Source organism: Streptomyces sp. NBC_00459, from assembly GCF_036013955.1.
Lineage (GTDB): Bacteria > Actinomycetota > Actinomycetes > Streptomycetales > Streptomycetaceae > Streptomyces.
In genome coordinates, this window is record NZ_CP107903.1 from 1,599,960 (window position 1) to 1,712,811 (window position 112,852).

Annotated in this window: 106 protein-coding genes and 7 tRNA genes (2 of these 113 only partly in view); 30 read left to right on the forward strand and 83 right to left on the reverse strand. The window is 70.1% G+C overall.

Annotation, left to right across the window (positions count from 1 at the left end; translation table 11 throughout):
* Positions 1-245, reverse strand: the 5' end (the start) of a protein-coding gene (pyrR, locus tag OHN74_RS06840) for a bifunctional pyr operon transcriptional regulator/uracil phosphoribosyltransferase PyrR (RefSeq protein ID WP_189146201.1). The gene continues 337 nt to the left of window position 1, outside the view; the window shows 245 of its 582 coding nt (coding positions 1-245); its start codon is at positions 243-245; its stop codon lies off the left edge, out of view.
* A 265-nt stretch (positions 246-510) separates the two neighbouring features.
* Between pyrR and bldD the strand changes: the two genes are divergently transcribed.
* Entirely contained in the window at positions 511-1,011 is a 501-nt protein-coding gene (gene bldD, locus OHN74_RS06845; RefSeq protein WP_017945577.1) for a transcriptional regulator BldD, read from the forward strand.
* Positions 1,012-1,267: 256 nt separating this feature from the next.
* Here the strand turns inward: bldD and nusB are convergent, their stop codons facing one another.
* The 18 genes from nusB to OHN74_RS06935 form a co-directional block, all read right to left on the reverse strand.
* Positions 1,268-1,696 carry a transcription antitermination factor NusB gene (nusB, locus tag OHN74_RS06850; protein WP_327693636.1) on the reverse strand — a complete coding sequence of 143 codons (429 nt, stop codon included), beginning with the start codon at positions 1,694-1,696 and terminating at the stop codon, positions 1,268-1,270.
* A 2-nt stretch (positions 1,697-1,698) separates the two neighbouring features.
* Entirely contained in the window at positions 1,699-2,265 is a 567-nt protein-coding gene (gene efp / locus OHN74_RS06855; protein WP_053744664.1) for an elongation factor P, read from the reverse strand.
* Positions 2,266-2,324: 59 nt separating this feature from the next.
* The gene (locus tag OHN74_RS06860; RefSeq protein ID WP_327693637.1) at positions 2,325-3,434 is read right to left on the reverse strand and encodes an aminopeptidase P family protein; all 1,110 of its coding nucleotides are present in this window, start codon (positions 3,432-3,434) and stop codon (positions 2,325-2,327) included.
* A 350-nt stretch (positions 3,435-3,784) separates the two neighbouring features.
* Positions 3,785-4,690 (reverse strand): Pro-rich N-terminal domain-containing protein, encoded by a 906-nt coding sequence (locus OHN74_RS06865; protein WP_327693638.1) that lies wholly within the window; start codon positions 4,688-4,690, stop codon positions 3,785-3,787.
* A gap of 165 nt (positions 4,691-4,855) precedes the next feature.
* Entirely contained in the window at positions 4,856-5,950 is a 1,095-nt protein-coding gene (gene aroB, locus OHN74_RS06870; RefSeq protein WP_327693639.1) for a 3-dehydroquinate synthase, read from the reverse strand.
* Positions 5,947-6,429: a shikimate kinase gene (locus OHN74_RS06875; protein WP_327700023.1), complete on the reverse strand. Its 483-nt coding sequence runs from the start codon at positions 6,427-6,429 to the stop codon at positions 5,947-5,949. The genes aroB and OHN74_RS06875 overlap by 4 nt, the downstream gene beginning before the upstream one ends.
* Before the next feature lie 29 nt (positions 6,430-6,458).
* Positions 6,459-7,643: a chorismate synthase gene (aroC, locus tag OHN74_RS06880; RefSeq protein ID WP_327693640.1), complete on the reverse strand. Its 1,185-nt coding sequence runs from the start codon at positions 7,641-7,643 to the stop codon at positions 6,459-6,461.
* A 171-nt stretch (positions 7,644-7,814) separates the two neighbouring features.
* Entirely contained in the window at positions 7,815-8,654 is an 840-nt protein-coding gene (locus tag OHN74_RS06885; protein WP_327693641.1) for a shikimate dehydrogenase, read from the reverse strand.
* Positions 8,635-10,413 carry an endolytic transglycosylase MltG gene (gene mltG, locus OHN74_RS06890; RefSeq protein ID WP_327693642.1) on the reverse strand — a complete coding sequence of 593 codons (1,779 nt, stop codon included), beginning with the start codon at positions 10,411-10,413 and terminating at the stop codon, positions 8,635-8,637. The genes OHN74_RS06885 and mltG overlap by 20 nt, the downstream gene beginning before the upstream one ends.
* Positions 10,414-10,538: 125 nt before the next feature.
* Positions 10,539-11,003 carry a Holliday junction resolvase RuvX gene (ruvX, locus tag OHN74_RS06895; RefSeq protein ID WP_327700024.1) on the reverse strand — a complete coding sequence of 155 codons (465 nt, stop codon included), beginning with the start codon at positions 11,001-11,003 and terminating at the stop codon, positions 10,539-10,541.
* 17 nt (positions 11,004-11,020) lie between these two features.
* Positions 11,021-13,693 carry an alanine--tRNA ligase gene (alaS, locus tag OHN74_RS06900; protein WP_327693643.1) on the reverse strand — a complete coding sequence of 891 codons (2,673 nt, stop codon included), beginning with the start codon at positions 13,691-13,693 and terminating at the stop codon, positions 11,021-11,023.
* Positions 13,693-14,052 (reverse strand): hypothetical protein, encoded by a 360-nt coding sequence (locus OHN74_RS06905; protein WP_327693644.1) that lies wholly within the window; start codon positions 14,050-14,052, stop codon positions 13,693-13,695. The genes alaS and OHN74_RS06905 overlap by 1 nt, the downstream gene beginning before the upstream one ends.
* 8 nt (positions 14,053-14,060) lie before the next feature.
* Entirely contained in the window at positions 14,061-14,507 is a 447-nt protein-coding gene (locus OHN74_RS06910; RefSeq protein ID WP_327693645.1) for a DUF948 domain-containing protein, read from the reverse strand.
* A gap of 252 nt (positions 14,508-14,759) precedes the next feature.
* Complete coding sequence (gene rpsD / locus OHN74_RS06915; RefSeq protein ID WP_318318612.1) at positions 14,760-15,374, reverse strand: 30S ribosomal protein S4; 615 nt, start codon at positions 15,372-15,374, stop codon at positions 14,760-14,762.
* 299 nt (positions 15,375-15,673) lie between these two features.
* Positions 15,674-17,029, reverse strand: coding sequence for a replication-associated recombination protein A (locus OHN74_RS06920; protein WP_327693646.1), 1,356 nt, complete (start codon positions 17,027-17,029; stop codon positions 15,674-15,676).
* Between the two features lie 43 nt (positions 17,030-17,072).
* A complete protein-coding gene (locus OHN74_RS06925; protein ID WP_327693647.1) occupies positions 17,073-17,732 on the reverse strand; it encodes a vitamin K epoxide reductase family protein in 660 nt (219 codons plus the stop codon).
* Between the two features lie 341 nt (positions 17,733-18,073).
* On the reverse strand, positions 18,074-19,336 hold the full coding sequence (gene hisS / locus OHN74_RS06930; RefSeq protein ID WP_327693648.1) for a histidine--tRNA ligase: 1,263 nt from the start codon (positions 19,334-19,336) through the stop codon (positions 18,074-18,076).
* A gap of 13 nt (positions 19,337-19,349) precedes the next feature.
* The gene (locus tag OHN74_RS06935) at positions 19,350-20,072 is read right to left on the reverse strand and encodes an MBL fold metallo-hydrolase (protein WP_327700025.1); all 723 of its coding nucleotides are present in this window, start codon (positions 20,070-20,072) and stop codon (positions 19,350-19,352) included.
* 177 nt (positions 20,073-20,249) lie between these two features.
* Between OHN74_RS06935 and OHN74_RS06940 the strand changes: the two genes are divergently transcribed.
* Positions 20,250-21,068, forward strand: a complete 819-nt coding sequence (locus OHN74_RS06940) for a peptidylprolyl isomerase (protein ID WP_327693649.1) — start codon at positions 20,250-20,252, stop codon at positions 21,066-21,068.
* Positions 21,069-21,202: 134 nt separating this feature from the next.
* Positions 21,203-22,432, forward strand: coding sequence for a DUF349 domain-containing protein (locus OHN74_RS06945; protein ID WP_327693650.1), 1,230 nt, complete (start codon positions 21,203-21,205; stop codon positions 22,430-22,432).
* Positions 22,433-22,518: 86 nt separating this feature from the next.
* Here OHN74_RS06945 and OHN74_RS06950 read toward each other — a convergent pair whose 3' ends face one another.
* The 16 genes from OHN74_RS06950 to pgsA all read right to left on the reverse strand — a co-directional run bounded on the left by OHN74_RS06950 (position 22,519) and on the right by pgsA (position 38,819).
* Positions 22,519-25,050: a RelA/SpoT family protein gene (locus tag OHN74_RS06950; RefSeq protein ID WP_327693651.1), complete on the reverse strand. Its 2,532-nt coding sequence runs from the start codon at positions 25,048-25,050 to the stop codon at positions 22,519-22,521.
* Positions 25,051-25,249: 199 nt separating this feature from the next.
* Positions 25,250-25,537 (reverse strand): hypothetical protein, encoded by a 288-nt coding sequence (locus tag OHN74_RS06955; protein ID WP_327693652.1) that lies wholly within the window; start codon positions 25,535-25,537, stop codon positions 25,250-25,252.
* A 305-nt stretch (positions 25,538-25,842) separates the two neighbouring features.
* Positions 25,843-26,382 (reverse strand): adenine phosphoribosyltransferase, encoded by a 540-nt coding sequence (locus tag OHN74_RS06960; RefSeq protein ID WP_327693653.1) that lies wholly within the window; start codon positions 26,380-26,382, stop codon positions 25,843-25,845.
* Positions 26,379-27,488 carry a protein translocase subunit SecF gene (secF, locus tag OHN74_RS06965; RefSeq protein ID WP_327693654.1) on the reverse strand — a complete coding sequence of 370 codons (1,110 nt, stop codon included), beginning with the start codon at positions 27,486-27,488 and terminating at the stop codon, positions 26,379-26,381. Before secF ends, OHN74_RS06960 begins: the two co-directional genes overlap by 4 nt.
* Position 27,489: 1 nt before the next feature.
* Positions 27,490-29,256 carry a protein translocase subunit SecD gene (gene secD / locus OHN74_RS06970; RefSeq protein ID WP_327693655.1) on the reverse strand — a complete coding sequence of 589 codons (1,767 nt, stop codon included), beginning with the start codon at positions 29,254-29,256 and terminating at the stop codon, positions 27,490-27,492.
* Positions 29,257-29,402: 146 nt separating this feature from the next.
* Positions 29,403-29,906 carry a preprotein translocase subunit YajC gene (gene yajC, locus OHN74_RS06975; protein WP_327693656.1) on the reverse strand — a complete coding sequence of 168 codons (504 nt, stop codon included), beginning with the start codon at positions 29,904-29,906 and terminating at the stop codon, positions 29,403-29,405.
* 175 nt (positions 29,907-30,081) lie between these two features.
* The gene (gene ruvB / locus OHN74_RS06980) at positions 30,082-31,155 is read right to left on the reverse strand and encodes a Holliday junction branch migration DNA helicase RuvB (RefSeq protein ID WP_327693657.1); all 1,074 of its coding nucleotides are present in this window, start codon (positions 31,153-31,155) and stop codon (positions 30,082-30,084) included.
* Between the two features lie 188 nt (positions 31,156-31,343).
* Complete coding sequence (ruvA, locus tag OHN74_RS06985) at positions 31,344-31,952, reverse strand: Holliday junction branch migration protein RuvA (protein ID WP_327693658.1); 609 nt, start codon at positions 31,950-31,952, stop codon at positions 31,344-31,346.
* A complete protein-coding gene (gene ruvC, locus OHN74_RS06990; RefSeq protein ID WP_327693659.1) occupies positions 31,949-32,566 on the reverse strand; it encodes a crossover junction endodeoxyribonuclease RuvC in 618 nt (205 codons plus the stop codon). The genes ruvA and ruvC overlap by 4 nt, the downstream gene beginning before the upstream one ends.
* Positions 32,567-32,707: 141 nt before the next feature.
* Positions 32,708-33,460: a YebC/PmpR family DNA-binding transcriptional regulator gene (locus tag OHN74_RS06995; protein ID WP_327693660.1), complete on the reverse strand. Its 753-nt coding sequence runs from the start codon at positions 33,458-33,460 to the stop codon at positions 32,708-32,710.
* Positions 33,461-33,508: 48 nt separating this feature from the next.
* Positions 33,509-34,141: a pyridoxal 5'-phosphate synthase glutaminase subunit PdxT gene (pdxT, locus tag OHN74_RS07000; RefSeq protein ID WP_327693661.1), complete on the reverse strand. Its 633-nt coding sequence runs from the start codon at positions 34,139-34,141 to the stop codon at positions 33,509-33,511.
* Positions 34,142-34,155: 14 nt separating this feature from the next.
* Positions 34,156-35,004 carry a pyridoxal 5'-phosphate synthase lyase subunit PdxS gene (gene pdxS / locus OHN74_RS07005; RefSeq protein ID WP_241827248.1) on the reverse strand — a complete coding sequence of 283 codons (849 nt, stop codon included), beginning with the start codon at positions 35,002-35,004 and terminating at the stop codon, positions 34,156-34,158.
* A 249-nt stretch (positions 35,005-35,253) separates the two neighbouring features.
* The gene (locus tag OHN74_RS07010; protein ID WP_327693662.1) at positions 35,254-35,799 is read right to left on the reverse strand and encodes a hypothetical protein; all 546 of its coding nucleotides are present in this window, start codon (positions 35,797-35,799) and stop codon (positions 35,254-35,256) included.
* A 145-nt stretch (positions 35,800-35,944) separates the two neighbouring features.
* Positions 35,945-37,114, reverse strand: a complete 1,170-nt coding sequence (locus OHN74_RS07015; protein ID WP_327693663.1) for a glycosyltransferase family 4 protein — start codon at positions 37,112-37,114, stop codon at positions 35,945-35,947.
* Positions 37,111-38,088 carry a phosphatidylinositol mannoside acyltransferase gene (locus tag OHN74_RS07020; protein WP_327693664.1) on the reverse strand — a complete coding sequence of 326 codons (978 nt, stop codon included), beginning with the start codon at positions 38,086-38,088 and terminating at the stop codon, positions 37,111-37,113. The genes OHN74_RS07015 and OHN74_RS07020 overlap by 4 nt, the downstream gene beginning before the upstream one ends.
* Positions 38,085-38,819 (reverse strand): phosphatidylinositol phosphate synthase, encoded by a 735-nt coding sequence (gene pgsA / locus OHN74_RS07025; protein ID WP_327700026.1) that lies wholly within the window; start codon positions 38,817-38,819, stop codon positions 38,085-38,087. Before pgsA ends, OHN74_RS07020 begins: the two co-directional genes overlap by 4 nt.
* Before the next feature lie 267 nt (positions 38,820-39,086).
* Between pgsA and OHN74_RS07030 the strand changes: the two genes are divergently transcribed.
* Positions 39,087-41,285 (forward strand): elongation factor G-like protein EF-G2, encoded by a 2,199-nt coding sequence (locus OHN74_RS07030; protein WP_327693665.1) that lies wholly within the window; start codon positions 39,087-39,089, stop codon positions 41,283-41,285.
* Between the two features lie 218 nt (positions 41,286-41,503).
* Positions 41,504-43,171 carry a hypothetical protein gene (locus OHN74_RS07035; RefSeq protein ID WP_327693666.1) on the forward strand — a complete coding sequence of 556 codons (1,668 nt, stop codon included), beginning with the start codon at positions 41,504-41,506 and terminating at the stop codon, positions 43,169-43,171.
* A gap of 120 nt (positions 43,172-43,291) precedes the next feature.
* On the opposite strand, the gene OHN74_RS07040 is transcribed toward OHN74_RS07035, so the two are convergent.
* On the reverse strand, positions 43,292-43,879 hold the full coding sequence (locus OHN74_RS07040) for an HIT family protein (RefSeq protein ID WP_327693667.1): 588 nt from the start codon (positions 43,877-43,879) through the stop codon (positions 43,292-43,294).
* A gap of 67 nt (positions 43,880-43,946) precedes the next feature.
* Here OHN74_RS07040 and OHN74_RS07045 point away from each other — a divergent pair, with 67 nt between their 5' ends.
* On the forward strand, positions 43,947-44,630 hold the full coding sequence (locus OHN74_RS07045; RefSeq protein WP_327693668.1) for a potassium channel family protein: 684 nt from the start codon (positions 43,947-43,949) through the stop codon (positions 44,628-44,630).
* 76 nt (positions 44,631-44,706) lie between these two features.
* Here the strand turns inward: OHN74_RS07045 and thrS are convergent, their stop codons facing one another.
* The 3 genes from thrS to OHN74_RS07060 form a co-directional block, all read right to left on the reverse strand.
* Positions 44,707-46,683, reverse strand: a complete 1,977-nt coding sequence (thrS, locus tag OHN74_RS07050) for a threonine--tRNA ligase (protein WP_327693669.1) — start codon at positions 46,681-46,683, stop codon at positions 44,707-44,709.
* 122 nt (positions 46,684-46,805) lie between these two features.
* On the reverse strand, positions 46,806-48,029 hold the full coding sequence (locus OHN74_RS07055) for a hypothetical protein (RefSeq protein WP_327693670.1): 1,224 nt from the start codon (positions 48,027-48,029) through the stop codon (positions 46,806-46,808).
* Positions 48,026-48,592: a DUF4365 domain-containing protein gene (locus tag OHN74_RS07060; protein WP_327693671.1), complete on the reverse strand. Its 567-nt coding sequence runs from the start codon at positions 48,590-48,592 to the stop codon at positions 48,026-48,028. Before OHN74_RS07060 ends, OHN74_RS07055 begins: the two co-directional genes overlap by 4 nt.
* 168 nt (positions 48,593-48,760) lie before the next feature.
* Here OHN74_RS07060 and OHN74_RS07065 point away from each other — a divergent pair, with 168 nt between their 5' ends.
* Positions 48,761-49,486, forward strand: a complete 726-nt coding sequence (locus OHN74_RS07065; RefSeq protein WP_327693672.1) for a 3'-5' exonuclease — start codon at positions 48,761-48,763, stop codon at positions 49,484-49,486.
* A 78-nt stretch (positions 49,487-49,564) separates the two neighbouring features.
* Here the strand turns inward: OHN74_RS07065 and OHN74_RS07070 are convergent.
* Positions 49,565-49,636, reverse strand: a tRNA-Val gene (locus tag OHN74_RS07070).
* Between the two features lie 39 nt (positions 49,637-49,675).
* Positions 49,676-50,122 (reverse strand): SRPBCC family protein, encoded by a 447-nt coding sequence (locus OHN74_RS07075; protein WP_327693673.1) that lies wholly within the window; start codon positions 50,120-50,122, stop codon positions 49,676-49,678.
* 50 nt (positions 50,123-50,172) lie between these two features.
* Here OHN74_RS07075 and OHN74_RS07080 point away from each other — a divergent pair, with 50 nt between their 5' ends.
* Entirely contained in the window at positions 50,173-52,542 is a 2,370-nt protein-coding gene (locus OHN74_RS07080) for an SCO7613 C-terminal domain-containing membrane protein (RefSeq protein WP_443060352.1), read from the forward strand.
* Between the two features lie 65 nt (positions 52,543-52,607).
* Here the strand turns inward: OHN74_RS07080 and OHN74_RS07085 are convergent, their stop codons facing one another.
* From OHN74_RS07085 to OHN74_RS07115, 7 genes are all read right to left on the reverse strand, one after another.
* Complete coding sequence (locus OHN74_RS07085) at positions 52,608-55,349, reverse strand: exo-rhamnogalacturonan lyase family protein (protein WP_327693675.1); 2,742 nt, start codon at positions 55,347-55,349, stop codon at positions 52,608-52,610.
* 104 nt (positions 55,350-55,453) lie between these two features.
* A complete protein-coding gene (locus tag OHN74_RS07090; RefSeq protein WP_327693676.1) occupies positions 55,454-56,062 on the reverse strand; it encodes a hypothetical protein in 609 nt (202 codons plus the stop codon).
* Between the two features lie 10 nt (positions 56,063-56,072).
* Positions 56,073-56,948 carry a carbohydrate ABC transporter permease gene (locus tag OHN74_RS07095; protein ID WP_327693677.1) on the reverse strand — a complete coding sequence of 292 codons (876 nt, stop codon included), beginning with the start codon at positions 56,946-56,948 and terminating at the stop codon, positions 56,073-56,075.
* The gene (locus OHN74_RS07100) at positions 56,945-57,901 is read right to left on the reverse strand and encodes a carbohydrate ABC transporter permease (protein ID WP_327693678.1); all 957 of its coding nucleotides are present in this window, start codon (positions 57,899-57,901) and stop codon (positions 56,945-56,947) included. Before OHN74_RS07100 ends, OHN74_RS07095 begins: the two co-directional genes overlap by 4 nt.
* 14 nt (positions 57,902-57,915) lie before the next feature.
* On the reverse strand, positions 57,916-59,202 hold the full coding sequence (locus OHN74_RS07105; protein ID WP_327693679.1) for an ABC transporter substrate-binding protein: 1,287 nt from the start codon (positions 59,200-59,202) through the stop codon (positions 57,916-57,918).
* Between the two features lie 537 nt (positions 59,203-59,739).
* Positions 59,740-59,811: transfer RNA gene (locus OHN74_RS07110), tRNA-Val, on the reverse strand.
* Between the two features lie 54 nt (positions 59,812-59,865).
* Entirely contained in the window at positions 59,866-60,318 is a 453-nt protein-coding gene (locus OHN74_RS07115; RefSeq protein WP_327700027.1) for a TIGR02611 family protein, read from the reverse strand.
* 191 nt (positions 60,319-60,509) lie between these two features.
* Here OHN74_RS07115 and OHN74_RS07120 point away from each other — a divergent pair, with 191 nt between their 5' ends.
* Positions 60,510-60,923, forward strand: coding sequence for an SsgA family sporulation/cell division regulator (locus OHN74_RS07120; protein ID WP_004002642.1), 414 nt, complete (start codon positions 60,510-60,512; stop codon positions 60,921-60,923).
* 252 nt (positions 60,924-61,175) lie between these two features.
* On the forward strand, positions 61,176-61,733 hold the full coding sequence (locus OHN74_RS07125; protein ID WP_327693680.1) for a CGNR zinc finger domain-containing protein: 558 nt from the start codon (positions 61,176-61,178) through the stop codon (positions 61,731-61,733).
* Positions 61,734-61,803: 70 nt separating this feature from the next.
* Here OHN74_RS07125 and OHN74_RS07130 read toward each other — a convergent pair whose 3' ends face one another.
* On the reverse strand, positions 61,804-61,956 hold the full coding sequence (locus OHN74_RS07130; RefSeq protein ID WP_327693681.1) for a hypothetical protein: 153 nt from the start codon (positions 61,954-61,956) through the stop codon (positions 61,804-61,806).
* Between the two features lie 187 nt (positions 61,957-62,143).
* Positions 62,144-62,599: a hypothetical protein gene (locus OHN74_RS07135; protein ID WP_327693682.1), complete on the reverse strand. Its 456-nt coding sequence runs from the start codon at positions 62,597-62,599 to the stop codon at positions 62,144-62,146.
* A gap of 179 nt (positions 62,600-62,778) precedes the next feature.
* On the opposite strand from OHN74_RS07135, the gene OHN74_RS07140 reads away from it, so the two are divergent.
* The gene (locus OHN74_RS07140) at positions 62,779-63,321 is read left to right on the forward strand and encodes a DsbA family protein (protein WP_327693683.1); all 543 of its coding nucleotides are present in this window, start codon (positions 62,779-62,781) and stop codon (positions 63,319-63,321) included.
* Between the two features lie 34 nt (positions 63,322-63,355).
* On the opposite strand, the gene OHN74_RS07145 is transcribed toward OHN74_RS07140, so the two are convergent.
* The 3 genes from OHN74_RS07145 to OHN74_RS07155 form a co-directional block, all read right to left on the reverse strand.
* Entirely contained in the window at positions 63,356-64,180 is an 825-nt protein-coding gene (locus OHN74_RS07145) for a GNAT family N-acetyltransferase (RefSeq protein WP_327693684.1), read from the reverse strand.
* A gap of 73 nt (positions 64,181-64,253) precedes the next feature.
* Positions 64,254-65,075, reverse strand: coding sequence for an aminotransferase class IV (locus OHN74_RS07150; protein ID WP_327693685.1), 822 nt, complete (start codon positions 65,073-65,075; stop codon positions 64,254-64,256).
* Positions 65,072-66,124, reverse strand: a complete 1,053-nt coding sequence (locus OHN74_RS07155; RefSeq protein ID WP_327693686.1) for a chorismate-binding protein — start codon at positions 66,122-66,124, stop codon at positions 65,072-65,074. Before OHN74_RS07155 ends, OHN74_RS07150 begins: the two co-directional genes overlap by 4 nt.
* A 155-nt stretch (positions 66,125-66,279) precedes the next feature.
* Between OHN74_RS07155 and OHN74_RS07160 the strand changes: the two genes are divergently transcribed.
* The 5 genes from OHN74_RS07160 (at position 66,280) to OHN74_RS07180 (ending at position 66,758) form a co-directional block, all read left to right on the forward strand.
* Positions 66,280-66,352 (forward strand) — tRNA-Gly (locus tag OHN74_RS07160).
* Positions 66,353-66,391: 39 nt separating this feature from the next.
* A tRNA-Cys gene (locus OHN74_RS07165) sits at positions 66,392-66,465 on the forward strand.
* 1 nt (position 66,466) lies between these two features.
* A tRNA-Val gene (locus tag OHN74_RS07170) sits at positions 66,467-66,538 on the forward strand.
* A gap of 35 nt (positions 66,539-66,573) precedes the next feature.
* Positions 66,574-66,645: transfer RNA gene (locus OHN74_RS07175), tRNA-Val, on the forward strand.
* A gap of 41 nt (positions 66,646-66,686) precedes the next feature.
* Positions 66,687-66,758: transfer RNA gene (locus tag OHN74_RS07180), tRNA-Val, on the forward strand.
* Between the two features lie 82 nt (positions 66,759-66,840).
* On the opposite strand, the gene OHN74_RS07185 is transcribed toward OHN74_RS07180, so the two are convergent.
* From OHN74_RS07185 to OHN74_RS07200, 4 genes are all read right to left on the reverse strand, one after another.
* Positions 66,841-67,137 (reverse strand): TFIIB-type zinc ribbon-containing protein, encoded by a 297-nt coding sequence (locus OHN74_RS07185; protein ID WP_327693687.1) that lies wholly within the window; start codon positions 67,135-67,137, stop codon positions 66,841-66,843.
* Between the two features lie 102 nt (positions 67,138-67,239).
* Positions 67,240-68,193, reverse strand: a complete 954-nt coding sequence (locus OHN74_RS07190) for a phosphotransferase family protein (protein WP_327693688.1) — start codon at positions 68,191-68,193, stop codon at positions 67,240-67,242.
* 327 nt (positions 68,194-68,520) lie between these two features.
* Complete coding sequence (locus tag OHN74_RS07195; RefSeq protein ID WP_006375967.1) at positions 68,521-68,730, reverse strand: hypothetical protein; 210 nt, start codon at positions 68,728-68,730, stop codon at positions 68,521-68,523.
* 239 nt (positions 68,731-68,969) lie between these two features.
* On the reverse strand, positions 68,970-69,203 hold the full coding sequence (locus OHN74_RS07200; RefSeq protein WP_044472070.1) for a hypothetical protein: 234 nt from the start codon (positions 69,201-69,203) through the stop codon (positions 68,970-68,972).
* Positions 69,204-69,399: 196 nt separating this feature from the next.
* Between OHN74_RS07200 and OHN74_RS07205 the strand changes: the two genes are divergently transcribed.
* A complete protein-coding gene (locus OHN74_RS07205; protein ID WP_327693689.1) occupies positions 69,400-70,860 on the forward strand; it encodes a serine/threonine-protein kinase in 1,461 nt (486 codons plus the stop codon).
* Positions 70,861-70,956: 96 nt separating this feature from the next.
* On the opposite strand, the gene OHN74_RS07210 is transcribed toward OHN74_RS07205, so the two are convergent.
* From OHN74_RS07210 to OHN74_RS07245, 8 genes are all read right to left on the reverse strand, one after another.
* A complete protein-coding gene (locus OHN74_RS07210; protein ID WP_327693690.1) occupies positions 70,957-71,775 on the reverse strand; it encodes a TrmH family RNA methyltransferase in 819 nt (272 codons plus the stop codon).
* Positions 71,776-71,840: 65 nt separating this feature from the next.
* Positions 71,841-73,073, reverse strand: coding sequence for a uroporphyrinogen-III C-methyltransferase (gene cobA / locus OHN74_RS07215; RefSeq protein WP_327693691.1), 1,233 nt, complete (start codon positions 73,071-73,073; stop codon positions 71,841-71,843).
* Positions 73,074-73,329: 256 nt separating this feature from the next.
* Positions 73,330-77,016, reverse strand: coding sequence for a nicotinate-nucleotide--dimethylbenzimidazole phosphoribosyltransferase (cobT, locus tag OHN74_RS07220; RefSeq protein WP_327693692.1), 3,687 nt, complete (start codon positions 77,014-77,016; stop codon positions 73,330-73,332).
* Between the two features lie 386 nt (positions 77,017-77,402).
* Positions 77,403-78,623 carry a precorrin-6y C5,15-methyltransferase (decarboxylating) subunit CbiE gene (cbiE, locus tag OHN74_RS07225; protein ID WP_327693693.1) on the reverse strand — a complete coding sequence of 407 codons (1,221 nt, stop codon included), beginning with the start codon at positions 78,621-78,623 and terminating at the stop codon, positions 77,403-77,405.
* Positions 78,624-78,758: 135 nt separating this feature from the next.
* Positions 78,759-79,397, reverse strand: a complete 639-nt coding sequence (locus tag OHN74_RS07230) for a GNAT family N-acetyltransferase (protein ID WP_327693694.1) — start codon at positions 79,395-79,397, stop codon at positions 78,759-78,761.
* A gap of 180 nt (positions 79,398-79,577) precedes the next feature.
* On the reverse strand, positions 79,578-80,405 hold the full coding sequence (locus OHN74_RS07235; RefSeq protein ID WP_327693695.1) for a MetQ/NlpA family ABC transporter substrate-binding protein: 828 nt from the start codon (positions 80,403-80,405) through the stop codon (positions 79,578-79,580).
* Positions 80,406-80,505: 100 nt separating this feature from the next.
* A complete protein-coding gene (locus OHN74_RS07240; RefSeq protein WP_327693696.1) occupies positions 80,506-81,267 on the reverse strand; it encodes a methionine ABC transporter permease in 762 nt (253 codons plus the stop codon).
* The gene (locus OHN74_RS07245; RefSeq protein WP_327693697.1) at positions 81,264-82,319 is read right to left on the reverse strand and encodes a methionine ABC transporter ATP-binding protein; all 1,056 of its coding nucleotides are present in this window, start codon (positions 82,317-82,319) and stop codon (positions 81,264-81,266) included. Before OHN74_RS07245 ends, OHN74_RS07240 begins: the two co-directional genes overlap by 4 nt.
* 441 nt (positions 82,320-82,760) lie before the next feature.
* Between OHN74_RS07245 and OHN74_RS07250 the strand changes: the two genes are divergently transcribed.
* Positions 82,761-83,120, forward strand: coding sequence for a hypothetical protein (locus OHN74_RS07250; protein ID WP_006373857.1), 360 nt, complete (start codon positions 82,761-82,763; stop codon positions 83,118-83,120).
* 1 nt (position 83,121) lies between these two features.
* Positions 83,122-83,577: a hypothetical protein gene (locus tag OHN74_RS07255; RefSeq protein WP_443060353.1), complete on the forward strand. Its 456-nt coding sequence runs from the start codon at positions 83,122-83,124 to the stop codon at positions 83,575-83,577.
* Positions 83,578-83,640: 63 nt separating this feature from the next.
* On the opposite strand, the gene OHN74_RS07260 is transcribed toward OHN74_RS07255, so the two are convergent.
* The 3 genes from OHN74_RS07260 to OHN74_RS07270 all read right to left on the reverse strand — a co-directional run bounded on the left by OHN74_RS07260 (position 83,641) and on the right by OHN74_RS07270 (position 86,015).
* Entirely contained in the window at positions 83,641-84,138 is a 498-nt protein-coding gene (locus tag OHN74_RS07260) for a GNAT family N-acetyltransferase (RefSeq protein WP_327693698.1), read from the reverse strand.
* 45 nt (positions 84,139-84,183) lie between these two features.
* Positions 84,184-84,690, reverse strand: coding sequence for an RNA polymerase sigma factor (locus OHN74_RS07265; RefSeq protein WP_327693699.1), 507 nt, complete (start codon positions 84,688-84,690; stop codon positions 84,184-84,186).
* Positions 84,691-84,806: 116 nt separating this feature from the next.
* Positions 84,807-86,015, reverse strand: coding sequence for a glycerophosphodiester phosphodiesterase (locus OHN74_RS07270; protein WP_327693700.1), 1,209 nt, complete (start codon positions 86,013-86,015; stop codon positions 84,807-84,809).
* 348 nt (positions 86,016-86,363) lie between these two features.
* On the opposite strand from OHN74_RS07270, the gene OHN74_RS07275 reads away from it, so the two are divergent.
* The gene (locus tag OHN74_RS07275) at positions 86,364-87,035 is read left to right on the forward strand and encodes a lysophospholipid acyltransferase family protein (protein ID WP_327700029.1); all 672 of its coding nucleotides are present in this window, start codon (positions 86,364-86,366) and stop codon (positions 87,033-87,035) included.
* Between the two features lie 127 nt (positions 87,036-87,162).
* On the opposite strand, the gene OHN74_RS07280 is transcribed toward OHN74_RS07275, so the two are convergent.
* From OHN74_RS07280 to OHN74_RS07300, 5 genes are all read right to left on the reverse strand, one after another.
* On the reverse strand, positions 87,163-88,695 hold the full coding sequence (locus OHN74_RS07280) for an MFS transporter (RefSeq protein WP_327693701.1): 1,533 nt from the start codon (positions 88,693-88,695) through the stop codon (positions 87,163-87,165).
* Complete coding sequence (locus tag OHN74_RS07285; protein ID WP_327693702.1) at positions 88,692-89,243, reverse strand: TetR/AcrR family transcriptional regulator; 552 nt, start codon at positions 89,241-89,243, stop codon at positions 88,692-88,694. Before OHN74_RS07285 ends, OHN74_RS07280 begins: the two co-directional genes overlap by 4 nt.
* A gap of 80 nt (positions 89,244-89,323) precedes the next feature.
* Positions 89,324-90,295, reverse strand: a complete 972-nt coding sequence (locus OHN74_RS07290) for an aldo/keto reductase (protein ID WP_327693703.1) — start codon at positions 90,293-90,295, stop codon at positions 89,324-89,326.
* A gap of 259 nt (positions 90,296-90,554) precedes the next feature.
* Positions 90,555-91,985 carry an argininosuccinate lyase gene (gene argH, locus OHN74_RS07295; RefSeq protein WP_327693704.1) on the reverse strand — a complete coding sequence of 477 codons (1,431 nt, stop codon included), beginning with the start codon at positions 91,983-91,985 and terminating at the stop codon, positions 90,555-90,557.
* Positions 91,986-92,083: 98 nt separating this feature from the next.
* On the reverse strand, positions 92,084-93,277 hold the full coding sequence (locus OHN74_RS07300) for an argininosuccinate synthase (RefSeq protein WP_327693705.1): 1,194 nt from the start codon (positions 93,275-93,277) through the stop codon (positions 92,084-92,086).
* A gap of 209 nt (positions 93,278-93,486) precedes the next feature.
* On the opposite strand from OHN74_RS07300, the gene OHN74_RS07305 reads away from it, so the two are divergent.
* From OHN74_RS07305 to OHN74_RS07330, 6 genes are all read left to right on the forward strand, one after another.
* Positions 93,487-94,368 (forward strand): hypothetical protein, encoded by an 882-nt coding sequence (locus tag OHN74_RS07305; RefSeq protein WP_327693706.1) that lies wholly within the window; start codon positions 93,487-93,489, stop codon positions 94,366-94,368.
* Positions 94,369-94,508: 140 nt separating this feature from the next.
* Complete coding sequence (locus tag OHN74_RS07310) at positions 94,509-95,096, forward strand: pyridoxamine 5'-phosphate oxidase family protein (protein ID WP_327693707.1); 588 nt, start codon at positions 94,509-94,511, stop codon at positions 95,094-95,096.
* Between the two features lie 3 nt (positions 95,097-95,099).
* Positions 95,100-95,804 (forward strand): L,D-transpeptidase family protein, encoded by a 705-nt coding sequence (locus OHN74_RS07315; RefSeq protein ID WP_327693708.1) that lies wholly within the window; start codon positions 95,100-95,102, stop codon positions 95,802-95,804.
* Between the two features lie 161 nt (positions 95,805-95,965).
* On the forward strand, positions 95,966-97,348 hold the full coding sequence (locus OHN74_RS07320) for a ferredoxin reductase family protein (RefSeq protein ID WP_327693709.1): 1,383 nt from the start codon (positions 95,966-95,968) through the stop codon (positions 97,346-97,348).
* A gap of 19 nt (positions 97,349-97,367) precedes the next feature.
* Positions 97,368-98,525, forward strand: a complete 1,158-nt coding sequence (locus OHN74_RS07325; protein WP_327693710.1) for an FMN-binding protein — start codon at positions 97,368-97,370, stop codon at positions 98,523-98,525.
* A 43-nt stretch (positions 98,526-98,568) separates the two neighbouring features.
* On the forward strand, positions 98,569-99,306 hold the full coding sequence (locus OHN74_RS07330; protein ID WP_327693711.1) for an FAD:protein FMN transferase: 738 nt from the start codon (positions 98,569-98,571) through the stop codon (positions 99,304-99,306).
* Between the two features lie 79 nt (positions 99,307-99,385).
* On the opposite strand, the gene OHN74_RS07335 is transcribed toward OHN74_RS07330, so the two are convergent.
* The 5 genes from OHN74_RS07335 to argC are packed head-to-tail and all read right to left on the reverse strand — an operon-like array spanning position 99,386 to position 104,263.
* On the reverse strand, positions 99,386-99,922 hold the full coding sequence (locus tag OHN74_RS07335; RefSeq protein ID WP_327693712.1) for an arginine repressor: 537 nt from the start codon (positions 99,920-99,922) through the stop codon (positions 99,386-99,388).
* 21 nt (positions 99,923-99,943) lie between these two features.
* On the reverse strand, positions 99,944-101,182 hold the full coding sequence (locus tag OHN74_RS07340) for an acetylornithine transaminase (RefSeq protein ID WP_327693713.1): 1,239 nt from the start codon (positions 101,180-101,182) through the stop codon (positions 99,944-99,946).
* Complete coding sequence (gene argB, locus OHN74_RS07345) at positions 101,179-102,090, reverse strand: acetylglutamate kinase (protein WP_327693714.1); 912 nt, start codon at positions 102,088-102,090, stop codon at positions 101,179-101,181. Before argB ends, OHN74_RS07340 begins: the two co-directional genes overlap by 4 nt.
* Positions 102,087-103,238, reverse strand: coding sequence for a bifunctional glutamate N-acetyltransferase/amino-acid acetyltransferase ArgJ (gene argJ / locus OHN74_RS07350; protein ID WP_327693715.1), 1,152 nt, complete (start codon positions 103,236-103,238; stop codon positions 102,087-102,089). The genes argB and argJ overlap by 4 nt, the downstream gene beginning before the upstream one ends.
* Positions 103,235-104,263 carry an N-acetyl-gamma-glutamyl-phosphate reductase gene (gene argC, locus OHN74_RS07355; protein ID WP_327693716.1) on the reverse strand — a complete coding sequence of 343 codons (1,029 nt, stop codon included), beginning with the start codon at positions 104,261-104,263 and terminating at the stop codon, positions 103,235-103,237. The genes argJ and argC overlap by 4 nt, the downstream gene beginning before the upstream one ends.
* A 165-nt stretch (positions 104,264-104,428) precedes the next feature.
* Between argC and OHN74_RS07360 the strand changes: the two genes are divergently transcribed.
* On the forward strand, positions 104,429-105,211 hold the full coding sequence (locus tag OHN74_RS07360) for a 2-phosphosulfolactate phosphatase (RefSeq protein ID WP_327693717.1): 783 nt from the start codon (positions 104,429-104,431) through the stop codon (positions 105,209-105,211).
* A gap of 140 nt (positions 105,212-105,351) precedes the next feature.
* Here OHN74_RS07360 and OHN74_RS07365 read toward each other — a convergent pair whose 3' ends face one another.
* Entirely contained in the window at positions 105,352-107,829 is a 2,478-nt protein-coding gene (locus OHN74_RS07365; RefSeq protein ID WP_327693718.1) for an alpha-L-arabinofuranosidase C-terminal domain-containing protein, read from the reverse strand.
* Positions 107,830-107,963: 134 nt separating this feature from the next.
* Here OHN74_RS07365 and OHN74_RS07370 point away from each other — a divergent pair, with 134 nt between their 5' ends.
* Positions 107,964-108,440 (forward strand): DUF6314 family protein, encoded by a 477-nt coding sequence (locus OHN74_RS07370; protein WP_327700030.1) that lies wholly within the window; start codon positions 107,964-107,966, stop codon positions 108,438-108,440.
* On the opposite strand, the gene OHN74_RS07375 is transcribed toward OHN74_RS07370, so the two are convergent.
* The 3 genes from OHN74_RS07375 to OHN74_RS07385 all read right to left on the reverse strand — a co-directional run bounded on the left by OHN74_RS07375 (position 108,428) and on the right by OHN74_RS07385 (position 111,090).
* Positions 108,428-109,015: a histidine phosphatase family protein gene (locus OHN74_RS07375; RefSeq protein ID WP_327693719.1), complete on the reverse strand. Its 588-nt coding sequence runs from the start codon at positions 109,013-109,015 to the stop codon at positions 108,428-108,430. The two genes, OHN74_RS07370 and OHN74_RS07375, sit on opposite strands and share 13 nt — an antisense overlap.
* A 119-nt stretch (positions 109,016-109,134) precedes the next feature.
* A complete protein-coding gene (locus tag OHN74_RS07380) occupies positions 109,135-109,575 on the reverse strand; it encodes a GNAT family N-acetyltransferase (protein WP_327693720.1) in 441 nt (146 codons plus the stop codon).
* 81 nt (positions 109,576-109,656) lie between these two features.
* Positions 109,657-111,090, reverse strand: coding sequence for an aminotransferase-like domain-containing protein (locus OHN74_RS07385; protein ID WP_327693721.1), 1,434 nt, complete (start codon positions 111,088-111,090; stop codon positions 109,657-109,659).
* Here OHN74_RS07385 and OHN74_RS07390 point away from each other — a divergent pair.
* Positions 111,089-112,048, forward strand: coding sequence for a DMT family transporter (locus OHN74_RS07390; RefSeq protein ID WP_327693722.1), 960 nt, complete (start codon positions 111,089-111,091; stop codon positions 112,046-112,048). The two genes, OHN74_RS07385 and OHN74_RS07390, sit on opposite strands and share 2 nt — an antisense overlap.
* Before the next feature lie 20 nt (positions 112,049-112,068).
* On the forward strand, positions 112,069-112,263 hold the full coding sequence (locus OHN74_RS07395) for a DUF1918 domain-containing protein (RefSeq protein ID WP_327693723.1): 195 nt from the start codon (positions 112,069-112,071) through the stop codon (positions 112,261-112,263).
* Between the two features lie 28 nt (positions 112,264-112,291).
* On the opposite strand, the gene OHN74_RS07400 is transcribed toward OHN74_RS07395, so the two are convergent.
* On the reverse strand, positions 112,292-112,852 hold the 3' end of the coding sequence (locus tag OHN74_RS07400) for a glycoside hydrolase family 10 protein (protein ID WP_327693724.1). Its footprint extends 714 nt past the window's final position; only the last 561 of its 1,275 coding nucleotides appear in the window; its start codon lies beyond the right edge, outside the window; the stop codon is at positions 112,292-112,294.

Genomic DNA, 112,852 nt, shown 5'->3' on the forward strand with positions numbered 1-112,852 from the left:
TACATCGTGATGTCGAGCGAGCCGACCGGGATCTTGCGGTCGGTGATCTCGGCCAGCTTGGCGGCGAGCCGCTGGGCGAGGAAGACGCCCCGGGTCGGAATGCCGAGGAGCACCACGTCGTCGGCGCCCTTGGCGCGTTCGACGATCTCGTGGGCGATGCGGGTAAGCACCCGCGCGATGTCGGGGGCTTCCAGAACGGGCCGTGCGTCGGCCTCGTACTGCTGCTTGTCCTGCTCTGAGTCCATAAGAAACGGACCTCCTTCTCCGCCTCACAGGACGGATCATTAAAGGACGTCGGAATTGCGCCATCCACGGTACCAGTCCGCGCAACGCACCTGATCACCCCCCTGGTGTCAGGCGTCACCCGACTGCCGTAACCGCACGTCGCCCCGCATGGGAGGGCTGGGCGGGACCGTTCGGCTTGACGGGGGAGAGTAACGCTGCGTAACCTCACAGTGAGTCACCAGCCGCGCGGCTCGTCCGCACGTCGACACTGTGTCCGGGAGCTATATGTCCAGCGAATACGCCAAACAGCTCGGGGCCAAGCTCCGGGCGATCCGCACCCAGCAGGGCCTTTCCCTCCACGGTGTCGAGGAGAAGTCCCAGGGACGCTGGAAGGCGGTCGTGGTCGGTTCGTACGAGCGCGGCGATCGTGCCGTGACCGTGCAGCGCCTCGCCGAGCTGGCGGATTTCTACGGGGTTCCGGTGCAGGAGCTGCTGCCGGGCACCACGCCGGGCGGAGCCGCCGAGCCGCCGCCGAAGCTCGTCCTCGACCTTGAGCGGCTGGCCCATGTGCCGGCCGAGAAGGCGGGCCCCCTTCAGCGCTACGCCGCGACGATCCAGTCCCAGCGCGGTGACTACAACGGCAAGGTGCTGTCGATCCGCCAGGACGACCTGCGCACGCTCGCCGTCATCTACGACCAGTCGCCCTCGGTCCTGACCGAACAGCTGATCAGCTGGGGTGTCCTGGACGCGGACGCGCGCCGCGCCGTCGCCCACGAGGAGGGCTGAGTCCGACGGCTTCCAGCCGTTGAGCAGAAACGTGCCGCCGGGGTGGCCGGAACCTATGGGTTCCGGCCACCCCGGCGGCGTTTTACGGGCCCGGAGGGCCCCAGGGGTACCGGCAGATGAACGCCGGAGGGCCCACAGCGTGTCGCTGTGGGCCCTCCGGCGAGGTCCGCGCCAAGGGGCGCGGGGAACTGCGCGACCAGCCACAGGCGGCCCGCAGATCACATACGACCGCAGTTCCCCGGCGTATCCAGCGGAGCTACTCGCGGCGCAGCGTGGACTTCAGGTCCTTGAACCGGCCCAGGAGCCCGTTGACGAACGAGGGCGACTCGTCCGTGGAGAACTCCTTCGCCAGCTGCACCATCTCGTCGAGGACGACGGCGTCCGGGGTCTCGTCGACCCAGATCAGCTCGTAGGCACCGAGGCGCAGGATGTTGCGGTCGACGACCGGCATCCTGTCGAGCGTCCAGCCGACCGAGTACTGCGAGATCAGCTCGTCGATGCGCTGCGCGTGCTGCGCGTAGCCCTCGACGAGCTCCATCGTGTACTCGCTGACCGGGGGCTGGCGGGTGTCGGCCCGGGAGAGCCGGATCCAGTCCCCGAGGACCGTCTGGACATCGGCTCCGCGCTGGTCGCCTTCGAAGAGGATCTGGAAGGCACGCTTGCGGGCCGTGTTGCGGGCAGCCACGGTTAGCTGTTCACCCGGCCGAGGTAGTCGCTCGTACGGGTGTCGACCTTGATCTTCTCACCGGTGGTGATGAAGAGCGGGACCTGGATCTGGTGGCCCGTCTCCAGCGTGGCCGGCTTGGTGCCGCCCGTGGAGCGGTCGCCCTGGACGCCCGGCTCGGTCTCCTGGACGACGAGCTCGACGGCGGCCGGCAGCTCGACGAAGAGCACCTCGCCCTCGTGCTGCGCGACCGTGGCGGTGAAGCCCTCGATCAGGAAGTTGGCGGCGTCGGCGACGGCCTTGCGGTCCACCATGAGCTGGTCGTACGTCTCCATGTCCATGAAGACGAAGTACTCGCCGTCCATGTAGGAGAACTGCATGTCGCGCTTGTCGACAGTGGCCGTCTCGACCTTGACGCCGGCGTTGAACGTCTTGTCGACGACCTTGCCGGAGAGCACGTTCTTGAGCTTGGTGCGCACGAAGGCAGGGCCCTTGCCGGGCTTGACGTGCTGGAACTCGACGACGGACCAGAGCTGGCCCCCGTCGAGCTTGAGCACCAGGCCGTTCTTGAGGTCGTTCGTGGAAGCCACGGTTGCGGAATCTCCTGGACTGACGTGGACGACCCCGGGGCAGACGCGACAGCTCGAAGCTAGAGCGCGAGCAGTTCCTTGGTCGTGATGGTGAGTAGCTCGGGTCCGCCGTCCGCCTCAGGGCGTACGACGAGCGTGTCATCGATCCGGACACCGCCCCGGCCCGGGAGGTGGACCCCCGGTTCGACGGTGACCGGCACGCAAGCGTCCAGTTTACCCATGGCTGCGGGGCCGAGCTGCGGGTCCTCGTCGATTTCGAGCCCGACACCGTGTCCGACGAGCTCCGGAAGGCGGTCCGCGTACCCCGCGGAGTCCAGTACCTGGCGGGCCGCGCGGTCCACGTCACGGTAGGCGGCGCCCGGTGCCAGGGCCTCGCGCCCAGCGCGCTGGGCTGCGAAGACGAGGTCGTAGAGCTCGATCTGCCAGTCGGCCGGCGAGGTCCCGATGACGAACGTGCGGCCGATCTCACAACGGTATCCGCGGTAGACGGCGCCGAGACAAACAGAGAGGAAGTCTCCTTCCTCCACACGCCGATCTGTGGGCCGATGCCCCCGGCGGCCGGAATGGGGCCCGGTGGCGACAGCGGTCGCGAAGGCGGGGCCGTCGGCGCCGTGATCGACGAGCCGCCGCTCCAGTTCCAGGGCGAGATGTCTCTCCGTACGCCCGACGAGAATGGACTCCAGCAGCTCGCCGAGCGCCTGGTCGGTGATCTCGGCGGCGATCCGCAGACAGGCGATCTCCTCCTCGTCCTTGACCAGGCGGAGCTGTTCGACGGCGCCACCGAGATCGGCGAGACGCAGCCGGGGCGCGACCGAGCCGATGGCGCGATGCCGGGCCACGGTCAGATGGTGCTCCTCGACGGCGAGCGACTCGGTCCCCTGGGCGGCGGCGAGATCGGCGGCTGCGACCGCCGGATCGCCGCCGGGCGCGGACAGCACGTGCACACGCAGGGCCTCGTCAGGACGGCTGCCCTCGGGGGGCCGGTCGTCCTCGGGCCCCGCACACACGAGCAGGTCCTCACGCTTTCCCAGCAGCAGGACGGCTCCCTGGGGAGCCGCGCCTGCGAGATACCGCACATTGGCGGCGCGGGAGACCAGCGCTCCCGCACTGCCGCCCGCGTGACACTGCTCCCGAAGCCGCGCTCTGCGCGCCGCGTACGCCTCTGACATGCCCCGAGCGTAGGAGCGCGGACGGCTTCCCGCCGGTCGGAGAGGGCCGAGTGGGCGGTGGCCGCAGACCTTCTCGCCCCCGCCGCCCCTACCCGTCCCGTCCTTCTGGGGCTCCGTCCCAGACCCCGCTCCTCAAACGCCGGAGAGGCCGGCATACCAGCCCGTCCGGCGTTTGAGGACGAGGCCGTTCAGGCCGAGGCGGGGGGCTGGGGGCGGCAGCCCCCAGGGACGGGACAGGTAGGGGCGGCGGGGGCGGGCCACTCGTTCGGCCCACCCGGACCCGCCTGGCACCGCTCAGTCCCCGACAGGCGCACGCCCGACGCAAGGCGTATCCTGACCCGCTTCCCGGACTACCACTTGGGCGGGCTGGCCAGCAGTCGCGTGAGGACGTCGTCCAGGACCCGGGCCGTCGCCGGTACGTCGAGTTGGGAGTTGTCGATGATCGGGAGGCCGGAGCCGTACCAGCCCGCCATCCGGCCGTGGATACGGGCGACCTCCTCGTCGGCGAGGCGGCGGTTGCCGGAGCGCTCGGCGTTGCGCTCCAGAACGATCTCCAGGCCGGGCAGCAGCACGACCGGCAACAGGCCCGGCCCGACATGCCGCTTCCAGCCGCCCAGGCCGACGACCGGGCGGTCGGGGAAGACCGCGTCGTCGAGGATGCACGAGATGCCGTTGGCCAGGAAGTTGCGCGCGGCGAAGCCGCAGGTGCGGCGGGCGAGACGGTACTGCGCCTCGGAATGGTCGTTCCACCCCGACTGCGGGTCGGCGAAGCCCGAGCGGACCCATTCGCGTACGTCGTCGAGGCTGATGTGCGCGGTGGGCACCCGGCGATGGTCCGCCCAGTACTTGGCGACGCTCGTCTTCCCGGCGCCGGCCGGGCCGATCAGCAGCACGGCGAGGGGCGCGGAGGCCGGGTCGACGGCGCCCGTGGCGGGCGGCGGGCCCGGCGCCGGGACGAAGTCGCCCTGCGGCAGCCGCATATGGCCGGTGGTGTCGGGCGTGGGCGGCACCGGGGCATGCTGAGGAACGGGCGCGTGCTGCGGTACGGGCGGATGCTGGGCCTGCTGACCCGGCCCCGAGGGGACTCCCCCGGTATAGAGCGGGGCCGGAGCCGGTGGCCGGGTCGGGGGTGCGGAACCCGGGTGCGCGCCCGGGTGTTGCTGCCCCGCGTGCGGGACTGCCGACGACCAGTCGGCGCCCGGTCCTTGCCCCGGCTGGTGGGGCGGCGGCAGCGGAGACCCCACTGCGTCCTGCATCCGGTGCCACTCCATCTCGTACAGGCGATTGGCGCTGGCCGGCGGGGCACGGACCCCGCTCGCCACCGAACGGTACCGTCCCGGGCCGCCGTTTGGTGAACGGCCCGGGACGGCCCGAAGTGCCCGTCGCCACAGGCAAATCGGGCCAAGCGCCCGAGGCGGGAGCTACTCCCCCACTTCGCCGTAGGCGGCGAGGAGGACCGCCGGGTCGGGTCCCTCCAGGACGGTCGGCTTGGCCAGTCCGTCCAGGACGATGAACCGCAGCAGGTTGCCCCGGGACTTCTTGTCGAGCTTCATCGTCTCCAGCAGCTTGGGCCACTGGTCGTAGCGGTAGTGCAGCGGCAGGCCCACGGACTCCAGGACCGTGCGGTGCCGGTCGGCCGTCGCGTCGTCCAACCGGCCCGCGAGACGGCCCAGTTCGGCCGCGAAGTGCATGCCGACAGAGACAGCCGCGCCGTGCCGCCACTGGTAGCGCTCGTTCTTCTCGATGGCGTGCGCGAGCGTGTGCCCGTAGTTGAGGATCTCGCGCAGGCCCGACTCCTTCAGGTCCGAGGAGACGACCTCCGCCTTCACCTTGATCGACCGCTCGATCAGCTCGGCGGTGTGCGGCCCTGCCGGGCTGCGGGCGGCCTGCGGGTCGGACTCGATCAGGTCCAGGATCACCGGGTCGGCGATGAAACCGGCCTTGATGATCTCCGCGAGCCCGGACACGTAGTCGTTGACCGGCAGCGAGTCCAGCGCCGCCAGGTCGCAGAGCACACCGGCGGGCGGGTGGAAGGAGCCGACGAGGTTCTTGCCCTCGGCGGTGTTGATGCCGGTCTTGCCGCCGACGGCCGCGTCCACCATCGCCAGCACCGTCGTCGGGATCGCGATCCAGCGCACCCCGCGCAGCCAGGTAGCGGCCACGAATCCGGCCAGGTCGGTGGTCGCCCCGCCGCCGACGCCGACGATGACGTCGGTACGGGTGAAGTTGGACTGACCGAGCGCCTTCCAGCAGTAGGCGGCCACCTCCGCGGTCTTGGCCTCCTCCGCGTTCGGCACCTGGATGGCGACCGTCTCGAAGCCCTGGCCCGCGAGGTCGGCGCGCAGCGCCTCACCCGTCTCCGCGAGCGCCTCGGGGTGGATCACCGCGACCCGCTTCGTCCTGGTCCCGATCAGCCCGCCCAGCTCCTCCAGGAGCCGGCGGCCGATCAGGACCTCGTACGGGTCGCTGCCCGCCGTGCCGCCGACCTGGATCCGCGTCACTGCCTCGCTGCTCATGCTGACTTCAACTCCAGTGCGTCCAGGACGGCTTGGGTTACTTCTTCGGGCGTACGGCCGTCGGTGGCGACGACCGCGTCGGCGACCTCCGTGTACAAGTGGCGGCGGGCCTCCATCAGTTCCCGCCACTGCCGGCGCGGGTTGACCGCCAGCAGGGGGCGGGCCGCGTTCAGGCCGGTGCGCTGGACCGCTTCCTCGACGTCCATCGACAGGTAGACGACCCGGTGCCCGGCCAGCAGCTCGCGGGTGTCCTGGTCGAGGATCGAGCCGCCGCCGAGGGCGAGGACGCCGTCGTGCTCGGCCAGCGCCCGCCCGACCGCCTGCTTCTCGACGGCCCGGAAGGCCGGCTCGCCCTCGTCGACGAAGATGTCGGCGATCGTGCGGCCCTGCTCGGCGACGATGTCGTCGTCGGTGTCCCGGTACGAGCAGCCGAGCCGCTCGGCCAGCAGCCGCCCGACGGTGGACTTGCCCACGCCCATCGGCCCGACCAGCACAATCTGCACCGCGCTCACCGGACGATCAGGTGTTCGAGGTACGACTCCACATTGCGGCGCGTCTCGGGCACGCTGTCGCCGCCGAACTTCTCCACCACCGCGTCGGCCAGGACGAGGGCCACCATCGCCTCGGCGACGATGCCGGCCGCCGGGACCGCACACACGTCGGAACGCTGGTGGTGGGCCTGCGTGGCCTCACCGGTGACCACGTCGACGGTCTGCAGGGCGCGCGGCACGGTCGCGATCGGCTTCATCGCCGCCCGTACGCGCAGCAGCTCGCCCGTGGACAGTCCGCCCTCGGTGCCACCGGAACGGCCGGTCGCGCGCCGGATGCCGTCGTCGGTGGGGACAATCTCGTCGTGCGCCTTCGAGCCCGGCACGCGTGCGAGGTCGAAGCCGTCGCCGACCTCTACGCCCTTGATGGCCTGGATGCCCATCAGCGCGCCGGCCAGCCGCGCGTCGAGGCGCCGGTCCCAGTGCACGTGCGAGCCCAGACCCACGGGCACGCCGTACGCCAGCACCTCCACCACACCACCGAGGGTGTCGCCGTCCTTGTGGGCCTGGTCGATCTCCGCGACCATCGCCTTCGACGCGTCCGCGTCCAGGCAGCGCACCGGGTCGGCGTCCAGCTTCTCGACGTCGGAGGGCTTGGGGTAGACGCCGTAGGGGGCCTTCGCCGCCGCCAGTTCGACGACGTGCGAGACGATCTCGATCCCGGCCGCCGCCTTCAGGAACGACCGGGCCACCGCGCCCAGCGCCACCCGGGCCGCCGTCTCGCGCGCGGAGGCACGCTCCAGGATCGGACGGGCCTCGTCGAAGCCGTACTTCTGCATGCCGGCGAGGTCTGCGTGGCCGGGACGGGGGCGGGTCAGCGGGGCGTTGCGGGCGAGCCCGGCCAGGATCTCCGGATCAACCGGGTCGGCCGCCATCACCTGCTCCCACTTCGGCCACTCGGTGTTGCCGACCATCACCGCGATGGGCGAGCCCATCGACAGACCGTGCCGCACGCCGCCGAGGAAGGTGATCTCGTCCTGCTCGAACTTCATCCGGGCACCGCGCCCATAGCCGAGCCGCCGCCTCGCCAGGTGGTCCGCCACCAGCTCCGTGGTGATCGGCACGCCGGCGGGAAGACCCTCCAACGTCGCGACAAGAGCGGGACCGTGGGACTCCCCCGCGGTCAACCAGCGCAACCTGCTCAACGGTGCTCCTCATACTCGCGCCCTGGGACTGCCCTGCGTACGCGCGTCCTCGCGTACGGCGACGGCGTGACCCGGGTGCGCGGCCCTGGCCCGCCACCCCGATCCTCCCACGTCCGGGCCGAATGGCTGATCGGCGGTCCAGCAAGCGGACGCGGAGCGGAATCGCTTGGGTCAGCGGTCTGCCAGCGCCTTCTCGCCCGCCCTGCGCATGGCGCCCAGCGGGCCGGGGACGAGCCCGGTCATCTGTTCCACCTGAAGCACCGCCTGGTGCACCAGCAGGTCGAGCCCGCTCACGACCGCCCCGCCGTACGCCGACCAGCGGGCCGCCAGATCGGTCGGCCAGGGGTGGTAGAGCACGTCGAAGAGGGTCGCGGGCCGTTCCGGGACCGCATGGGACAGCGCGTCCGTGGCTCCGGCCGGGGTGGTGGCGATCACCAGCGGGGCGTGCAGCGCGAGGGCCGCGTCCGCCCAGTCCGCCGTACGGACCTCGACGTCGAGGCGCTCGCCCCACTGCCGCATCTCGGCGGCCCGGGCCTCGCTGCGGACGTACACGACGACCTCGCCCGTACAGATCCGGGCGAGCGCTGCGAGCGCGGAGGAGGCGGTGGCGCCCGCGCCGAGGATCGCGGCGGAGTCGACCTGTTCGATGCCGTGCTCGCGCAGGGCGCCGACGATCCCGGGGATGTCGGTGTTGTCGCCGACGCACCGCCCGTCCGCGCCGAACACGACGGTGTTGACGGCCTCGACCGACGCGGCAGTCTCGCTGACCTCGTCGAGCAGCGGGATGACCGCCCGCTTCAGCGGCATGGTCAGCGACAATCCCGCCCACTCGGCCCCGAGCCCTGCCAGGAACTCCGGCAGTCCCGCCTCGTCGACCTCGAAGCGGTCGTACGTCCAGTCCGCGAGTCCCAGTTCCTCGTACGCGGCGCGGTGCAGCACCGGGGAGAGGGAATGGGCGATGGGGGAACCGAGCACCGCTGCCCGGCGGGCGTCAGCTGCCCGTTCTCGCATCGAACTTGTCCTTGAGCTTGAGGAATGCATCGTGTGTCTTGGCGAATTCGGTCGTCTTCACACCGTCGGTGGCCACGAAGTAGTACCAGCCGTCGTCGGTCGGATTCAGCGTCGCCTTGATCGCCACTTCACCCGGGTTTCCGATCGGTCCGGGCGGCAGACCCTTGTTGGTATACGTGTTGTACGGGTCCTTGTTGCTGTTGATCTCCGACTCGCTGATGTCGATATTGCTCTCGTTCTTGGCGTAGTTGAAGGTCGAGTCGAACTGCAGGGCGCCGTAGGTCTCGGGGTTCGCGAGATTGAGACGGTTGTAGACGACCTCCGCCATCTTGCGGTAGTCGTCACTGGTCTTACCCTCGGCCTGGACGAGACTCGCGACCGTGATGACCTGCAACGGGCTGTCGAGGTCGAGCGCCTTGGCCTTGGCCTCGAGATCGAGCGCGTCGTACTTGGCGGCGGCCGTCGTGACCATTTCCTTCAGGACATCCGCAGGTTTCATGCCCTTGGCGGCAGGATAGGTGGTCGGGTAAAGGAAACCTTCCAGCGGGTCCTTGATTTCCTTGTTGTCATTCGCCCAATCCGGCAGACCCAGGGTCTTGTAATCCTTTTTGGCAACCTTCTGGGTGGTACCGGAGGAAAGTCCGAGCTGTTTGTCGATCGCCTCGTAGACCTGCACGTTGCGCTGCCCCGGCTTGACGATCAGATTGTTCTGACTCTTCGGGTCGAGCATCATCGTGACGGCACTCTTGGCGGACATCTCCTTGTTCAGGACATAGACGCCGGCCTGGATCGTCTTTCCCTTGGGATTATCCGACTGGGCGGCCACAAAGGCGTCGACACTCTTGACGACACCTTTCTCCTTCAGCACCTGGGCGATTTCGTAGCCGCCCGCGCCCTTGGGGATCTCGACGGTGACCGTCGCACTCGTGCCGTCGCCCGCGAAGTCGGGAGCGGGGCCGAAACGATTTTGGTAGAACTGGTACCCGAAATACCCGATTCCGGCGATGCCGCCGCCGAACACCAGGACGACCACCAGGCAGGCGGTTCCACTGCGGCCCTTCTTGGTCTTGCCGCCCTTCCCGCTCTTGCCGGCCTTGTCGCCGTCCCTGCCCTTCCGGTCACCGCGGCCCCGGCGCCCCTCTGTCTCGCCCTCGGGCTCGTCCTCATCGTCACCGTCCGCGAAGAAGGCGTGCTCGCCCTGGTCGGGTCCCGGGTCCCAGCCCGTCTGCGGTTCCGGCTCACGCTCGGGCTCCGGCTCGGCTCGGCGCCTGGCGGGCGGCTCCGGCGGCGGGTACGCGTCGGGGGTGCCGTAGTAGTCGGGCTGCTGGCCGCCGTACGCGGCGGCCTGCTGGGCGTACGGGTCCGTGGGGTCGGCGGCGTACGGAACCTGCCCCTGCTGACCGGCGTCCCAGCCACCGTTCGCGTACTGCTGCTGGCCCTGCTGATCGACGTACTGCTGCGGGTGGGCCTGCTCGCCGTACTGCTGCGGGTACTGCTGATGCTGAGGCTGCGACGGGTACTGCTGCGGGTACTGCTGGTTCGGGTACTGCTGCTGCGCCTGACCGTAGGCGGCCTGCTGACCGTCGTTCCAGTCGCCGTACTGCTGCTGTTGCGACTGCTGCTGCGGGTAGTGCTGCGGCTGGCCGCCGTAGGAGGACTGGTCGGCCTGGGCCTGCTGCCCTTCCCATCCGACGTCCCCGTACAACGGGTCCTCCGGATGCCACGGTTCGGAGCCTGGGCCCCGGCCATACTCAGTCATCGATCCCCTAGAGCCGCGAGGCGGCCGATCACGCGGCCCCCACATCGCCGCTACCGTTCCGCCTCTTACTGTGCGGCTACTGTTCGAACAGAGCCACAATCGCGCGGAACGTTACCGTATCGCGATCAGATGACCACTTCGACGCCCTCGCCGGGTGCTTTACCTGACACTCGTTCGGATTCCAGGGCCTGTTGCAGGATGATCACGGCTGCGGCCTGGTCAATGACCGATCTGCCCTTTTTCGATTTCACGCCCGAGGCGCGCAGTCCCTGACTGGCCGTCACCGTCGTCATGCGCTCGTCAACCAGCCGCACCGGGATCGGCGCGATCAGGCCGGCCAGCTGCTGGGCGAAGCCGCGTACCTTCACGGCGGCGGGGCCCTCGCTCCCCTTGAGGGAGCGAGGGAGGCCGACGACGACCTCGATGGGTTCGTACTCGTCGATGAGTTGCTTCAACCGGCGCTGAGCTGCGGGAACGTCCCGGCCCGGGACCGTCTCCACCGGAGTGGCGAGGATCCCGTCGGGGTCGCACGAGGCGACCCCGATCCGGGCGTCCCCGACGTCGATCGCGAGTCGACGGCCGCGTCGCATGGCGTTGTCTTCGCCGCTCACTTGGCCGTTTCCGCCACAAGGCGCTCGACGGCGTCGACGGCCTCGCCGATGGCGGCCGGGTTCTGGCCACCGCCCTGGGCGACGTCCGGCTTGCCGCCACCGCCGCCACCGAGGGTCTTGGCGGCCGTACGAACCAGGTCGCCCGCCTTGAGACCGCGCTCGCGGGCGGCCTCGTTGGTGGCGATGACCGTCAGCGGCTTGCCGTTGGCGGTGGTGAAGAGGGCGACGACAGCGGCCCGACCGCCCTGGATGCGGCCCCGCACGTCGAGGACCAGCTTGCGCAGGTCGTCGGCGCTCGTGCCGTCCGGCACCTGACCGGTGACCAGGGCGACCCCGTTGACGTCCTTGGCGCCCTGGGCCAGCCCGGCAGCGGCCTGGAGGACCTTCTCGGCGCGGAACTTCTCGATCTCCTTCTCGGCGTCCTTCAGCTTGCCGAGCATGGCGGAGACCTTCTCCGGAAGCTCCTCCGGGCGGCCCTTGACCAGCTCCTGGAGCTGGGCGACGACCGTGTGCTCCCGGGCCAGGAAGTTGTAGGCGTCCACGCCCACCAGGGCCTCGATACGCCGTACACCCGAACCGATGGACGACTCACCGAGCAGCTTGACCAGGCCGAGCTGGGCGGTGTTGTGGACGTGGGTGCCGCCGCACAGCTCCTTGGAGAAGTCGCCGATCGTCACGACGCGCACACGCTCGCCGTACTTCTCGCCGAACTCGGCGATGGCGCCCTGCTTCTTGGCCTCGTCGAGGCTGAGGATCTCGGCGTGCACGTCCAGGTCGCGGGCGAGCACCTCGTTGATCTGCTGCTCGACGTCGGTCATCACGGCCGTCGGTACGGCGGACGGCGAACCGAAGTCGAAGCGGAAGCGGCCGGGCTGGTTCTCGGAACCGGCCTGGGCGGCCGTCGGGCCGAGGGCGTCGCGCAGGGCCTGGTGGGTGAGGTGGGTGGCCGAGTGGGCGCGGGCGATGGCCTTGCGGCGGCGCACGTCGATGGCGGCCTGGGCCTTGGCGCCGACGGTCACCTCGCCGACCTGGACGACGCCCTTGTGGACGTACACGCCGGGCACCGGCTTCTGGCAGTCGCGGATCTCGATGACGGCACCGGTGTCGATCCTGATCCGGCCGGTGTCACCGATCTGGCCGCCGCCCTCGGCGTAGAACGGGGTGCGGTCGAGGACGATCTCGACCTCGTCGCCCTCGGTGGCGGCCGGGGAGGAGACACCGTCGACGAGGATGCCGACGACCGTCGACTCGCCCTCGGTGCGGTCGTACCCGACGAACTCGGTCTCACCGGCGGCGTCGGCGATCTCACGGTAGGCGCCCATGTCGGCGTGCCCGGTCTTCTTGGCCTTGGCGTCGGCCTTGGCGCGGTCCCGCTGCTCCTTCATCAGGCGCCGGAAGCCGTCCTCGTCCACGGAAAGGCCCTGTTCGGCGGCCATTTCGAGGGTGAGGTCGATCGGGAAGCCCCAGGTGTCGTGGAGCAGGAAGGCCTTGTCGCCCGAGAGGACCTGGCCGCCGGCGGCCTTGGTCTCCGTGACGGCGGTGTCGAGGATGTTGGTGCCGCCCTTGAGGGCCTTGAGGAAGGCGGCCTCCTCGGCGAGGGCCACGGTCTCGATGCGCTTGCGGTCGGTGATGAGCTCCGGGTACTGCTGGCCCATCGTCTTGATGACGACGTCGACGAGGTCGGCGACGACCGGCCCGGAGGCGCCCATCAGGCGCATGTTGCGGATGGCGCGTCGCATGATGCGGCGCAGCACGTAGCCGCGCCCCTCGTTGCCGGGCGTGACACCGTCACCGATGAGCATGACGGACGTACGGATGTGGTCGGCCACCACGCGCATGGAGACGTCGGTGTCGTGCTTCTCGCCGTAGCGCACACCGGTCAGCTCGGTGGCCTTGTCCATGACGACGCGCAGGGTGTCGGTCTCGTACATGTTCTGCACGCCCTGCAGGATCATGGCGAGTCGTTCGAGGCCGAGACCGGTGTCGATGTTCTGCGACGGCAGGTCGCCGAGGATCGGGAAGTCCTCCTTGCCGTCGCCGGCCCCGCGCTCGTACTGCATGAAGACCAGGTTCCAGATCTCCACGTACCGCTCGTCGTTGACGGCCGGGCCGCCCTCGACACCGAACTCGGGGCCGCGGTCGTAGTTGATCTCGGAGCAGGGTCCGCACGGGCCCGGGACGCCCATGGACCAGAAGTTGTCCTTCTTGCCCAGGCGCTGGATGCGCTCGGCCGGTACGCCGATCTGCTCGCGCCAGATCTGCTCGGCCTCGTCGTCGTCGAGGTAGACGGTGATCCAGAGCTTCTCGGGCTCAAGGCCGTAGCCACCGTCCGCGACGGAGTTGGTGAGCAGGTCCCAGGCGTACTTGATGGCTCCTTCCTTGAAGTAGTCCCCGAAGGAGAAGTTGCCGCACATCTGGAAGAACGTGCCGTGCCGGGTGGTCTTGCCGACCTCTTCGATGTCGGGTGTACGCACGCACTTCTGCACGCTGGTGGCGCGCGGGGCGGGCGGCTTCGTCTCACCGAGGAAGTACGGCTTGAAGGGGACCATGCCCGCGTTGACCAGGAGAAGAGTCGGGTCGTCCGCGATGAGCGACGCCGAAGGGACAACGGTGTGACCGCGCTCCTCGAAGAAGCTCAGCCAGCGGCGACGAATTTCAGCCGACTCCATCAGTGGTCCTCATTCCGGTTGTACGAGCGCTTGTTGTCCAGCATCCCGTAGTGCTTCTCGTCGTGCTTCTGGTTTTCCGGCCCGCGGTCGAGGGCGGCGAGCCGCCGCTGCGCGGGCAGGCCGCGGCCCGGGGGTTCGGCGATCCCGAGGGCCTCGCCCAGCTCGGCCTCGCGCTGGAGCATCCCGGCCCGTACGTCGAGGGCGAAGTCCTTGACCCGGTGCCCGGCCTCGATCGCCTTGTTGGCGGCCTGCGCGGCGAGATGCTCGGGGGTCAGCTGGCGGATCTTGCGGTTGACCTTGGTCGTGGCCCACACACCGGCCGCGGCGCCCGCGGTGAACCAGAACGTACGGCGGAACATGGTGGGGTTCAGCCCTTCTGCCTGCGGCGCTTTTGGCCCTTCGGGGCCGGTACGGTGCGGCCGACGATGACGGTGCGCCGGGCCCGCTGCGGCTCGGGCGCCTCGTCGGCCCTGGTACGGCTCATCGCCTGGCGTACGCCGTAGCCGAACGCGGCAACCTTGACGAGGGGGCCGCCGAAGGTGGAGGCGACGGTGGTGGACAGCGCCGACGCGTTGGAGGTGACCTCCTGGACGTCGGTGGCGATGGCGTCGACCCGGTCGATCTGCGTCTGTGCGGAGCGCACGGCCTGGGAGGCGTCGGCCAGCAGCGGCACCGCCTGATCCGTCACCTCCGCGACCAGCTTGGTGGTCGCCCTGAGCGTCTGGGACAGCCTCACCAGCGCCACGGCGAGGAAGGAGACCAGGATCGCCCAGAACACGGCCACCAGGATCCCGGCAACCTCTCCACCGGTCACACCGCACCGCTCTCTGTGCTCGTAGATCGACTGTGTTCTGGGGGTACTTCACTCGGGTTGTGAAAACTTCGAAAGTCGCCCCGACCCTATCGCGCCGGAGGTGGCTCTCCGTACCCGGACGGGGGCTGCCGGGACGGCGGTTGCACGAGGGCGAGGTCGTACGCGAAAGCCCGCCGATCCCCCGCCGGTGAGGGCGGGGAAACGACGGGCCAAAGCGTTAAGCCGGTGATGCCTGGTGCTGCGACCGCTGGATCAGCGGGCGTAGTACTCGACGACGAGCTGCTCGTCGCAGATCACCGGGATCTCCTTGCGGTTCGGCTCGCGGTCCAGGCGGAACGCCAGGGCGCCGAGGTTCACCTGCAGGTAGCGCGGGGTCTCGCCGTCGGGGGCGAAGCCACCGGCGCGGGAGACCTCGAACAGCGTCTTGCTGCGGCTGCGCTCGCGGACCATCACGACGTCGTCGGGACGGACACGGAACGACGGCTTGTCGACCTTCTGACCGTTGACCTCGATGTGGCCGTGGACGACCATCTGGCGGGCCTGGTAGATCGTGCGGGCGATGCCCGAACGCAGAACCAGGGCGTCGAGACGACGCTCCAGCTCGATGACCAGGGCCTCACCGGTCTTGCCCTGCGTCTTGGCGGCACGCTCGTAGGCGCGGACGAGCTGACGCTCGGACACGTCGTACTGCGCGCGCAGACGCTGCTTCTCCAGCAGACGGACCTTGTAGTCCGAGTTCTGCTTGCGGCCACGACCGTGCTCACCCGGCGGGTAGGGACGGGCCTCGAAGTACTTGACGGCCTTCGGGGTCAGCGCGATGCCGAGGGCACGCGACTTCTTGACCTTGGGGCGGGGCTGGTTAGCCACTTCTTTTCCTTTTCCTTTTCGGCTGCCTCAGGGTTACGGGAGGTCGCATCCGCAGCCGGGGATTCCCGGCAGGTCCACGAGGGACTCGCCAGGCAGCCGTTCCCCTGTGCTGGGCACATACGTGCAGCACACGAACGGCCCACCGACCGTTCCCGGAAGCCGGGTGGTGGTGGGCTGCCCGCGACACCTACGAAGGTGCGCGACGCTCCTGGATCAGAAGATCCGGCTGATCGTCCCGCCTGAGGCGCCGACCGAAGCCGGACACGGGACGCAGCACTGCGCAGGATTCTACAGCGTGCTCAGGACCTCTTACGACCAAGGTGTTTCCTGGTCCACTCGACCGCGTCCGCGTACCTGGCCTCGGCGCCATGCCGGGTCGGTTCGTAGTACCGCCGGTCCTTCAGCTCTTCCGGGGCGTACTGCTGCTCGGCGATTCCTTCCGGCAGGTCGTGCGGGTACACGTAGCCCTGCGCGTGGCCGAGCTTGGCGGCGCCCTTGTAGTGCCCGTCGCGCAGGTGCATCGGCACGGGTCCCGCATGGCCCTTTCTTACGTCCTCCATGGCGGCGCCGATCGCCGTCGTCGCGGCGTTGGACTTGGGGGCCAGGGCGAGGGCGATGGTGACGTGGCTGAGGGTGAGGGCGGCCTCCGGGAAGCCGATCATGGCGACGGCCTGCGCGGCGGCGACGGCTATCGGCAGGGCGTTCGGATCGGCGAGGCCGATGTCCTCGCTGGCGGAGATCATCAGGCGGCGGGCGATGAAGCGGGGGTCCTCGCCCGCTTCGATCATGCGGGCGAGGTAGTGCAGGGCCGCATCGACGTCGGAGCCCCGGATGGACTTGATGAGGGCGCTGGCCACGTCGTAGTGCTGGTCGCCGTCACGGTCGTACTTCACGGCCGCCCGGTCGACGGTCTCCTCCAGGGTCTGGAGGGTGATGTCCGCGTCGCCCTTGTCGAGCGCGGCTCCGGCGGCGGCCTCCAGGGCGGTCAGGGCCCGGCGGGCGTCTCCGCCGGCGATCCGCAGCAGGTGCTTCTCGGCGTCGTCGGGCAGCGTGACGGCGCTCTTGAGTCCACGCTCGTCGGCGACCGCGCGGCGCAGCAGGGCACGCAGGTCGTCGTCGGTGAGGGGTTCGAGGGTGAGGAGGAGGGAGCGGGAGAGAAGGGGCGAGATGACGGAGAAGTACGGGTTCTCGGTGGTCGCCGCGATCAGGGTCACCCAGCGGTTCTCGACGGCGGGGAGCAGGGAGTCCTGCTGGGCCTTGCTGAAGCGGTGGATCTCGTCGAGGAAGAGGACGGTCTCCTTGCCGAAGCCACCGGTGGCGCGGCGGGCCCCGTCGATGACCGCGCGCACCTCCTTGACCCCCGCGGTGATCGCCGACAGCTCCACGAAGCGCTTGTCGGTGGCCTTCGACACGACGTACGCAAGAGTGGTCTTGCCGGTGCCGGGCGGGCCCCAGAGGATCACTGACGACGGCCCGGCCGGCCCGCCCTCGCTCTCTCCGACGAGTCTGCGCAGCGGCGAGCCCGGTTTCAGCAGATGCTGCTGGCCCACGACCTCGTCGAGGACGCGCGGGCGCATCCGCACGGCCAGGGGGCTTCCGGAAGGGTCCTTCTCCTGGCGTGCTTCTGCTGCGGCGGTGAAAAGGTCGGGCTCCACGGCAAAACCCTATGTCACGCCACTGACAGTGGGACCGGCGCTGTCAGCTGGTCCAGAACTCCCACCAGCGGGTCAGGATCAGCATCCCGATGATGCCGATGTGCAGGACCGGCACGACCCAGGTGAACTCGCCGAAGAAGCTCCTGAGCCAGTTCGGCGCGGGGATGAAGCCGTTCCTGACGTTGAACGAGGTCACGTACCAGAACATGATGATCGTCGCGACCCAGGCCAGGGAGCACCACAGGCACAGCGCGTTGATCCGGTACAGGGACTGGAACTGCAGCCAGGTGCAGAATCCGACGCCGAAGAGGGTGCCGGCGTTGAAGGTGAGCCAGTACCAGCGCGGGAAGCGGGCCCGGCCCAGGAGGCTCATGCCGACGCAGATGACGATGCCGTAGGCGACGAGGCCGAGCATCGGGTTCGGGAACCCGAAGGCGGCGGCCTGCTTGCTCTCCATCACGCTGCCGCAGGACACCACGGGGTTGAGGCTGCAGCCGGGTGTGAACGTCGTACCCGCGACCTTGGCTTCCAGCAGCTTGAACTTGTCGATCGTGATGACCCACGCCGCCAGCAGACCGGCCGCGCCGGTGAGCAACAGCATCACGGCGAACGCACGGCTGCCGCCCACGGAGCGCGAGGCCTCGGTGGGGGGCTCGGGCCGCTCGGTGGAGACGCCGTCCTTCATCACTGTCGTCTTGGTCATCACGCCGTTCCGTTGCTTCGAGAGGGGGGCTGGCGGGCACGGTCATTGTGCCGCACGCGGGCGCGTGTCCACCGTTCGGTGGACATAAGGAGGCACTCCCGCACCGGAACCACCCGCCAGGACGAACCGACGTCGCCCGGGTTGACGCCACTCGAACCGACCTGCTTTTCCCCCCCGCCCACACCCGTTCCCGTCCTCAAACGCCGGACGGGCTGGCCAGTCAGCCCGTCCGGCGTTTGAGGACGGGCGCGTTCAGCGCGAAGGAGGGTCTGGGGGCGCAGCCCCCAGGAACGGGATGGGGCGGGTAGGGGCGGCGGGGGCGAAACAAACCCCCAGCCACCTCAGCCGAGCCTCGACTCCAGTTCCGCCACGATCTCGTTCACGCCGACCGCCGTCTGCTCCCCGGACTCCATGTCCTTCAGCTGGACCACACCCTCCGCGAGGTCCCGCTCACCGGCGACGATCGTGTACCGCGCCCCACTCCGGTTCGCGTTCTTCATCGCCCCCTTCAAGCCCTTCGCCCCGTACGAGAAGTCCGCCGCGACCCCCACCCTGCGCAGCTCCGTGACCTTCGCGAACAGCACCCGGCGAGCCTCCTCCCCCAGCGGCACCGCGAACACGCTTGTCGCGGACGGGAGTTCGAGCTCGACGCCCTCCGCCTCAAGCGCCAGCACCGTACGGTCGACGCCGAGCGCCCAGCCCACCGACGGCAGCGCGGGACCGCCGAGCATCTCGGACAGGCCGTCGTAGCGACCGCCGCCGCCCACCGCGGACTGCGAGCCGAGTCCGTCGTGGACGAACTCGAAGGTCGTACGGGTGTAGTAGTCGAGGCCGCGGACCAGCTTCGGGTCGTCCTCGAAGGCGACGCCCGCCTCGGTGATCAGCTCGCGGACCTCCTCGTGGTACGCCTTGCAGGCGTCGCAGAGGTAGTCCCGCAGAAGCGGCGCCCCCACCAGCTGCTTCTGGACGTCGTCCCGCTTGTCGTCCAGTACCCGCAGCGGGTTGATGTCGGCCCGGCGCAGCGTCTCCTCGTCCAGGTCGAGGCCCCGGAGGAAGTCCTGCAGTGCGGCCCGGTAGACCGGACGGCACTCCTTGTCGCCCAGCGAGTTCAGCAGGATGCGGAAGTTCCGCAGGCCCAGCGTCCGGTACGCCTGGTCCGCCAGGATGATCAGCTCGGCGTCGAGCGCCGGGTCCTCCGCGCCGATCGCCTCCGCGCCCACCTGCGAGAAGTGGCGGTAGCGGCCCTTCTGGGGGCGCTCGTAGCGGTAGTACGAGCCCGAGTACCAGAGCTTGACGGGGAGGTTGCCCAGCTTGTGGAGGTTGGCCTCCAGGGCCGCGCGCAGGACCGACGCCGTGCCCTCGGGGCGCAGGGCCAGCCTGTCGCCGCCCTTGGTCTCGAAGGCGTACATCTCCTTCGTCACGATGTCCGTCGACTCACCGACGCCCCGGGCGAACAACTCGACGTTCTCGAAGCCGGGCGTCTCGATGTAGCCGTAGCCGGAGTTGCGCAGCGGGGCCGCGATGGCTTCCCGTACCGCCAGGAACTTCGCGCTCTCCGGCGGGATCAGGTCGTACGTGCCCTTGGGGGCCTTGAAGGTGCTCACGGGAGGTCTCTCGTCACATTCCTCGTCGGTGAGGGGGGTTCGATCCCTCGCCGCGATCTTGAAGGCCGGCCGCCACCTGCCGCAGATACGGGTTGGTGGCGCGCTCCTGGCCGATGGTCGTCTGGGCGCCGTGGCCGGACAGCACCACGGTCGAGTCGTCGAGCGGCAGGCACACGCGGGCCAGCGAGTCGAGCATCTCGGCCATGTCACCGCCGGGCAGGTCGGTGCGTCCGATGGAGCCGGCGAAGAGCAGGTCGCCCGAGAAGAACACGGACGGGATGTCCGTGTTCTCCGGCATCCTGAACGTCACCGACCCCTTGGTATGGCCCGGCGCGTGCGCCACGCTCAGCTCCAGTCCCGCCAGTTCCAGCCGCGCGCCGTCCGTGAGCTCCTTGACGTCGTCCGGTTCCCCGATGGTCAGCTCGCCCAGCAGCGGCATGCCGATGGAACGACCGAGCGCCTTCTCGGGGTCGCTCATCATGTAGCGGTCGTCGGGGTGGATCCACGCCGGGACACCGTGCGCGCCGCACACCGGCACGACCGAGGCCACATGGTCGAGGTGACCATGGGTGAGGACGACCGCGACGGGCTTGAGCCGATGCTTCTTCAGCGTCTCCTCGACTCCCTCGGTGGCCTGATGGCCCGGGTCGATGATCACGCACTCCTCGCCGGCGGCGGGGGCGACGAGATAACAGTTCGTCCCCCAGGCACCGGCCGGGAACCCGGCAATGAGCACGATCGTCCTTCGATTTGTCACGTACGTGGTCGTACGGGGCGGTGGCAGTGCCCCAGAGCCTACCGGCGCTGCCGTTTCCTCAGCGAACCCATATACGGTACGGGGCACACGCAGGCGATCGGCACACAAGACGCAAGCGTCCCAGTGGACGTACGAGACGCATGAGGAGAGAACCCGGTGGTCACCCAGGAGCAGCGGCGGCGTCAGCTCGCCCGGGAGAAGTTCTTGCGGCAGCAGCAGCGGCGTACGGCCGCGCGGCGCAAGGCGAACGTGCGCAACTCGGTGATCGGGTCGGTCCTCGGCGTGATCCTCGTGGGCAGTGTGGTGTCGTACGCGACCGGGGTCTTCAAGAACGACGACAGCAAGGCGAACGCGAGCGCGGAGGTCACCCCGAGCGCATCGCCCAGCAAGGCCCCGGACCCCTGCGAGAAGCCGGCCGCGGGGAAGGTGAAGTCGCTGAGCTGGAAGAAGGAGCCGGCGATGACCATCGACAAGTCGGCGAAGTACGAGATGAAGCTCGCCACGACCTGCGGCGACATCGACATCGCGCTGAAGACGTCCGCGGCCCCGCACACGGTGAACTCGTTCGACTTCCTGGCGAGCGAGGGCTACCTCGATCACACCAAGTGCCACCGCCTCACCACGAACGGCATCTACGTGCTGCAGTGCGGTGACCCGAAGGGCACCGGTATGGGCGGCCCCGGCTACACCATTCCGGACGAGAACCTGAAGGACAAATCCCTCAAGAACAACACCTACCCGGCGGGCACGATCGCCATGGCCAACACCGGCCAGGCGCACACCGGCGGCAGCCAGTTCTTCCTGGTCTACCAGGACAGCCAGCTTCCGCCCAGCTACACACCGTTCGGCACGATTTCCGCGTCGGGCATGAAGGTGCTGAAGAAGATCGCCGCGGCCGGTGAGGCCACGGGACAGGGCGACGGCGCACCGAATGCGACCGTTGTGATCAACAAAGCGACCGTAACGAAATCCTGACCGCCAACTGCGAAACTTCGGTCGCGCGGGATGCGGACAGCATCCCTGCCGGTCGCCTATGTTGGCCGTGACGAAACTGTGGACGATGCCCGGGGGTGCAGAGCCCTCCGCAGGCATCATGTGGAGGAGGCGCTGTGAGCAGCGACCCGTGGGGCCGCGTCGACGAGACGGGGACCGTGTACGTGCGTACTGCCGACGGTGAGCAGGTCGTCGGTTCCTGGCAGGCCGGCTCCCCCGAGGAGGCGTTGGCCTACTTCGAGCGCAAGTACGAGGGCCTGGTTGTCGAGATCGGCCTCCTCGAAAAGCGAGTCAAGACCACCGACCTGTCCGCGAAGGACGCCCAGGTGGCGATCGACCACATCCGCGAACAGGTGGACGCCCACCACGCGGTCGGTGATCTGGCCACGCTGAAGGTCCGGCTGGACAAGCTCGTCGAGACCGTCGAGACCCGCCGCGAGGAGCGCAAGCAGCAGCGGGCCAAGCAGTCCGACGAGGCACGGCACGCCAAGGAGGCGCTGGTCGTCGAGGCGGAGGAGCTGGCGCAGTCCGACCAGTGGCGGTCCGCCGGTGAGCGGCTGCGTGCGCTGGTGGACACCTGGAAGGGGCTGCCGCGGCTCGACCGGAAGTCGGACGACGAGCTGTGGCACCGCTTCTCGCACGCCCGCTCGGCGTTCTCCAAGCGCCGCAAGGCGCACTTCGCGTCCCTGGACGCGCAGCGCGAGGACGCCCGCAAGGCCAAGGAGAAGCTGGTCGCCGAGGCCGAGGCACTGTCGGCGTCGACCGACTGGGGTCCGACGGCGGCGCGCTACCGCGAGCTGATGACGGACTGGAAGGCCGCGGGCCGCGCCCAGCGCGAGCACGAGGACGACCTGTGGAACCGCTTCCGCGGCGCCCAGGACGTGTTCTTCGCGGCGCGCAGCTCGGTCTTCGCCGAGCGGGACGCGGAGCAGACCGAGAACCTCAAGCTCAAGGAGGAGCTGGCCGAGGAGGCCGAGAAGCTCCTGCCGATCACGGATCTCAAGGCGGCGCGAGCCACTTTCCGTTCGATCAACGAGCGCTGGGAGGCCATCGGCCATGTCCCGCGCGACGCGCGGCCGAAGGTCGAGGGCCGGATGCACACGGTCGAGCGGGCTCTTCAGGAGTCCGAGGAGACCGAGTGGCGCCGGACGAACCCGGAGGCACGCGCGCGTGCCGAGGGTCTGACCGGTCAGCTCCAGGCCGCCGTGGACAAGCTCGGGGGGCAGATCGAGGCCGCCAGGGCGCAGGGCAACAACGCCAGGGCCGACAAGCTCCAGAAGGAGCTCGACGGCCGTCAGGCACTGCTGGACCAGGCGCTCAAGGGCCTGCAGGAGTTCGGCGGCTAGGTTCTTTCGCCGGCTTTCCCGCACGCTGTTGCGCAGAGGGGCTCCCGTACATCTCGTACGGGAGCCCCTCTGCGTACCGCCTGTGGTTACGGCCTGCGGGCCGAGGTCACCCGGTACACGTCGTACACGCCCTCGACGCCCCTGACAGCCTTCAGGACGTGTCCCAGGTGCTTGGGGTCGCCCATCTCGAAGGTGAAGCGGGACGTGGCCACCCGGTCCCTCGACGTCTGGACTGCCGCCGACAGGATGTTGACGTGCTGGTCGGACAGGACTCGGGTGACGTCCGAGAGGAGGCGGGAGCGGTCCAGTGCCTCGACCTGGATGGCGACCAGGAAGACCGAGGACTGGGTGGGCGCCCACTCAACCTCGAGAATCCGCTCGGGCTCCCGGTTCAGTGACTCGATGTTCACGCAGTCGTTGCGGTGAACCGATACGCCGCTACCGCGCGTGACGAATCCGATGATGGGGTCGCCGGGTACGGGCGTACAGCAGCGGGCGAGCTTCACCCAGACGTCGTCGACGCCCTTGACCACCACACCCGGGTCGTTGTTGCTGCGGCGCTTGCGGCTGCGGGCGGGCGGGACGGACTCATCGATCTCCTCGGTGGCCGCCTCCTCGCCGCCGAGCGCCTGCACGAGCTTCTGCACGACGTTCTGCGCGGCCACATGGCCCTCGCCGATCGCCGCGTACAGGGACGAGATGTCGGGGTAGCGCATCTCGTGGGCGAGGGTGACGAGGGAGTCGCCGGTGAGGATGCGCTGGATCGGCAGGTTCTGTTTCCGCATCGCGCGCGCGATGGCGTCCTTGCCCTGTTCGATCGCCTCGTCGCGGCGCTCCTTGGAGAACCAGGCGCGGATCTTGTTGCGGGCACGCGGCGACTTGACGAACCCGAGCCAGTCGCGGGACGGCCCCGCGCCGGCCGCCTTGGAGGTGAACACCTCCACCAGGTCGCCGTTGTCGAGGGTGGATTCGAGCGGTACGAGGCGGCCGTTGACCCGTGCCCCTATGGTCCGGTGGCCGACCTCGGTGTGCACCGCGTACGAGAAGTCGACCGGGGTCGCACCCGCCGGAAGCGCTATCACGTCGCCCTTGGGCGTGAAGACGAAGACCTCGTTGCGGGACAGGTCGAAGCGCAGGGACTCCAGGAACTCGCTGGGGTCCTCGGTCTCCTTCTGCCAGTCCAGCAGCTGCCGCAGCCAGGCCATGTCGTTGAGGTGGTCGTCCTTGCCGGTGGTTCTCGGCTGGTCCGAGCGCACCTTGGAGGCTCCGGCGACAGCCTCCTGCTTGTACTTCCAGTGGGCGGCGATGCCGTACTCGGCCCGGCGGTGCATGTCGAACGTACGGATCTGGAGTTCGACGGGCTTGCCGTTGGGCCCGATGACCGTCGTGTGCAGCGACTGGTACATGTTGAACTTGGGCATCGCGATGTAGTCCTTGAACCGGCCGGGGACCGGGTTCCAGCGCGCGTGCACGGTGCCGAGAGCGGCGTAACAGTCGCGGACCGTGTCGACAAGTACACGAATACCCACGAGGTCGTAGATCTCCGCGAAGTCCCGGCCTCGGACGATCATCTTCTGGTAGACGCTGTAGTAGTGCTTCGGGCGGCCGGTGACGGTGGCCTTGATGCGAGCCGCGCGCAGATCGCTCTGCACCTCGTCGGTCACTATGGCCAGGTACTCGTCACGCTTCGGTGCCCTCTCGGCCACCAGCCGGACGATCTCGTCGTACATCTTGGGGTAGAGGATCGCGAAGGCGAGGTCCTCCAGCTCCCACTTGATGGTGTTCATGCCCAGGCGATGGGCGAGCGGCGCGTAGATCTCCAGCGTCTCGCGCGCCTTCTTCTCCTGCTTCTCGCGCTTGAGGTACCGCATGGTGCGCATGTTGTGCAGCCGGTCGGCGAGCTTGATGACCAGGACGCGCGGGTCCTTGGCCATGGCGACGACCATCTTGCGCACGGTCTCGGCCTGCGCGGCCTCGCCGAACTTGACCTTGTCCAGCTTGGTGACGCCGTCCACGAGGAGCGCGACGGAGTCGCCGAAGTCGCGGCGGAGCTGGTCGAGGCCGTACTCGGTGTCCTCGACGGTGTCGTGCAGCAGGCCCGCCATCAGCGTCGCCGGGTCCATGCCCAGTTCGGCGAGGATCGTGGTGACGGCCAGCGGGTGGGTGATGTACGGGTCGCCGCTCTTGCGCTTCTGGCCGCGGTGCCAGCGCTCGGCGACCTGGTAGGCGTTCTCGATCTGGCGGAGCGTCGCCGTCTCGATCTTCGGGTCGTTGCTGCGCACCGCGCGCAGCAGCGGTTCGAGGACCGGGTTGTACGGGTTCGAGCGCTGTACGCCGAGCCGGGCCAGCCGGGCGCGTACGCGGTTGGGGGAGCCGGAGCGGGCGGGCTGGCCGGAGGCCGCCGGGCGGACCGCGGGCGCCGGGGCCGGGGTGGGAGCGGGCTCGGGCGTGACGACCGGCTTGGGGCGCGAGGGCTCCGGTGCCCGGTCCACGGGGGCGGACTGGGCGTGCTCGACCGGCCCGTGCGCGTCGTCGTTCGCCGTCCGCGCGGGCGTTGCCGCAGGCTCCGAGCCGGGCTCGGGCTTGGCGGCGGTCAGGGGCTGGGCCTCGTCTGCCAAGAGGACTCCTCGTGCGCGATCCGGGTCCCCCGGTCAGGCTCCGGAGCCCCCATGGTAGCGATCCCGTGCTCCGGCATCGCGTCCAGGCCGCTGAGACGGCCTCCTACTGGAGAAACACGAGAGGCGGGCACCGGATTCCTCCGGATGCCCGCCTCCACCGGCCGACTGGTCAAGCCGAACGGTGGACCGACCCGATGCTTCAGGCAGAGCCGGTGGAGCTGTTGCAGAAACGCGGGGTGCCGTTGGCGCCGTCGCGCAGGCAGATCTTGAGGGTGACCTTCGTGCCCTCGGGCAGGTTGACCACCCGCGAGGCGCACGGGCTGCTGTCGCTGCCGCCGTTGGCGTCGTCCATCCGCTCGCTGCCGCCGCTCCAGGTCAGCGTCCCGGAAGCACGCAGACCGTCCTCCTGCCAGTCACACACGTCCCAGCGGTCGCCGTCAGCGGTCCACTGCGCGTATCCGCCGGGGTTGTCGTCTGTGGTCTGCACAAAGGTGTTCGCAGCGAATGCCGGAGTGACGGCAAACGCGACAGCTCCCACCGCCAGACCACAAACCATGCCAACCCGCTTAGCAAAAGCCTTCACTGTTCCCCCTGTAAGGCCTTTTCGCCGAAGATCTTCCGGCAATCCCTGGATTAGATCATGCTCATGATCAGCGAGCAAGGGGGCGTGGATCACCGAATTGGTACGGGAAACCCGGTCGGCTTTGCCTTCGGGACGGTGCGAACCCGCCTCACGCCGAAGGGCGGACACCGCGTCACCGCGGCATCCGCCCTTGTCGTACGGCCGATTGCTCAGATATGGAGCATGGATTCCAGCGGGGCTCCGGAGAGGGCCGGCTCCAGACGGGCACGACCGTTCAGAAAGCCAAGTTCCATCAGGACGGCGATGCCCGCGACCTCGGCACCGGCCCGCCGGATCAGCTGCATCGACGCCTCTGCGGTACCGCCGGTGGCTAGCACGTCGTCGACGATCAGGATCCGGTCCCCGGTGCTGAGGTCCTCGGCGTGCACCTCGATCTCGGCGGAGCCGTACTCCAGGTCGTACGCCTGGCTGAGCGTGGCTCCGGGGAGCTTGCCCGCCTTGCGTACGGGGATGAAGCCCAGGCCGGCCCGGACCGCGACCGGGGCGCCCAGGATAAAGCCGCGGGCCTCCAGGCCGACGATCTTCGTGGCACCGCTGCGGACGGCGATGTCCGCCAGCGCGTCCGTGAGCGCGGTGAACGCCTCGGGGTCCGCCAGGAGCGGGGTGATGTCCTTGAACATCACACCCGGCTCCGGGTAGTCCGCCACATCGCGGATACGGCTGAGCAGCAGCTCCTTGACCGCGGTCATCGGCGCTTGCCCGAGGGCCGACCGCGACCCCGGTTGCGGGAGGCCGGCTGGTTGCGCGGACCGACGACCGCGGGGGCGTCGTCGTCCTCGTCGTACGGCTGCTCATCGCTGACCCGGGACGCAGGGGCTTCGCCCTGGGCGGCCTGCGCCCGCTTGGCCAGGACGCGCTTCCTGAGGGCCTTCATCTGCGGCTCGCGCTCCTTGAGGTCGGCGACGAGCGGCGTGGCGATGAAGATGGAGGAGTACGCACCGGCCGCGAGGCCGACGAACAGCGACAGCGAGATGTCGTTGAGCATGCCCGCCCCGAGCACCCCGCCACCGATGAACAGCAGGCCGGCGACCGGGAGGAGCGCGACCACCGTGGTGTTGATGGAGCGGACCAGGGTGCCGTTGATCGACCGGTCGGCGATCTCGCTGTACGTCCAGCGGGTCTGCTTGGTGATGTCCTTCGTCTGCTCCTTGAGGCTGTCGAAGACGACGACCGTGTCGTAGAGCGAGTAACCGAGGATCGTGAGCAGACCGATCACCGTGCCTGGCGTCACCTCGAAGCCGACGAGGGCGTAGATGCCGACCGTGATGGTGATGTCGTGGATGAGCGCCACCAGCGCGGCCAGGGCCATGCGCCACTCGAAGGCGATCGCCAGATAGATCACGACAAGGATCATGAAGATCACCAGGCCCTGCCAGGCCTTGTTCGCGACCTGGTCGCCCCAACTGGGGCCGACCAGCTCACCGGTGATGTCCTTCTCCGGAATGCCGAGGTCGGTGGCGAGCTTCGCCGAGACCTTGTCCGCCGCCGCCGTGTCGATAGTGGCGACCTGGATGCGCAGGCCGTCCTTGCCGAGCTTCTGGACGATCGCGTCATGACCGGATGCCGCTTCGGCGTACTTCTCGGCCTGACTCACCGAGACGCTGGTCTTCTCGATGGTGAAGACGGCACCGCCCTCGAACTCGATGCCCATGTTCAGGCCGCGCACCGACAGGCCGAGGATGGCCGTGATGGTGATCAGGATCGAGAGGCCGTACCAGATGAATCGCTTGCCGACGAAGTCGTAGCCGATCTCGCCGCGGTGGAGCCGGGCGCCGAGGGTGCCGAGTTTCGACATCTCACGCCTCCTTCATGTCGACGGGCGCGGACGCGCGACGGGTGCGACGGAGCGGCGGTTGGGCGCCCAGGCGCTGCGGGTCGAGGCCGGACCAGCTGTGGCCCTCCGCGAAGAACTTCTTGCGGGCGAGGATCGTCATCAGCGGCTTGGTGAAGAAGAAGACGACGACCACGTCGAGCAGGGTGGTCAGACCGAGCGTGAACGCGAAGCCCTGGACCTTGCCGACGGTGACGATGAAGAGCACCGCGGCGGCCAGGAAGGACACGAAGTCGGAGACCAGGATGGTGCGCCGGGCGCGCGGCCAGGCCCGCTCGACGGCGGGCCGCAGCGTACGGCCCTCCCGGATCTCGTCCCGGATGCGTTCGAAGAACACGATGAACGAGTCCGCGGTGATACCGATCGCGACGATCGCACCACAGACGGCCGGCAGGTTCAGCGCGAAGCCGATGGCCGGACCGAGCAGCGACATGATCACGTACGTGAGGGCGGCGGAGACCAGGAGAGAGGCGATGGCGACGGTCGACAGACCCCGGTAGTAGACCACCAGGTAGATGACGACCAGGGCCAGGCCGATAGCACCCGCGATCAGACCGGCGTGCAACTGCTCGCCGCCGAGTGCGGGGCTGACCGTGCTGACACTCGCCTCCTTGAAGGTGAGCGGCAGGGCACCGTACGACAGCATGTTGGCCAGGTCCTGCGCCTCGGTCTGGTCGAAGCTGCCGGAGATCTGCGCGGAGCCGCCCGTGATCGCCGTGCTCACGTACGGGTTGGAGACGACCTCACCGTCCAGGACGATGCCGAACTCGTTCTGCGGAGCCTGGTTCTGCGCGAGGCGGCCGGTGACCTCACCGAACTGCTTGCTTCCCTTGGACGTGAAGTCCATGGTGACCTGCCAGCCGGCGGCACCCTGCGTGTCGAAGACGGCCTGGGCCTTCTCGACCTCGGTGCCGTCCACCTCGGACGGGCCGAGAATGAACTTCTGCCACTGGCCCTGCGAGTCCTGGCCACAGGCCACCGTGGGCTCGCTGGGCTTGACGCCGTCACCGGTGACGGCTCGGACGGCCTTCTTGGTGCAGTCGAGAGCCGTGTACTTCGCCTGGAGCGCCGCGGTCGCCGCGTCGGGAGTGGCGCTCGCCGAGGGCGAGGCGCTGGTGGCCGCTGACGGCGAGGTGCTCGGCGTCGGGGTCGCGTCGGCCTTCAGGGCGTCGGTGACCGGGCGGCCCTGCGAGGTGGCGCTGGCCGACGGGCTGGGCGAGCCGGACGACGTGGAAGTCGCCTTGTCACCCGTCTCCGAGGCCGACGGCGAAGGGCTGCCGGACGCGCTCGCGCTCGGCGTGGGGCTGGCCGTCGCGGCGACGCCCTGGACCTCCAGGGCCAGAACGGGACGGAAGTAGAGCTTGGCGGTGGTGCCGACCTGTTCCCGGGCCTGCTTGGAGTTCGTGCCCTTGGGAATGTTGACGATGATGTTGCGATCGCCCTGGGTCTGCACCTCGGCCTCGGAGACGCCAAGACCGTTGACACGGCGGTTCATGATCTCGACCGCGGTGTCCATGTTGGTCTTGTTGATCGCGTTCGGCTGGCCCGGCTCGTTCTTTGCCTCGAGCGTGATACTCGTACCACCGGCCAGGTCGATGCCGAGACGCGGAGTCGTGTGCCCCGAGAGGAACATTCCTCCGGTGAGCGCCACGATGGCGATCAGAATGAGGGCCAGCGAGCGTCCTGGCTTGCTCTGGGAGCTCGCGCTCCGGCCCTTCTTAGGTGCTGCCACCTTCTCGTACTCCCTCTCGGGCCGCCTCACGCCGGGTCAGCGCGGCCGGCGGCCATGACATGGTGTCGGGACTCCCTGCGAGAACCGCACGTGCCGGGGGTACGAGACGCGAGCGGATCGCGCCGCGCTCCTCCCCCGGAACGCGGTTACTTCGCGTCGGACTCGCCGTCGGTCTTCTTCGGCTCTTCTTCCGCCTTCACCTCAGCGGCCTCGGTCTCGTCGGCCGGCTCCTCGGCCGCGTCCTTCTTGCCGAGGTCGATGGGCTTGTCGTCGGAAGCGGCGGAAGCGTCGTCGGAGGGCTCGTCGGTCTCGGTGAGGGAGGAGGCGTCGTCCGGGACGACGGCTTCGTCGGTCTTCAGGTCGTGCTCGATGCCGTGAACGATGCGGTTGTACTCGTCGTCGCCGAGGACGGCGCCGATGGAGTTCTTCGCGAAGAGAAGCTCCACACCCGGGCCCGCGTCAAGGAGGACCGTCTCCTCGTTGACTTCCTTGACCGTCGCGTACATGCCCCCGATCGTGCGGACACCGGTACCGGGCTGCATGTCGTTGCGCATCTGCGCGGCGGCCTGCTGCTTGCGCTTGGCCGAGCGGGTCATCAGGAACATGGCCCCGATGAGCACGATGAACGGGAGGAGGGTCACGATATTCACGGGACGGAATTTCCTTCGCACTACCGCGTCGGTGAGCGGCCTGGTGGATGGGGGTGTGGTCGGCGCCACCTACGAAGTTACAAAGGCGGCATCGGCGGAGTCTAAGCGAGTCCGCACTCCAGGAACAACGCTCAGCATGGCACCACGGTTCCTGAGCCTGCGAGCAGCCGCGCCCTCACGCCCCGAACAGGTCCTGTTGTCCGCTTCCCCCCGTTGTGGAACGCGGCGGTGTGAGGCCGAGATGCGCCCATGCGGCGGGCGTCGCGACTCGTCCGCGCGGGGTACGGGCCAGTAGTCCCTCCCGTACGAGGAAGGGCTCGGCGACCTCCTCGACGGTTTCCCGCTCCTCCCCCACCGCGACGGCCAGCGTGGAGAGCCCGACCGGTCCGCCGCCGAACAGCTTGAGCAGCGCTTCGAGGACACCTCGGTCCAGGCGGTCGAGACCGCGGGCGTCGACCTCGTAGACCTTCAGGGCGGCCTGGGCGATGTCGCGCGTGATGATGCCGTCGGCCTTCACCTGCGCGTAGTCCCGGACGCGGCGCAGCAGACGGTTGGCGATACGGGGGGTGCCGCGCGAGCGGCCGGCGATCTCGGCGGCGCCCTCGGCGCCGATCTCCACGTCGAGGAGGTTCGCGGAGCGGTGGATGACGCGCTGCAGCTCGGCCGGTTCGTAGAACTCCATGTGCGCGGTGAAGCCGAAGCGGTCGCGCAGCGGGGGCGGCAGCAGTCCCGCGCGCGTGGTGGCGCCGACCAGCGTGAACGGGGGAAGTTCGAGGGGGATGGCGGTGGCACCGGGGCCCTTGCCGACGATCACGTCGACGCGGAAGTCCTCCATCGCCATGTAGAGCATCTCCTCGGCGGGCCGGGACATGCGGTGGATCTCGTCGAGGAAGAGGACCTCGCCCTCCTGGAGGGAGGACAGGATCGCGGCCAGGTCGCCCGCGTGCTGGATGGCGGGGCCGCTGGTGATGCGGATCGGGGCCTCCATCTCGGCCGCGATGATCATCGAGAGGGTGGTCTTGCCGAGGCCGGGGGCGCCGGAGAGCAGCACGTGGTCGGCGGTGGCGCCACGCGCGCGTGCGGCGCGCAGGACGAGGTCGAGCTGCTCTCGGACCTTCTCCTGGCCGATGAACTCGCCCAGGTCCTTGGGACGCAGGGCGGCCTCGACGGCCTGGTCCTCACCGTCGGCGGACGCGGCGACGAGCCGCTCGGGGGCGGTGGTCTCGTCGGTCGTGTCGTCCCAGTTCACTGCGTTCTCCTAGCTGGGTGCGCCGGGTGCGCGTGTCGGCCGGGGCTCCGGGGGTTGTCCCCCCGGAACAGCACAGCATGCGTGTGCCTCGCGGTCGCGGTCGGTCGGGTGGTTCGTGCGGGGGTGGCGTACGGCGGTGAAGGCGCCCCGGGTCAGCGGCCTCCTCCACAGCCTGCGGGCCCTGTCGGTCAGCGGGCCCGGTTGAGGGTCTGCAGGGCCGCCTTCAGCAACTGGCCCACCTGGGGCGCGCCTTCGGCCGCCTCGGCCTGGGGTGTCACCGCGGCCACCGCCTCGTCGGCCTCGCGGGTCGCGTATCCGAGGCCGATCAGGGCCGCGTGCAGCTGGTCGCGCCAGCCGGTGGTGACCGGGGAACCGATGGCGGGGCCGGTGCCGAGGGGGGCGCCGAGGCGGTCCTTCAGCTCCAGGAGCAGCTTCTGGGCGCCCCTCTTTCCGATACCGGGCACGGCGATCAGCGCCTTCTCGTCCGCCGTGGACACCGCGCGCCGCAGGGCGTCGGGCGAGTGAACGGCGAGCATGGCCTGGGCCAGACGGGGGCCGACACCGCTCGCGGTCTGGAGCAGCTCGAACGTCTGTCGCTCGTCGTCGTCCTGGAAGCCGTACAGGGTCAGGGAGTCCTCGCGGACCACCAGGGAGGTGGCGAGTCTGGTCTGTTGTCCCATCCTGAGTCCGGACAGGGTGTTGGGGGCGCACTGGACGGCGATGCCGATCCCGCCCACCTCGACCACCGCGGAGTCGGGGGCGAGTGCGGCGACCGGGCCGCTGACGAAGGCGATCATGCGAGGCGGCCTTTCGAGGCGGGTGCTGTTGTCGGTACGGGAGCTGTTGTCGGTGCCGTTGCTCTGGCGGCCTGCGCTTTGTGGAGAGCGACGGCCTGCTGGAGCCGGTTCTGCGCGACGGCCTGCTGAAGGCGCGTCTGTGCGGGTGCTCGCCAGATGTGGCAGATGGCGAGCGCGAGGGCGTCGGCGGCGTCGGCCGGCTTGGGGGGCGCGTCGAGCCTGAGCAGCCGGGTGACCATCGCGCCGACCTGGGCCTTGTCGGCGCGTCCGCTGCCGGTGACGGCGGCCTTGACCTCGCTCGGGGTGTGCAGTGCGACGGGGATGCCGCGCCGCGCCGCACACAGCATCGCGACGGCGCTGGCCTGGGCCGTGCCCATCACCGTACGGACGTTGTGCTGGCTGAACACCCGCTCCACTGCCACGAATTCGGGCCGGTGCTCGTCGAGCCACTGCTCGATGCCCTGCTCGATGGTCACGAGGCGGAGACCCAGTTCGGCATCCGCCGGAGTACGTACGACGCCGACGCCGATCATCGTCAGCGGGCGCCCGGGGACTCCTTCGACGACGCCGACCCCGCATCGGGTCAGTCCCGGGTCAACTCCGAGTACGCGCACCCGCCCCACCCCTCTGTCCGGTCGCGGTCCGTCGACGGTGATCTTTGACTGCCGTCAGGCTAACCGCTGCCACTGACAACGGCGGCGGGCCGGTAGGACGTGTCCCACCGGCCCGCCGGAACCGCTCGCTTCGCGGCAGTGCTACGCGTCGACCTTCTCCATGACCTCGTCGCTGACGTCGAAGTTGGCGAAGACGTTCTGGACGTCGTCGCTGTCCTCCAGCGCGTCGATCAGCTTGAAGATCTTCCTGGCGCCGTCCTCGTCCAGCTCGACCTGCATGGTCGGGACGAAGTTGGCGTCGGCGGAGTCGTAGTCGATGCCGGCCTCCTGGAGCGCGGTGCGCACCGCGACCAGGTCGGTGGCCTCGGAGATGACCTCGAAGGACTCACCGAGGTCGTTGACCTCCTCGGCGCCCGCCTCCAGCACGGCGCCCAGGACGTCGTCCTCGGCCAGCTCACCCTTGGGGACGACGATGACGCCCTTGCGGTTGAAGAGGTACGAGACGGAGCCGGGGTCGGCCATGTTGCCGCCGTTGCGGGTCATGGCGACGCGGACGTCCGAGGCGGCACGGTTGCGGTTGTCGGTGAGGCACTCGATGAGCACCGCGACACCGTTGGGGCCGTAGCCCTCGTACATGATCGTCTCGTAGTCGGCGCCACCGGCTTCGAGGCCGGCGCCGCGCTTGACCGCGGAGTCGATGTTCTTGTTCGGAACCGAGCTCTTCTTGGCCTTCTGAATGGCGTCGAAGAGCGTGGGGTTGCCGGACGGGTCGGCGCCGCCCGTACGTGCCGCAACCTCGATGTTTTTGATCATCTTCGCGAAGAGCTTGCCGCGCTTGGCGTCGATCACGGCCTTCTTGTGCTTCGTCGTAGCCCATTTAGAGTGGCCGGACATCTGCCTGTCTCCTTCGCGTAACCCATCTCTGTACGAACCCCAGAGATCCTACAAGGACTCCGCTGTACGGTCCGCGCCCACCGCGCGTGCCATGTGGGCCCGCACCATGTCGACGAACAGGGAGTGGACGCGGTGGTCGCCGGTCAGCTCCGGGTGGAACGACGTGGCGAGCGCGTTGCCCTGGCGTACGGCGACGATGTGACCGGCGTGCTCGGCGAGCACCTCGGCCTCGGCGCCCACGGACTCGACCCAGGGGGCACGGATGAAGACGCCCTCCACAGGATCGCCCTCCACGCCCTTCACGTCGACCTCCGCTTCGAAGGACTCGTTCTGGCGTCCGAAGGCGTTGCGGCGCACGATCATGTCGATACCGCCGACGGTCTCCTGGCCCGAGCGCGGGTCGAGGATCTTGTCGGCGAGCATGATCATGCCGGCGCAGGTGCCGTAGACGGGCATTCCGGCACGCACGCGCGCGCGGAGGGGCTCCATCACGCCGAAGAGCACGGCCAGCTTGGAGATGGTGGTGGACTCACCGCCGGGGATGATCAGGCCGTCCACCTCGGCGAGTTCCTCGGGGCGTCGCACCGGCCTGGCCAGGGCGTCCGCCTCGGCCAGGGCGATGAGGTGCTCCTGTACGTCGCCCTGGAGGGCCAGGACACCTACGACGGGGGTGTCGTACATGGGTGACATGGGTGCTACCAGCCCCGGTTCGCGTAGCGCTCGGCCTCGGGCAGCGTGTCGCAGTTGATGCCGACCATGGCCTCGCCGAGGTTGCGGGACGCGTCCGCGATGATCTTCGGGTCGTCGTAGAAGGTGGTCGCCTTCACGATGGCGGCGGCGCGCTTGGCGGGGTCGCCGGACTTGAAGATGCCGGAGCCGACGAAGACGCCCTCGGCGCCCAGCTGACGCATGAGCGCGGCGTCGGCGGGGGTCGCCACACCACCGGCGGAGAACAGCACGACCGGCAGCTTGCCGAGTTCGGCGACCTCCTTGACGATCTCGTACGGGGCGCGCAGCTCCTTGGCGGCGGCGTACAGCTCGTTGTTGTCGTAGCCGCGCAGACGGGCGATCTCGTTCTTGATCTGCCGCAGGTGGCGGACGGCCTCGACGACGTTGCCGGTGCCGGCCTCGCCCTTGGAGCGGATCATCGCGGCGCCCTCGGCGATACGGCGCAGGGCCTCACCGAGGTTGGTGGCACCACAGACGAAGGGGGTGGTGAAGGCCCACTTGTCGGAGTGGTTGACCTCGTCGGCGGGCGTCAGCACCTCGGACTCGTCGATGTAGTCGACGCCGAGGGACTGCAGGACCTGGGCCTCGACGAAGTGGCCGATGCGGGACTTCGCCATGACCGGGATGGACACGGCCTCGATGATGCCCTCGATCATGTCCGGGTCGGACATACGGGCCACGCCGCCGTCCTTGCGGATGTCCGCCGGGACGCGCTCCAGAGCCATGACGGCGACGGCGCCGGCGTCCTCGGCGATCTTGGCCTGCTCGGCGTTGACCACGTCCATGATCACACCGCCCTTGAGCTGCTCGGCCATACCGCGCTTCACGCGGGCGGTGCCGGTCTCGGGCGTCTGGGCGGAGTTGGAGAGCGTGCTGGACACGGTTTGACCTCACTGGGTGAAAGAGGGCTGCTGCAGTACTGAGGAAACGGGAGGGGACCAGGCCACAGCAAGAGCCAATGGGGAGCCGGTGGATCGTTTTTCCGCCCTCGCCGCCCCTACCCGTCCCGTCCCACCCCCAGAGGGGGACCCCCGCTGGGGGCAGCACCTCCGGGAAACCACCCTTTACGCCGGCGCGCGCTCCGCCAGGGCCGCCGGCGGCTCGTCGTCCATCTCGAACGCCAGCGGAAACGGCGCGTGCCCCGCCAGCCGGAACCAGCGCACCTTCCGATGCCGCCGCAACGCCCGCGCCGCCCGCACCGCGTCGTTGTGGAACCGCCGAGCCATCGGCACCCGGCGCACCGCCTCCGTCAGCTCACGCGCCGCCGCCTCCCCGCCGGGCACCTCCCGCACCGCGTCGACCTGCGCAACCTCCCCGAAAACGGCTCGCATCGCCTGGCTCAACTCGCTCTCGGCGACCTCCCGCTGCTCCTCCTCGGCCTGCCGCGCGGCGTGCGCCGCCTCGTAGAGCACGATCGAGGCCGCCGGGTCGAGGACGCCCGACGTCGCCACTTCCTGGGCGACGGAGGCCCGGCGCAGCAACTGCGCGTCGAGGCCGGCGCGCGTGGCGTCGATGCGGGTGTGCAGACGGTCGAGCCGCCCTGCGGTCCAGCTCAGGTAGAGGCCGATCGCGACGAGCCCGACAAGGATCCAGATGAGGGTTGCGGTCACGGGCGGCAACGCTACAGGGGCGCTCCGCTGGTTCCGTGGAGTCCCTCACCTGGGCGTCCTCTGGGGGCTGCCGCCCCCAGACCCCCGCTTCGGCCTGAACGGCCTCGTCCTCAAACGCCGGACGGGCTGGATGGTGCCGCCCCGCTCAGTCCCGGGCCGCCAGCCCCAGTCGCGCCCGCAGCCCCGTCGCCGTGCGCTCGTCCGCCGCGACCGCTGTCGTACCGTCCGTCACCGTCTCGTACACGGACAGGATGTCCGCCCCGACCGTCGACCAGTCGAACCGCCGCACATGGGCGCTGCCCCGCTCCCGCAGTTCGTCCCGGCGGCCCGGATCGCCCAGCAGCCGTACGGCCGCGTCGGCCAGGGCGTCCGCGTCCTCGTTCGTGAAGAGTTCGCCCGCCGCTCCCTGGTCCAGGACCTGGGCGAACGCGTCGAGGTCCGAGGCCAGCACCGGTGCGCCCGCCGACAGTGCCTCGACCAGGATGATTCCGAAGCTCTCTCCGCCCGTGTTGGGGGCGATGTACACGTCCACGCTGCGCAGCAGCCGTGCCTTGTCCTCGTCGCTGACCATGCCCAGGAACTCGACACGCGAGTGCAACTCCGGCGGAAGGCCCTCCAGCGCCTCCTCCTCGTCGCCGCGGCCTGCGACCAGCAGCCTTGTCGCGGGGCGGGCGGCGAGGATCTTCGGGAGCGCCTTCATCAGGACCGGCAGACCCTTGCGGGGTTCGTTGATGCGGCCGATGAAGCCGATCGTGTCGCCCTGCCACTCGGGCTTCGGCTTGGCTCCGGCGAAGGAGTCGACGTCGACACCGTTCGGGATGACCACCGCGTCGCCGCCCAGGTGTTCCACCAGCGTGCGCCGGGCGTACTCGCTCACCGCGATCCGGGCGCTGATCTTCTCCAGGGCGGCCTGCAGCATCGAGTAGGCGGCGATCATGGCCCGGGAGCGCGGATTCGAGGTGTGGAAGGTGGCCACGATCGGGCCCTGGGCCGCCCAGCAGGCCAGCAGACCCAGCGAGGGCGAGGCCGGCTCGTGGATGTGGAGCACGTCGAACTCGCCGTCGTGCAGCCACCGCCGTACCCGGGCCGCCGACAGGAAGCCGAAGTTGAGGCGCGCCACCGAGCCGTTGTACGGCACCGGGACCGCGCGGCCGGCCGAGACGACGTACGGCGGAAGGGGGGTGTCGTCGTCGGCGGGGGCGAGGACGGAGACATCATGGCCCAGTCGGATGAAGTACTCGGCCAGGTCCCGGATGTGGAACTGGACGCCGCCGGGCACGTCCCACGAGTACGGGCAGACGATGCCGATCTTCACGGGGTCCCCTTCCCGGGGTCCCGCACGACGTCCTGCCCGCTCCCGGTGCTCTTCCCCGAGTTCGTCTCCGGGCCCTTCGCGGGGTCGAGATCCGCGAGCCACAGCCGCTGAAGCATGTGCCAGTCCTCCGGGTGGTCGGCGATTCCCGTGGCGAAGGCATCGGCCAGCGCCTGTGTCATGACTGACGTCTTCTCGGCCTTCGTACCTGTCTCGGGTACCTCGATCGGGGGATGGATCCGTCCACGCATGACCGGCGTGTCGTCGTACCAGAGGGTCACCGGGAGCAGGAGTGCGCCCGTCTGCTGGGCCAGCAGGGCCGGTCCGGCCGGCATCCGGGCCGCGTCGCCGAAGAACTTCACCTCGACGCCCGAGGCGGACAGGTCCCGGTCGGCTACCAGGCAGACCAGGCCGCCGTCCCGCAGCCGCCGCGCCAGGGTGCCGAACGTGGTGCCGCCACTGTGCGGCAGGACCTCCATCCCCAGGCCCTCGCGGTAGGCGACGAAACGGTCGTACAGCGTCTCGGGCTTCAGACGCTCGGCGACCGTCGTGAACGGTGTCTCCAGCTTCGTGGTGACCCAGGCACCGGCCAGGTCCCAGTTGCCCAGGTGCGGAAGCGCGAGGACCACTCCCCGGCCCGAGGCCAGGCCGTCGGTCAGGTGGTGCAGGTCCGTCGCCTCGAAGCCCGTCTTCACGCGCTCCGGGCTCCACGCGGGGAGCCGGAAGGACTCCATCCAGTAGCGCAGGTACGAACGCATGCCCGCGCGGGACAGTTCGGCGAGACGCTCCGGTGTCGCGTCGGGCACCACGCGCGCGTAGTTCGACTCGAGTCGTAGTACGCGCTCTCCGCGCCGTTTCCAGGCGAGGTCGGCGATGGTCCGCCCGAGCCGGGCGGCGACGGGCTCGGGGAGCTTCTTGACCGCGCTCCAGCCCACCGCGTACGCCCCGTCGGTCAGCCGATCCCGCAGGTCGCTCACGAGGCCGTCCCGCTGTTCTGCGTGGTGCTCTCGCTCGCGGCTGCCGCGTCGGCCTCCGCGGACTCCCGGCGGACCGTGACGACACGCTGGATGAGCGTGACCAGGCTGCCGACGGCGACGATCCACAGGGCGACCGGCAGCAGGTACTGGATGCCGGGTACACCGAACTTGTGCATACCCGCGAGACCGGCCGCGACCAGCGAGATCACCAGGCGCTCGGCGCGCTCCACCAGGCCGTTGACGGCGACCGGCAGGCCGATCGACTCGCCGCGGGCCTTGGTGTACGAGACCACCTGGCCGCTGGTCAGACAGAAGATGGAGACCGCGCACAGGACGATGTCGTTCCCGCCGCCCGCGTACCAGAGGGCGAAGCCGCCGAAGATCGCGCCGTCGGCCACCCGGTCGAGGGTGGAGTCCAGGAAGGCGCCCCAGCGGCTGGAACGGCCCAGCTGGCGGGCCATGTTGCCGTCGACGAGGTCCGAGAACACGAACAGCGTGATGACGATCGTGCCCCAGAAGAGCTCGCCCCTGGGGTAGAAGACCAGCGCGCCCGCGATCACTCCGGCGGTGCCGAGGAGCGTGACCGTGTCGGGGCTGACGCCCCGGCGGATGAGAAACGCTGCGAACGGTGTGAGGACACGCGTGAAGAATGCACGCGCGTACTTGTTCAGCATGGCCTTCCCGAGGGTCGGTGTCGCCGTGCGGCCCCTACTGGCCACCGGCTGGCCCATCGTAGCCACGCGCGCGCGTGTGCGACGTTCGGGCACCCGCACCCCCGTGTCACGTCCTGACGCCATCCGGGTCACGGCGGGATGTCGGCAGCCCCGATCACCCCACGCGCGCCGTCCCCTCCGCGCGCGATCGCGTCCGTCGTATGGACGCACCGTGACGCGAGTGCAAAGCTCGAAAGCACCGCGGGCGCCATCGGAGCCGCCACCAGACGCGGATCCGGTACGTCCGCGCCCCCAGTGACCTCACCGTGCACGGGAGGCAGGACCATGGGCGACAAGGCGAACGCACACCCCGGAGCCGCCGGCAGGGCTACGGCGGCCGACCACCCCGCGTCCGTACGGAATGTGGTGCTGGTCGGCCACTCCGGATCGGGCAAGACGACTCTGGTGGAGGCTCTCGCGCTGACCGCGGGGGCCGTCAACCGGGCCGGCCGCGTGGAGGACGGCGGCACCGTCTCCGACTACGACGAGATCGAGCACCGTCAGCACCGCTCGGTGCAGCTCTCCCTGGTACCCGTCGAATGGGGCGGATACAAGATCAATATCCTGGACACTCCCGGATACGCCGACTTCGTCGGGGAACTCAGGGCCGGTCTGCGCGCTGCGGACGCGGCCCTTTTCGTCGTCTCGGCCTCGGACGGGGTGGACGGCTCCACGCGCATGGTGTGGGAGGAGTGCGCGGCGGTCGGCATGCCGCGGGCGATCGTCGTCACGCATCTGGAGTCCGCGCGCGCGGACTTCGACGACATGACGCGGATCTGCGCGGAAGCCTTCGGCGCGGACGACCCCGACGCCGTACTGCCGCTCTATCTGCCGCTGCACGGCGCGCCGGGGCCGGACGGGCACGCGCCCGTGACCGGGCTGACCGGGCTGCTGTCGCAGAAGCTGTTCGACTACTCCTCCGGGGAGCGCAAGGAGGCCGAACCGAGTCCCGACCAGCTCCCGCTCATCGAGGAGGCCCGCAACCGGCTCATCGAGGGGATCATCGCGGAGAGCGAGGACGAGACCCTGATGGACCGCTATCTGAGCGGCGAGGAGATCGACTTCGGCACACTGGTCGAGGACCTGGAACGCGCCGTCGCGCGCGGCACCTTCTTCCCCGTGCTCGCCGCCGCCCCCGCCGCCGAGGGCGCCCGGCAGGGCCTGGGCACGGTCGAACTGCTGGAGCTGGTCACCGGGGGCTTCCCGACCCCGCTGGAGCGCGCTGCGCCCGGGGTCACCTCGATCGACGGCCGTCCGCGCGAGCTGAAGCTCTGCGATCCGGACGGCCCGCTGGTCGCGGAGGTCGTGAAGACGGCCAGCGACCCCTATGTGGGCCGGGTGTCGCTCGTCCGCGTCTTCTCCGGCACCCTGCGGCCCGACCAGACGGTCCATGTCTCCGGGCACGGGCTCGCCGACCGCGGTCACGAGGACCACGATGTCGACGAGCGCGTCGGCGCCCTGTCCGCGCCCTTCGGCAAGCAGCAGCGCGCGCTCACGCACTGCATCGCGGGCGACCTCGCCTGTGTGGCGAAGCTGAGCCGCGCGGAGACCGGCGACACCCTCTCCGCGAAGGACGACCCACTCCTGATGGAACCGTGGGAGATGCCCGACCCGCTGCTGCCGCTCGCCATCCGGGCGCACAGCAAGGCGGACGAGGACAAGCTCTCGCAGGGCCTCGGCCGGCTCGTCGCCGAGGACCCCACCATGCGGCTCGAACAGAATCCGGACACCCACCAGGTGGTCCTGTGGTGCCTGGGCGAGGCCCACGCGGACGTCGCCCTGGAACGGCTGCGCAACCGCTACGGCGTCCAGGTCGACGTCGTACCGCACAAGGTCTCCCTGCGGGAGACGTTCGGCGGCCGGTCGGCGGGGCGGGGACGCCATGTGAAGCAGTCCGGCGGGCACGGGCAGTTCGCGATCTGCGCGATCGAGGTGGAGCCGCTGCCGGGCGGCTCGGGCATCGAGTTCGTCGACAAGGTCGTCGGCGGCGCCGTGCCCAGGCAGTTCATCCCGTCCGTGGAGAAGGGCGTCCGGGCCCAGGCCGGCAAGGGAGTCGCCGCCGGCTATCCGCTCATCGACGTACGGATCACCCTGCTCGACGGCAAGGCGCACTCGGTGGACTCCTCGGACGCCGCGTTCCAGACAGCCGGGGCGCTCGCGCTGCGCGAGGCCGCCGCCGACGCGAAGATCCATCTCCTCGAACCCGTGGCCGAGGTGACCGTGCTGGTCGGTGACGACTTCGTGGGGTCCGTGATGAGCGACCTGTCCGGACGGCGCGGCCGGGTCGTCGGCACCGAGCAGGCGGGCGGCGGGCGGACCCTCGTACGGGCCGAGGTGCCCGAGATCGAGATCGGCCGGTACGCCGTCGATCTGCGCTCCCTCTCGCACGGCACGGCCCGCTTCGACCGCAGGTACGCACGGCACGAGCCGATGCCGCCGCAGATCGCCGAGCGGGTCCGCGAACAAGCCCGGGGTTCCGCGTAGTTGACGACCGGGACCCGACAAGTGACCTCTACGGAACGCCCTCCTCCACATCGGCGGACGGCTTGTGCCGTCCGTCGCCCGATTGTCGGTGGCTGCGGATACGCTGATCACCTGATCAAGTTGTGACTCGATCAACGTGATGACCTGTTCAACAGGTGTGCGGAGCAAGGAAGTCGGGAAGGCCGCAGAAGCGGGTACGGCGGCGAGGGGGCGGCACAGTGGCGGACGACGGTTTCGATTTCAGTCCCGGGGCGCAGGTGCCCCTGTCGGGCTCCGCGGGCCAGACGGCGGCGACCTTCGCGCTGGCCTCGGCGGCCTACCGGGAGGACGACGAGGTCACCAAGATCCTGGAAGCCGACAACGAGTGGCACCAGTCGACGGTCAAGCCGCCCCGGGGCGCATGGGGGAAGATCTTCCGGCCCAAGCTCGGCGAGGCCTTCTCCCGGGCCGTGATCGACCGCATGCTGGGCGCCGGCCGCAAGCCGCTCATCCAGTCCTTCGGCACCGAGCCGCAGGTCATCGTCGAGCACGCCCTCGCGGCCCACCGCATCCGGCGCGACCGCGACAACTGGCTCTCCGCGGTGACGGTGCTGTGCGGGGTGCTCTTCCTCCCCGGGCTTCTGCTGTGGCTGCTGGTCTTCGTCGGCCGCGCGAACGTCTCCAAGCGCGCGGACAAGCGGGCCTCGGCCCTCGCCACCACTCTGCTGGTCGCCGTGGGCGCCTTCGCCGTGATCTTCCTGATCAAGATGCCGTTCACCGGCTTCTGGGCCTGGTACGCACGCGCGTGCGTCGTCCTGCCGGTCGTCGGCTGGCTGTGGGCCAAGCAGATCTGCGAGCGCACCGCGCAGGACCTCCGCGACCGCTGGGCCGCCCTGCTGGCCGGCGGTGCCGTCGGCGCCAAGATCCCCGAGGCGGTGCCCGGCAGCCCCGGCGAGACCGCCGCCGAACACCTGCGCAAGGAGCTGGCCCGGCTCAGCGCCGAGCAGCAGTCCAACTCCGTCTTCTACGCCGGCCACAAGGGCATACTCGGCATGGGTACCCGGTGGGGCAACTGGCAGCTCGCCGAGAACCTGGTCCCCCGTGACCCGGCCAAGGAGATCCACCCCTTCCGCAGCTGGGACGTCATACGCGCGATCCACGACCAATTGCGCATGCTGGAGCGCGGCCCTCTCAACACCGGAGGGTTCCCGAAGCCGTCCCTGAAGCACTGGATCGTCACGCCCGTCGGCGCGGGCGCCAAGGAGGTCTCCCGGCCGAGCGGCACGGACGTGGACGCCTACATGATCAAGAACCACGCGATACAGGACATCTGCAACAAACAGCAGTTCGGCGACGGCCAGCGGCACTACCTCGGGGTCCAGTGGACGCTGTGGAGCGGGCAGTTGGTCATCACGATGCTCATCACGGTGACCGTGCTGCACGAGACGCTGCGCATCGAGCTGACCGGACACGCGCTCGGACCGGTGCACTCCCTCTTCACCAGCAAGCCCGCGGCCAAGGAGAAGGAGGTACAGAAGTCGGTGCGGTTCTGGGAGACCCGGAAGGTGAAGCTCCCGCTGGTCGACGCGGACGAGGTCGTACGGCTCGCCGCGCGCGCGCCGCTGACCTGGTACCCGCCGCTCCTGAACTGGCTCGGCGGCTCACTGGGCCTGCCGGAACCGTTCGGCCTGCGGCACTCCTGGGCGGAGCAGCCGTGGCCGCACCGCTTCATGGCCGACGACGTGATGCGGACGGCGACGCCGGTGCTGCGGGTCGTGCACGCGGCGGCGATCAAGGTCCTGGAGGAGAACGGCGTGGACACCGAGAAGTTCGGCAACCGCTCGTCGTTCCTCAGTACGGCGGTACAGGACCCGATGCCCAGGAAGGCCGACGTCTACGACGCGTAGGCCTCCGGCGGTTCGGCGGAGCGGGTCGGTGGGGTGGCCGTCTCCGGGGGCTGCGCCCCCAGACCCCGCTCCGGCCCTGAACGGGCCTTGTCCTCAAACGCCGGACGGGCTGGGGGGTGCCTAGACCAGGCTGGAGGTGCCCGGGCCCGCGCTCGACGGCCACGCCTCCGCCAGCATCTTCCTGGTGTCCCCCAGCAGCTGCGGCAGCACCTTCGTGTGGCCCACCACCGGCATGAAGTTCGTGTCGCCGCCCCAGCGCGGGACGATGTGCTGGTGCAGATGGGCCGCGATGCCCGCGCCCGCCACCGTGCCCTGGTTCATCCCGATGTTGAAGCCGTGCGCCCCGGACGCCCTGCGCAGTGCCGTCATCGCCTGCTTGGTCAGCTCGGCCAGTTCGGCGGTCTCGGAGTCCGTCAGGTCCGTGTAGTCGGCGACATGCCGGTACGGCACGACCATCAGATGGCCGCCCGTGTACGGGTACAGATTCAGCACGGCGTAGACCTGCTCGCCACGCTGGAGGACGAGGCCATCCTCGTCGGACTTGGCCGGGATCGAGCAGAAGGGACAGCCGTCGTCGGCGCCTGGACCGGTGGGCTTGTTCTCGCCCTGGATGTACGCCATCCGGTGAGGCGTCCACAGGCGCTGAAAGGCGTCCTGCGTCCCGACTCCGATCTGCTGCTCCGGCTCACTCGTCATGCCATGCAGCATATTGCTTCGCCCATATGGAGCGTGTCGCCGGGGCACACACCGGGACACCCGCGGCCAAGCTGGCGGAATGGACGACGACAGCCGCACGAAACGCTGGGAGCGGCGCACCGAGGTCCCGCTCGGGGTGGCGTCGCTGCTCTTCCTCGCCGCGTACGCGGTCCGCGTACTCGCCCTCGATCCGTCCGGCGTCGGACAGGTCCTCTGCCTGGCCGCGCTGCTGGCCGCCTGGGCGGTCTTCGCGCTCGACTACGCGGTGCGCTGGCGGCTGAGCGGCGACGGCACCCGGTTCGTCCGCACGCACTGGCTGGACACCGTCGTCCTGTTGCTGCCGCTGCTGCGCCCGTTGCGGGTCGTCAGGGTGTACGAGGCCGTTCTGCACCGGCGTGGCAGGCCCCGGCTCGCGCTGCACGCACGCGTGATCGTGTACGCCGGTCTGTCGGTGGCCCTGCTCGGGTTCACGGGCGCCCTGGCCGTGTACCAGCAGGAGCACGCCGAGCCCGGTGCGACGATCCGGACGTTCGGCGACGCGGTGTGGTGGACCTGCGCCACGCTCGCGACCGTCGGGTACGGCGATGTCGCTCCCGTGACCCCGGTCGGCCGGTTGGTCGCGGTGGGGCTGATGGCGTGCGGTCTCGCGCTGCTGGGCGCGGTGACGGGGTCGTTCTCGTCGTGGCTGCTGCAGGTGTTCTCGCGGGAGGACGCGCCGGCGCGGGACTCGCCCGGAGACAGCGAAGGGCCCCCGGGGAAGTGACTCCCCCGGGGGCCCGGACAGCTCCCGATCGGATCCGAGTCCGGTCAGATCCGCGTTCGATCAGATCCGCGTTCGATCAGATCTGCGTCCGCTCCTCCACGACCTTCGCGATCTTCGCGAGGGCGTCCGCGAAGGGGATGCCGTTCTCCTGCGAACCGTCCCGGTAGCGGAAGGACACCGTGTCACCGTTCATGTCGTCGTCGCCGACGATGACCATGAACGGGACCTTCTGCTTCTGGGCGTTGCGGATCTTCTTCTGCATACGGTCGGACGACGAGTCCACCTCGACCCGCAGCCCCTGCTTCTTCGCCTCGGCGGCGAACTTCTGCAGGTACTCCACGTGCCCGTCGCCGATCGGGATACCGACCGCCTGGACCGGCGCCAGCCATGCCGGGAACGCGCCCGCGTAGTGCTCCAGGAGCACCGCGAAGAACCGCTCGATCGAGCCGAACAGGGCGCGGTGGATCATCACCGGGCGCTGCTTGGTGCCGTCGGGCCCCGTGTACTCCAGGTCGAACCGCTCGGGCAGGTTGAAGTCCAGCTGGACCGTCGACATCTGCCAGGTACGGCCGATCGCGTCCTTCGCCTGGACGGAGATCTTCGGCCCGTAGAAGGCCGCGCCACCGGGGTCGGGGGTCAGCGGCAGCCCCTGCTTCTCGGCCACCTGACGCAGCGTCTCGGTGGCCTCCTCCCAGACCTCGTCCGAGCCGACGAACTTCTCCGGGTCCTTGGTGGACAGCTCGAGGTAGAAGTCGGTCAGACCGTAGTCGCGCAGCAGCCCGAGCACGAAGGTGAGCGTGCGGTCGAGTTCCTCCGCCATCTGCTCGCGGGTGCAGTAGATGTGCGCGTCGTCCTGGGTGAAGCCGCGGGCACGGGTCAGACCGTGCACCACGCCGGACTTCTCGTACCGGTACACGGTCCCGAACTCGAAGAGGCGCAGCGGGAGTTCACGGTAGGAACGGCCGCGGGCGTCGAAGATCAGGTTGTGCATCGGGCAGTTCATGGGCTTGAGGTAGTAGTCCACGCCCTCGTCGAGCTGCATGGGCGGGTACATGCCGTCGGCGTACCAGTCCAGGTGACCCGAGGTCTCGAAGAGCTTCCCCTTCGTCGCGTGCGGGGTGTAGACGAACTCGTAGCCCTCCTCCTCGTGCCGGCGGCGCGAGTAGTCCTCCATCACGCGGCGGATGATGCCGCCCTTGGGGTGGAAGACGGCGAGGCCGGAGCCGATCTGGTCCGGGATGGAGAACAGGTCCAGCTCGTTGCCCAGCTTGCGGTGGTCGCGCTTCTCGGCCTCGACGAGGAAGTCGAGGTGCGCCTTCAGCTCCTCCTTGGTGGGCCAGGCGGTGCCGTAGATGCGCTGGAGCATCGGGTTCTTCTCGCTGCCCCGCCAGTAGGCCGCGGCGTTGCGCATCAGCTTGAACGCCGGGATGTTCCGGGTGGTGGGCAGGTGGGGACCGCGGCAGAGGTCCTTCCAGCACAGGTCGCCGGTCTTGGCGTCGAGGTTGTCGTAGATGGTCAGCTCGCCGGAGCCGACCTCGACGTTCGCGCCGTCGTCGGTCGATGCGGAGCCCTTGATGCCGATCAGCTCCAGCTTGTACGGCTCCGACGCCAGCTCCTCGCGAGCCGCCTCGTCGGTCACCACACGGCGGGAGAACCGCTGCCCGCGCTTCTGGATCTCCTGCATCTTCTTCTCGATGACCTTGAGGTCCTCGGGCGTGAACGGCTTCTCGACGTCGAAGTCGTAGTAGAAGCCGTCCTTGACCGGCGGGCCGATGCCGAGCTTGGCCTCGGGGAACAGTTCCTGCACGGCCTGGGCCATGACGTGGGCGGTGGAGTGGCGAAGGATGTTGAGGCCGTCCTCGGAGGAGATCTCGACGGGCTCGACCTCCTCGCCGTCCGCCACCGCGTACGCGAGGTCCTTGAGCTCCCCGCCCACGCGCGCGGCGACGATCGAACGTTCGCCGGCGAAGAGGTCGGCGGCCGTAGTCCCCGTCGTCACCACGCGCTCTTCCCGCTCGGAATCGCGATGGATGATCACACGGACTTCTGACACCGGTCTCTCCTGACTGAAGGTGGGTGCGGCGCCATACCGGGAGCGCGCGCAGGTAGGGATCGTACCGACCCCGACCCGCCCACCGCGAAACAGATAACCGGCGGCACCGCTCCCCCGCTCCCTCAGTCGTCCCCGCTGCACGCCTCCTCGAAGAAGTCGAGGTTCTCCTGCAGTGACTTCATCAGGCGGTCCCGCTCCGCCTCGTCGACCTGCACGGGTACGACGTCGGAGGCCTGTGTCAGCCTTCGGAAGCCGCCCCGGCTCTCCAGTCGGCCCTGTACCCGCACGGGCAGTCCGACCAGGTGGGCGTGGCCGGCGATCCGGTACGACTCCTCGTCCAGGGTCATCCGGACGTGCGGGATCTCGGCGCCGGCCAGCACCCGTAGGCGTACGGCGCCTTCGCCGCGCGGCCCCGACCGGCGCATCCGTACCACTGTGCCGGTGATCCGGACCGGCACCGACGGTTCCTCGCGCAGGTAACGGCCACCGGCCGCGCGCAGGGCGGGCAGGTCGCCGGGGGAGAACTCGACGGGTTCGGTGCGGGCCGAGCAGCCCTCGGGGGTCTCCGCGCCGGGTGCCCACTCGACGGCGATCCGGGCGCCCTCCGTACCTCGTACGAGCGCGACGAGGGCCTCGGTCAGTTCGTGGCTGACGCCTGCCTCGACGGCGCCGTCGAAGGCGTCCATGCCGCCGGTGGCCCGGTGGTAGTCGATGGCTTCGCGGGCCGCGTACAGGGCCTGGTGGAGCCGTGCGGCGAGGGGGCGGCCCGTGCCGACGGGGACGAACGCGGTGAGGCTGCGCCCAGCGGGTGCGGCGCCGATGAGGACGTGTTCGAGGAGGGCGTCGGCGGTCCTGCGGTGGCGGGCGCCGTAGTAGCCGGCACGCGCGCGCGTGGCGAGTGCTCCGGCGAGCATCATCCGGCGGGCGGCCGAGCGCAGTTGTTCCTCGACGGGCCAGGAGGCGACGCCCGCGGGGCCGGTCGGGACGTCCCGCCACCAGCGGATCTCGTCGCTGGGCACGACGAGGCCGACGAGCACCTCGCGCGCGGAGGGCGACCCGCTGCGGGCGAGGGCCACGAGGGCCTCGGCGAGCAGGTCGTCGCTGTCGGGGAAGGCCCGGCTCTCGGGCACGAGGAGGCTCGTGCCGTTGCCGCCGGGCCCGGGTGGGGTCCAGCGTCCGTACCGTCCGACGGCTCCCCCGCGCCGCTGCCAGCCGTGCCGGCGCAGGAGGGCGCCGAGCACGGCGGGGTCGACCTGTTCGGGCGCGGGCGGGTCGTCGTGCCAGGGGGTGTCCACGGGGTGCGGCCGGACGGGCCGCAGGGGGTCCTCGGTGGGCCGGTGCGTCACGGTCTGCCTCCCGTCCCGACGCGCGTCATGATCTCGCAGAGCGCGCGGTCGTCGAAGATGCGTGAGGTCGGTATCCGCACGGTGGTCCGGTACCGGCCGGTGGTCCGCTGTCCGGCGAGGTTGATCCAGTAGCAGCAGTGCCGCAGGTCGAGGCGGTCGTGGCCGGCGCTCAGCCAGTCGTCCTGCGAGCGCGGTACGAGCATCACGACCAGGATCTTGTGCACGGAGACCGGGGTGCGGGCGAGTTTCGTCAGGTGGGCGTTGTCGAGCGTGAAGGAGAAGTACGGGCCCGACGGGTTCGGTGCGATCTGGTACGTGCACTTCAGCTGGACCTTGATGGTGACCTCGTCGTCGACCGTGTGCCCGGGGGCGCCGTGGCTGACGTGCCAGTCGATGCCGTTGTCGGGGAACGGCTGGGACAGCGAGCAGCCGGCCGCCGCGGCGACGGCGTGCAGATAGCCCACCTGCAGTGTCTCCATGCAGGCGGTGGTGGCGAGGTTGCCTCGATGGGGTGCCGTCCGCTCGGGCAGCAGCCCGCCCCGTTCGGGCTGCGCTATCGCCATGACCAAGTGCCTTCCAAACCAGGTGATTTACGGTGACAGGCTGGTGAAGTGCGTAAACCTGTATCTCTGTTGTCTCCTTCCGGCGTACGGCGCAAACAGCCCGGGTATCACCAAACAGGCAGAAGACGGTGCGTCAGCTGCCGCGGGTGAACGAGGAGTTGCATAGGTATGACGTGCTGGTACGAGGGCCCCTTGGCCGCGTTCGACACGGAGACCACGGGTGTGGACGTCGAGACCGACCGGATCGTGTCGGCTTCCGTCGTGGTCCAGGAAGGTCCGGCCATCCGGCCGCGGGTCAGCCGCTGGCTGATCAACCCGGGTGTTCCCGTGCCCGCTTCGGCGACGGCGGTGCACGGGCTGACGGACGAACATCTGCAGCGCAACGGCCGCTGGCCGGCCCCTGTGATGGAGGAGATAGCCCGGGCGCTGGCGGAGCAGGCGGCGGCGGGCCGCCCGCTGGTCATCATGAACGCGCCCTTCGATCTGACCATGCTGGACCGGGAGTTGCGCCGCCATCGCGCCTCGTCGCTCGACCGCTGGTTCGACTCGAAACCGCTGCTGGTGCTGGATCCCCGGGTCCTGGACAAGCACCTGGACCGCTACCGCAAGGGCCGCCGCACCCTCACCGACCTGTGCGCGCACTACGGCGTCACACTGGAGGGCGCCCATGACGCGGCGGCGGACGCGACGGCCTCGCTGGAGGTCGTACGGGCGGTCGGGCGCCGTTTCGCGACCCGGCTGGAGCGCCTCTCCCCCGCCGAACTGCACACGCTCCAGGCGGTCTGGCACGCGGCGCAGGCGCGCGGTCTGCAGGCGTGGTTCGCGAAGAGCGGTACGCCGGAGGCGGTGGATCCGGCGTGGCCGCTGCGTCCGGAGATGCCGGCGGCGGCCTAGCCGGCCGTACGACAGCCGGCAGATGCACAAGAGCATGAAAAAAACCGGTCCGTCGATGACGGACCGGCCTTCTCCCGGTGGGCGATACTGGGTTCGAACCAGTGACCTCTTCGGTGTGAACGAAGCGCTCTCCCACTGAGCTAATCGCCCGGGAACGCACCGAACAATACAGGTCCGGGCGGGCTTCGTTCAAACCGCTTCGAGGTGGGCGGCCAGCCCGCGTCGTCCCGCGCGCATCATCAGGGCGTGGTTGGCGCGGAACAGCGGCCGTCCGGGGACGGCGAGGCGGCGCATCAGCGGCTTGGTGACGTCGACCTCCTGGTCGTAGTCGGCGAGGGTGCCGGAGCCGGTTTCGGTGAGCGTCCAGCGCGCCCAGCCGTCGAGGTCGCCGGTCATGGTGATCTCCAGGACTCCGGCCGCCGGGTCGCGGCGCGTCTCGCGTGCGGTGAAGGTCAGGTCGTACGGCAGCAGGGAGCGGATACGGACGACTCCGCTGGTGTCGTCGATGCGGTCGACCTCGCGCACCTGCGGCCACCAGCGGGGGTAGTCCTCGGCCTGTTCCAGGGCGTCGTAGACGTCGGCGAGCGGCGCGGCGAGGGTCCACTGGGTGTGGAAGCGGTAATGGCTCCAGTCCATGCACAGAGTGTGCCCGCGCGGATCCGAGTACGTTCTGAGTACGCGCACTCATGCCGTACGACGTGACGCGGACCACACTCCATGGCATGACGCACATCCTGCCCCCGGCCGAGGAGCTACGGCTTCTCGACGCCGAGCTGTGGCAACTCGACCGCCGTCGGGCCCAGTTGCTGGCCCGCCGCACGTGGCTCGTGGCGGCGCTTCAGCCACGGCCGACGCAACCGAACCCGGCGACCGCCCCCCGCCAGGAGACCAGCGCGCCCGGCGTACAGAACCTCCTCCTGCTGCTGGGCGGTCTGCTGCTCACCATCGCGGCGACGGTGTTCACTCTGGTCAGCTGGGGTCACATGAGCATCGCCGGCCGGGCCCTGGTGCTCGGTGCGGTCACGCTGGCCGCGCTCACCGCCCCGCTGGCCCTGGTGCGGCGCGGGCTGCGCGCGACGGCCGAGTCGGTGGGGGGCCTGGGACTGGCGTTGACGGTGCTCGACGCGTACGCGCTGTACGCGGTCGCGTTCCCCGGGACAGGTGTCGCGGGTTACACGGCGGTCGCGTCGGCGGTGCTGGCCGGTCTCTGGACGGCGTACGGCCTGCTGCCCCGCGTGACCGATCTGCGTCTGCCCCTCCCCGCCGCGCTCGTCGCGGCCCAACTCCCCATGTTCTTCTGGGCCCTGTCGTCCTCGGCGGGTTCCCACGGGATCGCGGCCGCGCTCCTGGTGACGGCCGCGTTCGACACAGCTGTGGCGCTCCGGGTGGCCGCCGGGTCCGTCCGTGTCGTCGCCGTGGTCGGCGCGTACGGCCTGGGCGCCCCGGGCGCACTGACGGCCGGCTGGCTCTCCTGGACGGCCACCGGTCCGGGCGCCGCCGCCCGTGCGGCGGCACTCGTCCTCCTCGCGGCGGTGATCGCCCTGGCGGCGGCATGGCGGGGTGGCCTGGGCAGGAGCCACGCCATCGGCCTCGCCGCGACCTCCGGTCTCCTCACGGTCGGCGCGCTCGCGGGCACAGCCCGGCCCGCACTGCCGGACACGTGGACGGTTCCGGTTCATCTCGCCTGCGGGATCGCCCTGTTGGCGGCGGTACGGGTCGGCCGGCTGCCGGTGTCGGTGCGGGACGGGCTGATCCGGGCCTCCGCCGCCGTACAGGGGCTGGCGGTGTTGTGGGCGCTGCCCGTCGTGGCGATCACACTGGCCGGACCGGCCGCCTGGATGTCGCAGGCCTGGTCCGGGGCGCCGGCGAACGCCCGCACGGCGGTGACGGTCGCCGCGCCCTGGCCCCCGGACATGGCGGCGGCTCCGCTCGTCCTGGTGGCGGTCGCGGCGGTGCTCGCCCTCGCCGTAAGGACCCCGGAATGGCGCCCCCGGGCCCTGACCGGCGCGCTGACACTCACCTGGGCCGCAGCTCTGACCGTTCCGGCGGTCCTCGAACTCCCCTACATCACCGGCCTGTTGCTGCTCGGAGCCCTGACCGCGGTCGCCCTCGCATCGCCGTACGGGCAACCGACCACGACGATCCTCGCCCTCATCACCTCCGCCTGCCTCTCCTGCGGCGCCCTGGCCTCGCAGACGGCGACCCTCGCCACGCTCACCGCCCTCACCGCCTTCTTCTCGGCGGTCTCCTGGCGGCTCACTTCCGTCACGGCCCCGGCCGCCCTCGCGTACGCCGCCGCGCTGGCCTGTGCCACGGGAGCGGCCGCGGACTGGCAGCCGCAGTACACCGCTCTGCTGCTCCTGTCGGTCCCGGTGGCCGCGGCCCTGATCGCACCGCGCGTGAAGGAGCGGATTCCCATAGAGGCGACGGGAGCCCTCGCCGGACTGTTCGCCATCGGACTCGCGGCGACCGACCTGCCGATGCTCGCCGTGGTCCTGGCCCTGTGTGCGGTGATCGCCGCGGGCACGGCGATCCGCCCGGACCGCCGCCCGGCCGGGTACGCGGCCGCGGTCCTGTTCGTCCTGGCCACGTGGGTACGCCTGGCTGCCTGGACCGTGGACATCCCCGAGGCCTACACCGTCCCGGTGACCGTCCCGGCCCTGCTGGTCGGCTTCCTCCGCAGGCGCCGCGACCCGCAGACCTCGTCCTGGACGGCGTACGCCCCCGGTCTGGCCGCCACCCTCCTGCCGAGTCTCGCCGCGGCCTGGAGCGACCCGAACTGGACGCGCCCCCTTCTGCTGGGTCTGGCCGCCCTGTCCCTGACACTGCTCGGCGCCGGTTACAACCTCCGCGCACCGCTCCTGTTGGGCGGCACGGTTCTGTCCCTGGACGCGCTGCACGAGCTGGCCCCGTACATCGTCCAGGTGACCGAGGCACTTCCCCGCTGGGTACTTCCCGCCTTGGCCGGCATCCTCCTGCTCGGGCTGGGAGCGACGTACGAGCAGCGCATCCGGGATGTCCGCAGGGCGCGAGACCTCCTGGGGAAGATGAACTGACCCCAGGGGCGTGGGGAACCGCGCGACCGGCCACGACGGCCCGCGGTTCCCCACGACCTCATCTCCTACGAAGGCATCCTGTCCCCGAGCAGCGCCAGATTCTCGATGGCGGCGAGGCCGTACAACGCGGTGTCGTTCGTGGACACCCACACCGCCTCGCTACCCGGCACCAACGCCACCGGCCCGCTCAACGCCTCCGTTTTCCAGGGGGCCGACTCCTTGTAGCCGTCGGAGTTGTAGAACTTGTCCCATGCGCGCTTGGCGAGCTTCTCGTCCCCGGTCCGGACGGCGGCGTACGCGTCGAGGCGCGAGTGGCCCTGGAACAGCAGCAGGGTGCCGAAGTTGGAGCCGTAGCGTGCCGCCTGTTCGGCCTTCGTCGCGTTGAAGTAGCGGCAGTAGTCGAAGTAGGCCTCGTTGAACTCGGGCATGTCGACCAGGTCGATGAGTTCGGCGCACAGTTCGTTGAGCCCGAAGACGGCGGAGAGGTGCGAGACACCGACGACGGGCGCCGCGGCGACGGCGAACCTCCCGGTGTCGAGGTCGTACAGCCCGCTGCCCTGCACGAAGCCGTTGGGCTGGGCGGCGATGGTCTCCATGGTGGACAGGACGCGCGCCTTGGCCTTCTCCCACTTGGGGCCCTTGCGCTCCCACTCGGTGAGCCAGGCCGACACGAGGCCGCTCCAGTCGGTGCCGAAGCCGATCGACAGGGCGTGGCGGTCGGGTGTGTAGGGCTCGGTGCGGATCTTGCGGATGGGGTCGAGGACGAGGAAGGTCTCGTCGCTGTCGACGTTGGCGTGCATGAGGTCGCCGACGCGTTCGTCACCGGTGAGGAAGTAGTAGTACCGGCGGTAGGTGGTGTTGGCGATGCGCTGCTGCTTGGCACTGTCGGCGTAGTGCTGTACGCCGTGCCGGGTGCCGAGGCCGGCCCACTGTCCGAGGTGGTAGACGTCGACCTCGCCGGTGTGGCGGGTCATCGCCTCGGCGAAGCGGAAGATGTCCGCGCGGCCGGAGCGCAGGTACGCGAACCAGAGCCAGAGGTCCGGCGACAGTTCGGAGTTGTCCCAGGCGTAGCCGCCGACGTCGTACCGCCACTGGTGCCTGAAGGTGTCGTAGGTGTGCATGATGTCGCCGTAGTCCCAGAAGCCGTACCAACGGCGCTGCTCCACCTGGTCCTTGTAGTAGGTGAAGAGGAAGTCGAGGTGGTCCTCGATCTTGGCCTTGGCGGGTGTGGAGCGGTCGGGCTCGGAGTAGAGGCCGGGGCCGAAGACCTGGGCCTTGATGAGCTGCTTGGGCGGGGCGGCGAGCTGCGGCAGCACCCGTACGGCTTCGACCTGTTCGGCGAGCTTCTCGGCGCTCGGGGTCGACTCGTTGGCCCAGAAGAGGAGTTCGGAGGTGCGGGCGATGCCGTAGGGGGTGCCGAAGCCGGGTTCGTAGTCCTCGTAGGTGATGTTGAGGCCTTCGAGCTGCTTCGCGTACGTGTCCTGGCCCATGCCGTCGTGGTAGAAGCGCAGGTCCATGGGCTGGGCCTCGGGCGACCAGAGCCAGAGGGTGACCTCGGCCTCGTCGGTCTGGGCGTCGCGGATGTCGAGCTGGGCGGGGTGCTTCTCCCAGAAGTCCCGCAGCCCGAAGGAGAATCCGCCGCTCGCCCCGCCGACGTAGCCGAATCCGGAGGCGCGCTTGCCGCCGCCGGCGCCGATCCAGCCGTGGCCCTTCTTGGTGCGCTTGCGGAGGGTGAAGCCGTCGGCGGAGAGCTGGGAGAGCGTGTAGTCGCCCCACTCGGGGATGTACTGGAGGCGGGTGGTGACGCGCTGGTCCCAGGTCGACGGGTCGGCCAGCTTCTCCCCCGCGAACTGGGCTGCCTGGACGGTCGCTCCGGGGTCGCGCCGCTGCCCGGTGATGCCCTTGACGGCCTCGCGCAGCAGTCCGGTGCCGTCGCCGCCGATGCGGATGTGCCGGTCGTACGAGGCGTCCCGCATCGGCACGGTGAAGCGGACCCCGATGCCGCGGATGAAGTCGCCGCTGGCCTTGCCGGGCTCCTGGGTGCCGTCGTACGTGATGGTGTGGACCATGCGGAAGGAGTCGGCGCCGGCGTAGAAGTAGAGGCGGACCGAGAAGGGGAGCCAACTGCGGCTGCCCTTGCGGTGCTTGCCGTCGATGCGGACAACTGCCCTGACGGGGCCGTCCTGTTCGACCTCCACCTTGCTGATGGCGCTGTCGAAGCGTTCGAACTTGGTGGCGCCTTGGTCCTCGTCCTCGATCTCGGGCTGGCGGATGAGGACGAGCCGCCCGTTCTTCGCGATCTCGGTGGAGCCGCGTGTCACCGACTTCACCAGCGTGGAGCCGGACTTGCCGATGCGCGCGGTGATGACTCCGGTCGAGATGTCGATGGTCCCGCCGCGCTTGTCGACGGTGACCTTCGCGGCGGGGGCCGCGGGCGCCCCGGCGGCGAGTGTCAGCTTCCCGGCGCCGCCCGAACTCACGGCGTGCGCGGTCCACTTGAGGGTGCCGTCGGGCCAGTAGGCGAGCGGCCACGACTGTACGGGGACGGCTTTGCCGGTGCCGTCCGTGAGCGCGAAGGTCTGGCTCGCCTCGTAGGTGCCCTTCGGCCAGGGCACACCGACCGTGGACCCGGGGGCGGCGCCGAGGCCTCCGTCCTCCAGCCAGTCCAGGGTCACGGGATCGCCGTCGGCCTCGGCGGCTCCGGGCGCGGCCTGCGCGTCCTTCGCTCCCAGGGCCCAGCTGAACTGGGCGGCGGCTCCGGCGACTGCGGCGGCCTTGAGGAGGGACCTGCGGGGGATGGGAGACATAGGAGACCAGCCTTTCCTTTCCATACGGGTGCAGGGATAGTCAGGGGCATGACAGAGAGAGGTACGGCGCCCGGGGCGCCGACCTTGTGCGAGGACACCGCCCGTCAGCGGTGCCGGTACCGCTCCTCCACGGCGACGGCCGCCGCCGCGACGGCCCCGAGGACGGGAACCGCCAGCGGCGGAAGGAACCCTGCGGACAGCGCCACCACGGCCAGCCCGCAGACGACCAGGAAGGACCCGGCGGGATCGCGCACGGTCCGGCGCCCGGCGTCCGCGAGCAGCGCCCACCAGCGGGCGCCCGGTGTCCAGACGGCCGCCGCCCGCAGCAGGGCCACGGCGAGCCCGATCAGCGCGAAGATGCCGACGGCCCCGACGAACGTCCCGCCGGGAAGCCCGGCCCGCGCGGCCAGCACGTCCACCCAGACCGCGGCGGCGACCGCCCAGCCGACGAGCCCGACGGCCCACCCACCGCGCACGGCCGCCCGGAAGTCCGCGACGAACTCCCGCAAGCCACCACCCTCATGGGTCGTTCGACGCCGCAGATGCCGTGCGCCGGCGGCGAAGGCCGCGGGGTAGGTGACGACCCCGAGACAGGCCACGGCGATCCACACCCCGGTGAGCAGACACTCGGCGAAGACCGAGAAGCGCTCGCCGAACACGGACTCCTTGCGCTCCTTGCGCGGGGAGCGTGCCTTCACGCGTGTCAGGGCCATGGTGGCCGCCTCAGCCCTTCAGTCCGGAGGTCGCCATACCGTCGATGAGGTAGCGCTGGAAGGCCATGAAGAAGGCGACGACCGGCACCAGCGCCACCAGCGACATGGCGATCATGCTGCCGTAGTTGGAGATGCCCTCCTGGTCGCGGAACATCATCAGGCCGAGCGAGACGGTGTACTTGGAGGGGGTGTTGAGGTAGATCAACGGCCCCATGAAGTCGTTCCACGCGTTGATGAAGGTGAAGATCGCGCTGGTGATGATGGCGGGCCGGCTCAGCGGCAGCACGATGGACCAGTAGGTCCGCAGGTGTCCGCACCCGTCGAGCTTGGCGGCCTCGTCCAGCTCGCGCGGCAGCCCGCGCATGAACTGGACCATCAGGAAGACGAAGAACGCCTCCGTGGCGAGGAACTTGCCCGCGACGAGCGGCACGAGCGTGTCGATGTAGCCCAGGTTGCGGAACAGCACGTACTGCGGAATGAGCAGCACGTGGTACGGCAGCAGCAGGGTGCCGATCATCAGCGTGAACAGCAGGTTCCGCCCGGCGAACCGGATCTTGGCGAAGGCGTACGCGGTCAGCGAGCTGGAGAGCACCACACCGACCACGGCCAGGCCCGCGTACATCAGCGAGTTGCTGAAGAAGCTGCCGATGGAGATGCCGGAGATGCCGTCGGCGAGTCCGGAGAAGTTCGCCCATACCGGCTTGGTGGGCAGCAGGTCGAGGCTGGCGATGATGTCCTTGCTCGGCTTGAACGAGGCGCCGAGCACCCAGATCACCGGGTAGAGGACGACCGCGAGCACGAGGAGCGCGCCCACGTGCCAGACGAGGGATCCGATACGCCGCCCTTCGTTCGCGGTGTGTGCGACGGGGCTGGTGGCACTGGTCACTTGGCGGCCTCCTCGTAGTGCACCCACTTCTTCTGCGACCAGAACAGGACCGCCGTGACGAGCGCAACCGCGATCACCAGCGTCCATGCCATCGCGGAGGCGAAGCCCATCTGGGACTCCTTGAAGCCCTTCTGGTAGAGGTAGCAGGTATAGACCAGGGTGGCATCGGCGGGCCCGCACCGGGTGTCGGAGACGACATAGGCGGAACCGAACACCTGGAACGCGTGAATGGACTCCAGCAGCACGTTGAAGAACAGCACCGGGGAGATCATCGGCAGCGTGATGTTCCAGAACCGCCGGAGGGGACCGGCGCCGTCCATCTCGGCGGCCTCGTACAGTTCCTGCGGCACCTGCTTGAGCCCGGCCAGGAAGATGACCATCGGCGCACCGAACTGCCAGATGCTCAGCGCCACCAGGGAGTACAGGACGTAGTCCGGGTTGCCGATCCAGCCGCCGACGTCGAGCCCGAAGACCTTCTGCGTACGGTCCACGACGGCGTCGTCGGAGAAGAGCGCCCGCCAGACGAAGCCCACGGAGACGCTGGCGCCGATGAGCGACGGCATGTAGAACGCGGCCCGGTACAGCGCCTGTCCGCGCCGGTTCTGCGCGAGCAGCAGCGCCACTCCGAGCGCGAGGAGCAGCTTCAGCGGGGTGGCCACGACGACGTACTTCAGCGTGACCTCGACCGACTTCTGCCAGCGCGGGTCCTGGAACATCGTCGTGAAGTTGTCCAGCCCCACCCACTTCGGCGGCGTGAACAGGTTGTAGCTGGTGAACGCGTAGTAGAGCGACGCGATCATCGGCCCCGCCGTGAGCAGCAGGAACCCCGCGATCCACGGCGACATGAAGAGATAGCCGGCGAGGTTCTCGCGGCGCCGCCCGCGCCGCCCGGCGGCAGGAGCGGCGGACCGCTTCTGCGCCGGGCGCGCGGGCGCTTCTTTGACGAGCGTCATGGTGGTACGTCCCCTCAGCCCGCGAACGCGGCCTTGGCCTCGCTGAACAGGGCCTTCGCGCCATCCGCCGGCTTGGTCTTGCCCTGGGCGATCTCGCCGCCGATGCGCAGGAAGGCCGACTCGACGACATCCGCGCCGGACGGGTGCGGGGTGATCTTCCCGAGCACGCCGGCCTTGGCGACCTCGTCCTCGTAGGCCGCGACGCCCTTGTTGTTGGGGTCGGTCGGCTTGAACGCGTCGAACTGCTCGGTGGTGGCGAGGATGCCCCGGTCGTAGCCCATGATCTTGCCGACCTCGGGGTCGTGGACCATGAAGCTGATGAACTGGGCGACCTCCTTGGGGTGCTTGGTCCCGGAGAAGGCGCTCATCATCAGCGAACCGAGGTACTGGCCGGTGTCCTTGCCGTCCGTGGTGGGGATCGGGGCGAGCCCGTAGTCGGACTCTCCCTCGCCCTCGTAACGGATGGAGAAGTTGTCCCAGGTGAATTCGGACGCGGCGAGCCCCGCCGACAGACCGGACTTGGGTTGGACCTGCTCGATCTTCTTGGGGTCGGCGACAAGCCCGGACTTCACCCGCTTGTAGCCGTCCTCCCACCACTGCGTCAGGTCGTCCTCGGTGAAGCCGAGATCCGTGTCGGTGAAGAAGGCCTTGCCGTTCTGGCGCAGGTACAGGTCGTAGAGGTACATGATGCCGAAGTAGCCGGTGTCACCGGCGATCTTCAGCTTGTCCTGGATCTTCTGCAGCGCTGCGAAGTACTCGTCCCAGGTCCAGCCGAACTTCGCCTCGACGCCCGCCTTCTCGAAGGCCTTGAGGTCGATGACGAGCGCCATGGTGTTGGCGCCGACGGGTATGCCGAGCTGCTTGCCGTCGACCTGACCGTTCGCCAGAACGCCGTTGCGGAAGTTCTCCAGGTCCAGATTCCCGGCGTCAGCCTGCGCCTTGAGGTCCAAAAGAACGCCACGCTTGTCGTACTTGCGCAGAAATCCGACAGCATTCTGGAAAACGTCCGGCGGATTACCGCCGGAGGCCTGCGTCTGGAACTTCTCCCAGAACGCCGCGTAGTCGGTGAATTCCGGCTTGATCTTGATCTTCGGGTACTTCTTCTCGAAGAGCGCGATCGACTTCTTGATGGCAATGGTGCGCGGCTCGCCACCCCACCACGCATAACGGAGCGTCACATTCCCGTCCCCGGCGCCGCTGTCACCACCGCACCCGGTCGTCGTCGCCAGCCCCAGCGCGGCCGCCGAGGCTCCGGCCGCCTTGAGGATCGTTCGCCTCTCAACATTTCCGTTCTTAGGCACAGTGGGCCCTCCCCGCGACGTCGTTGGCGCCTGCGTGAATCGTTTCAAGTAAGCGCTTGCTGGCACAAGCTACGGAGGGCCTCGGAATGCGTCAATGATTCGGACAGGATTTTTCTGTGAGCGGGCTGGGTGAGGGCGGCACACCGGTCGACTCGGGCCCCTGGAAAGGAGGTTGACGTCGCAGGTGAGGCGCCCGGGGTCGGCCGGTCGAACAACGGCGGGCCGTCGGTGTTTATTTGGGGCGGGGCCGAAATGCGCCTGCCGGGTGGGGAGTTGACGCCAGGCGCGGCGAGCGCCCGAACAGTGACGTTGCCGGGACCGAGAGGAAGGGGAGAGCTTCCGCCGGAGCGCTCTCGGCGCTCTCCCCCGGGGTGCACGACGGGGCCCCGGGCGGGTGCAGGAGGGTCCCAAGGGGCGTACGGGGCGGAGGTGCGCCGGGTGGCACGAGCCGGACCGACCGACGTCAACCAGGCGAAGCCGAACGACAAATGCGGCCCGTGTCCACGTTTCCGTGGACACGGGCCGCACTTGATCCGGTGGGCGATACTGGGTTCGAACCAGTGACCTCTTCGGTGTGAACGAAGCGCTCTCCCACTGAGCTAATCGCCCGGACGCAGGGAGAACATTACCCCATGTCAGGGGGTGCCCCGGACACTCGCAGGATCACTGATCCTTGATGTTCCAGGGCATTTCCAGCCCGAACTTCCACAGGTAGATTCCGACGAGAACCGCCACTATCAGCAGACCGATGGTCACCAGGATGATGTTGCGGCGACGCACCCTGGGGTCGAGTGCACGCTGTGTCGCCACGGTGACCTTGCGCTTCGTCCAGCGCAGCACCAGCTGGGCCCAGACGAACTCGGTCGCCCAGATCGCCATACCGCCGAAGATCACCAGCCAGCCCGGCCCGGGCAGCGGCAGCATGACGACGCCGGCACCCACCACCGCGAGGCCCACGACGAACACGCCGACCTGCCAGCTCACGTGCAGCATGCGGCGTGCCTTGATGAATTCCGGCGCCCTCGACCCGAGCTCACGCTCGCCCGCGGCATCACCGGCCCCGGCCTCATCTGGTGTCACGACAGCCTCGACGGGCTTGTCACTCCCCGTATTCATACAGCCAAACCCTACCGGACAGAAACCGGTCACCGGAATGGTCGTAGCCGACGAACCGGTCGTCGGCCGGAAGAGTTACGTAAAGGCACGCAAAACACTCAGAGGGGTTTACAACGACACCGTAGGTGGCATGTCGATTTCGCCGACGTGCGAATCCCCGAGCGCACACTGAGCGAAAGGCCTTGGCGCTTATGAACACCACGGTCAGCTGCGAGCTGCACCTGCGCCTCGTTGTGTCGAGCGAGTCCTCACTGCCCGTTCCCGCAGGACTGCGGTATGACACGGCCGATCCCTACGCCGTGCACGCCACCTTCCACACCGGAGCCGAGGAAACCGTCGAGTGGGTGTTCGCCCGCGACTTGCTCGCGGAGGGCCTCCACCGGCCCACCGGCACCGGTGACGTCCGAGTCTGGCCGTCCCGGAGCCACGGTCAGGGCGTTGTCTGCATCGCTCTCAGCTCCCCAGAGGGCGAGGCCCTGCTCGAAGCCCCCGCACGAGCCCTGGAGTCCTTCCTGAAGCGAACGGACGCCGCCGTGCCACCCGGCACGGAACACCGCCACTTCGACCTCGACCAGGAACTGTCACACATCCTGGCGGAAAGCTAGGACGAGGACCCCACTGAGCCGCCCGGCGCCGTCCACTCGGGGAGACGGCTCGGGTCACAACCGCATATGGCACACCGCCGCCGCCCCGCGGGTTTCCGTGGGGCGGCGGCGGTGCGTCCGCGTGTCCTCCCGGGCCGCTGCCCCGACCCCGCAAAGGCCGACGCCCACCTCCGTCGCTGTGAGCCACTACCATCGGCCAGCATCGGCGGGCGGGTGCCCGCCCGACCGCCCAGGCAGGCCAGGGAGAGCAACGTGCTGATCACCCACGACACCCGGTGCGCCCTCGACGCCGTGGTCGATCTGGTGAACACCGCGCCGGAGGACGACTCGGCGGACGGACTGCCCGATGTCGACGCGCTCGAAGGTTTCGTACGAAAGCACAAGATCAGCGACATCGGTGTGCTGTCGGAGTTCGATCTCGCCGCCGTGCGCAGGATCCGCGGACGGTTCGCCGGGGTGTTCGCGGCGCAGGACGCCCGGACCGCCGCCACGGTCATCAACGAGCTGGTCGCCGCCGCGGGCACCACCCCCCGGCTCACCGACCACGACGGCTACGACTGGCACGTGCACTACTTCGCCCCCGGCGCGTCCATCGCCGACCATCTCGCCGCCGACTGCGGGATGGCCCTCGCGTTCTTCGTGGTCGCCGGCGAGCAGGAGCGGCTGCGCCGGTGCGAGGCCCCGGACTGCCGGCACGCCTTCGTCGACGTCTCCCGCAACCGGTCACGCCGCTACTGCGACAGCCGAACCTGTGGAAACCGGCTTCATGTGGCGGCCTACCGGGCGCGCCGCAAGGAGTCGGCGGGCTGACGGGCAGAGGACCCGACCCTGATGCTGACGCAGCCCCCGGCGGATGGCGCCGGGGACTGGCGTGTACAGCTCACAGCAACAGCAGATCATGCAACGAAGCCATGAGCAGCAGACACCCGATCACCGCAAGGAAGATCATCAGCGGTGGCTGGGAAAGGGCGAAGAGGCACCCGCGAGGCTCGTCCTTCGACGGCACGGCCTCGCTCTGTGTTGTGTCCAGCATCTCGCCGCGATGATGACGCAGCCGACACCCTCTACGCGATCAACACGCCCGGAATGAGCGGTAGTTCGCCGAATTCCGTAATGTCCGCAGCGAGTCATGATCGCTTCCGAGCGACCTCCGTCGCCTCCGGGTCGATTGTGTCGTTTCAGTACGTCGGCTGTCGTACCCCGTCATACACGGAGCTTCTTCATATGCCGTGCTTCTTCAGGATCGCCTCGATGTCGCTGAAGTCGTCCCCGGCACCGCCACCGCGCGGCTTGGCCGTGGGCTGGGCCTCCGGGCGGGAGGCCTTGCCCCGCCCCTGTCCCAGCGAGGGCGCGGAGGCCGCAGGAGCCACCGCTTCGCGCTGCGCGGTCTGTATGTCCCCGCGCTCCATCCGGGTGCCACCCCTTCGCCGCTCCACCGCGCGGGTGGTCACGAAGAGCAGCCAGGCGCCGCCGAGCACGCCGAAGCCCGCCCACGCGGAGGGACTGAAGGCGGTGTCGGCCACCCAACCGACCACCCCCGTCATCACCAGGCCGATGGGAACCAGCGAGTACGCGGCGATACGGGCAGCCGCGAGAAAACGCTTGCGGTACGCCGTGACCACCGCGATGCCCAGGCCGGCCACGGAGACGGCGGAACAGACGGTCTCGGCAATCATCCGGACCTCCAGGCAGGGTTCGGTCGCGCAGGTGCGCTTCGTCCCTTCCATCCTGCACCGCCCGGTCCCCCGGATGCCATGCTCCGTCCCGACATCAGGGACATCTCCGGGTCGGCTCATCCACAGGTCCCGGTGACCCTCGTACGACGGACCCTGCCGCGGCTGGGAAACTGGTGCCCATGAGCGACTCCTCCCCCGCGCCCGCCGGCGCTCCCGCCCCGGCCTCCGTCCCCGTACTCGAGGTCTGGTGCGAGCTCCAGTGCCCGGACTGCCGTACCGCCCTGGACGACGTGAGCGCCCTGCGTGCCCGTTACGGCGACCGGCTGGAGCTGCGGCTGCGGCACTTCCCGCTGGAGCGGCACAAGCACGCCTTCGCCGCCGCACAGGCCGCCGAGGAGGCGGCGGAGCAGGGGCAGGCGTGGCCGTACGTCGAGGCCGTGCTCGGCCGGGTCGAGGAGCTGGACCGCAGGGGCGAACCCTTCCTGGTCGAGGTGGCCGGCGAACTCGGCCTGGACGCCGAGGAGTTCGACACCGCGCTGATCGACGGCCGGCACATCCTGATCGTCGACGCCGACCAGGCCGAGGGCAAGGCCATCGGCGTGACCGGCACGCCGACCTACGTCATCGCCGGTGAGGTTCTCGACGGCGGCAAGAGTCAGGAAGGGCTGCGGGAAAGGATCGAGGAGATCGTGGACGGGCTGCTGGCCGGGCCGGACGCCTGACGCAGTCCGTGCCCGGAGGCGGCGGGCCGCCGGCCTACAGCAGGTCCTTGTACATGTGGCGGGTCACCGTCTCGTAGCCCAACGACTCGTAGAGCCGTTCGGCCGGGCTGTTGCCGGCGAAGACGTTCAGGGAGATCGCCGGCCGGCCGGCCTCGATCGCCTGGGCCTCCGCCAGGAGCATGAGGGCGCGGCCGTGGCCTCTCCCCCGGTGTTCCGCGTCGGCCTCGACCTTGTACACAAAGGCCGAGCCCTCGCGGGAGCCCAGCCACAGAGTGCCGACGCGGGTGCCCTCGTGTTCCAGGACGCTGAGTGTCATGCCCTCGCTGGCCACGCCCTGCGCCAGCATCCGCTCGTGGTCCTGCTTCGCCTTGGCGTGCGCCTCGGCGGCCGGCACTCCCCGCTCGATCCAGCTCTCCGCGTAGTCCAGCCTGCCCGCCGCCTCCCACACCACGAACTCGGCCTCCGTCATGGGGCGGCCAAGGCTTCCGGCAGGCAGTTCGGGCGGGACGGCCCCGAGCGCCTTGTCCATACGACGGTTGCGCAGCACGTAGCCGAGCGCGGTCGCGAGCCGCAGAGCCGCTGGTGCGTCGCCCGGGACGGACGCCTCGATGCGGCGGCAGCCCCAGCCGCGTGCCACCTCCTCCGCGGCGAGCGCGGCCACCGTGGCCCGGCCGCGCCGACGGTCGGGTTCGTCGACGCGGAGGTCAAGGATCTTCGCCACCGAGTCCCCGAAGTCGGGGTCGGTGCCCAGGTGTATCGCGCCGACGGGACGGCTGTTCACGCACACCTGGTATCGGCGTGAACGCGTCCCGTCGGCCTCGCGCTGGAGCGGCTCGGTCGGCCGCAGGGTGGTGGTCATCAGGGGTGTTCTACCCGCTGCGGAGCCCGACGTCAGCCGAATACTTTCGGCTTGCCTCGCTCCCGCGCCTCGATCAGGGATCGAGGTCGTCGCCCGCCCGCTCGTCGAAGACCCGCATCGCCTTGGCCGTCACCGGGCCCGGTGCGTCCGGGAGTCGCCGGTCGTCGACGCGTCGCACGGCCTGTACGTCCCTCAGGGTGGACGTCAGGAAGATCTCGTCGGCGTCTTCGAGGACGGCGAGCGGCAGGTCGGTCTCCTTGGCGCCCGTCCACTCGGCGACGAGGGCGCGCGTGACGCCGGCGAGGCAGCCGGAGGCGAGCGGCGGGGTGTGGATCTCGCCGTCCAGGACGACGAAGACGTTCGACCCCGTCCCCTCGCACAGCTGGCCGACCGTGTTGCCGAACAGCGCCTCGGACGCGCCCTGTTCGCGCGCCCTGGCGAGGGCGACGACGTTCTCGGCGTACGACGTGGTCTTCAGGCCGGTGACGGCGCCGCGTTCGTTGCGCGTCCAGGGGACCGTGATCACGGCGGTCGCGTCGGGACGCCGGGCGGACTCACCGACAGCGACCACCAGGGTCGGGCCGTGCTCCCCCCGGTCGGAGCCGAGGGGGCCGTGACCACCGGTGTAGGTGATGCGCAGACGGCCCAGGGCCATCGGATTGGCGTCGAGTACGGCCGTACAGGCGCGGCGGAGCTCGTCGAGGTCGGGGTCGGGCAGGCCGAGGCCGCGGGCCGAGCGGGTCAGCCGGTCCAGGTGGCGGGTGAGTGCGAACGGCCGGCCGTCGACCGCCTTCACCGTCTCGAAGATGCCGTCGCCCACGGTCAGTCCGTGGTCGAACACGGAGACGCGGGCGGTCTCGATGTCCTGCAACCCGCCGTCGAGCCATAGCTTCACGTCAACGTTCCCTCTCCACTGGCCGCATACGTCCCCGACGCTACCGCGAGCAGCCGGGACGCCTTCAGTTCGGTCTCCCGCCACTCCGCCTCGGGATCCGAACCCCAGGTGATGCCCGCTCCGGTGCCGAAGCGCAGCATGCCGTCGGCCCGGTCGATCCAGAAGGTGCGGATGCCGACCGCCAGTTCGCCCGTGCCCCGGTCCGCGTCGACCCAGCCGATGCCTCCGCAGTACGGTCCCCGGGGTGCCGTCTCCAGGGCGTCGATGATCCGCAGGGCGCTCGACTTGGGCGCGCCGGTGACCGAGCCGGGCGGAAAGGCCGCCGCCAGCAGCTCCGGCCAGCCGGTGTGCGGGCGCAGCTCGCCCCGTACCGTCGACACGAGGTGGACCAGCCCCGGGTGCTTCTCGACGACGCACAGTTCGGGCACGGTCACCGAGCCCGTCGCGCAGACGCGGCCGATGTCGTTGCGGACCAGGTCCACGATCATCACGTTCTCGGCGTAGTCCTTCTCCAGGAGGTCCGCCTCGGTGCGTCCGGTGCCCTTGATCGGGCCCGATTCGACGGTCCGGCCGACCCGGCGGAGGAAGAGTTCGGGGGACGCGGTGGCGATCTCGACGCCCTGCGCGGGCAGGCGGATCGTTCCTGCATACGGTGCCGGGTTGCCGTGTGCCAGCAGTGAGGTGAGTGCGTCCACGTCCGCGCCGGACTCCACGGGCGCGGACAGGACCCGGCAGAGGTTCGCCTGATAGACCTCGCCGGTCGCGATGTGCTCACGGATCCGGCGCACCCCCGCGGTGTACGCGGCGCGGTCGAGGGACGACGTCCAGTCACCGGCGGCCGGACCCCGCCACCTCCCTGGTCCCGACTGCGGCGCGGGCACCGCCTCCTCTCGTACGTCCCGGAAGCGGGCGCAGGTCAGACGGCCGCCGTAGTCAGCGGACACGGCCCAGAAACCGGTGGAGTCGAGAGCCGCGGGGTCGCTGGTGACATCGAGGAGACCGGTGGCGACGAGACCGCCGAAGCGGGCGAGAGGAGCGAGATCGGACACACCGCCGAGTCTATGGCGGGTGTCCTGCGGGTGCCCTGACCACGTCTTCGAGCAGGCACAGCGCAGCACGCTGCACAAACGCGTTTTTGTGCTGGCCCCGGAATCCGCTAGAGTTCAACTCGTCGCCGGGACGCGAGAGCGCCTCGAAACGACATGCGGACGTAGCTCAGTTGGTAGAGCGCAACCTTGCCAAGGTTGAGGTCGCCAGTTCGAACCTGGTCGTCCGCTCGTAGGAAGAGGGGGATCTTCCCGAACCCCCGCACTCCTGGTGGAGTGGCCGAGAGGCGAGGCAACGGCCTGCAAAGCCGTCTACACGGGTTCAAATCCCGTCTCCACCTCCAAGGACGATTAGCTCAGCGGGAGAGCGCTTCCCTGACACGGAAGAGGTCACTGGTTCAATCCCAGTATCGTCCACTGGTCCGCAAGGACCTTGATCCGCAAGGGTCCCCGCGCGATTAGCTCAGCGGGAGAGCGCTTCCCTGACACGGAAGAGGTCACTGGTTCAATCCCAGTATCGCGCACGCAGTAATCACGAATCGCGGCCTTCGGGTCGTGACCCCGAGGACGATTAGCTCAGCGGGAGAGCGCTTCCCTGACACGGAAGAGGTCACTGGTTCAATCCCAGTATCGTCCACACACCGAAGAAGCCCCCGGCCGTCTCGTACGGCAGGGGGCTTCTTCGTGTTTCAGCCAGTCGTTCCAGTCAGTCGTTCCGGTCAGCTGGAGAACAGCATGTGGCCGAAGCTCTTGTGGCGCTTGTTGCCGTGGTGACCGCCATGGCCTCCGTAGTGGCCGCCCTGCGGGGCGCCCCAGGCGGGTGCGGGAGCGGCCGGGTAACCCTGTGGGGCAGGGGGCGGCGGCGCGGCGGGGCCCGACCACTGGGACTCCACGCGGGTCAGCGCCTCCAGCTCGCCGTAGTCGAGGAAGATCCCCCGGCAACCGCTGCACTGCTCGATCTGGACTCCGTTGCGGTTGTACGTGTGCATCGGCGCATGGCACTTCGGACACTGCATGCTCGGCTCAACTCCTCGCCGTCGGTACTGCTTCTCGGTTCTTCTTGATCCGGTTTCGCTTCTCGCCAGGACAGACTCGGTCCGGCTCCGGTCGGTTGCACCCTACTTCGTGTTTTCGTGGGCCAACTCGGGTGGTACCGAACCCATTCGGGCACATGCGTCGACCACGGCCAGCTGTACGTCGTCCAGTGGGCGGTCCGCCGCCGTCGCCTTGACGATCGCCAGGGCGGCCGTCTGCACGGTGAGGGCGCGGGCGGCGGTGTCCAGGGCGGGCCAGGGGTCGCCGTCGGCGGGTACGGCCGGGCCGCCCGCGGTGCGGTAGGCGGCCAGGAAGCGGGTCCACTCGTCGGGCGGGAGCAGTCCGCAGGCGTACCAGGCGGCCGGGCGGGCCAGGTCCCAGGTGGGGGCGCCCACACCGAGGTCGTCCACGTCGATGAGGAGCCAGGGGCCGTCCGGGGTGGGGTGGCGTACGAGTTGGCCGAGGTGGAGGTCGCCGTGGCAGAGGCTCGGGCGGGACGGTCGGCCGGGGAGGTCGGGCATGGGGGCCTCGGCCCTGGCCCAGGCCGGGAGGGCTGCCCAGGCGCGCAGGACGGGCTCGGTGGCCGGCTGCGGGGTGGTGGCCCGCAGGCGCGCGATGGCACGGGCCGCCTTGGCCGGGCCGCGCATGGGCGGCAGGCCGGGCGGGGCGGGAGTCCGGTGGAGACGGGCGAGGAGGGTGGCGGCCTCTTCCCAGGGGGCCGCGTCCGGGTCCTCCGGGTCGACGGGATCGCCGTAGGGCCAGAACGTCACGAGTCTGCCGTGCAGGTCGACGGGCGTCGGGCTGAGCGGGGGCAGGAGTACGCCGGGGAGGCGGGCGGCCACGGCCAGGCGGGCGGTGAGTTCGGTGGGGACGGTGTCCGGGGCGTGTGCCTTTGCGACGGTGTCCGCGTGGCGGACGACGGTGCCGTCGGGGCGGTCGGTGAGGGTGGCTGCGCCGCAGGGGCAGGGTTGGGTGCGGGCGTGGGCCTTGGCCTTGGCTCGGGTGGTGAGGTCGGAGAGCAAGGGGGTGGCGGTCACGGGGCTCCCTGAAGCGTGGGTGGGTCTGGTCGCGAGGGTACGGGGACTGTTGCGGTGGGGTGTTTCGCCCCCGCCGCCCCTACCCGCCCCATCCCCAGGGGCTCCGCCCCATCGACCCCGCCAGGGGCTGCGCCCCTGGACCCCCTTCGGCCTGAACGGCCTCGTCCTCAGACGCCGGACGGGCTGAAAACCAACAGGCAAAAGCAATGCCCGCGCAGCTCCCCAGCTGCGCGGGCATTTTTTGCCGTCCGCCGCACCCCCGTCCCCACGGGGTTTCATGGGTGGATGTCCCCGCCCGGACCGCTCTTCCGGGCCTGGGGTCGCCGCTCAGCGCCCCAGCATCACTCCCACGGACGACGCTTGTGTGACCACTGCTTCCCAGCCGCCGAAGACGACCACGAGCAGGGCTGCCAGGGGGAGGACCATCGCTGTCGCCACCAGTGGGTGGCGCTGGCCCTGTCGGCGCGGGCGGAACGCGGCGATGTACGCCTTGCGTCCCTGTGTGCGGAGCGCCGTCCGCGATGCCGTGTGGGCCATGGTCCCTCTCCTGACCGTTCTCTTGTTGGTTGGCAGCGGCGGGTGTCTGACCTCGGGGGACGAGTGCTGCACCCGCCGCTTGACCTCAAATCTAGGCTGCCGACAGGTATCGGTCGTCATGCCCTCGTACCGATTGCCGGGCCTCCCGGAGGATGACCTGTGACCTGCGGAGTACTCCCCTGGGTGGAGACGGAGTCCTAGGTCTCAGGGTCATCCCGGATGGGGTGCCCGGTGTGTCCCTACTGTTCCGAGCTGTCCTCCCGCGGCACCGGCTGCTCGACCAGCGCCAGGACACGGTTCGCCATGAAACGGGCAGTGCGGACGACCGAGCCGTTCCTCGTGACTTCGCTCACTTCCACGACACCTCGGCGTACCGCCGTCTCCACCCTGCGACCCGCTCTGCTGGCCACCACCTCATATGTGCGTGTCGTGTCCCCGGCATCCACCACTATCTCCACGCGGTCACCCTTCACGGGTCCAATCCCCCTTCTGCGACGGGTGGTTGGGATCACACGCGCCGTCAAGCCGCCCTGTTCGCGCGCTCCCTGACCACCTTTCAAGTCTCCCACCCGGCACTGACAATCCATCGGGACGAGAGGGCGCGGCCTCTGCGCGCACCCGGCCGCGGAAACGTAAGCTGTCGCTCGTCAAACGGACCGGGCAGCGGGGATGAACATGGCGATGATGCGCCTGAGGCGCGAGGACCCGCGTGTCGTCGGCTCGTTCAGGCTTCACAGACGGCTCGGCGCGGGCGGGATGGGCGTTGTCTACCTGGGCTCCGACAAGCGGGGCCAGCGGGTCGCGCTGAAGGTGATCCGGCCCGATCTGGCGGAGGATCAGGAGTTCCGTTCCCGGTTCGCGCGCGAGGTCTCGGCTGCCCGGCGGATCAGGGGCGGGTGCACGGCGCGACTCGTCGCCGCGGATCTGGACGCGGACCGGCCGTGGTTCGCCACGCAGTACGTGCCCGGGCCCTCCCTGCACGACAAGGTGGCCGACGAGGGGTCGCTCAGCGCGGCCGACGTCGCCTCCATCGGCGCCGCCCTCGCCGAGGGGCTGGTCGCGGTGCACGAGGCCGGTGTCGTGCACCGGGATCTGAAGCCGTCCAACATCCTGCTGTCCCCGAAGGGGCCGCGGATCATCGACTTCGGCATCGCCTGGGCGACCGGGGCCTCGACGCTCACCCACGTCGGTACGGCGGTCGGCTCGCCCGGCTTCCTCGCGCCCGAGCAGGTGCGCGGCGCGGCGGTCACGCCGGCCACCGACGTGTTCTCGCTCGGCGCGACTCTCGCGTACGCCTCGATGGCCGACTCGCCCTTCGGGCACGGCAGTTCCGAGGTGATGCTGTACCGGGTGGTCCACGAGGAGGCCCATCTGCAGGGTGTGCCGGACGCGTTGGCACCCCTCGTACGGGCGTGTCTGGCGAAGGATCCGGAGGAGCGGCCCAGCACGCTCCAACTGTCGTTGCGGCTCAAGGAGATCGCGGCGCGCGAGGCGCAGGGGATGGCGGACGCACGGCCCCCCGGGCCGCGTGCCGCCGAGGCGGAGCGGCCGACGGGGCGGCTCACCGAGAGCTATCCGGACCAGCGGCCCCCCTATCACTCGCAGACGCAGCCCCACTCGCAGTCCCCTTCCCCGTCACAGTCACAACGGCGTCCTCAGGGGCCGGCCTCGGGGGCGTCCGGGTCGCGCGGCGGTGTGCCGTCGCGGGGTGGCGGCGGTGTTTCGCGGGGGGACAGTCCGTCGCGGGGTGGCGGGGTCTCGCGCAGTGGTACCGCGTCGTCGCGTTCCGGGGCGCGGCCGGTTCCCGGCTCACGGAACACGAACCGTCCCGGTCCGCGCAGCGGTACGGGACGTCCGGCGCCGCGTGGCACGGGGACCGGGCGGCGGCCGGCCAATCCGCGGCTGCTGCGGCAGCGGTTGTTCGTGTTCGTCGTGGTGACGCTGCTGGTGGCCCTGGGGATCGCGGCTGCTCAGGGGTGCCAGGGGCCCAGCCGTGGGCTCGGGGACGACAGCGGCGGAGGCGTGCGGGAGCAGCGGCAGGAGCAGGTGCGGCCGGACGACAAGCCGGCGGGCGACGCGCCGCCGGCGCTCGGGCGCCCTCAGTCGGGTTCGGATTCGAACGCCGACTGAGGGTTCCGCCGGATGTGCGGTTCGTTCGCCGCGGGTCGGTGACGGTTGGTCACGCTCACGCGGCCGGAGCCGTAGATCCGTACAGTCGCACGCCCCTCAAGGGTGCGGACGGCCCGTCGCCACCGCGTAGAAGGCCACCGCTGCCGCCGCGCCCACGTTGAGGGAGTCGACGCCGTGGGCCATCGGGATGCGGACCCATTCGTCGGCTGCCACCAGGGCCTGGGTGGAGAGTCCGTCGCCCTCAGCGCCGAGCATCAGGGCGACGCGGTGCATCTTGTGCGGGGCCGTCTCGTCGAGGGTCTTGGCCTTCTCGTCAGGGGTGAGGGCCAGGAGCGTGAAGCCCGCCTCGCGGACCGAGTCCAGGCTCTTGGGCCAGGTGTCCAGACGGGCGTACGGGACGGAGAAGACCGCGCCCATCGAGACCTTGACGCTGCGTCGGTACAGGGGGTCGGCGCAGTCCGGGGAGAGCAGGACCGCGTCCATGCCGAGGGCGGCGGCGCTGCGGAAGATCGCGCCGATGTTGGTGTGGTCGTTGACCGACTCCATGACCACCACCCGGCGTGCGGTCTGCAGGAGTTCGTCGGCCGTCGGGAGCGGTTTGCGCTGCATGGAGGCGAGGGCGCCGCGGTGCACGTGGTAGCCGGTGACGCGTTCGGCGAGCTCCGGGCTGACCGCGTAGACCGGGGCCGGGAGTTCGTCGATGACGTCGCGCATGACGTCGACCCACTTCGCGGACAGGAGCATCGAGCGCATCTCGTAACCGGCGTCCTTGGCCCGTCTGATGACCTTCTCGCCCTCGGCGATGAAAAGGCCCTCGGCGGGCTCGCGTTTGCGGCGCAGTTCGACGTCGGTCAGGCCCGTGTAGTCCTTCAGGCGCGGGTCGTCGGGGTCCTCGACGGTGATGAGATCGGCCACAGGGGTGATACTGCCTTGTCCTGGGTGCGGTGCCAACGGCTGGGAACGGATTGTGTTACCGGGGGTTACACCGATGTCTCCGGGCCGACGTTCACCACGGCGCCGATCACGATCACCGCGGGGGGCTTCACGTCCTGCGTACGGACCGTCTCGGCGACCGTCGCGAGGGTCGCGTCGACGCGGCGCTGGGCCGCTGTCGTGCCCTCCTGGACCAGGGCCACCGGAGTGTCGGGGGACTTGCCGTGTGCGACCAGGGTCTCCGCGATCCGGCCGATCTTGTCGACGCCCATGAGGACGACCAGAGTGCCGGTCAGCTTCGCGAGGGACGGCCAGTCCACGAGGGAGCGTTCGTCGTCGGGGGCGACATGGCCGCTGACCACCGTGAACTCATGGGCGACCCCGCGGTGCGTGACCGGGATACCGGCGGCGCCCGGCACCGAGATCGAGCTGGAGATGCCCGGGACGACCGTGCAGGCGATGCCCGCCTCGGCCAGCGCCTGGACCTCCTCCATGCCCCGGCCGTAGACGTAGGGGTCGCCGCCCTTCAGCCGTACGACCCGCTTGCCCAGCTTCGCGTGTTCGATCAGCGCGTTGTTGATGGCCTCCTGGGCCATGAACCGTCCGTACGGGATCTTCGCCGCGTCGATCACCTCGACGTGCGGGGGCAGTTCGGCGAGGAGGTCGCGGGGACCGAGGCGGTCCGCGATGACGACGTCGGCCTCTGCCAGCAGACGGCGGCCCCTGACCGTGATCAGGTCCGGGTCGCCGGGGCCGCCGCCGACGAGGGCGACTCCGGGGGCGCGGGTGCGGTGGTGGGGTGCGACGAGTGTGCCGTCGCGCAGGCCCTCGACGACCGCGTCGCGGATGGCGGCGGTGTGGCGGGGGTCTCGGCCCTTGGCGTCCGTGGTGAGGACGGCGACCGTGACGCCCTCGCTGTGGCCGGTGGCCGGCGTCCAGGCCGTCGCCGCGTCGGCGTCGTCGGAGCGGACGCACCAGACGCGGTGACGCTCGGCCTCGGCGGAGGCGCGGGCGTTGGCCTGCGTGTCGCTGGTCGCGATCAGGGCGTACCAGGCGTCCGCCAGGTCGCCGTCCGCGTAGGGGCGGCGCTCCCAGGTGAGTTCGCCCGCGTCCGCCATCGCCTCCACGGAGGGAGTTGCCTCCGGCGATACGAGGAGGATGTCCGCGCCCGCCGCGATGAGGGCGGGGAGGCGGCGCTGAGCCACCTGGCCTGCGCCCAGGACCACGACTCGGCGGCCGGTGAGGCGGAGGCCTACGGGGTAGGCGGGATGTTCGGCCATGGGGGTGCGGCTCCCTCGTGCGGGTCGTTCCGATCGGGGGCCTGTGGGTCGCCCTGTGGGTCTGGCGTGGGCCCTGACGTGCGCATTTTACGGTGCGGGTGGGGTGGGGGCCGGGCGCGGGGGTTCCTCTCCCCCAAGCCCACCCCTTCCCGGAACTGGGGGCTCTGCCCTCGGACCCCCGTGCGTGCGGGTCCGTTCGCGGCTGTGCCCACCCGTTCCGCCCCAGCAGAACGACTGTCCACAGCCGCCGCAGCCCCTACTTCTCCGTTACTCCCGCCGAGTCGAACGTCGCCACCTCGTGCATCGCCCTCGCCGTGCTCTGGACCATCGGGAGGGCCAGCAGCGCGCCCGTGCCCTCGCCCAGGCGGAGGTCCAGGTCGATCAGGGGACGCAGGCCCAGCTTGTTCAGGGCCGCGACATGACCCGGTTCCGCGCTGCGGTGGCCCGCGATGCACGCGGCCAGGACCTCGGGGGCGATGGCGCGGGCCACCAGGGCGGCGGCGCCGGCGCTGACGCCGTCCAGGATCACGGGCGTACGGAGGGAGGCACCGCCGAGGAGGAGGCCGACCATCGCCGCATGTTCGAAGCCTCCGATAGCCGACAGGACGCCGATCGGGTCGGCCGGATCCGGCTGGTGGAAGTCGATGGCACGGCGGACCACCTCGGTCTTGCGGGCGAGCGTCTCGTCGTTGATCCCGGTGCCCCGGCCCGTGACCTCGGCGGGGTCCGTGTCCGTGAAGACCGAGATCAGGGCGGCCGACGCCGTGGTGTTCGCGATGCCCATCTCGCCCGTGAGCAGGGCCTTGTTGCCGGCCGCCACCAGGTCGCGGGCCGTCTCGATGCCGACCTCGATGGCCGCCTTGGCCTCCTCGCGGGTCATCGCGGGGCCGGTCGTCATGTCGGACGTGCCCGCGCGGATCTTGCGCGGCAGCAGGCCGGGGGTTGCGGGCAGGTCCGAGGCGACGCCCACGTCGATCACGCAGACCTCGGCGCCCACCTGGTTCGCGAAGGCGTTGCAGACCGCGCCGCCGCCGAGGAAGTTGGCGACCATCTGCGCGGTCACCTCCTGCGGCCAGGGGGTGACGCCCTGGGCGTGCACTCCGTGGTCGCCCGCGAAGATCGCGACCGCCGCCGGCTCGGGGATCGGGGGCGGGCACATCCGGGACAACCCCGACAACTGCGCGGAGATGATCTCCAGCATGCCGAGCGCACCCGCCGGCTTCGTCATCCGCTTCTGGCGCTCCCACGCCTCACCGAGCGCCTTGGCGTCCAGCGGGCGGATGTTGGCGACGGTCTCGGCGAGCAGGTCGTGCGGCTCCTCACCGGGCAGCGCCCGACGGCCGTACGTCTCCTCGTGCACGACCCACGACAAGGGGCGGCGCTTGGACCAGCCCGCCTGCATCAGCTCGGGCTCCTCCGGGAACTCGTCGACGTAGCCGACGCAGAGATAGGCCACGACCTCCAGATGCTCGGGGAGGCCCAGTGCCCGGACCATCTCGCGCTCGTCGAAGAAGCTGACCCATCCGACGCCGAGGCCCTCGGCGCGGGCCGCCAGCCACAGGTTCTCGACCGCGAGCGCGGAGGAGTAGGGGGCCATCTGCGGCTGGGTGTGCCGACCGAGGGTGTGACGGCCGCCGCGGGTCGGGTCGGCTGTTACGACGATGTTCACCGGGGTGTCGAGGATGGCCTCGATCTTCAGTTCCTTGAACTGCTTCGCCCGGCCCTTGGGCAGCGACCTGGCGTACGCCTCCCGCTGCCGCGCGGCCAGTTCGTGCATCGTGCCGCGGGTCTCCGCCGAGCGGATCACGACGAAGTCCCAGGGCTGCGAGTGGCCGACGGAGGGCGCCGTGTGGGCCGCCTCCAGCACGCGCAGCAGTACGTCGTGCGGGATCGGGTCGCTGCGGAAGCCGTTGCGGATGTCCCGGCGCTCGCGCATCACCTTGAGCACGGCCTCGCGCTCGGCGTCGTCGTAACCGGGAGCGGCGGGGCCGGTGGACTGTCGTACGTCTTCCACCGCGGCCGTGCTCTCTTCGCCCTCTTCCCGGTCTTCCTGGTCGGCGGCCCTCGTGTTCATGTCCTCCGCCTGCTGCGCCACCTGTACGGCGTCGGGGGCGGGGGCGGGTTCGGTCTCCTCGGTCGGCACCGCCGGCACCGGGTCGGGGGTCGGTTCCGCCTCCTGAAGGGCCGGGACCTCGGTCTCCGCCGCTTCCGGCTCCGGTCGCGGAGTCCGGAGGGCGATCACCGGTGCGGGCGTGTGCTCCGCCTCCGGGAGGAGGCCGAGCCCGTGCGGGGGCGTCGGGGCCAGGTACGGGGTGGCGGGCACAGAGCCGTCCACCGGGACGAACTCGCCCACCGGCTCGGCGAACGACGGCTCGGCCGGCAGTGGGGGCTGGTCGGCCGGCTCGGCGAACCGGGTGGGTTCCTCGGCGGTCTCCGCATACTGCTCGACGGCGACAGCAGCGGGTTCCGGGGCAGGGTGCGTAGGAACAGGCGGCTGGTCGCCCGGGGTGGCCGGTGCGAGGACGGCTTCGGGTTCGGCTGTCTCTTCTTCCGCGGCCACGGGCTCTGTGGCCACGGGCTCCAGTACGGGGGCGGGCGCCTCCGTGGGCGCTGCCTCGTACAGGGGTTCCGCGAGCGTGGCGGCCTCGGTCACCTGGGCGGCGGTGTCCGCCAGCTGGGACGCGGGGTCCACAGGGTGAGCGACCGGGAGTTCCTCCGCGGCGGGCGGAGTCGGGAACTCCCCTACGGGGACACCAGGGGCCTCGGCGTGGGATCCGGGGTCCACCGCCTGCGGCTCGCCCTCGGGGTCAGCCTGCGGGGCGATAGGCGCTGCGGTCTCCTCGTGGGCCTCGGGGGCGAACTGGGCCTCCGGCACCGCCGGAACGTCCTGGACGAGCTCCGCGTCCGGCACGACCGGCTCTTCTGGTACGACCGGCGCGTTCGCGTCCAGTACGGGTTCCGCCTCCGGAACCAGGGGGTCTGCCTCCGGTACGACGATCAGGGCGTCCTCGGGCTGGGTCACGGCACCCTCGGTCTCCTGCGGAGCGTGTGCCACCTCAGGGGTCACGGAGGGCGCCTGGAAGACGGCGCCGGCCTCGGGATCCCCGGCGGCGGGGATCGCCACGACGGGGTCCGGGGTCAGGGGTGCCTCGAAGGCGTACGCGTTCTCCGGCGGGTGAACGGCCGGGGGTGCGGTGGGCTCGGGCGTCCCGTAGGCGCCCGCCGGTTCCTCGGACGAGGCCTCCGGGGTCGCCTCCTGGAGCACCGCTACGGGTTCCGCCTGCTCCGGCACCTCGGCCGACTCGGGGGCTGCTTCCGGCGCCGGGGTCTCGGCCAGAAGCGGAGCAACCGTTTCCGCAGGGTGCGCCGCCTCGCTCACCAGCGGTGGGGCCGGCGCGGCCTGCACCACGGTGTGAGCCGGGGCCTGGGCGCCCCACGGAGCCGCGCCCTGCGGGGCCGCTTCTGCAAGCAGAGGCGCCGCGTCGAGGTACTCGGGGGCCTGCACGGGTGTACCGAACTGGCGCACCGGTGCGGGCATGCCCGCCGGGCCGCGGTCGGCGAGGGAGCGGACCGGGCTGGCGGAGGCGTCGGGGGTCGGCGGGCCGAGGTGCAGCGGGCGGCGGGGCGCGACCGGCGCCGCCGCCTGGGAGACGGGGGTCTGGGTCGCCAGACGGACGGCGCTCAGGTCGACCGAGCCGCTGTCGCGGCCACCGGTCTCGTGCGGGCCGGGCTCGTGCACGGCCTCGACGACGGGCGCCGGGGTGGGCGGAGCAACCTCGTTGCCCCATGCGCTCTGGGCGCCCGGGAGCAGCAGCAGGTCTTCGTCCTCGGCGGTGGTCTCGGAGAGGTAGGTGTACGCACCGTGCGTGGGAACGCCCGGCTGTTCCACCATGCCTGCGTTCTCCGGCAGCCCCTCGGCCGGGACCTGGCCGGTGTCGGTCATGCGAACCCCTCGCCCATCGGTTAGTGCTTCTACGACCAGCTCGCCCGTCACGGCTCACCGATCGCCCCGTAGTGAAGAACGAGCATGCGCGCCCAGCGGCACGAACGACCCGTCCCAGAAAGACGACAAAGCCACTAACTGGCATTGTCGCCATCAACTGGCATTCTTGCGGCCGTTCCGCCGTAGCGGCACCTTGATCCGCCACGGACCGCTGTGGACTGCGCCACGTTGCGCGCCCCAACGGTTCCGCCGTACCACACTCACCCCAAAATGGGTGTGCTTTCCGGACATTGGGCTACGAAGTGCCGGGCCACCGAGTGCAGTGCAACGGTCGGCCAGCCTACCGCGCGCAGTACGACAACAGGATCACGGGACGGCAACCGGCCTCAGGGAGCGCGGTCGGGCAGGACTCCGCTGAGCAGGAACGCGACGCTCCGCTCCGTCTCCGTCCAGGCCCGGGTGTCGAGCTCGACGGACTGGAGGAGGGCGCACTCGACCCGGTAGCCGTGCTCGGTCAGGTCGCGTCCGACGAGTTCGGCCGCGTCGCGGGTCGCCGCGTGCGTCACGATGCGCTGCGGGCGCCGGTCGGCGACCGCGGAGACCACTGCCGCTCCCCCGCCGCCGACGCGGACGACATCGGGCTCGGGGAGGTCCTCCAGCACGTGCGGGGCCTCACCGCGCACGATCTGGAGCTGGACGCCGAAGCGGCGGGCGGCGAAGTCGGTGCGGGCGCAGGCCTCCACGTTCCGGTCGACGGCGATGACGGCGGCACCGCTGCGGGCCGCGTCGATGGCGAATGCCCCTCTGCCGCAGCCGATGTCCCAGACGAGGTCGCCCACGCGCGGGCCCAGGCGGGCGAGTTGGGCGGCCCGCAGCAGTTCCGTCTCGCCCTCGGCGTACGCGGCGGAGCCGTGTCCGTACGCCTCGGCGGGCAGGGCCCAGCCTCGTGGGCCGACCGCCGGGTCGCGGCCGGCGATCCAGTCGCTGTCGCCGCTCGCGGCGGCCGGGCCGCCGATGACGATGACGACGTTGGGGTCGCGCCAGGCGCGGTCGGCGGCCTTGTCCGAGGTGAGGACGGTGATCTGTTCGCGCTCGGTGCCCAGTTCCTCGCAGATGACGAAGGTGCGGTGGACTCCGTCGAGGAGCAGACCGAGCTCGGCGGGTCCCGCGCCGGGGGAGGTGAGGACGGCGACCTTGGTGTGGGCCCGGCACACGTTGACCGCGCGGCGCAGGGTCCGGCGGTGGGCGACGACGACCTGGGCGTCGTCCCAGGGCATACCGGCGCGGGCGAAGGCGGTGGCCACCGAGGACACGGCGGGGACGACCTCGACCTCCAGGCCGAACTCGGGGTTGCGCAGGGTGCGTACGACGCCGAAGAAGCCGGGGTCCCCGTCGGCGAGGACGACGGCGGTGCCGCGGTGGCCGGCGATACGGGGGGCCGCGAGGTCGACGCTGCCGAGGCGGACGCGTTCGGCGGCCGGGGGCACTTCGGGGAGCGCGAGGTGGTGCGGCGCGCCTGCGACCAGCGTGGCCGCGCCGAGGGCGGAGCGCGCCGCGGCACTCAGGGGCGAGCCGTCCCAGCCGATCACCGTGACCCGGTCGGCCATCGTCGTCAGTCTCCAGGGGGTTCGGCGTGGTCGTCGGGCAGCTGGGGGAACTCGGGGCCCGTACGGAGTCGGTCCTGCCGGGGCTCCGTGAGCGTATCGGGTGTTCCCGGAGTGTCCGGTCGCCTCCCCCTCGGTTCAGTTCCAGTCGGAGTACGAAGTGAAACCGCCGGTGTCGGCCAGTTCCTCGCCGGCTCCTTCGAGGTCCTCGGGGAGCAGGCTCCAGACGATGAAGTCGGTGCGTTCGTCGGTCCAGGTGCCGTCCTCGGTACGGACGTGCGCTATGCAGGCGCCGCGCAGCACGCCCTCACTGATGCAGCCGATCTTCTGGGCGACCTGCTGGGAGGCCGTGTTGTCGGCGGCCGTGCGCAGTTCGACGCGCTCGAACTTCTGGTCGCCGAGCACCCATTGGGAGGTGGCGAGCGCGGCTTCGGAGGCGTAGCCCTCGCCGCGCGCCCAGGGGGCGATGATGTACGACAGCTCTGTGGACCGGATGTGCCAGTTCGTCTTGGACAACTGGACGATGCCGACCAGGCGTTGGGTGAGGAACTCGGTGACGGCGAAGTCGAGGCCACGGCCCTCGGTGCGTTCGGCGGGCGCGTACTCGGTGATCCAGGTGTGGGCCGCCTCCTCGGTGAAGGGCTGGGGGACATCGGTCCAGGCGGCGACCTGTTCGTCGTTCATCATCTCGGCCAGCGCGGGGATGTCGTCCTCGTCGAGGGGGCGCAGTACCAACCGCTCCGTGCTGATGGAGATGTTGGGGAAGGTGCTCGTCATGCGCCACTCCGTAACCTTCGAAACCTTCGAACCTGCAAGGCCTGATGAACTGCCCAGCATGCAGCATGCGGCGCCGCAGCCGCATCACGGGGTCCGCACCCGGTGAGGGAGCGGACCCCGTACGTGTCGGTACGTACCGAGGTGGCGGGTACCGGACGCGTCCGGATCAGAAGGACCGGATCAGAAGGAGGGGATCACGGAGCCGTCGTACTTGTCCTCGATGAACTTCCTGACCTCGGCGGTGGTGAGCAGCTTCGCCAGCTTCGCGACCCGGGGATCGTCCTCGTTGCTCTTCTTGACGGCGAGGAAGTTGCCGTACGGGTTGTTCTTGGGGGACTCCGAGACGAGGGCGTCGTCGGCGGGCGAGAGGTCCGCTTCGAGGGCGTAGTTGCCGTTGATCACCGCGGCGTCGACGTCGTCCAGGGAGCGCGGGGTCTGGGCCGCCTCCAGCTCCTTGAACTCGATGTTCTTGGGGTTCTCGGCGATGTCCTTGGGGGTCGCGTCGTTGCCCACGCCCTCCTTGAGGGTGATGATCCCGTTGGCGTCGAGGAGCTTGAGGGCCCGCGCCTCGTTGACCGTGTCGTTCGGGACGGCGATGGTGGCGCCGCTCCTCAGCTCGTCGGCCGACTTCAGCTTCTTCGAGTAGAGGCCGAGCGGCTCCAGGTGCACGGTGACGACCGGCACGATGTCGGTGCCGTTCTTCTGGTTGAACTCGTCGAGGTACGGCTGGTTCTGGAAGTAGTTGGCGTCCACGGACCCGTCCTCGGTCGCCGGGTTCAGCGTCGCGTAGTCGGTGAACTCCCTGACGTCCAGGTCGAGTCCCGCCTTCTTGGCCAGGTTGTCCTTGATGTAGGTGAGGATCTCGGCGTGCGGGACGGTGCTCGCGCCGACGACCAGCGGGCCGCTGGTGTCGGAGGCGGAGTCCTTGTCCGAGCCGCAGGCGGTGAGGCCCAGGGTGAGGGCTGCGGCGGCAAGGACGGCAGTGGTGAACTTTGTGGCGTTACGCACGAAAAGTGCCTTTCCATGTGGGTGTGACTGTCCCCGTGATGGGTGGTACGGGGAAATCTGCGGGTGGGTGGGAGAGAACAGAGGGAGTGCTCAGCGGCTCTCAGGCGGCCTTGCCGACGTCCGTGGCGGCGGATTCCCCGGTCGCCGGGCTCGCCTTCGGCCGCGCCTTCAGCAGCCGGAGCGCGGGCGCGGAACCGGAACCGCCGCCGCGCCGGTGCAGCCTGCGGGCAGCGAGGTCGCCGGCGAACTGGATGACCGAGATGACGACCGCGAGGATCGCCACGGTGATCCACATCAGGCCGGTCTCGAAGCGCTGGTAGCCGTAGCGGATGGCGATGTCTCCGAGGCCGCCCGCGCCGACCGTGCCGGCCATCGCGGAGTAGCCGATGAGGGCGACGACTGTCGTGGTGGCCGACGAGATCAGCGAGGGCAGGGACTCGGGTACGAGGACCCTGCGGACGACGGTCCAGGTGTTGCCGCCCATGGCCTGCACGGCCTCGACGAGCCCGTGGTCCACTTCGCGGACAGCTGTCTCGACGAGCCGGGCGAAGAAGGGGATCGCGCCGATGGCGAGCGGCACGATGGCGGCCTCACGGCCGATCGTCGTGCCGACGACTGCCCGTGTGAAGCTCATCAGCGCGACCATCAGGATGATGAACGGCATCGAGCGGGCGATGTTCACGACCTGCCCGATGACCTTGTTGGCGAGGACGTTCTGCAGAAGCCCGCCGCGGTCGGTCAGGACCAGCAGGATGCCCAGCGGAAGCCCGCCGACGACGGCGATCAGCGTGGACCAGCCGACCATGTAGAGGGTGTCCCAACACGCCTGCTCCAGCAGGGGCCGCATCTCGGACCAGGTCACTTGGCACCGTCCTTCACCAGCACGGACTCCTGGCCCGGCGCCCGGTCCGAGTACTCGACGACATCGATCTGGAGACCCTGTTCACGCAGGAAGCCGATCGGCACGACGTTCTCCTCGTAGCGGCCCGGCAGTTCGATGCGCATCCTGCCGACCTGCCTGCCCCCGACGGTGTCCATCGCGGCGCCGAGGATCGAGATGTCGATGTTGTACGTACGCGAGAGCTGCGAGATGACGGGCCTGGTGGCCGCGTCCCCCTGGAAGGTGACGTCGATGACCGTGCGGTCGTCCCCGGAGGCGTCGCCGCTCACCGGGAAGAGTGCGGCGGCCAGTTCGGAGCCGGGGGTGGCGAGCAGCTCGCTGACGGTGCCGGACTCGGTGATCCGCCCGTTCTCCATGAGGGCTGCCGAGTCGCAGATGGACTTGACGACGTCCATCTCGTGCGTGATGAGCAGCACGGTGAGCCCCAACTGCCGGTTCAGGTCGCGCAGCAGCTGGAGGATGGAGCGCGTGGTCTCCGGGTCGAGGGCGCTGGTGGCCTCGTCGGAGAGCAGCACCTTGGGATCGCCGGCGAGGGCACGGGCAATGCCGACGCGCTGCTTCTGACCGCCGGAGAGCTGTGCCGGGTAGGCCTTGGCCTTGTCGGAGAGGCCCACGAGGTCGAGCAGCTCCAGCGCCCTGCGGGATCGCTCCCCGCCCGACGTACCGAGGATTTCGAGCGGCAGCTCGACGTTGTCCTGAACGGTACGGGTGGAGAGCAGGTTGAAGTGCTGGAAGACCATGCCGATACGGCTGCGCGCCCGGCGCAGTTCCCGGCCCGCCCTGGGTCCGCGCCCGGCCAGCGCGGTGAGGTCCTGCCCGGCGACGGTGACCGTACCGGCGGTGGGGCGTTCGAGGAGGTTGACGCAGCGGATGAGCGAGGACTTGCCGGCGCCGGACTGGCCGATGACGCCGTACACCTCGCCTTCGCGGACGTGCAGGTCGACGCCGTCGAGGGCGGTGACTTCACGACCGCGCGAGCGGTAGACCTTGGTGAGGCCGGACGTGGTGATCACAGGGGTTTCCGTCACTGTCGAGTGTGCGGGCGTGGGTGTGCCCGGACACGGGAGGGGGGTGTGCGCGGCGCGGGGCGGTCACGTACGCGCGTGCCTGTGTATGAGTTCGGAGGAGTCATACGGCTGCGGCGCACGGACATGCCACGGCGGCTCGCTTCGGGGCGCGAGGCTCAGGGGGTGGTGCGAGGGCCCTCTAGAAGGCGCACATTCGACACATACAACGAGCACCGGGCGTCAGGGTCGCCTCGGTCGCAAGGGTGCGGCTGCTCGTAGTGGTCATGCGATCAGTAAAGCAGACGTATGGACGCTGCCAAGAACCGTCCGTCCATGGGTGTCCATATTCCGGACAGGCGTGGACGCGGATCAGCCACCTCCGCCGTCCCGGTGGCGCGACACGGGGCCGACCGCACCAGGCACTTTGCGCCGTAATAGGGTCGCGGCATGCTTGATGCCCTGACGGTCGCGACCGCCGTCGCCGCTCTCGCGCTCGCCGCCTGGTGCGGCTGGGCCGCCTCTCGCGATCAGCCCACCAAGGACTGGCACTTCATCGGCATGGGCGTGGTCACCCTGCTCACCGTGGTCCAGCTGGTGGTCGGCATCGTCCAGCTCGCACGGGGCGAGAAGCCGGAGCAGGGTACGACGATCTTCGTGGCATATCTGCTGGGCGCACTCGCGTGCGTGCCGGTGACGGGGTTCATGTCGCTGGCGGAACGCACCCGCTGGGGCTCGGTGACGGTCGCCGCGGGCGGCGTGGTGCTGGCTGTGCTGGAAGTGCGGCTCTATGACATCTGGGGAGGGTGAGATGGCGACCACGGAGGAGCCCATGACCGAGTCCACGGCGGGGAAGCCGGCGCGGAAGCGGCTCATCGGCGGGCCGGGGATGCTGCTGGTCTGGTTGTACGGCGTGATGGTCGTCGGCGCGGTGTCGCGGTCTGCGGTGCAGATCTCGACGGAGTTCGGGCATGCGCCGCTCGCCTACTCGCTGTCGGCTGTCGCCGGTGTGGTGTACGGGTTCATCACGTACTCGCTGGTGCGGGGTGGGGAGAGGGCGCGGCGCGCTGCGCTGGCCTGTTGTGCCGGGGAGCTTGTCGGGGTGTTGGTCGTGGGCACGTGGACCTTGGTCGAGCCGTCTGCGTTTCCGGACTCGACCGTGTGGTCCGACTACGGGGTGGGGTATTTGTTCATCCCCGTGCTGCTGCCCGTCTCCGCGATGTACTGGTTGCGTCAAGCGCGTGCGCCTCAGGGGGAGATCGGCTGAGGTTGTTGCGCGACCACAGGCCACATGTGGCTGGTCGCGCAGTTCCCCGCGCCCCTAAAAGCGCTACGCCGTTGCCGCGTAGGTGCCCGCCGGCTTTTCCAGGACGATCATCGGTACGCCGTCGTTGCCCTTGTCCGTGCCCACCGTTTCGTAGCCGACCCGGCGGTACAGGCGCAGCCCCTTGTCGCTGCGGTGGCCCGTGCTGAGGCGGAACCGCTTGGCGCCGCGCTCCTCCGCGAGCGCCGACTCGGCCGCGCGCAGAAGGCGGGCGCCGATGCCGTGGCCCTGGAGGCGGGGGTGGACGCAGAGCTTGCCGATGGACGCCGTCCCGTCGGGGTTCGGCGTGCCGCGCACCGAGCCGACCACCTCCTCGCCCAGCCGGGCCACGAAGACGCAGTCCGCGCCGACTTCCTCCCGCACGGAGTCCAGGGTCTGGACGAGCGGATCGATCCGGTAGTTGCCGTACAGGGCGGCCTCGCTCTGGAAGCACAGGTACTGCAGCCGGAAGATCTGTTCGGCGTCCCGTTCTGTCGCCACGGAGATGGTCACGCTCATGCCCATGTGTGCACGCCTCCCGCTCACCTGCTCAGTCGTATGTCCTCACTCCTATCCCCGCGCTTCGCGAGCCGCAACCTCCGGCGACAGCAAACGACGGAGACATCCCAGGCATCTGGAACGTTCCGGACCAAGACTTCCCTGTGAGATACCCAACTCCCCCGCGATTTCCCGGTATGTGAGGTCCTTGGGCGACAGCAGCGCCTCCATCAGACGCGGGCAGCGGCCGGGCAGCCGCCGGACGGCGTCCCGCAGGGCGCGGTGCCGGGCGGCGGTGAGGGCGAGTTGTTCGGGGCCCGGTCCGTCGTCGGCCGCGGGCTCGTCGCCGTACGGACGCTCGACGCGGGCGGTACGGCGGTTGCGGCGGGCCTCGGAGCGGACGGCCCGGCGGAGCCAGTTCTGCGGGTCGGCCGGCGGGCCGTCGGAGTCGAGGCGTTCCAGGAGGCGGAGCCAGACGGCCTGTTCCAGGTCGCTCGGCTCGGCGCCGTAGGCATATGCCTCCGCCGAGGCCTCGGCGGCGAGGAGGGGGCGCAGGGTGGCAACCATGTCGTGGGTCATATGCGGCACGACGCGGCCGCCCCGGCGGGAGGTTGCCGGAGCGGCCGGTTGTCACCCCAACCGGGGTCGGGGGTTCAGACGTTGACGAGGCCCCCGGTCATTGACGGTCGGCCGGTTCAGTGCTTCAGGAAGTCCGCGCGGGCCAGTACGCCCGTGTCCGCGTTGTCCGTGAAGACGCCGTCGATGCCCGTCGCGAAGTACGTCCGGTAGGCACCGAAAGCGTCTCCGTAGGCGTCCGCGTCCGTGCCCTTGCGGAAGTTCGCCGGCAGGAAGGGGTTCTCGTTGCGCATGGTGTACGGGTGCAGGATCAGGCCCGCCTTGTGCGCGTCGGCGACCAGGGTGGTCGGCGAGGTGAGGGCGCCCGTCGAGTCCTTCGGGATGACCAGGTCGAGCGTCGGGCCGATGCCCTGCGCGTACGAGGCGATCTCCTTCAGGCCGGCCGGCTTGATCAGGTCGGCGACCGTGCGGGGGTCCCCTGTGGTCACGAAGTCCCAGGGGCGGGTGTTCGCGGCCGAGAGGAGGACGACGAGCGGGTTGCCCACCAGCCGGTTCAGGCGCTGGATGCTCGTCGGCTCGAAGGACTGGATGATCACCGGCGAGTTCTTCTTGTCCTTGCCGTGCTTGCGCAGCAGCTTCGCGACCCGCTCCTCCAGGCCCAGGCCGAGCGCCCGGAAGTAGGTGGGGTGCTTGGTCTCGGGGTAGATCCAGACCTGCTTGCCGCGCTTGCGGGTCTGCTCGTCCTGCCAGCGCAGGACCTCCTCGAAGGTGGGGATCTCCCAACGGCCGTCGTAGAGGGTGTTGTGCGGGCGGTTGGCCGGGATGCGCTCGATCGCGCGCAGCGTCTTCAGCTCGGCGAGCGTGAAGTCCTCGGTGAACCAGCCGGTGAGGGAGACACCGTCAAGGACCTTCGTGGTCCTGCGGCTCGCGAACTCGGGGTGGTCGGCGACGTTCGTCGTCCCGCCGATCTCGGGTTCGTGGCGGCAGACGATGTGGCCGTCCTTGGTGGGGACCAGGTCACCGGCCTCGACGATGTCCGCGCCCAGGTCGAGGGCGAGTTGGTACGACCCGAAGGTGTGCTCCGGGCGGTAGCCGCTGGCACCCCGGTGGCCGATGATCGTCGGTTCGGGCAGGCTCTTCAAGCCACCACCTCCGTGCTTCACGTCCCGGTGCGCGTTCTGCCCGGCGACCTGGGCGTCGGCGCTCGCCGCGCCGGGCAGCCCGACGACCGCGCCGCCCGCACCCAGCATCGCGGCTCCGAGCAGTGTCCGGCGCCCCGTCCCCTTCGACTCCCCCTGCGCATGTCCGTTCGACTCCAGCGTGCCCATGAGCGCCTCTCCTGCCGCACCGTCATCTGTCCATCTGTCCAAACGGACCGATCGTAGGTGCGTGTACATGTCGACAGGGAGACCTCGGGCGGAACACACGGGTCACGCCGGATGTCGGCATCGACTCGGGCGCGGTGGGTACGCGGTCGGTGTGTCCCGTATGACTCGCGCGATCTCCGTCACATTCGTGGCGGTCCGTCACCTGCTCGCAACACCGCGCCACCGCAGGTAAACGCGGGTCAACAGTACGTAAGTACTCGGTGAACCCGATGTGCATTACCCCCCGAGGCGCGAGTATCGTCCTCACCTGCACAGACTTATACCGATCCCTTGACACCGGAGGGCCCGTTGTCCCGCTTCGCGCTCATCAAGGCACTGCTCGGACCGATCATGCGCCTGATGTTCCGCCCACGGGTGGAAGGCGTGGAGCACATCCCCGGGGACGGCCCGGTGATCCTCGCCGGAAACCACCTCACGTTCATCGACTCGATGATCCTTCCGCTGGTCTGCGACCGGCAGGTCGTGTTCATCGGCAAGGACGAGTACGTCACCGGCAAGGGGTTCAAGGGCCGCCTCATGGCCTGGTTCTTCACCGGCGTCGGCATGATCCCGGTCGACCGGGACGGGGCCAACGGCGGTGTGGCGGCGCTGATGACCGGCCGCCGGGTGCTGGAGGAGGGCCGTATGTTCGGGATCTACCCCGAGGGCACGCGTTCCCCCGACGGCCGCCTCTACCGGGGCCGCACCGGCATCGCCCGGCTGACCCTGATGACGGGCGCGCCTGTCGTGCCGTTCGCGATGATCGGCACGGACAAGTTGCAGCCCAGCGGGGCCGGGATGCCGCGGCCGGGACGGGTGACGGTGCGGTTCGGTGAGGCGATGGAGTTCTCCCGGTACGAGGGAATGGACCGGGACCGGTACGTGCTGCGGGCCGTGACCGACTCGGTGATGACCGAGGTCATGCGGCTCTCTGGGCAGGAGTACGTGGATATGTACGCGACCAAGGCGAAGGCCGCGTAACGGGGCGGCGGGTTGTTCGTCGGGGGCGGGTTCGCCGTGGCTTGTCGCGCCCCGCGGCGGAGCCGCAGTTGGGTACAGCCCCGCACCCCTGTGGGGCGCCCCAGGCGCCCCACGTGATCAGGTCCCGCTAGGGGTGGTCGCCCCGGCCCTCCAGGCGTTGTCCCTTCAGCAGTACCCAGGCCGCGCCCGCCGCTGCCAGGAGAACCACCGCGCCGGCACCTGCCGCCAGGGCGATTCCGTCAGTGAAGGCCTCGCGGGCCGCGTTCAGCAGGGTCTCGGCAGTGTGCGTCGGCAGGCCCGCCGCTGTTTCCACCGCGCCGCCCAGGGATTCGTGGGCCTCGGCTGGTGTGCCCGTCGGGGCGGGGAAGTTCCTGTACACGCCCGTGACGATCGAGCCGAGCAGCGCGATGCCGAGGGCGGCGCCCAGTTCGTATGCCGTCTCCGACACCGCCGCCGCCGCACCCGCCTGTTCCTTGGGGACGCTGCCGAGGATGACGTCGGAGGTGACGGTGAACGAGAGGCCCGCGCCCACACCCACGACCAGCAGCGCGGTGCCGAGCAGCGGATAGCCGGTCGACTGGTCCACCACGGTGAGCGCCGCCAGGGCCAGGCCGATGGCCGCGAGGCCGCCCGAGACCACGGCCCGCACCGAGTAGCGCCGGGCCGCCGCGCCGGCGAGCAGACCCGCCACCACCGCACCGATCGCCGCGGGCAGTTCGGCGAGGCCCGCCTCCAACGGCCCCCGGCCCTGCACCAGTTGCAGATACTGCGAGAGGAAGAACACCAGCCCGGACAGTCCGAGGATGGTCAGCAGGTCGGCCAGTACGGCCCCGCTGAACCCCCGGTCGCGGAACAGCCGCATGTCCAGGAGGGGTATGGGGAGGGCCAGTTGACGGCGCACGAAGCCGTACAGGGCCGCGCCGCCCAGGGCCGCCGCGCCCAGGGCCGGCCACGAGAACCCGTGTGACGCCGCCTCCTTGATGCCGTACACGATGCCGATCATGCCGACGAGCGACAGTACGACGCTTCGCAGGTCCCACGGGCCCGGCGCCGGGTTGCGCGACTCGGGGAGCAGCTTGATGCCGACGAGGACGAGAACCACCATCACGGGCAGGTTGATCAGGAAGACCGAGCCCCACCAGAAGTGTTCGAGCAGGAAGCCGCCGACGACCGGGCCGACCGCGGTACCGGCGGAGGCGGTCGCACCCCAGATGCCGATGGCGAGGCTGCGTTCGCGCGGGTCGTGGAAGAGGTTGCGGATCAGGGCGAGCGTGGCCGGCATCAGGGTCGCGCCCGCGACACCGAGCAGCGCCCGCGCCAGGATCATCAACTCCGGTGTCGTCGCATACGCGTTGAGGACGGACACCACGCCGAACGCGGTCGCGCCGATGAGCAGCAGCCGCTTGCGGCCGATGCGGTCGCCGAGACTGCCCATGGAGACGAGCAGGCCCGCGATGACGAACGAGTAGACGTCGCCTATCCACAGCAACTGGGTGCCGGACGGCTTCAGGTCCTCACTGATGAAGGGGGTCGCGAGACCGAGAACGGTCGCGTCGACGGCCACCAGCAGCACGGCCAGCACGAGGACGGACAGCGCGAGCCAACGGCCCGGACGCCTCCCTTCCTCCGTCGCGTGGGCCGGCTGCAGGGTGCTGGTCATGATTCCTCTCTCCGTAGCGCGCCGCCGAGCAACAGCTCGACGATCATGTGGTTGAAGTCCTTGGCGGCGACCCGGCCCTCGCTCACCGCCCAGGCCCCGGAGGCCATGAGCCCGTAGAGCGCCTCGGTGAGCCAGGCCGGGGTGAGGTCGATGCGGAACTCGCCGCCCTGCTGGCCGCGCCGGAACAGGGCGGCGATCGCGGCGTCTATCCGGGCCCAGCCCTCGTTCTGCTCCTCGCCCTCGAACAGCTGGTTCTCGGTGTAGAGGAACGCGAGCAGTCCGGCGGCGGGTTCGAGCTCCCGCACCAGGCGGCGCACAGCCTCCTGGGCGGTGCCGTCGCCGAGTCGCGCGGCCGCCAGAGCCGCCTCGCACTCCTCGATACCGAGCCCTTCGAGGGCCCGCACGAGCACGTCCCGCCCGGCGAAGAGGCGGTGCAGCGTGGCCCGGCTGATTCCGGCCGCCTTGGCGACCTCGTCCATGGTGGACGTGGATTTCCGGGTGAGGAGGGCGGCTGCGCTGCGCAGCACGTGTTCACGATCGACGGCCATGAGACAACAGTAGACCATGTGAGACATTATTGTCTCATCGAAGGCATGCGCGTATCATGGCCAACCCCTCGACGGGTAGCTCAGTGCCAGGGCAGCTGCGCGCGTCGCTCCCAGTAGGCGCGCGGCTCCTCGGCCAGCGCGGCCAGGCGGGCCAGCTGGTCCTCGTCGAGGTCGACGACCGCCGCGTGCAGATTCGAGGCGAGCTGGCCCGGCGTGGCCGCGCCGGACAGCACCACCCCGGCCCACGGCCGGCGCAGCACCAGCGCGAGGGCGACGGCGTCCGCGCCGAGGCCCGTCTCCTCGGCGACCGCCCGTACGGTGTCGGGCGCCTGCCCGGCGGCGAGGCGGCCGTTGGCCATGCCCTCCTTGACGATCACCGTCAGTCCGGCGTCGTGGGCCTCGGCCAGCGCGGGCCCGGCGGAGGTCTCCAGGACGTTGTACGTCGACTGGACGGTACGGAAGAGGGGCTCGCCGTCGACCGTGACGGCGAGGGCGGCGCGGACGGTGTCGGCCTGGGCGGGGCCGCTGGTGGAGAAGCCGACGGTCAGGCCCGTCGCGGCGGCCTCCGCGAGACGGGCGTGGAGTTCCTTGTCCGACAGGGCCGGGCTGTCGGGGGTCAGCGAGTGGATCTGGTAGAGGTCGAGGCGGGTGCCGAGCAGTTGATCGGTTTCGGCGCGCTGACGCTCGTACGTCTGGAGACTGTGGTCCTTGACCTCGTGCCGCTCCGCGTCGGTGGTCCATCCGGCGGTGTAGGTGTAGCCCCACTTGCTGCCGATCACGACGTCGTCGAGGTCGGGGTGCGTCTTCAGCCAGTCGGCGAGGAACTCCTCGGAGCGGCCGTAGGAGCGGGCGACGTCGATGTAGCGCACGCCCTGGGCATACGCGGCGTCCAGGAGTTCGTGGGTGCGGGTGCGGAGGGCGTCGACGCTGCGGTTGTCCCCGAGGTCGTCGTCCCGGCCGAGGTTGATGTAACCGGGGCGGCCGACTGCGGCGAGGCCGAGTCCGAGGTGGCAGGTGGGGGTTGTCGCTGTGGCCAGTCGGGTGAAGGGCATCGCGGGTTCCGTTCGGTCGGGTCCGGTACGGCTTGCGACCAACGTAACCCGCGATGACCTTTGGGGGTCTGCCGGGCGAGGGGTGCCGGGGGTTCTCGCCCCCGCCGCCCCTACCCGTCCCGTCCTTCAGGGGCTGTGCCCCTTCGACCCCCCTTGCGCCTCGGAGCTCGGTTTCCGAGGTGCGTTGGCGAGTGCGGGTTCGTTGTGGCTTGTCGCGCAGTTCCCCGCGCCCCTGAAGGGGCCTGCGGCCCTTCAGGGGTTACTTCGTCCTGGCCGTCGCCCACTCGTGCTGGGCCGCCACGTTCGCCTTCACCTCTGCCAGCTGGATCGCCACCGCGCTCGGGGCCGTGCCGCCGCGGCCGTTGCGGGAGGCCAGAGCGCCGTGGACGTTCAGGACCGTGCGGACCTCGGGGGTGAGGTGGGCGCTGATCTTCGCGAACTGGTCGTCGGTCAGGCCGTCCAGCTCGACCCCGTCGGCCTCCGCGGCCTTCACGCACTCGCCGGCGACCTCGTGGGCGACCCGGAAGGGGACGCCCTGCTTGACCAGCCACTCGGCGATGTCGGTGGCGAGGGAGAAGCCGGCCGGGGCCAGTTCCTCCATGCGCTCGCGGTGGACGGTGAGCGTGGCCATCATGCCGGTGAAGGCGGGGAGCAGGACCTCCAGCTGGTCGCAGGAGTCGAACACCGGCTCCTTGTCCTCCTGGAGGTCGCGGTTGTAGGCGAGGGGCAGGGCCTTGAGCGTGGCCAGGAGGCCCGTCAGGTTGCCGACCAGACGGCCGCTCTTGCCGCGTGCCAGCTCCGCGATGTCCGGGTTCTTCTTCTGCGGCATGATCGACGAGCCCGTGGAGAAGGCGTCGTGCAGGGTCACGAAGGAGAACTCCTTCGTGTTCCAGATGATGATCTCCTCGGCGATCCGGGAGAGGTTGATCCCGATCATCGCCGTGATGAAGGCGAACTCGGCGACGAAGTCGCGCGAGGCCGTGCCGTCGATCGAGTTGCCCACGCTGCCGTGCTCGAAGCCGAGGTCCTTGGCCACCGACTCCGGGTCCAGGCCGAGCGACGAACCGGCCAGCGCGCCCGAACCGTACGGGGAGACCGCGGTGCGCTCGTCCCACTGGCGCAGGCGCTCCGCGTCCCGGGACAGCGGCTGGACGTGGGCCAGGACGTGGTGGGCGAACAGGACCGGCTGGGCGTGCTGGAGGTGGGTGCGACCGGGCATCGCCACGTCGGGGTGGGCCTCCGCGAGGCCGATCAGGGCGTCCTGGAGGTCGGCGATCAGACCGCCGATCGTACGGGCGTGGTCCCTGAGGTACATGCGGAAGAGCGTGGCGACCTGGTCGTTGCGCGAGCGGCCGGCGCGGAGCTTGCCGCCGAGGTCGGGGCCGAGGATCTCCAACAGGCCGCGTTCCAGGGCCGTGTGGATGTCCTCGTCGGCCATCGTGGGGACAAGGGTGCCGTCGGCGAGGTTCGCTTCGAGCTGGTCGAGGCCGGCCAGCATGCGCGTCAGCTCGTCGTCCGTGAGCAGGCCCGCCTTGTGCAGCACGCGCGCGTGGGCACGCGATCCGGCGATGTCGTAGGGCGCGAGCCGCCAGTCGAAGTGGACGGACGCGGACAGCTTGGCCAGGGCCTCGGCGGGACCGTCGGCGAAACGGCCGCCCCAGAGCCGTACGTCACCGCTGTTGCTGCTCACTTGCGTTGCTCCTCGAAGGCAGGTCTGAAGGCAGGGGGTGGATGTGCGACCGCCTCCCCACCCGTACGGAGGGGAGGCGGTGCCAACAACGGTATCGGTTACGCCTGGTCGCGCTTGGCCGCGATCTTCGACGACAGGCTGTAGATGTCGATGAAGCCCTTGGCCGCGGCCTGGTCGAAGGTGTCGCCCGTGTCGTACGTGGCGAGGTTGAAGTCGTAGAGGGACGTGTCCGAGCGCCGGCCCGTGACCACCGCGCGACCGCCGTGCAGCGTCATCCGGACGTCGCCGTTGACGTGCTGGTTGGCCTCGTTGATGAAGCCGTCCAGGGCGCGCTTGAGCGGGGAGAACCACTGGCCGTCGTAGACCAGCTCGCCCCAGCGCTGCTCGACCTGGCGCTTGTAGCGGGCGAGTTCGCGCTCGACCGTGACGTTCTCCAGCTCCTGGTGGGCCGTGATCAGGGCGATCGCGCCCGGAGCCTCGTACACCTCGCGGGACTTGATGCCGACGAGACGGTCCTCGACCATGTCGATCCGGCCGATGCCCTGGGCGCCGGCCCGCTCGTTCAGCTGCTGGATCGCCTGGAGGACGGAGACCGGCTTGCCGTCGACGGCGACCGGGACGCCCTCCTTGAAGGAGATGATCACCTCGTCCGCCTCGCGCGGGGTGGCGGGGTTCGAGGTGTACTCGTAGATGTCCTCGATCGGGGCGTTCCAGATGTCCTCCAGGAAGCCCGTCTCGACCGCGCGCCCGAAGACGTTCTGGTCGATGGAGTACGGGGACTTCTTGGTGGTGGCGATCGGGAGCTGCTTCTCCTCGCAGAAGGCGATCGCCTTGTCGCGGGTCATCGCGTAGTCGCGGACCGGGGCGATGCACTTGAGGTCGGGGGCGAGGGCCACGATGCCGGCCTCGAACCGCACCTGGTCGTTGCCCTTGCCCGTGCAGCCGTGGGCGACCGTGGTGGCGCCGTGCTTCTGGGCGGCGGCGACGAGGTGCTTGACGATCGTCGGCCGGGAGAGGGCGGAGACCAGCGGGTAGCGGTCCATGTAGAGGGCGTTGGCCTTGATCGCCGGGAGGCAGTACTCCTCGGCGAACTCGTCCCTGGCGTCCGCGACCTCGGCCTCGACGGCGCCACAGGCGAGCGCGCGCTTGCGGATGACGTCCAGGTCCTCGCCGCCCTGGCCGACATCGACCGCGACCGCGATGACCTCGGCGCCCGTCTCCTCGGCGATCCAGCCGATGGCGACGGAGGTGTCCAGACCGCCTGAGTAGGCGAGTACGACGCGCTCGGTCACGGGTTTTCTCCTCACAGTGCATTCGCTGACATGCATGAGTATGCAGCACTCTGCATGGTTCGTCAATCTCGGGAAATTTTCTTACGGATGTTTGCCGAGCCTTTGAACACACGAAACCGCTTACCCGTACCTCACGCCAGACGCAGGCGCCGCGTCTGTACAGCGAGTCGAACCACACAGCCACCCCCTGACCCGAGTGAGGCATCCGCATGTCCAGGGCTCTTCCGAAGTACAACAAGCGTCGTGTGGGCATCATCGGCGGCGCCGCCGCAGTGGCTCTGACCGGTGCGATCGTCGCCGGCTCCGCCCTTGCCGGGGAAACGTCCAAGAACAGCACCACCACCCAGGCGACCACCAAGGCCGCGGTCCCGACGGTGAACTGCCCGGCGGTCGCGAACAGACTGCCCGCGATCCCCGCGTCGGCGAAGGCCGAGGTCGACCGCAACCTCGCCCTGCTGAACACGCAGATCGCCGAGGCCAACAAGCGCATCGTCGACACCCAGGGCCAGGGCGGTCCCAACTTCATCCAGAACGCGATCACCGGTCCGCTCAAGGACAAGCGCGTGGCGACCATCAACCGCATCGCCACCGCCATCGGCCGCACCGCCGCCAAGCCGGTCGGCCTCGACGCCCTGGCGCCCTGCACCCTCAACGCCGCCGGGGTGGCCGCGCCTGCCGCGACACCGACCCAGCAGGCGGGTGGCAACACCGGTAACACGGGGAACGCCGGCAACAACGGCAACACAGGCAATGCCGGTAACACGGGCAACGCGGGCAACGCGGGCAACAACGGCGGCGCCGGCACCATCAGCTGCCCGGACGTGGCCTCGAAGCTGCCCGCGATCCCGGCGTCGGCGCAGGCCGAGGTCACCCGCAACCTCGCCCTGCTGAACACGCAGATCGCCGAGGCCAACACGCGGCTCGTGAACACGGTCGGCCAGGGCGGACCCAACTTCGTCCAGAACGCGATCACCGGTCCGCTCAAGGACAAGCGCGTGGCGACCATCAACCGCATCGCCACCGCCATCGGCCGCACCGCGGCCAAGCCCACCGGCCTCGACTCGCTGGCCGCCTGCACGTTCACCAAGTGACGTGACAGGCACTGTGGCCGCCCCGAAGCAAGCGCCGGCCGGGGCGGCCACGGGCCTGCACAGCACTACGGCGCCACTGCCGTAGACATGGCACAAAAACACTTAGACAGGCGAACGACTTTCCCGGACAATGATCAGTCATGGGAAAGACCTACGAACGCATCGACGGCCGCCTGCGCACGTTCATCGAGGCGCAGCCCCTCTTCTTCACCGCGACCGCCCCGCTGTCCGGCGACGGCACGGTCAACCTCTCCCCCAAGGGCCTCAAGGGCTCGTTCGTCGTCCTCGACGAGCTGACCGTGGCCTATCTCGACTTCGCCGGCAGCACCGCCGAGACCGTCGCGCATCTGCGCGAGAACGGGCGGATCACCCTCATGTGGTGTGCCTTCGAGGGCCCGCCGAACATCGTCCGGGTGCACGGCCGCGGTGAGCCGGTCTTCCGTGACGACCCGCGCTTCCCCGAACTCCTCGCCCGCTTCCCGGACATCGACGCCACCGCGCACGGCCTGCGCGCGATCATCGTCGTGCGCGCCGAACTCGTCCGGGACAGTTGCGGATACTCGGTTCCCTTCATGTCGTACGACAGCGACCGCGATCTGCACGCCAGGCGCTTCGCGCGTGAGGACGACGCCTCGCTCAGCGCCTACTTCGAGAAGAAGGACCACATCGCGACGAGCCTGGACGGACTACCCGGGCTGCCGTTGCCGCTCCCGCCCAGTACCGTCTGAGCCATGCGTCCCGGAGCCGCCGTCGTCCTCGCGTCCGCGTCCCTTCTCGTGCTCGCCCCCGGTGCCCCTCCCACGGCCGCGCCGCCGCTGCCCGCCCTGTTGGCCGACACCGGCGGCGGATCCCAGCTGATCACGGCTCAGGCGCCGCGCGCGAAGGCGACCTCGGGCACCCTCACCTGGTGGAACCTGCGCGACGGGACATGGACGAAGGCCGGTTCCGCGCCCGCCCGCTTCGGTGCGAACGGGCTCGTCGAGGGCGGCTCCCGCAGACAGGGCACGAACACCACTCCCGCCGGGCTGTACGACCTTCCGTACGCCTTCGGCATCAAGGCGGCACCCAGCGGCACCAAGGTCACGTACCGGCCCGTGCGACAGAACTCCTGGTGGTGCCAGGACAACGACTCGCGCTCCTACAACCGCTGGACCGAGCCCCGCCCCGCCGACTGCCGGGCCACCGAGTCCGAGCACCTGATCTCGTACACGCAGCAGTACGCCCACGCGTACGTCATCGCCTTCAACTACGCCAAGCCGGTGCGGGAGCGCGGTGCCGGGATCTTCCTGCACGTCAACGGGCGTGCGGCGACGGCCGGTTGTGTGTCGGTGCCGGCCGAGGCCATGCGGGCGATCCTCGCCTGGGCGGATCCGGAGCGACGGCCGCACATCGCGATCGGTACGGCGAGCGGGCCGACGGCCATCGTCCGCTACTGAGCCTCACCGGGCATCGCCGCGTGGGGGTTACCGGCCGTCACCCCATTTAACTGGCATTTAACCGTAGACCTGTCGGGTCACTGAACACTCAGCGGTCGTGGCACGTATCTGAGGGCCAAGGGGCCAAGCCTCTCGACTAGACCCCGTCCCACGGAGGAACCGTGACCACCACGATCGCAGGCGGACGTGCCGCGCGACGCCAGACGATGCGCCGCATCCGACCTCGCCGCTCCCCCGCCGTCCCGCTGCTGCTCGCCGTAGGGGCGGGCGCTGCCGGAGTGATCTGGCTGTGGTGGCACAACACGCCCTCCCTCGCCGACACCACCGCCCAGATCATCGCGGCCGGCCGGATCACCGGTCTGCTCGCCGGATACCTGATGGCGCTGGTGGTGCTCCAGATGGCCCGGGTGCCCGCGCTGGAGCGCCGGGTCGGCTCGGACCGGGTGGCGCGCTGGCACGCGATGAGCGGCCGGTACACGCTCTGCCTGGTCGTGGCGCACGTCGTCCTGATCATGTACGGCTACGCCCTCCAGGCCGGGAAGACGTTCGGCGACATCGTCCAGCAGACGGTCGACTCGGTGAACCAGCTGCCCGACATGGGCAAGGCCGCGATCGGCACGGGTCTGCTGGTGGTCATCGGGCTCAGCTCCATCGGCCCGGTCCGGCGGATGATCCCGTACGACCTCTGGTACCACGTGCACCTGCTGACGTACGCGGCCACGTTCCTGACCTTCTGGCACCAGCTGTCCACCGGCAACGAGTTCGTCGTGGAACCGGCCGCGAAGACCGCCTGGTACGCGCTGTACGGCTCGGTGACCGCGCTGGTCCTCTGGTACCGCATCGTCACGCCGATCCGGCTGAACATGCGCCACCGGCTGCGGGTCGAGGCGGTCATCGAGGAGACCCCGGGCATCGTGTCCGTGCTGATGAGCGGCCGGAAGCTGCACCGGATGGGCGCGGAGGCGGGCCAGTTCTTCCGCTGGCGCTTCCTGGCCCCCGGTATGCGGTTCAGCTCGCACCCGTACTCCCTGTCGGCGGCCCCCCGCCCCAACATGCTGCGCATCACGGTGAAGGCGATCGGCGACCACAGCTCGGCCCTGCGCGAGCTGGAGCCCGGCACCCGTGTGTGGGCCGAGGGTCCCTACGGCGCTCTGACCGCCTCCAAGCGCAGCCAGGGCAAGGTGCTGCTGGTGGCCGGCGGTGTCGGCATCACCCCGATGCGGGCCCTGTTCGAGACCCTGCCCGGCGCGGCGGGCGACCTGACCCTCCTCTACCGGGCCAACAGCACCCAGGACCTGGCCCTGTGGGACGAGCTGGCGACCATCGCCAACGAGCGCGGCGCCCGTCTCATGTACGCGGTGAACAGCCCCGACGGGGAGCGCCCGGACATCTCGCCCGAGTCGCTGCGCCGGAAGCTGCCGGACATCGACGACCACGACGTCTTCCTGTGCGGGCCGCCCGGCTTCGCCCAGGGTGTGTACGAGGCACTTCGCGGCGCGGGTGTTCCGGCGCGCCGTATCCACCACGAGTCGTTCGAGATGTGAGCGACGGGAGCCAGGAGCGATGAAGAAGAGTCACCCCTTTCGGCGCGTCATGCTGGCGAGCGCCGCCACAGTCTCCGGAATCGTCCTGCTGCTGACGTTGAAGCCGACGTCGGACCCCGGGGGCGCACAGGCTGCCGGTGCTCTGCCGCAGCAGACGGCGGCGGCGCAGGAGTCGGCCCAGGGCGGCGCAGCGGCCAAGGACGGCACCTTCACCGGCGACACCGTCCAGACCCAGTACGGCCCGGTCCAGGTCCGCGTCACGGTGAGCGGCGGCAAGATCACCAAGGCGGAGGCGGTCCAGCAGCCCAAGGGCGGTCAGAGCGACCAGATCTCCGGCAACGCGATCCCCAAGCTCAACCAGGAAGCGGTCGCCGCGGGCCTCGACGGCAGTATCGACGCGATCTCCGGCGCCAGCTACACGAGCGCGGGTTACGGGAAGTCGCTCCAGTCCGCCCTGGACAAGGCCAGCGCGGGCGCGGGTACGGGTGCCACCGGCGGCGGTGCGGCCCAGGCCGCCACGGTCACCGGCGACGCGGTCGACACCCAGTACGGCCAGGTCCAGGTCCGTATCACGGTGAGCGGCGGGAAGATCACCAAGGCGGAGGCGGTGAAGGCGCCCAGCGGGGGCCAGAGCACCACGATCTCCGGCAACGCGATCCCCAAGCTCAACCAGGAAGCGGTCGCCGCCGGCACCGCGGACATCGACGCGATCTCGGGCGCCAGCTACACCAGCGCGGGCTACAAGAAGTCGCTGCAGTCGGCCCTGGACAAGGTTCCCGCTGCGGAGTCGGACAAGGGGACGGGCACGGCTTCGGCCGACCCGGCAGCCGGCTCTGCGGCAGGGTCAGCGGGCTCGGGTGCCGCGGCGGGCGGTGCGGCGAAGGGCGGCGCGACCTCCGACGGGGGCGGCACGTACACCGGAAGCGTGGTCCAGACGGAGTACGGCCCGGTGCAGGTCCGGGTCACGCTGACCAAGGGCAGGATCACCTCAGCGTCGGCGGTCCAGGCGCCCAGTGGCGGTCGCAGCGACCAGATCTCCGGGGACGCCATCCCCAAGCTCAACCAGGAGGCGGTGACGGCGGGCGATGGCGACATCGACGCGGTGTCCGGCGCCAGCTACACCAGCGCCGGCTACAAGGAGTCCCTCCAGTCCGCCCTGGACCAGGCCGGTGGTTGATCCCGCGGAAGCTCCCGTCGCGGTGCGTCATGCGGAGGAGGTCATGGGGACCGTCTTCTCCTTTGACGTCCGCGGCGGGGACCCTCGTGCGGTCCAGGTGGCGCTGGCAGCAGCGATCGCCGGACTGCACAAGGTCAACGAAGTGTTCAGCACCTACCGTGACAACAGCCAGATCTCCCGGCTCGCCCGCGGCGAGATCTCCGTCGCCGACTGCGACCCGGAGGTCGCCGAGGTGCTCGACCTGTGCGCCGAGGCGGAGCGGGTCAGCGAGGGGTGGTTCAGCCACACCTACCAGGGGCAGATCGACCCGACCGGCCTGGTCAAGGGCTGGGCGGCGGAACGCGCGGCCAGAACCCTGATGGCGGCCGGAGCGAGCGGCGTCAGCGTCAACGGCGCCGGGGACGTCCAGCTGTGCGGTGCGCCGGGACCCCAACGCCCTTGGCGGGTAGGCGTGTCGGACCCGCTCCGCCCGGGCGGCCTGGCGGCCGTGGTCTCGGCGGCCGGCACCGACGAACTGGCGGTGGCCACCTCCGGCACGGCGGAACGCGGCGCCCACATCGTCGACCCCCGCACCCGCAAGTCCGCGGTGACGGACCTCGTGGCGGTCACGGTCGTGGCCCCGAAACTGACCTGGGCGGACGCCTGGGCGACGGCGGCCTTCGCGATGGGGTCGAGGCAGGCACTGGCGTGGCTGGAGTCGCTGCCGGACGTCGAGGCGTTGCTGATCACGGCGGGCGACGAGGTGCGGTGCACAGGAGGGCTGGCAAGACGACTCGGGTGACGGGACGTGCCCAGGGGCGCGGGGAACTGCGCGACGAGCCACAACGGATCCGCACCCTGGACTCAACCGCTGGCGCCCCTCAGTGGTTCTTCTGCGCCAACCCCAACAAATGGTCGGCCAACGCCTGACCCCCCGCAGGATTCCGGCTGATCAGCATCAACGTGTCGTCCCCGGCGATGGTCCCCAGAATGTCGTGCAGCTCGGCCTGATCGATGGCCGAGGCCAGGAACTGCGCGGCCCCCGGAGGGGTCCGCAGGACCACGAGATTCGCGGAAGCCTCCGCGGAGATCAGCAGCTCCGCGGACAGCCGCCGCATCCGCTCCTCCTTCGCCGACTCCCCCAGCGGAGCGCGAGGCGTACGGAACCCGCCCTCGCTCGGCACCGCGTAGATGAGATCGCCGTCGGTGTTACGGATCTTCACCGCGTTCAGTTCGTCCAGGTCCCTGGAGAGCGTCGCCTGCGTGACGGTCAGTCCGTCGTCCGCGAGCAGCTTCGCCAACTGACTCTGCGACCGCACCGGTTGCCGGTTGAGGATGTCCACGATCCGGCGGTGGCGTGCGGTGCGGGTCTGCGGTACGGCAGGCCCCGCGTGTTCGTGATCCTGCGCCTGCGTCATCGTCGTCGTCTCATTCCCCGGCTAGTCCTTCCCGTCAACGGCAACCGCGTCGAGAACTCCGGGAAGTGCCTGGAGGAACGCGTCCACTTCGGCGTCACCGATGTTCAGCGGCGGCATCAGCCGTACGACATCGGGAGCGGGCGCGTTCACCAGGAACCCGGCGTCCTGAGCCGCCTGCTGCACCTGGGGCGCGAGGGGCTCGTTGAGCACGATACCCAGGAGGAGTCCCGCGCCCCGGACATAATCGATCAACGGGTGGCCCGCACCCTCGATTCCGTCCCGCAACTTCTCGCTCTGCCGCTTGACGTTCTCCAGCAACCCCTCGTTCGAGATCGTGTCGAGTACGGCGAGTCCGGCGGCGCAGGCGACCGGGTTGCCTCCGAACGTCGTACCGTGCTGGCCGGGCTGGAGCAGGTCGGCGGCGCGGCCGAAGGCGACGGTCGCGCCGAGGGGCAGCCCGCCGCCGAGGCCCTTCGCGAGGGTGACGACGTCGGGCAGGACGCCCTCGTGGGCCTGGTACTCGAACCAGTGCCCGGTACGCCCGATGCCGGTCTGCACCTCGTCGAGGACGAGCAGGGCGCCGTTGGCGGCGGTGATCGCCCGCGCGGCCTTCAGATAGCCGGCGGGCGGGACCACGACGCCGTTCTCGCCCTGGACGGGCTCGATGATGACGAGGGCGGTCTCGTCGGTGACGGCGGCGGCCAGCGCCTGCGCGTCGCCGTACGGGACGTACGTGACGTCACCGGGCATCGGCACGAAGGGCTCCCGCTTTCCGGGCTGGCCGGTGAGCGCGAGGGCACCCATGGTCCGCCCGTGGAAGCCGCCCTCGGTGGACACCATGTGCCCCCGTCCGGTCAGCCGGCCGATCTTGAAGGCGCCCTCGTTGGCCTCGGCGCCCGAGTTGCAGAAGAACACCTTGCCGTCCCGGCCGAAGCGCTGGAGCAGCTGCTCGGCGAGCGCGACGGGCGGTTCGGCGACGAACAGGTTGGAGACATGGCCGAGGGAGGCGATCTGGGTGGAGACCGCCTCGACGATCGCCGGGTGGGCGTGGCCGAGCGCGTTCACGGCGATGCCGCCCACGAAGTCGGTGTACGCCTTGCCGTCGGCGTCCCACACCGTGCTGCCCGCGCCCCGGACGAGGGGCAGGCGGGGGGTGCCGTAGTTGTTCATGAGCGCGCCCTGCCAGCGCGCGGTCAGTGCCTGATTGGCGCTGTCGGCGCTCAGTTCCTGACTGGCGTCCAGCTGCTGGCCGGCGTTCATGCGGCGTCCCCTTCTTCCTCCGCATCGGGCACGACCATCGTGCCGATGCCCTCGTCCGTGAAGATCTCCAGCAGGATCGAGTGCTGGACCCGGCCGTCGATGACGCGGGCGGTGTTCACCCCGTTGCGCACGGCGTGCAGACAGCCCTCCATCTTCGGCACCATGCCGGAGCTCAACTCCGGGAGCAGCTTCTCCAGTTGGGAAGCGGTGAGGCGACTGATCACCTCGTCGGAGTTGGGCCAGTCCTCGTAGAGGCCCTCGACGTCCGTGAGGACCATGAGGGTTTCGGCGCCAAGAGCAGCAGCGAGTGCCGCAGCCGCCGTATCAGCATTGACGTTGTAGACATGTCCGTCGTCCTGGCTACGGGCGATCGACGAGACGACCGGGATACGGCCGTCGGCGAGCAGTGCCTCGATCGCGCCCGTGTCGATCGCGGTGATCTCGCCCACCCGCCCGATGTCGACCAACTCCCCGTCGATCTCGGGCTGGTGCTTGGTGGCGGTGATGGTGTGCGCGTCCTCGCCGGTCAACCCGACGGCGAGCGGCCCGTGTTGGTTGAGCAGCCCGACCAGCTCCCGCTGGACCTGCCCGGCCAGCACCATGCGTACGACGTCCATGGCGTCCTCGGTGGTGACCCTGAGGCCCGCCTTGAACTCGCTGACGATGCCGTGTCTGTCGAGGGCGGCGCTGATCTGCGGGCCGCCGCCGTGCACGACGACGGGCTTGAGGCCGGCCTGGCGCAGGAAGACGACGTCCTGGGCGAAGGCGTCCTTCAACTCGTCGTTCACCATGGCGTTTCCGCCGAACTTGATGACGACGACCTTGCCGTTGTGCCGGGTCAGCCAGGGCAGCGCTTCGATGAGGATCCTGGCCTTGGGCAGGGCGGTGTGCTTCCGCGTGGTGCTCATGAAGAGTACGCGCTGTTCTCGTGGACGTAGTCCGCGGTGAGGTCGTTGGTCCAGATGGTGGCGGTCTCCGTACCGGCGGCGAGGTCGGCGGTGATGTGGACCTCCCGGTAGCGCATGTCGACCTTGTCGCGGTCCTCGCCGACGCCGCCGTTCTTGCAGACCCAGACGCCGTTGATGGCGACGTTCAGCTGGTCCGGCTCGAAGGCTGCTCGCGTCGTGCCGATGGCGGAGAGGACACGCCCCCAGTTGGGGTCCTCGCCGTGGATGGCGCACTTGAGGAGGTTGTTGCGGGCGATGGAACGCCCCACCTCGACGGCGTCGTCCTCGCTGGCCGCGTTCACGACCTCGACCTTGATGTCCTTGCTGGCGCCCTCGGCGTCCCGGATGAGCTGCTGCCCGAGGTCGTCGCAGACGGCCCGTACGGCCTCCGCGAACTCCTCGTAGGCGGGCGCGACCTGGGAGGCGCCGGAGGCGAGCAGCAGCACGGTGTCGTTGGTGGACATGCAGCCGTCGGAGTCGACGCGGTCGAAGGTGGTGCGGGTGGCGGCGCGGAGCGCCTTGTCCAGGTGCTCGCTGTCCACGTCGGCGTCCGTCGTCAGGACGACGAGCATGGTGGCGAGGCCGGGTGCGAGCATGCCCGCGCCCTTGGCCATACCGCCCACGGTCCAGCCGTCCTTGCCGGCGACGGCCGTCTTGTGGACGGTGTCGGTGGTCTTGATGGCGATGGCGGCCTTCTCACCGCCGTGCTCGGAGAGTTGACCGGCAACGGCCTCAACTCCGGGGAGCAGCTTTTCCATCGGCAGCAGGAGGCCGATGAGCCCGGTGGAGGCGACGGCCACCTCTCCGGCATTCAGACCGAGGGTGTCCGCGACCTTCTCGGCGGTGGCGTGCGTGTCCTGGAACCCCTTGGGACCCGTACAGGCGTTGGCGCCACCGGAGTTGAGGACGACGGCGGAGACGATGCCGCCCTTCAGCACCTGCTCGGACCACAGCACCGGTGCGGCCTTGACGCGGTTGGAGGTGAAGACGCCGGCGGCGGCGAGGCGGGGCCCGTTGTTGACCACGAGGGCCAGGTCCGGGTTGCCGTTCTCCTTGATCCCGGCGGCGATGCCCGCCGCCGTGAACCCCTTGGCTGCCGTGACACTCACGGTGCGACTCCGATCGTGGAAAGCCCGGTGGTCTCGTCGAGCCCGAGGGCGATGTTCATGCTCTGGACGGCACCGCCCGCGGTGCCCTTGGTCAGGTTGTCGATGGCGCTGATCGCGATGATGCGGCGCACGGACTCGTCGTACGCGACCTGTACCTGAACGGCGTTGGAACCGTAGACGGACGCCGTGGCGGGCCACTGCCCCTCCGGGAGGAGGTGCACGAACGGCTCGTCGGCGAACGCCTTCTCGTAGGCGGCGCGCACGGACTCGGCGGTGACGCCGGGCTTGGCGGCGGCGGTGCAGGTGGCGAGGATGCCGCGGGACATGGGGGCGAGGGTGGGTGTGAAGGAGACGGCGACGGGCGAGCCCGCGGCGCCGCTGAGGTTCTGGACGATCTCCGGCGTGTGCCGATGGCCGCCACCGACGCCGTACGGGGACATGGACCCCATGACCTCGCTGCCCAGCAGGTGCGTCTTGGCGGCCTTGCCCGCGCCGGAGGTGCCGGAGGCGGCGACGATCACGGCCTCGGCCTCGGCGAGCCCGGCGGCGTACGCCGGGAAGAGGGCGAGCGACACGGCGGTCGGATAGCAACCGGGCACCGCGACGCGCTTGGACCCCTCCAGCGCGGCGCGGGCACCCGGCAGTTCGGGGAGGCCGTAGGGCCAGGTCCCGGCGTGCGCGGAGCCGTAGAACCTCTCCCAGCCGGCCGCGTCGTGGAGCCGGAAGTCGGCGCCCATGTCGACGACGAGCACATCCGGCCCGAGCTGCTCGGCGACGGCGGCGGACTGCCCGTGCGGCAGCGCGAGGAAGACGACATCGTGCCCGGCGAGGACTTCGGGGGTGGTCTCCTGGAGCACACGGCCGGCCAGCGGCAGCAGATGCGGCTGCAGTGCGCCGAGCCGCTGTCCGGCGTTGGAGTTGCCGGTCAGGGCGCCGATCTCGACCTCGGGGTGGACGAGGAGCAGACGCAGCAGTTCCCCGCCCGCGTACCCACTCGCTCCGGCCACCGCCACACGTACCGCCATGGAACCCTCCTCCTTGATGGCATGACTATACGTTTCGTTGCACGTTTATGCAATATGGTGGATCGGTATGCGGATCGGTATGCGGATCGGTATGCGGATCGGTATGCGGCGCCCCCGGACCGGGACGGACACCGTGTCGATCATGCCCATGGCACGATCATCCGTATGCGTGAGGACTTTCTCCAGTCCGGGTACGGGATCCGCTTCGAGTGGGGGCCGGCCGGTGCGCGACACCTCGCCCGCGAGGTGTCCTGCCTGGTCGTCGTCGATGTGCTGTCGTTCACGACGTCGGTCTCGGTCGCCGTCGAGGCCGGCTCCCGCGTCTTCCCCCACCCGTGGCGTGACGGCACGGCCACGGCCTTCGCCGAGCAGCGGGACGCCCGGCTCGCCGTCGGCCGTGGAGCGGTCGGCCCCGACACACCGTGGTCGCTCTCCCCGGCGGCGCTGCGCCGGGCGCCCTTCGCCGCCCGGCTGGTGCTGCCGTCCCCCAACGGCTCGGCGATCTCGGCGGCGGCCGACGACACGGCGACGGTCGTGGTGGCCGCGTGTCTGCGCAACGGCACCACCGTTGGCGCGTGGCTCGCCGAGCAGGGGTACGGGACCGCCGAGCGGCCGGTCGGTGTGATCGCCGCCGGTGAGCGCTGGCCCGACGGCAGCCTGCGACCGGCGCTGGAAGACCTGCTGGGGGCGGGCGCTGTGATCGCCTCGCTGGACATCCACGGCAGCGGCCGTGCACTCCTCTCGGTCGAGGCCGGCACGGTCGCCACCACCTTCACCGCTTCCCCGGACATCGCCGCCGACGTACTGGCGAGCGCCTCGGGGCGGGAACTGATCGACGGGGGCTTTCCGGAGGACGTGGCCATCGCGACGGAGGTGGACGCGAGCACGGTGGTACCGGTCCTCCTCGACGGGGCGTTCGTCGCGGCGACCGGCCCACTGGCCTACTGAGCTACTGAGCTACTGAGCTACTGAGCTACTGCCAGGGTGGCCCATCCACCCACTGGCCGAACCAGTACAGACGGGCGGCCCAGGCACCCTTCAGCACCTGAACCGCCCGTCCGGTCAGCCGTTTTCGCCGGTCCTCCCCATCACCCCTTCTTGATCCGCAGGAACGTGACGGAGTTCGCCGGGAACGTGTAGGTGAACTTCCTCGCGACACCCGTGAACGTCGACTTCACCGGCGCCACCGATGTCGCCGTCTCACTGTTCACCGCGTCCGGCGCGGCGGTCAGCGTGGTCACCGCGGCCTTGGACCTGACCTTCACCTTGCCGAGGTCGATCGTCGTACGGGCCTGCGCCGCCTGGGCGTTGACGACCTTGACGATCAGATCACCGGTCTTCGCGTCCTTCGTGACGATCTGGCGGAACGGCTCGACCGGCTTGTCGTCGGTGAAGCTGCCCCACTCCTGGCCGTCGAGGTACATGGTGACCTGACGTCCCCGCACCTTGACGTCGATGTCGTAGGCGCGGCCCGTCTCGATCGAGCCGGCCTTGGACACGAGCGTCGACTTGCCGCCGTCCGAGGCCTGTTCGACGGCGTTGAGGGTGTTGTTCCAGCCGCCCAGGTTCCACCAGTAGTAGTTGCCGGTGTCCTTGACACCGAAGGCGACGAGGAAGCCCTCCTTGCCGGACTTCTTGGTGGCCTTCACATGCAGGTCGTAGTCGTGCCAGGCGGGGTTGCCCGCGGAGACCATGGTGTTCTCGGCGGCGACGTCCGTCTGGACGTACTGCCCGTCCTGGACCGTCCAGCTCCCGCCCCCGGTGTGGGTCCACTGGGCGGCGTCGGTCGAGAAGTCGTCGGTCAGCAGCGCCGTACCGTCCGCGCCGGTGACCTTCACGTCGTCGTACGCCGCCGTGGTCGCCCACGTCGACAGACCGACGGCGCCCGCGATCGGGCCGCTCACCGAGGGCGTACCGGTGGCGGTGGTGGGCACCACGCGGTCACCGACGTTGTTCATGAACAGCTTCTGCACCTCGTACGAGGGCGAGCCCCAGGACGCGTGGTTGTTGAACCAGATCATGTCCGGGCGCCACTGCACGTAGTCCTCGTTGGAGAGCAGCGGGGCGTACGAGGCGAGCTTGACGACGTCCGCGTTGCGCTCCAGGCCCGTCATGAACGCGGCCTCGGAGAGGGCGTTCTTGAAGGTGTTGCCGCCGGAGGCGTACTCGCCGAGGAAGACCTTGGGGCCGTTCCTGTCGTACGAGTCGTAGCGGTCGTTGTTCTGGAGGAACCAGTTCGTGCTGTTGTAGTAGTGCTCGTCGACCATGTCGACGTTGGCGTCCCGGTTGAGCTTCCAGGCGGTGTCGAAGGTCGAACCGCTGTCGTCCGGGCCGGAGTTGGAGATGATCGTGATGTCCGGGTACCTGGCCTCGATGGCGGTCCGGAACTCGGTGAAGCGGGCGAAGAACTCGTTGGGCAGGTTCTCCTCGTTCCCCACCTCGATGTGGGTGAGGTGGAAGGGCTTGGGGTGGCCCATCTGAGCCCGTTTCCGCCCCCACTCGCTGGTCACCGGGCCGTTGGCGAACTCGATGAGGTCGAGGGTGTCCTGCACGTGCCGCTTGAGCAGCGCCTCGTCGACGACAGCCTGGTTCTGTCCGCAGCCGGTGACCAGCGCCGGGACGACGGGCAGCGGCATCGCGCCGATGTCCTCCGAGAACTGGAAGTACTCGTAGTAGCCGAGTCCGTAACTCTGGTTGTATCCCCAGAAGTTGGAGTTGGTCGCACGCTGCTCGACCGGCCCGACGGTGTCCTTCCACTGGTACGAGCGCCGGCGCTCCCAGTTGGAGGCCTCGCTGTAGTCCCGCATGGACCCGGTGTTGACCAGGCAGCCGCCCGGGAAGCGGACGAAGCCGGGGTCGAGTGCGGCGATCTTCTGGGCGAGGTCCTTGCGCAGGCCGTGCCCCTTGTACGTGTCCCGGGGCAGCAGCGAGATCATGTCCAGGGCGACGGAGTCGTCCGTCGCGACCGTCAGCCGCCCGGTCGTGCTGGAGCGGGTCGCGGTGAACCGCGCCCGGTACTTGGCCCAGCTGCCCTTCACGGCGACCTGGTGGGCCTCGGCGAGGGTGCCACCGGCGTCGGTGAGCGACACGGTGAGCGTGCCGGCCCGGTCTGCACGGGCCCAGACGGAGAAGTCGTACTTCTTGCCGTCCTCGACCCTGATCCCGGTGTTGTAGCCGGAGTTGGTGACGGACGAACCGGCGCCCAGGGCGAGATAGGTGCGGTTGCGGGCGTTCAGGCGCCCGTCGTCGTTCTGGGCCGTCGCCGTACCGCCGACAGCCCAGGAGGTGAGGGGCGTGTACGAGCGGTTGTCGGCGGTGGAGTACTCGAAAGATCGGTTCTGCACGAGTTCGGCGTACAGGCCGCCGTCGGCGGCGCGGTTGATGTCCTCGAAGAAGACGCCGTACATCGTGTCGTCGATCTTGGCGCCCTTGGCGGCCGGGTCCACAGTGATGGCGTAGTCGGTGACGTCCTCGGCGCTGGCCGGGGCGGGGGCGACCGCCGAGGCCACCAGGAGTGCGGTGGTGGCCGTGAGACCTAGTCTCCAGCGGGTGCTTGTGCGTGACATGGATACTCCGCGGCTCTGTCGATGCAGTTCGGGATACCGGACAACGATCAGCACTTCGAACGGCAACATAGGTATGTGACTGGAGTGCGTCAATGGGGCGTGCGGCAACTCAAGAGTTCGGAGAGGGCGGCGACGTGGGCGAGTTCCGGCCAGTGCCTGATGTGCTGCCGTATCTGGCGGGGAGCTGGTGGCTGAAACGGTCGGTGCGGGATCTCGCGAACACGGACGAGGGGACCTTCACCGGCAACACGACGTTCAGCCCGTTGCCCGGGAGCGGCCCGCCCGGCCTGCTGCACCACGAGTCCGGCACGTTCGTGTGGCGGGGCGTCGCCCGCCCCGCCGAGCGGACGCTCCACTTCCTCCCGGGCACCGCGCCCGGTACGGCGGACGTACGTTTCACGGACGGCCGCCGGTTCCACGACCTGGACCTGACCTCGGGCCGATGGATCACCGGCCACCCCTGCGCCGCCGACCTCTACCGAGGCGAGTTCACGGTCCTCGACGCGGACCACTGGCGGACGGTGTGGCGGGTGGCGGGCCCCGCCAAGGACCTCGTCCTCACCACGGACTACGCCCGCGACCGACCGCGCGACCAGCCTCAGGCCGACTGAGGGAACGCGCCCTCGAAGCGCAGGTTCCAGCGGCCCGTACGGCCCGTGACGACGGTCGTCGACAAGGGGCGGACGTCGAGATTCCAATAGGTCGAGGGCGGTGCCTTCAGGGCGTAGACGAGGGCCGCCCGGATGACCGAGGGCTCGGCCACGGCGACGATCCGGCCGTTGTCGTCGGCGGGCCGGGTGTCGAGCCAGCCGCCGACGCGCGAGATGAAGTCCAGCAGCGACTCACCGCCGTGCGGTGTGGCACGCGGATCGGCGAGCCAGGCGTCCACGGACTCGGGTTCCCGGGCCATCGCCTCGCCGAGGGTGAGTCCGCGCCAACGGCCCATGTCGCAGTCGCGCAGTGCCAGCTGGACGAGGGGCCCATAGCCGAGCGCGTCCCCGGTGGCCCGGCTGCGGGGCGTCGGCGAGCAGTAGCGCAGCTCGGCCGCCGCCAGCGGCACCAGATCGTGCGCGGCGCGCTGTACCTCGTCCCAGCCGGCCTGGTCCAGCGGCCGGTCGTCGTCGAAGCGCTCGGCGAGCAGCGGAGAGCTGCGCGCGGCGGCGACGAACGTGACCCGAAGTTGCATGCGGCGATGGTGTGCCGGGAAAGAACGCAGGTCAAGAGGTGTTACTCAGGAGTTATCGAGGGTACGCACCGACCGCCACGCGATCGTCACAGAGGCTTTACGCCTGCTCCACGAGAGTTTCACGCGAAGTGGAGCGCCATCCACCGGTCGGGCTTGTCGAGCGGCCGGAAACCGATCTTCTCGTAGACGCCGTGCGCGTCGTGCGTGGCGAGCAGGATGCGGCGCACTCCGAGCGCCCCTAGGTGGTCGCGCGCCTCGCGCACCATCGCCGTACCGATGCCCGTGCCCCGCACCGACGGGTCCACGTACACATCGCACAGCCACGCGAAGAGCCCCTGATCGGTCACCACCCTCGCATACGCCACCTGCTCCCCCGAAGTCACCTCGTACACCCCGAAGTTGAGCGAGTGCGGGATCACCTCGTCGAACTTCTCCCGGGGCCGGTCCAGCGCCCAGTAGGCGTCGGTCGACAGCCATCGGTGAACCCGCTCGACGTCGACCCGGGCGGGGTCGACGGAGATCTCGTAGCCCTCGGGGAGGGCGGGTACGTCGTCGCTCATGCCGGGAGGTTCACAGGCCGGGCGGTGCGCTGTCGAACCGTTTTCACCGCTGGAATTCACCTGCGACCTGACGTCCCGGTTCTAGACCATCGCGTCAAGGGCCGTACGCAGCCTGCGCACCCCCTCCCCGATCTCCCCCACCCCGGCCACCGCCGCGAAGCTCAACCGCACGTGTGCTGCCGGGGGTTCGGCGCTGAAGTAGGGCCGGCCCGGAGTGATCGCGACGCCCGCGCGCAGGGCTGCCGCGACGAGGGCCGAGTCGTCCGTACCGTCGGGAAGGCGCAGCCAGAGGTGGTAGCCGCCCGAGGGGATGTGGGGCAGGGACAGCTGGGGGAGGTCGGTCAGCAGCGCGGATGTCATGGCGTCCCGGCGGATCCTCAACTCCGTCGACACCGCGCGCAGATGGCGGGGCCAGGCCGGTGAGCCCACGAGTTCCAGGGCCGCTTCCTGCAACGGCCGCGGGACGAAGAAGGTGTCGACGATCTGGATGGCGCGCAGCCGTTCCAGTACCGGGCCCCGGGCCGCGAGCGCGCTCACCCGGAAGCTCGGTGAGGTCGCCTTGGTGAGCGAGCCGACATGGACGACCACACCGTCGGGGTCCTCCGCCGCGAGCGGACGCGGCAGCGGAGCCGCGTCCTCGTGCACCAGCCGCCGTACGAAGTCGTCCTCGATCACGAAGGCACCGGCCTCGCGCGCGATCCGCAGCACCTCCGCCCGCCGTCCGGGCGCGAGCACGGCCCCGGTCGGGTTCTGGAACAGGGGCTGGCAGACGAACACCCGGGCGCCGGTCGCACCGAACGCGTCGGCCAGCAGCGACGGACGTACGCCGTCCGCGTCCACCGGGACCGGCACCGGGCGCAGACCGGCCGCACGGGCGATCGCCAGCATGCCGGGGTAGGTGGGCGACTCGACCAGTACCGGGGCGCCGGGCGGGGCGAGGGCGCGCAGGGCTGTCGTCAGCGCCGCCTGACCGCCCGCCGTGATCAGCACCTCGGCCGCCGTGACGGCGCCGCCGATGCCCCGCGCGAACCATTCGCGCAGCTCCGGCAGCCCGTCCAGGGGCGGCCGACCCCACGCCCCGGGCCGGCGTCCGGCACGTGACAGGGCCGCCGCCATCGCCCGCTCGGGCTGGAGGGAGGGGTGCAGATAGCCGCCGTTGAACTCGATCACGCCGGGCGGCGGCGCGGCCAACGAGACCACGACACCGGCAGCGTCCACCGTGCGCGGTACGAGGTCGGCGGCGCCGTCCGCGCTCAGGGCGACCTCCTGCCAGGAGGTGTCCCCGCCGGGGGCCGACGCGGGGCGCGCCTCCGCGCGGTACGCGCCGGCCCCCGGGCGGGTCACGACCAGGCCCTCGGCGGCCAGCTGCGCGAGCGCCCGGGAGACCGTCACCGGGCTCACCCGGAAGCGCTCGACGAGTACCCGACTCGATGGCAGCTTTCCACCTGGAGAGTAGCGGTTCAGCTCCTGTCGCAGCCGATTCGCCAGTTCGCCGACACTGCTACGCTCTTGCATGAGAGCACACGATAGCGCTACCGCACCGACTCCGATAGCGGTCAACGGGCGTCCGGAGGCCGCGGGTGCCCCTGCCGATCCGTTGCCCGGGAGCTCCGCGGCCCGCCGCGCCGGAACCCTTCAGGCCGCCCTCGGTGTCACCGCCTTCTCGCTCACCTTCCCGGCCACCGCCTGGGGCCTGGAGGGCTTCGGCCCGTGGTCGCTGGTGGCCGTGCGATCCGTCCTGGCGGCGGTCATCGCGGGTGGCTGTCTGCTGGCGCTTCGCGTGCCGCTGCCCGCCCGCCACCACTGGGCGGGGCTCGCGGTCGTCGCCGCCGGGGTCGTCGTCGGCTTTCCGCTCCTCACCACGCTCGCCCTTCAGACGTCGACCACCTCGCACGCCGCCGTCGTGGTCGGCCTGCTGCCGCTGACCACGGCCCTCTGCTCGGCGCTGCGGATGGGCACCCGCCCCTCGCGCACCTTCTGGGCCGCGGCCCTGGCGGGCGCGGCGGCCGTCCTCGCCTTCACCGTCCAGCAGAGCGGCGGCGCCCTGACGAGCGCCGACGCCTATCTCTTCGGTGCCCTGCTGGTCTGCGCGGCCGGTTACACCGAGGGTGGCCGACTGGCCCGGGTCATGCCTGGCTGGCAGGTCATCGGCTGGGCGCTGGTGCTGTGTCTGCCGCTCACCGTGCCCGCCGCCGCGCTGGCGCTGTCGTACGAGCCCGTACGTCTCACCGCCCACAGCGTGACCGGGCTGTTGTGGGTGGCGGCCGGGTCTCAGTTCCTCGGCCTGGTCGTGTGGTACCGGGGCATGGCGGCGATCGGCATTCCGAAGGCCAGCCAGTTGCAGTTGGCTCAGCCCCTGCTCACACTGGTGTGGTCGGTCCTGCTGCTGGGCGAGCAGCTGACGCCGGCCGCTCCGCTGACGGCGGCGGCCGTTCTCGTCTGTATCGCCGTCACCCAGCGGGCCCGTGGCTGAAGCCGAGAGGAGACCCGCAGATGCGCGCAACCGTGGGCGACCAGCTTGTCCAGCACGGCAGGGTGGTCGGCCAGCACGACCAGGTCACGGAAGTCGTCGAGGTCCTGGGCCAGGAGGGCACTCCCCCGTACCGCGTCCGTTTCCCGGACGGGCACGAGGCAGTGATGTCACCCGGCCCCGACTGCCAGGTCCGCCACAAGGGCGAGGACCGTTAGACAGCGACCGTTCAGGAAGCGCTGAACATCAGCGCGGTGGCATCGCCGGCTGCTGATAGTGGTCGGCGACCACTCGCGCCATGGCTCCGATCCTGTCGGCGCCCACTTCCTTGGCGGAGAAGAAGACGTGCCCCTTCGCCTCGGGGTGGCCCTGGGCGAGGGTCAGGTGCCGGGACAGCTCGGCCGGGTCCTGCCAGGCGGCGGGCTGCGCCGGGTCGCCCGCCTTGTACAGCGCCTCACCGACGTACAGCTTCGTCCCCGTACCCTTCGCCACCCCCGCCCACCAGGGCAGCAGCTTGGCGTAGTCGGCGGCGGCGAAGCCGATGTTCCAGTAGATCTGCGGGCAGATGTAGTCGATCCAGTTCTGCCGCACCCATTTCCTGGTGTCCGCGTACAGGTCGTCGTACGTCTGGACACCCGCCCGGGTGTCCGAGCCGAGCGGGTCGGTCGCCACGTTGCGCCAGACGCCGAAGGGGCTGATCCCGAAGTCGGCGCCGGGGCGTACGGCCTTGATGCGGGCGGCCGTCTCCCGGACCAGTCTGTCGATGTTGTCGCGCCGCCAGGAGGCCCGGTCGGGGAAGGCCCCGCC

What these genes read in the sequence shown, in the direction of transcription:
- OHN74_RS06995 (WP_327693660.1), bottom strand. Translation starts at nt 33,460, where the DNA reads ATGTCCGGCCACTCTAAATGGGCTACGACGAAGCACAAGAAGGCCGTG.
- pdxT (WP_327693661.1), bottom strand. Translation starts at nt 34,141, where the DNA reads ATGTACGACACCCCCGTCGTAGGTGTCCTGGCCCTCCAGGGCGACGTA.
- OHN74_RS07135 (WP_327693682.1), bottom strand. Translation starts at nt 62,599, where the DNA reads ATGATTGCCGAGACCGTCTGTTCCGCCGTCTCCGTGGCCGGCCTGGGC.
- ruvA (WP_327693658.1), bottom strand. Translation starts at nt 31,952, where the DNA reads ATGATCGCCTTCGTCAGCGGCCCGGTCGCCGCACTCGCCCCCGACTCC.
- OHN74_RS07340 (WP_327693713.1), bottom strand. Translation starts at nt 101,182, where the DNA reads ATGAACGCCGGCCAGCAGCTGGACGCCAGTCAGGAACTGAGCGCCGAC.
- OHN74_RS07120 (WP_004002642.1), top strand. Translation starts at nt 60,510, where the DNA reads ATGAACACCACGGTCAGCTGCGAGCTGCACCTGCGCCTCGTTGTGTCG.
- OHN74_RS07385 (WP_327693721.1), bottom strand. Translation starts at nt 111,090, where the DNA reads ATGCAAGAGCGTAGCAGTGTCGGCGAACTGGCGAATCGGCTGCGACAG.
- pgsA (WP_327700026.1), bottom strand. Translation starts at nt 38,819, where the DNA reads ATGGGCCAGCCGGTGGCCAGTAGGGGCCGCACGGCGACACCGACCCTC.
- OHN74_RS07310 (WP_327693707.1), top strand. Translation starts at nt 94,509, where the DNA reads ATGGGAAAGACCTACGAACGCATCGACGGCCGCCTGCGCACGTTCATC.
- cobA (WP_327693691.1), bottom strand. Translation starts at nt 73,073, where the DNA reads ATGGCCGAACATCCCGCCTACCCCGTAGGCCTCCGCCTCACCGGCCGC.
- OHN74_RS07085 (WP_327693675.1), bottom strand. Translation starts at nt 55,349, where the DNA reads ATGTCTCCCATCCCCCGCAGGTCCCTCCTCAAGGCCGCCGCAGTCGCC.
- OHN74_RS07075 (WP_327693673.1), bottom strand. Translation starts at nt 50,122, where the DNA reads ATGGACTGGAGCCATTACCGCTTCCACACCCAGTGGACCCTCGCCGCG.
- OHN74_RS07360 (WP_327693717.1), top strand. Translation starts at nt 104,429, where the DNA reads ATGCGTGAGGACTTTCTCCAGTCCGGGTACGGGATCCGCTTCGAGTGG.
- OHN74_RS07335 (WP_327693712.1), bottom strand. Translation starts at nt 99,922, where the DNA reads ATGACGCAGGCGCAGGATCACGAACACGCGGGGCCTGCCGTACCGCAG.
- argB (WP_327693714.1), bottom strand. Translation starts at nt 102,090, where the DNA reads ATGAGCACCACGCGGAAGCACACCGCCCTGCCCAAGGCCAGGATCCTC.
- mltG (WP_327693642.1), bottom strand. Translation starts at nt 10,413, where the DNA reads ATGACTGAGTATGGCCGGGGCCCAGGCTCCGAACCGTGGCATCCGGAG.
- OHN74_RS07230 (WP_327693694.1), bottom strand. Translation starts at nt 79,397, where the DNA reads ATGACGAGCACCTTCCCCAACATCTCCATCAGCACGGAGCGGTTGGTA.
- OHN74_RS07250 (WP_006373857.1), top strand. Translation starts at nt 82,761, where the DNA reads ATGCTTGATGCCCTGACGGTCGCGACCGCCGTCGCCGCTCTCGCGCTC.
- OHN74_RS07365 (WP_327693718.1), bottom strand. Translation starts at nt 107,829, where the DNA reads ATGTCACGCACAAGCACCCGCTGGAGACTAGGTCTCACGGCCACCACC.
- OHN74_RS07080 (WP_443060352.1), top strand. Translation starts at nt 50,173, where the DNA reads ATGCCGTACGACGTGACGCGGACCACACTCCATGGCATGACGCACATC.
- OHN74_RS07290 (WP_327693703.1), bottom strand. Translation starts at nt 90,295, where the DNA reads ATGCCCTTCACCCGACTGGCCACAGCGACAACCCCCACCTGCCACCTC.
- OHN74_RS07060 (WP_327693671.1), bottom strand. Translation starts at nt 48,592, where the DNA reads ATGGCGATAGCGCAGCCCGAACGGGGCGGGCTGCTGCCCGAGCGGACG.
- OHN74_RS07380 (WP_327693720.1), bottom strand. Translation starts at nt 109,575, where the DNA reads ATGAGCGACGACGTACCCGCCCTCCCCGAGGGCTACGAGATCTCCGTC.
- OHN74_RS06875 (WP_327700023.1), bottom strand. Translation starts at nt 6,429, where the DNA reads ATGGGCGTGGGCAAGTCCACCGTCGGGCGGCTGCTGGCCGAGCGGCTC.
- OHN74_RS06885 (WP_327693641.1), bottom strand. Translation starts at nt 8,654, where the DNA reads ATGCGAGAACGGGCAGCTGACGCCCGCCGGGCAGCGGTGCTCGGTTCC.
- OHN74_RS07140 (WP_327693683.1), top strand. Translation starts at nt 62,779, where the DNA reads ATGAGCGACTCCTCCCCCGCGCCCGCCGGCGCTCCCGCCCCGGCCTCC.
- aroB (WP_327693639.1), bottom strand. Translation starts at nt 5,950, where the DNA reads ATGAGCAGCGAGGCAGTGACGCGGATCCAGGTCGGCGGCACGGCGGGC.
- OHN74_RS07090 (WP_327693676.1), bottom strand. Translation starts at nt 56,062, where the DNA reads ATGGCCCTGACACGCGTGAAGGCACGCTCCCCGCGCAAGGAGCGCAAG.
- OHN74_RS07065 (WP_327693672.1), top strand. Translation starts at nt 48,761, where the DNA reads ATGACGTGCTGGTACGAGGGCCCCTTGGCCGCGTTCGACACGGAGACC.
- cobT (WP_327693692.1), bottom strand. Translation starts at nt 77,016, where the DNA reads ATGACCGACACCGGCCAGGTCCCGGCCGAGGGGCTGCCGGAGAACGCA.
- OHN74_RS07285 (WP_327693702.1), bottom strand. Translation starts at nt 89,243, where the DNA reads ATGGCCGTCGATCGTGAACACGTGCTGCGCAGCGCAGCCGCCCTCCTC.
- OHN74_RS07100 (WP_327693678.1), bottom strand. Translation starts at nt 57,901, where the DNA reads ATGACGCTCGTCAAAGAAGCGCCCGCGCGCCCGGCGCAGAAGCGGTCC.
- OHN74_RS07325 (WP_327693710.1), top strand. Translation starts at nt 97,368, where the DNA reads ATGAAGAAGAGTCACCCCTTTCGGCGCGTCATGCTGGCGAGCGCCGCC.
- OHN74_RS06960 (WP_327693653.1), bottom strand. Translation starts at nt 26,382, where the DNA reads ATGACCGCGGTCAAGGAGCTGCTGCTCAGCCGTATCCGCGATGTGGCG.
- argC (WP_327693716.1), bottom strand. Translation starts at nt 104,263, where the DNA reads ATGGCGGTACGTGTGGCGGTGGCCGGAGCGAGTGGGTACGCGGGCGGG.
- OHN74_RS07045 (WP_327693668.1), top strand. Translation starts at nt 43,947, where the DNA reads ATGGACGACGACAGCCGCACGAAACGCTGGGAGCGGCGCACCGAGGTC.
- OHN74_RS06925 (WP_327693647.1), bottom strand. Translation starts at nt 17,732, where the DNA reads ATGACCAAGACGACAGTGATGAAGGACGGCGTCTCCACCGAGCGGCCC.
- ruvX (WP_327700024.1), bottom strand. Translation starts at nt 11,003, where the DNA reads ATGCGACGCGGCCGTCGACTCGCGATCGACGTCGGGGACGCCCGGATC.
- OHN74_RS07185 (WP_327693687.1), bottom strand. Translation starts at nt 67,137, where the DNA reads ATGCAGTGTCCGAAGTGCCATGCGCCGATGCACACGTACAACCGCAAC.
- alaS (WP_327693643.1), bottom strand. Translation starts at nt 13,693, where the DNA reads ATGGAGTCGGCTGAAATTCGTCGCCGCTGGCTGAGCTTCTTCGAGGAG.
- OHN74_RS07390 (WP_327693722.1), top strand. Translation starts at nt 111,089, where the DNA reads ATGAGAGCACACGATAGCGCTACCGCACCGACTCCGATAGCGGTCAAC.
- OHN74_RS07115 (WP_327700027.1), bottom strand. Translation starts at nt 60,318, where the DNA reads ATGAATACGGGGAGTGACAAGCCCGTCGAGGCTGTCGTGACACCAGAT.
- OHN74_RS07330 (WP_327693711.1), top strand. Translation starts at nt 98,569, where the DNA reads ATGGGGACCGTCTTCTCCTTTGACGTCCGCGGCGGGGACCCTCGTGCG.
- bldD (WP_017945577.1), top strand. Translation starts at nt 511, where the DNA reads ATGTCCAGCGAATACGCCAAACAGCTCGGGGCCAAGCTCCGGGCGATC.
- OHN74_RS07270 (WP_327693700.1), bottom strand. Translation starts at nt 86,015, where the DNA reads ATGGGCACGCTGGAGTCGAACGGACATGCGCAGGGGGAGTCGAAGGGG.
- OHN74_RS07280 (WP_327693701.1), bottom strand. Translation starts at nt 88,695, where the DNA reads ATGACCAGCACCCTGCAGCCGGCCCACGCGACGGAGGAAGGGAGGCGT.
- OHN74_RS07375 (WP_327693719.1), bottom strand. Translation starts at nt 109,015, where the DNA reads ATGCAACTTCGGGTCACGTTCGTCGCCGCCGCGCGCAGCTCTCCGCTG.
- OHN74_RS07205 (WP_327693689.1), top strand. Translation starts at nt 69,400, where the DNA reads ATGAACATGGCGATGATGCGCCTGAGGCGCGAGGACCCGCGTGTCGTC.
- OHN74_RS07030 (WP_327693665.1), top strand. Translation starts at nt 39,087, where the DNA reads ATGGGCGACAAGGCGAACGCACACCCCGGAGCCGCCGGCAGGGCTACG.
- OHN74_RS07145 (WP_327693684.1), bottom strand. Translation starts at nt 64,180, where the DNA reads ATGACCACCACCCTGCGGCCGACCGAGCCGCTCCAGCGCGAGGCCGAC.
- OHN74_RS07260 (WP_327693698.1), bottom strand. Translation starts at nt 84,138, where the DNA reads ATGGGCATGAGCGTGACCATCTCCGTGGCGACAGAACGGGACGCCGAA.
- OHN74_RS07315 (WP_327693708.1), top strand. Translation starts at nt 95,100, where the DNA reads ATGCGTCCCGGAGCCGCCGTCGTCCTCGCGTCCGCGTCCCTTCTCGTG.
- pdxS (WP_241827248.1), bottom strand. Translation starts at nt 35,004, where the DNA reads ATGGCCGAGCAGCTCAAGGGCGGTGTGATCATGGACGTGGTCAACGCC.
- OHN74_RS07395 (WP_327693723.1), top strand. Translation starts at nt 112,069, where the DNA reads ATGCGCGCAACCGTGGGCGACCAGCTTGTCCAGCACGGCAGGGTGGTC.
- OHN74_RS07265 (WP_327693699.1), bottom strand. Translation starts at nt 84,690, where the DNA reads ATGACCCACGACATGGTTGCCACCCTGCGCCCCCTCCTCGCCGCCGAG.
- OHN74_RS07040 (WP_327693667.1), bottom strand. Translation starts at nt 43,879, where the DNA reads ATGCTGCATGGCATGACGAGTGAGCCGGAGCAGCAGATCGGAGTCGGG.
- OHN74_RS07195 (WP_006375967.1), bottom strand. Translation starts at nt 68,730, where the DNA reads ATGGCCCACACGGCATCGCGGACGGCGCTCCGCACACAGGGACGCAAG.
- secF (WP_327693654.1), bottom strand. Translation starts at nt 27,488, where the DNA reads ATGTCGAAACTCGGCACCCTCGGCGCCCGGCTCCACCGCGGCGAGATC.
- OHN74_RS07255 (WP_443060353.1), top strand. Translation starts at nt 83,122, where the DNA reads ATGGCGACCACGGAGGAGCCCATGACCGAGTCCACGGCGGGGAAGCCG.
- OHN74_RS07130 (WP_327693681.1), bottom strand. Translation starts at nt 61,956, where the DNA reads ATGCTGGACACAACACAGAGCGAGGCCGTGCCGTCGAAGGACGAGCCT.
- OHN74_RS06905 (WP_327693644.1), bottom strand. Translation starts at nt 14,052, where the DNA reads ATGTTCCGCCGTACGTTCTGGTTCACCGCGGGCGCCGCGGCCGGTGTG.
- OHN74_RS07305 (WP_327693706.1), top strand. Translation starts at nt 93,487, where the DNA reads ATGTCCAGGGCTCTTCCGAAGTACAACAAGCGTCGTGTGGGCATCATC.
- cbiE (WP_327693693.1), bottom strand. Translation starts at nt 78,623, where the DNA reads ATGGCCGACCGGGTCACGGTGATCGGCTGGGACGGCTCGCCCCTGAGT.
- OHN74_RS06860 (WP_327693637.1), bottom strand. Translation starts at nt 3,434, where the DNA reads ATGTCAGAGGCGTACGCGGCGCGCAGAGCGCGGCTTCGGGAGCAGTGT.
- OHN74_RS06865 (WP_327693638.1), bottom strand. Translation starts at nt 4,690, where the DNA reads ATGCAGGACGCAGTGGGGTCTCCGCTGCCGCCGCCCCACCAGCCGGGG.